A 112,488-nucleotide genomic window follows, 5' to 3' on the forward strand; every position below is an offset into this window, starting at 1 on the left:
TCGTTCACGGTCAACGGCGCTGACTTCTTCTACACCGTGCCCAACCACCATGTGCGCGCGATCAAGAACGAGCTCGCGCACAATGCGACGCCGTCCGGGCAGCTCCGCTCGGTGGCGCCGGGTTGGACGTTCTGGGCGGTGGAGAGCATGATCGACGAGATCGCCGCCGCTTCGGGCCAGGATCCGGCCCAGTTCCGCATCGCGCTGCTCGACGGCAAGGGCAAGAACGACGGCGGCGCGCAGCGGCTGCGCAACACGCTGCTCGCGGCGATGGGCCTGTCCGGCTACGGCGCGAAGAAGCTGCCGAAGGGCGAGGGCATGGGCGTGGCCTGCGTGTCCTCGCAGGAGCGCGCGACCGCGAGCTGGACGGCGTGCGTGGCGCACGTCGCGGTGGCCGACAACGGCGCGGTCACGGTGAAGAAGCTCACCGTGGCGACCGACGTCGGCACCCAGGTGCATCCCGACAACATCCGTGCCCAGGTCGAGGGCGCGGCGCTGTGGGGCCTGTCGCTCGCGATGTACGAGAAGGCGACGTTGAAGGATGGCGGCATCGAGCAGACCAACTTCGACAGCTACACGCCGCTGCGGATGAGCCAGGTGCCGGAGGTCGCGATCTCCGTGATCGCCAATGGCGAGAAGGCCACTGGCGTCGGCGAGCCCGCCGTCACCGTGGTCGCCCCGGCGCTCGGCAACGCCATCTACAACGCCTGCGGCGCAAGGCTGCGCTCGCTGCCGATCACTGCCGCGGCGGTGAAGGCGGCGATGAAAGCCTAGCCCGACCGATTGCACTGCAACCACTGGGAACCGCCGGAGACGCTTCTCCGGCGGTTTTCTTTTGCGAAGGTACATGCCGAGGGGGGATGCCGTTCAATTCGACCGATCGGCTTAACCCTTTGCTCACCGGAAAGGAGACAGCTTGAGCGATCGGTTTAAGCCGCGGCGAACCCGTATCTCGGTAACTTGCACGGCAGCAAACCGCAGGGGCGAGCACGTATGAGCGCGACAGCCAAGCAGACCGTGACCCAGACAGCGACCAAGCGCCATCTCCTGCTCGCGTCTGACCGCGGTGAGCAGAGCAACGAGCTGGCGCGCATTCTGCGCTCGGTCGGCGATGTCGAGTTGATGCCGACCACCGAGATTCCGGAAAATCCCGGCAACCGCTTCTCCGGGGTCGTCGTCGACATCAACCTGCGCTCACCCGAGAGCGTGCAGCGGGTCCGCAAGAAGCTGTCGTCGCGGGCCTATAGCGAGGTGCCGCGCCTGTTCGTGCTGGCGGAGGCGCTGCATCATGCCACCATGCAGGCCTGGGCGCTGGGCGCGACCGATACCATCGCGCGTCCGTTCAGCCCGGCCGACGTGCTGCAGCGCATCCGCTCGGCGCTGCCGGCCGATGACGGCTATGACGAGACCGATCGCGGCAAGCTGCTCAATCGCGGCGTCGAAGCGGCGCAGGCCGTGATGGTCAAGATCTTCGAGAAGCTTCCCGCCGGCGTGGCGCTGACGATGGAGGATGTCGTCGCGGCCGAGAACAGGATCCTCAAGGCGATCAAGCATTCCTCGCTGCGCGAGTGGATGACGGTGGTCGGCTGTCACCACAACGACACCTACCGGCATTGCCTGTTCGTGACCGGCTTTGCGGTCGGCTTCTCGATCCATCTCGGCATGCGCGACGACGATCAGCGCCGCCTGGTCCGCGCATCCCTGCTGCACGACGTCGGCAAGGCGTTCATTCCGGTCGCCATTCTCGACAAGCAGGGCAAGCTCACCGCCGAGGAGATCGCGATCCTGCGCCAGCACCCGCGGCGCGGCTATGAGGCGCTGTGGCGGCAGGGCGGATTCTCGCCGGAGATGCTCGACGTCATCCTGCATCACCACGAGTTCCTCGACGGCTCCGGCTATCCCGATGCCCTGCACAACGAGCAGATCAGCGACATCGTGCGCCTCACCACCATCGTCGACATCTATACGGCGTTGATCGAGCGCCGCGCCTATCGTCCCGCCTTCTCGCATGCCCGCGCGTTCCAGATCATGGAGAACATGGGCCCGAAGCTCGACCAGCAGCTGCTGCAGGCGTTCCGTCCCGTCGCCATGGGCGCGCATTGACGGGATCGGACTGACGGTCGCAGTAGCTGTTCCGATCGGCTGCGCTAATCCAGCAGCTTGCGCAGCTCGGCCTTGGCGACCTTCTCGAGCGTCGAGCGCGGCATCTCGTCGACCAGCCTCACCTCGCGCGGCACCTTGAAGTCGGCGAGGCCGGCGCGGCAGGCGGCCAACACCTTGTCGGCCAACTCCTCGCGCGCGACACCGGCCTGTGGGATCACGAAGGCCACGGGGACTTCGTCGAGCATCGGGTGCTTCCTGGCGACGACGGCGGCCTCGCGCACGCCGGGTACCGTGATGATGACCTGCTCGATCTCCGAGGCCGCGACGTTCTCGCCGCCGACCTTGAGCATGTCCTTGGCGCGGTCGCCGAACTTGATGAAGCCGTTCGGCAGCCGCGTGACGCGGTCGCCTGTCAGGAAGAAGCCGTCGGCATCGAAGCTCGTCCGCGTCGCCTCCGCGTTGTAGAGATATTCCGCAAACAGCGACAACCCCGGCACGCCCTTGATGGCGAGGTTTCCGGTATCGCCGACCGCGGTCGGCCGTCCGTCGTCGTCGGTGATGCGAATGGTGTATTCCGGCGCGGCGCGCCCGATCGACATCGGCGTGTTCGGCTGATCGATCTCGCCGACGATGCCGTGGGTGATGGTCTCCGTCATGCCCCACCAGCCGATGATCTTGATGCCGAACTTGGCAAAGGCCGGCGGCTCCGACAGCGCGGTGCCCCAGAGCCGGAACTTGTGATCGGCCGGGACTTCCTGGTCGAGCAGCGCCTTCATGCAGAACGGAATCGTCGAGGTCCAGCTGCAGCCATGCTCCCGCGCCACGCTCCAGAACCGGCTCGCCGAGAAGCGCGGCTGGATCACGCAGGTCGCGCCGACCCAGAGCGAGGCCAGCATCGAATAGGCCAGCGCATTGGTGTGGAACAGCGGCAGATAGGTCTGGTGCACATCGCTTTCGTGCAGGTCCTCGTGCACGGCATTGACCTTGGCGCCCCACAGGGCGTTGGCATGCGTCCAGAGCACCGCCTTGGGCCGCGACGTCGTGCCGGACGTATATTGAACGCTGCATGGCGCCATCGGGTCGGGCGCGCGCCGCGGCCGGTCGGCGCTGTCGGCGAACAGCGTTTCGAAGCGATCGCCTTGTCCAACCGTTGTCGTTTCCGCCTGTCCGGGGTCGTGCGAGATCACCGCAAGCCAGCGCAGGCCGCGGCAATGCGCCGAGATCATCTCGGCATAGGCCGGCTGGGTGATCGCCGCCACGGCGCGGCAATGCTCGGCGAAGTAGCTCATCTCGGCCGCCGCCGAGCGCGTATTGGTGGTGACCGCGAGCGCGCCGAGCTCGACGCAGGCAAACCAGGCCAGCATCGCCTCGATGCAATTGTCGAGATGGATCAGGATCGCGTCGCCGGGCTTGACGCCGCGCTTGACCAGACCCGCAGCGAGGGCGCCGACGCGGTCGTGAAATTCGCCGTAGCTCCAGGCCCTCGCCGGTGCGTCGAATGGCGCTGATATCAGAAACGGATGGTCGCGCCTCGTCTCGCTGCGCAGCTTGAGCAGCCACGGCACGTCCATGCCGTCGAACGGCGTCACCGTGCCGGCCGCGATTGTCGTTCCGTTCATGTCTGCTCCCGTTGTTCTTGATCGGCGGCCCGTTCCGGCCGCTTCGTTTCTGTCCTCATGTTCTGCCATCTGACGTCGGCGTGATCAAATCGGGATTGAACCCGTTTTCTTTTGAAGGCGACCAATGGCGCGGCAAGACACGCCTGGAGGTTTGCATGCTGGCCCTGCCAAAATCATGGCGGCTGCCCGACGCCCGCTATTTCCAGATCGCGGCATTGGCCACACTGCTGCTGATGAATTTCGCCGTCATCGATTTTGGCGCGCGACCCGCCGCGAGCGTGATCGCGATCGCGGCTGCGCTGCTCACCCAGGCGGTCTGCTGTCGCATCTCTGGCGCGCCGCTCGACCTCAAGTCGCCGCTGATCACGGGACTTTCGCTCAGCCTGCTGCTGCGCGCCGATGCGCTGTGGCTGCATGCGGCCGCGGCGATCATCGCGATCGGCTCGAAATTCGTGCTGCGCATCGACGGCAAGCATGTCTTCAACCCCGCCGGCCTCGCTATCGTGCTGCTGTTGTTCACCTCCAAAGGCGTGTGGATCTCGCCCGGACAATGGGGCACCGAGCTCTGGTTCGCGAGCCTCGCCGGCTGCTTCGCGATCCTGGTGTTGAGTGCCTCCCGCCGCGCCGACATCGCGGTGTATTTCTTCGCCAGCCACGCGGCGCTCTTGCTTTTGCGCGCCACTTGGCTCGGCGATCCCCTCGTTATTCCGCTGCACCAGTTGCAGAGCGGCTCGCTGCTGATCTTCACCTTCTTCATGATCTCCGACCCGCGCACCACGCCGGATTCGCGTGCTGGACGGTTGCTGTTCGCGATGACGGTTGCAGTAGCCGCGCACTATTTGACTTTCTTCATGCAGATGCGCCCGGCGCTCTATGTGGCGTTGATCGCGCTGTCGCCGCTGACGCTGGTGCTCGACCGTCTGATCCCTGCCACCCGATTTGTCTGGCGTCCGTCCGTTCCCGAAGGAGTATCGACATGACCTTGCGTTACACCGAGCTCTTCCGCACCGGTGTCGCCGCGGCGGCAATCCTTGCCCATGCGGCGGCCGCTCCCGCCAACGCGTTCTGCGGATTCTATGTCGCGCAGGCCGACGCCAAGCTGTTCAATCAATCGTCGAAGGTGATCCTCGCCCGCGACGGCCAGCAGACCGCGATCACCATGGCCAGCGATTTCGAAGGCGACGTGAAGGAATTCGCGGTCGTCGTTCCCGTGCCGACCTTCATCGAACGCAAGCAGATCGGCGTCGTCGAGCCGAAGACAATCGACCATCTCGACAAATACACCGCGCCGCGGCTGGTCGAGTATCACGACGCCGATCCCTGTGCGCCGGTCGTCGTCGCGGCGCGGGCAATGCCGGCGGCGCCCATGATGGCGGGAGCGGTGTATGAGATGGCCCGGCGGAATTACGGAGTCACCATTGAGGCCAGCTACGACGTCGCCGAGTATGACGTGCTGATCCTGTCGGCGCAGGAGAGCGACGGTCTGACGCGCTGGCTGACCGACAACAACTACCGCATCCCGCAAGGCGCGGAGGCCGTGCTCGGCAGCTACATCAAGCAGGGCATGCGGTTCTTCGTCGCCAAGGTCAATGTCGAGCGCATGACGGGGCTTGGCAATGGCCAGCTCCGGCCGCTGCAGGTGCGCTACCAGAGCGCCAAGTTCATGGTGCCGCTACGGCTCGGCACGGTGAACGCCAAAGGTCCGCAGGACCTGATCGTCTACGCCTTGACCAGGAGCGGACGCATCGAGGCGGCCAACTACCGCACCGTGAAAATCCCGTCCGATATCGACGTACCGCTATACGTCAAGGACGAGTTCGGGCCGTTCTACAAGGCGATGTTCGAGCGCGCCGTCGCGCGCGAGAACATGCAGGCGGTGTTCGTCGAATATGCCTGGGACATGGCGTGGTGCGATCCGTGCGCCGCCGATCCGATGAGCAACAAGGAGCTGGCCGAGCTCGGCGCACGCTGGATCGGCAGCGACGACGATACGGCATTCAGCGTCCGGCGCGGCTCGGCCGCATCGAACGCCTTCGTGACCCGGCTGCACGTGCGCTACGATGCGAAAACTTTTCCGGAGGACATCGTCTTCATCGAGACCAAGGACCGCAGCAACTTCCAGGGACGTTACGTGCAGCACCACCCCTGGCGCGGCGAGGCGTCGTGCGAGGCGGCGAGGGCCTATAAGGACAAGCTCGCCGGACGCTTCGCCAAGGAAGCTGCCGACCTTGCGCAACTGACCGGGTGGTCGCGCAGCGAGATCGCCGCAAGGATGGAGCAGAGCGGCGAGACCGCGGTGAAGTAGCCCGGGCTCCGGCGGCTCATTCCTGATACGACGAAATCTCGATCAGGCTGCCGTCGGGATCGCGGCAATACACCGAGCGCAGGGTGCCGCGGGCGCCCTGCTTGGCGACCGGCCCTTCCTCGATGGCGATGCCCAGCGCGTTGAGGTGCGCCACGACCTCGTCCGGCGTGCTGGTGGTGAGAAAGCAGAGGTCGTCGCTGCCGGCCGTCACATGGTCGGCGGTAAACCAGTCGACCTTGTCCGCGTCCTTCGGCCGCACGTTGATCTTCTGGTTCCCGAACAGTAGCGAGGTGCGCTTGGCTCTTCCCGGGCCGAGGTCGGTGACCTGCAGCTCCATGCCCAGGACCTTCTGATACCAGGCCGTCGTGCGCTCGACGTCGCTGACGTTGATGACCAGATGATCGAGTGCTCTGGCCTTGACCGGCATGGGCTCTTCCTTCCTGATTGAGGCATCGATCTCGCCGCACCAGCGGCATTCTGCTATGATCCGCGTCGGCGGCTCGTTAACGAACGCTCAACGATATATACCTGAGGAAACGCATGATTTCACGTCGCACTGCGCTTGGCCTGCTCGCTTCCGCCGTCCCATCCGTCGCCGTCATCGGTCGTGCCTCCGCAGCGGATTATCCCGCCCGTCCGGTCCGTTTCGTGGTCGGCTATCCGCCTGGCGGTGCGACCGACATCCTGGCCCGGCTGATCGGCCAGCGGCTGTCCGAGACGCTCGGTCAGCAATTCGTGGTCGAGAACAAGCCGGGCGCCGGCAACAATATCGGCACGGAGGCGGCCGTGAACGCGGCCCCTGACGGGTACACGGTGCTGCTGATCAATCCGGCCAACTACATCAATGCCAGCCTCTACACCAACCTGAAGTTCAATTTCGTTCGCGACATCGCGCCGATCGCCTCGTTCAACCGCGTGCCGAACGTGATGACAGTCAACAGCGACATCAAGGCCAAGACTGTCGCGGAGTTCATCGCCTATCTGAAGGAGAACCCCGGCAAGGTGAACATGGCGTCGTCGGGCAACGGCACCTCGGTGCACTTGTCGGGCGAGATGTTCATGGCGATGACCGGCACCAAGATGCAGCATGTGCCCTATCGCGGTGCGGCGCCGGCGATCACCGACATGCTCGGCGGCCAGGTCCAGGTCATCTTCGACAACATGCCCTCGATCATCCAGCATATCCGCGCGGGCTCGCTGCGTGCGCTCGGGGTCACCACCCAGGAGCGCTCGCCGCAGCTGCCCGACGTGCAGGCGATTGCGGAGACCGTTCCGGGCTATGAGGCGAGCGCGCTGTTCGGGATCGGCGCACCGAAGAATACGCCGAAGGAGATCATCGAGAAGCTCAACAAGCAGGTCAATGCGATCCTTGCCGAGCCCGACATCAAGAAGCGCCTCGTCGAGCTCGGCGGTGATCCGCTGATCCAGTCGCCGGAGCAGTTCGGCGCGCAGATCGCTGCCGAGACCGACAAGTGGAAGAAGGTCGTCGAGTTTGCCGGCCTGAAGCTGGACTGACGCGAGGCGGTCGCAAGCGCGATATAAGGCGTGCCGCAGCCGCGACACGTCATCGCCTTGCTCGATGATGCGCTCCGCGGATTTGTCGTTTTTTGACCATGCCCATGTGCTGAAACCTGCTCGCCTGAAAGGGAGTAGGCCATGCGCAAGGTGATGATGGTGGCGGCCAGCCTCGTCGGCGTTGCACTGATCGGTGGAGGCGGCGCCGCGCCGGCTGTCGCCGGCTACGATTATCCCTGGTGCGTGCAGGGCAGGGGCGTCGGCTACCCCGGCGACTGCTCCTATCAGACCTTCGAGCAATGCCGGGCCAGCGCCTCGGGACGCAACGCCGGTTGCGGCATCAATCCGCGCGTCGCGTTCGATCCGGCGCGCCGCGGCCCGACCGTCTATGGCGACATGCCGCCGCCGCGGCGCGTGCACCGCTTCAGCTATTATTGAGATGCTCTGAGGCTCCTGTCGCGGGACCGTTATCCAACGGAGCACTGACGGGCTTGTGTTCACTTTGTCATCGTGTATACTTTGTATCGCAAAGTTAATGGCGCGGACCCCGTCAGACATGCGCGACCTCGACAAGGCGCTGGCCGATATCATCGCGATCCGCAGCCAGCTCGCGGCGGGCACCGCGTTCCGCGGCTATGGACCGGCGACCATGGCGGCGACCGCGGCCGTCGCTCTCCTGACGGCCATCGTCCAGCAGCTCGTGTTGCGCGATCCGACCGGCGAGCCGTTGACCTTCCTGCTCGGCTGGGCGGCGGCTGCCTGCGTCTCGCTGACCATGATCTGGGTGGAGATGCGAGCGCGGTCGCGCCGCCACCATTCCGGTCTGGCCGACGCGATGATCCACCAGGCGGTCGAGCAGTTTCTCCCCGCAGGGATCGCCGGCGTGCTGCTGGCGGTGCTGCTCTGGAAATTTGCTCCTGAAGCGCTGTGGATGCTGCCCGGCCTCTGGCAGATCCTGATGTCGCTCGGCGTGTTCGCCTCGGTGCGCTCGTTGCCGCGCACGGTCGCGCTGGCCGGCGCGTTCTACTTCCTGGCGGGCTTCGCGGTCCTCGTGTTCGGCAGCGTGACTCATCTGCTGTCGCCCTGGACCATGGGACTGCCCTTCGCCGTCGGCCAGGCGCTGATGGCGGGCATTCTGTATTTTGCGACGGGAGATTCCGATGTCGAAGACTGACGGCAGCGCGCCGTTCTCCTATGACGGGCTCGATCGCGTCATCCACGAGAAGGCGCGGCTCGGCCTGCTCACCTCGCTGATGGCGCATCCGAAGGGCCTCGCCTTCGCCGACCTCAAGCAGCTCTGCGGACTGACCGACGGCAACCTGTCGCGGCATCTGCAGGTGCTGCAGGAAGCCGGGCTGGTCGAAGTCACCAAGGGTTACGAGGGCAACCGCCCACACACCAGCTGCCGCCTCACCAAGGCCGGCCGCCGCCGCTTTATCGACTATCTCGCCGTGCTCGAACGCCTGGTCCGCGACGCCGCGGCGGCGGCCGGCAAGGACCACGCGCCATCTCAAGCTGGCCTGATCCCGGGCCGCGCCTGAACATCTGACCGGATTTTTTTGACCTGGAGCTTTGCAATGCAAAGTAGTCTGCAACCCCAATCGCCTGCTGTGGTGGACGGCCTGCATGTCGGCATCATCATGGACGGCAACGGCCGCTGGGCGACCCGCAAAGGGATGTCGCGGCTGCGCGGCCACGAGGCCGGCGTCGAGGCGATCCGGCGGGTGGTCGAGGCCGCACCTGATCAGGGTGTCGGCACGCTGACGCTCTACGCCTTCTCCAGCGACAATTGGCGGCGTCCGCGCGCCGAGGTGGCCGCGCTGATGGCGCTGCTGCGGGTCTATCTCGCCAGCGAAGTGGAGACCTTGGTCCGCAACGGCGTCAGGCTGACCGTGATCGGCCGCCGCGACCGCCTGCCGGGCGGCATCGCCGATGCGATCGGCCGCGCCGAAGCCGCGACGCGTGATGGACGCACCCTGCATCTGCGCATCGCCGTCGACTACTCGGCCCGCGACGCGATCCTCAACGCCGCGGCGAAGGCGCGCGCCGACGAGGGACTGACGCGCGCGGCGTTCTCCGATCTTGTAACCGGAGAAGCAGGCCTGCGCGACGTCGACCTCATCATCCGCACCTCGGGCGAGCAGCGGCTGTCGGACTTCCTGCTGTGGGAAGGCGCCTATGCCGAGCTGCACTTCACGCCGCGCATGTGGCCCGATTTCGACGCCGCCGATCTGGCCCAGGCACTGGCCTCGTTCCGGGGGCGCGAACGCCGCTTCGGCGGCCTCGAGCCGGCACCGCTCGCGCCGGCCGAGAGCGCCTGATCCCGCGCGTAGGCCGACAATCTTTCCGTGCATCGGGGAATCATCTACCGCTTGCAGCACGAGCGCAGAGATCCCCCGATGAAGCACAAGCCGCGCCGGCCTGCCGGCCCCTCTCCGGGCAAACCCGGACCGTCGCGCCATGGCGACACGTCCGGGGCGATGTGTGCCGCGGCGCTGCGGCTGCTGCGGGCGGGCCAATTTGCCGAGGCCGAGGATGCCTGCCGGCGCGCTTTGGCGCTCGATGCCGCTTCGATCGACGCGCTGCAGGCGATGGGGCAAGTCTGTCTTGCGCTCAAGCGCGCCGACGATGCGATCGAATGGTTCGCCCGCGCGATCAGGCAGAACATGGCCGCGCCCGATGGCTTCGTCGGCCTCGCGCAGGCGCTGCGGCTCGCGGGCCGGCTCGACGAGGCCATCAAGGCGTATGATCGCGCGCTGCAGCTGCAGGGCGATGCGGTCGAGAGCTGGGACGCTCTCGGCGAGCTGCTGCAACTGACGGGCCGCCACGCCGAGGCGGCGCTGGCCTGCGATCGCCTGCTGCAGCTTGCGCCGGAGCGCATGACGATTTGGATTCGTCTCGGCGAAGTGCTCGAGGCGCAGGGGCGTGGTGCGGAGGCGGCGCTGGCGTTCGACGAGGTGCTGAAGCTGAAGCCTGATTACGTCGAGGCCGCCAACAAGGCCGGCGGGCTGCATTTCGACGCCGGACACTACGAACAGGCCATCGCCGCGTTCGATCGGTCGCTGGCCGTGGTGCCGGATCAGGCGCGCGTGCTGTATCTGAAAGCGATCTCGCTGCGGCGGCTGCGCCGCTATGCGCAAGCCGATGAGTTCGGCCGTCGTGCGCATCTGCTGGCGCCGCACGATCCCGACCTTGCCAACGGCTATGGCTGCATCCTGCAGAACCTCGGTCGCCACGAGGAAGCGATTGCCGTGTTCGACAAGGCGATCGCGATCCGGCCGCAGTCCGCCGACTTCCACAATCATCGCGGCACCTCGCTGGCCGAGCTGCATCGGTTCGACGAGGCGTTCGCCAGCTTCGAGCGCGCCGTTGCGCTGAAGTCGGATTTTGCCGATGCGCATTGGAACGCCGCGCTGTTCCGGCTGCTGACCGGCGACTTCGCCCGCGGCTGGGCCGCACGCGAGTGGGGCCGCCAGTGCCGCGCCGTCGGCTTCGTCGCGCGCAGCTTCGACGTGCCGGTTTGGCTGGCCGATGCACCCCTGTCGGGCAAGACCATTCTGCTGCACAGCGACGAGGGTCTGGGCGATACCATCCAGTTCTCGCGCTATGCCAGCACCGTCGCCGCGCAGGGTGCCCGTGTCCTGCTCGAAGTCGACGCGGTGCTGCAGCCGCTGCTGTCGGGAATGGGGGGCGTGGCGCAGTGCCTGGCCCGCGGCATCGACGCGTTGCCTGCCGTCGACTATCACTGCCCGCTGTCGAGCCTGCCGCTCGCCTTTGCCACCCGCCTCGACACGATCCCCGCAGCACCGTCGTATCTGCCGCGCCCGCCCGCGGAACGCCGTGAAACCTGGGAGCAGCGGCTCGGCGCGCATGACAGGCTGCGTGTCGGCCTGGTCTGGTCCGGCAATCCCGCGCATCTCAACGACCACAACCGCTCGATGCCGCTGGCGACGCTGATGCCGCTGCTCGATGCCGGTGCGCGGTTCGTCAGCCTGCAGAAGGATGCGCGGCCCTCGGACAAGGCGTTGCTCGCCGCGCGCAACGACGTTCTCGATCTCACCGCCGACATCCGCGACTTCGTCGACACCGCCGCCCTGATCGAAGCGCTCGACCTCGTCATCACCGTCGACACCAGCGTTGCACATCTCGCCGGCGCGCTGGGCAAGCCGACCTGGATCATGTTGCCGTTCACGCCGGACTATCGCTGGCTGCTCGGCCGCGACGATAGTCCATGGTATCCGAGCGTGCGTCTGTTCCGTCAGGACGCACGCCGCGACTATGTCGACGTCGTCGCGCGCGTCCGTGCGGCGCTCACCGAGCAGGTCGCTACGTCCGGTTCGAGGTAGGCGCGGCTGGATGGCTCTGCAGGGGTCGTCGCCGGTCTGCCAGCCGGCTGGCGGCTCGCGCTGCTCGGCATGTCGCTGGACGAATTCCAGTCCTTCCGCCTGTTCGTCATCTTCAGCAGCCTGCTGCTGATTCATGCGATCGCGACCTCGGATTCGGCGCCGTGGCCCATCGCGGCCACGGCTCGAGCGAATCGCGATGCGAATCAAAAAAGCCTCAGCATGGCTGAGGCTTTTGCGCGCAGACGTCGCCGTTGGCGGGATCAGTAGCGGGCGACAGCCGGTCCGCCGAACTTGTAGTTCACGCCGACGCGGGCGGTGTGGAACGTGAAGTCCTGGGACAGGCGCTCGACATAGTTCGCGCCGGGAGGCGCGAAGGTGCTGCCCGGGACGTAGGTCGAGGTGTAGTTGACGCTGCCGAGGTCGGTGTAGAGATATTCGAACTTGACGGTCCAGTTCGGCGCGAAGGCGTGCTCGACGCCGGCGCCGATGGTCCAGCCGAGGCGGGTCTGGTCGATCGACGCCGTCTTGGCGTAGCCGTTGCCCGAGGTCACATCCCAGCTGCCCTTGACGTTGCCGACCGCGAGACCGCCGGTGACATAGAGCAGCGTCGTGTCGATCGCGTAGCCGGCGCGGCCGCGCACGGTCATGAACCAGTCGTTGCGGATGCTCTCGTTGAAGGTGCGGGTCGTCGGTGCGTTGGCGCCGGTGACGATGAGGCGCTGGCTCATGCCCGAGCCGTTGAAGTCGGCTTCGACACCGAACACGCTGGCGCCGGTCTGCCAATTGTAGCCCGCCTGCAGGCCGCCGATCACGCCCGACGGATTGAGGCGGTTGTTGCTGAGGGCGACGAACCGATTCTGGAAGGCGACGGTTTCGGCCGCCCAGCTGCTGGTCGGGTCGAGGACGGTGCCGAGGTCCGAGCTGCCCCAGCCGTAGCCGACATTGCCGCCGAAATAGCCGCCGGTCCAATTGTAGATCGCAGCCGGAGCCGGAGCCTTGGTGTAGCGGACCGGCATATCGGCGGCGAAGGCGCCGATCGAGCTCGCGACAAGCAGCGAGACGGCGGTGGCAAGCGTTTTCATAGTCACAATCCTCAAACAAACTCAGCAACGTTCGGTCACGCTCTTCCCACATTTTCGACCGGTCGGCTGTAGTCGAGCTGCAACACTCGTGATCGGATGCGTCTGTGACGACGTCACTAAGTATCTGTGATTACATCACTTTTCAGGCTAATCTAAAGTAATCGCCAGCGCTTCGTACAACCTTCGAAGCCGGCCGCCGCGAGTGCGCCGATGGCGAGAACCGGACAATTCGATGCATTCTCTCAAGCAAGAATTTGCCAACCATGAGAACGCGCTATTCCGGCTGCTAACGATTTCGCAAAGCGCGCGCGTGCACTTTCCGCGTGTCCTGAGGGGACGGAGAGGGGAGAGCGGTCATGACGATGAATGGAGAAGCGGTTCTCGAAAACGTGCGGCGCTATCGTACCGTCGCTTCCTTGTACCGGCAGACTGCGACATTTCGTCCGCATCAGCGGGAGTCGCTGCTGGCCCAGGCCGCGGAATGGGAAAGCCGCGCCGTCGCCGAGCTCGAGGCCTACTTCGTGGCGCGCCAGGCGCCGTCGCAGCCGCCGGCCAATCTGAACTATCACGCTCCCTCCTACACGCCGTCGCCCTGGCAGATCGCCGCGGCTTAGACACGTCTCTTCCGGCTCGCGGCGCGATCCGCGCCCGAGTTGTCGAGGTCATGGACCCTCTGCAAGCGAGAGGGGCAGGGAAGACCAGGCGCCGACCGGCGCCCGCGGCCCCCGTGCGAGAAAAATGCACGGGGCAGGAACCACAGGCTCAGCCGGCAATCCCGGCCTTCCCTGCGCAACGGGCTACGGCTTATACGTGCTCTCCTCGGTGCACCGGGCTTTCTGGCCACCGTATCGGCGACAACGCGTCCGCGTTGCGCTGAAGACACCAGCGTCGGGGTGTCAGGACCACACGACTTCACCGTCCGCAGCGAAACGTTCGTCGGCATCCCCTTCGGGACACTGCGCTTCGCCGCGGCCATCGCTCCCCGCCTCGCGTGTCGTGACGACCGCGATACGCCCTCTGCCCGAGGCGGTATGCAGGGAGCAGACAATGGATTGCGGAAAAACGGAAGCGGAATATTTTTGCGGCGGCATCTGGACAGAGGTCATCGCGTTGATCGAGCGCGCGAAAGGAGCGTTTCAGCGCATCGCGTTTTCTGTCGTGCGGCGTGGGAGATCCAGCGCAAGCGAGGATCGTTTTGCCCGACGGGCAACTCGGTTGCCGCGATCGAAACTCTGTGAATTGCCTCGCTCCTGCGTCAACTCCGCTGTCGTCCCGGGCAAGCATCGACGCGCATCGCGCGTCGATGCGTCGACCCGGGACCCATAGCCACAGGATGTCGTTGTTACGACGATTGCCGCTCCAGCGTGCTTCAGCACGAACTGCACGGCGTATGGATCCCGGATCTGCGCCCGACGACGCTGGCGCGTTGTCGGGCTTGTCCGGGATGACGACGGAGTGTGTCGAGCGGGTGGTTGTTCGCCACGGCTGTCTTCGAGGCCGCCGATCCGGAGTGGCGGCGGAGTGAGTTGCTACGCCTCGGCCATGCGCGCCGACGCGAGCAGGCCGATCAAGGCGGTCAATGCGCCCACGCTCATTGCGTTGATCGACACCAGCGAGGCGTAGTCGGACTCGGCGACCCGCATCACGGGGGCACCGAGGCGGGAGTCGATCAGCAGGTAGGACACGAACGGCAGCGCGAGCAGCGGCAGCGAGCGGAGGCGCTCGTCGGGGCGGAACAGCAGGGCGCCGAGCAGGGCGCAGGGGATCAGGAACAGCTCGACGCCGCTGCGCGCGCCGAACAGTTTGACGCAGAACACGGTGTGGGCGGTGCCGGCCAGCAACATCACGGCACGGCCGGCCAGGGGATTGCGTCGCGCCAGAGCCGGGACGGCGGCGAACAACGGCGCGGTGAGCAATGTCAGCCAGGCCGGCCACGCCGCGCTGCCCGCGATCGCGTGCAGGTACAACGGATAGAACGGCTGGTTGGCGACGATGACCAGCGCCACCTTGGCGGCGATGTCGGACTGCGGATCGTCGACGGCGGCATAGGCCTGCACGGCGGCCAGCCAGCGTCCGAATATCTTGCCCATTCACGTCCTCTTGTCCGCAGGCCATCGCGCCGCATCGGCTCGGAAACGAGCTTGGGTCCAGGCCGGATCACGCACGCAGAATGAGGCCGGTCACGTGCTGAGCGCGGTCCGGATCATGCGGGCGAGGTCGGCGCTCTGATACGGCTTGGTCAAAAGCAGCACGCCGGCATCGAGGCGGCCATGGTGGACGATGGCGTTCTCCGTATAGCCCGAGGTGTACAGCACCTTCAGGTCCGGGCGCCGCTTGAGCGCCTCGATCGCGAGCTGACGCCCGTTCATGCCGCCGGGCATGATGATGTCGGTGAACAGCAGGTCGATGCGCGCCGGACCGTCGATCAGCGCCAGCGCCTCGTCGGCCTTGCTCGCCGCCAGCGTCGTGTAGCCGAGCCGCTTGATCTGGGCGACGACGTATTCGCGCACCAGGGAATCGTCCTCCACGATCAGGATCGTTTCGTCGCCCCGCTCCATGGCTGCGGCGCTGAGCGCAGAGAGGGCCGCTGCCTCGGCATCGCTGTTGGCCTGCGGCAGGTACAGCTTGACCGAGGTGCCGTGCCCGGGCTCGCTGTAGATCTTTATGTGACCGTCAGACTGCTTGACGAAGCCGTAGACCATGCTGAGCCCGAGGCCGACCCCCTTGCCGACGTCCTTGGTGGTGAAGAACGGCTCGAACACCTTGTCGAGCAGGTTGGCGGGAATGCCCTCGCCGGTGTCGCTGACCGCGATCATGACGTAGTTGCCGGGGATCACCTCCGGGTTCATCCGCGCATAGGCGTCGTCGAGCAGGACGTTCTTGGTCTCCAGCGTCAGCTTGCCGCCGTTCGGCATCGCGTCGCGGGCATTGAGCGCGAGGTTGAGGATCGCGGTCGACAGCTGACTGGGATCGATCATGGCGGGCGCGGAATCGTGCGCCAGCATCGATTCGATCTCGATCTGCTCGCCGAGCGTCCGCCGTAGCAGGCGCGCGGTGTCGACCACCATGCCGTTGATGTCGACGCTGCGCGGCTGCAGCGGCTGGCGGCGGGCGAAGGCCAAGAGATGCTTCGTCAGATCTGCGCCGCGCGCTGCGGCCGAGTTGATCAGGCTGGTGATCTGCACCAGCTGCGGACGGTCCTTCACGGCGTCGGCCAGGATCTCGATCGTGCCGGTGATCACGGTCAGGATGTTGTTGAAGTCGTGGGCGACGCCGCCGGTCAGCTGGCCGATCGCCTCCATCTTCTGTGCCTGCCGCACCTGCGCCTCGGTGGCTTCGGTCTCCTGGAAACGCCGGACCATGGCTTCCGCAGTGCGCCGCTGCCGCGTCTCCTCCTCGAGCTGCGCATACGCGTTTTTCAGCTCGGCGCGCGACGGCATCGTCAGCACTCGCGGCAGCATCAGCAGCAGCGCGCCGGCGATGCCGACCGACATGAAGGCGAGGACGCCCTTGGTGGAGGCCTCGAGCGAATAGGCCGGCACCCAGATCGTGAGGACCTCGATCAGCCGCGTCAATCCGCAAACGGAAACCCACAGCGCGAAGGCCCAGAAGATGTAGCTGAACTGAAAATCACGGCGACGGTAGACGATGAAGGCGAGCACGAACGCGATGGCGAAAAAGGCAATGGAGATGAGGACGTCGGAGATCGCGTTCACCCAGATCAGTTCAGGTGTCCACAGCAGGCACTCGCCGTGCGGCGTGAGCATCGACATGTCCGAAAATCCCCCAAACGCGTAGCTGAACCGACCGCGTTCGCCCCCGCGCCCCGGCCTGTTCACTTAGCAGATCATCCAATTTCCGTTGAGCACACAAGGGTGCTGACTGTCGCGAGCGGCAGATTGGTAGATCGGCACCGCGTCGACACGCGCGTCCGCCGCAACGGCTTTCATAAGAGGCTCAATGATCGTTCGTTGATCGAACATTTGAGTGGCTTGACGTCGTTGTACTGATAAGTACACTCTGTTCTGTAAGGTACAAACCGAGAGCACTCGAGGAGAGTCGTCCGTGGCGCTTACCCCACCTTTCACCCTGCAGACCGCCACCCAGAAAGTCCGCATGGCCGAGGACGGCTGGAACAGCCGCGATCCCGAGCGCGTGTCGCTGGTCTACACGCCGGACAGCCGCTGGCGGAACCGGGCCGAGTTCATCACCGGGCGCGCCGAGATCGTTGCCTTCCTCACCCGCAAATGGGCGAAGGAGCTCGACTATCGCCTCATCAAGGAGATCTGGGCCTTCACCGACAACAGGATCGCCGTCCGCTTTGCCTATGAATGGCACGACGACAGCGGCCACTGGTATCGCTCCTACGGCAACGAAAATTGGGAGTTCGACGCGCAGGGCCTGATGCAGCGCCGCTTCGCGTGCATCAACGACCTGCCGATCAAAGAGAGCGAGCGCAAATTTCACTGGCCGCTGGGGCGGCGTCCGGACGATCATCCCGGACTGACCGATCTCGGGCTTTGACTGGGAAGACTGACTTGGGAGCGCCATGCGGACGCAGAATGAGCGCGCCGACGTCGTCCCGCTGATCGCCGAAGTGTTTCGCGAATTCGGCTTCGAGGGCACGTCGCTCAGCCGCATCACCGAGAAGACGGGACTCGGCAAGGGCAGCCTGTATCACTTCTTCCCAGGCGGGAAGGACGAGATGGCGCGCGCCGTGCTGGCGCATGTCGATGCCTGGTTCGAGCGCGAGATCTATGCGCCGCTGCGCGACGATGCGCCGGAGCCCGCGATCGAGCGGATGTGGCGCGGCGTCGACGACTACTTCCGCTCAGGCCGCCGCGTCTGCCTGGTCGGAGCGTTCGCGCTCGACGACACGCGTGATCGCTTTGCCGCTGTCATTGCCAGCTACTTCACGCGCTGGATCGCGGCGCTGCACGCCGCGCTGGTGCGGGCTGGCTGGGATCGCCAGGCAGCCGAAGATGCCGCCGAGGAGGTGGTGCTCGGCATCCAGGGCGCGCTGGTGCTGGCGCGTGCGACCGACGATCCGGCGGTGTTCGGCCGCGCGCTGGCGCGGTTCCGGCGTCTGCTGCAACGCTCCCCCGCGGTCTGACCCGCGCGGACGGAACTGCCTGCGCAAGCGGCAGGCTGTGGGCTGAAATATCGGCGCGCCCGTGGTGCCAAATCGTGGTTGTCTTGCGCAACGTCTCCGTCAGCGGCGGCAATCAGGGAGGTTGGCATGAACGGGCTCGGCGGTCTCAACAAATCGGACAACGGCGTGGTCATCGGGCTGGTGCAGCTGCAGCTTCCCGTGGTCGTGACCAGGGAGGATCTGGCGCGCCAGACCGAGAAGATCGTCTGGATGGTCGGCAAGGCGCGGCGCAATCTCGGCACCATGGACCTCGTCGTGTTTCCGGAATATTCGCTGCACGGCCTGTCGATGGACACCAATCCGGAGATCATGTGCCGGCTCGACGGACCCGAAGTGGCCGCCTTCAAGCAGGCCTGCATCGACAACAAGATCTGGGGCTGCTTCTCCATCATGGAGTTCAATCCCGACGGCAATCCCTACAATTCCGGCCTGATCATCGACGATAACGGCGACATCAAGCTGTATTATCGCAAGCTGCATCCGTGGATTCCGGTCGAGCCGTGGGAGCCGGGCGATCTCGGCATTCCCGTCATCGACGGACCGCGCGGCGCCAAGCTCGCGCTGATCATCTGCCATGACGGCATGTTTCCGGAGATGGCGCGCGAATGCGCCTACAAGGGCGCCGAGATCATGATCCGCACCGCCGGCTACACCGCACCGATCCGCGACAGCTGGCGCTTCACCAACCAGGCCAATGCGTTCCAGAACCTGATGGTGACCGCCAATGTCTGCATGTGCGGCTCGGATGGCTCTTTCGATTCGATGGGCGAGGGCATGATCGTCAATTTCGACGGCGCGATCCTCGCGCATGGCACCACCGGCCGGGCCGACGAGATCATCACCGCCGAGGTGCGCCCGGACCTCGTGCGCGAGGCGCGCATCGGCTGGGGCGTCGAGAACAACATCTATCAGCTCTGGCATCGCGGCTATGTCGCGGTGAAGGGCGGCGCGATGGACTGTCCCTACAGCTTCATGCACGACATGGTCGCGGGCACCTACCGGCTGCCATGGGAGGATCAGGTCAAGATCACCGACGGCACGTCCTGCGGCTTTGCCGCTCCGACGCGCTCGTTCGGCAAGCTCGGCAAGGCGGCGGAGTGACGGCCGGCGCCGTGTGCATGCCGGCGTGACGCGGCGGCAGCGATCAGCTTCGCCAGCTCTTGATGATCACCGCCGTCTCAACGACGGCAGTGCGCTCCCCTCCTCCGCGCCGGCAGCGCGCCAGCGATGACGGCGTGCGGGGAGGGGTCGGGGGTGGGGGCCTCCGGGCGATGCGCGATGTGATGAGTCCGAGGTCAGGAGCACATCGATACGGCAACGCAATTCTACATCGCCCAACAATCGCGATGGACTGGAGCGAAAATTCGATGTCGTACGCCACGACGTCTGGCGCGCGGAGTCCCCCACCCCCGACCCCTCCCCGCATCCGGCAACCGCTACGCGCTTGCCGGCCGGGGGAGGGGAGCGCAGCGTCGTCGCGGCGAGAGCTTGGCTCGAATGAGCAACGGCGCCGGCAGCAGCGCGCAGCGGTTGCATCGTCCCGTGTCGAGCGCTTCGCAACAGGCTTCGGCACGACGATCACCGTCGTTTCCTGAAGCTCGCCCGAGCCGAATTGTGGTCCAACGCGAATTGGCGCATGGTTCGCCGCGGGACAATGCTCAGGGGGTGATCATGGCGGGGCTGCTGTTTCTGCTCGCACTGCTGGCAGGCGGTGCGGGCGTGGCGTTCTACAACGCGCGGGATCTGGTCTCGATCGGCGAGAATTGGGCGGTCGCCGTCTGCTCGTCCTCGAAGCTGTTCTGCACCCATCCGGACTATCTGTTCTACACGGCCGGGGTTCTGCTCGTGCTCGCCATGGGGGTGAAGCTCGGCAGCGCCATGTCTGGGAATTGATCCGCCGGCAATTGATCCGCCGGCGCCGCGAAGGCGGGGACGCCGCCTTCTGACCGGCGATCTTGACAATGCGATCGGTCGCCAATTATTTTATGTTTAAAATAATTGGGCGGTCCGCGGCGATGCGCGCCCGAATGCTGTCGCTCCGGCTTCGAGGTCCATCATGCGTGCAACGGCCAAGGTCATCCCCCGCGACTGGCTCGACTGGCCGTTCTTCGAGCCACGCCATCGCGCGCTGTGCGAGCGCCTCGACGGCTTCGTCGCGTCCGGACAGCTCGACGATGTCGACCATGCCGACGTCGATGCGGCCTGCCGCAGGATCGTGCGCGCGCTCGGCGCGGCCGGCCTGCTCGACAGCGCGGTCGTGGCACCGGATGCCGACGCAGCTGCCATCGACTCGCGCGCGATCTGCCTGTCGCGCGAAACCCTCGCCTATGCCGACGGGCTCGCCGATTTCGCCTTTGCCATGCAGGGGCTCGGTTCCGGCGCGATCGCGCTCGGCGGCTCGCCCGAACTGCGCGCTGCGGTTCTGCCCAAGGTGCGCGCCGGCGAATGGCTGGCGGCGTTTGCGCTGTCCGAGAAGGACGCGGGCTCCGACGTCGCCGCTATGGCCTGCGCCGCGCGGCAGGACGGCGAGACTTACGTGCTCGACGGCGAGAAGACCTGGATCTCCAACGGCGGCATCGCCGACGTCTACACGCTGTTCGCGCGCACCGGCGAGGCGCCCGGCGCGCGCGGCATCTCCGCCTTCGTGGTGTTTCCCGATGATCCCGGCTTTTCCGTCGCCGAGCGCATCGAGGTGATCGCGCCGCATCCGCTGGCGACGTTGCGCCTGCAGAATTGCCGCATTCCGGCGAGCCGGCGGCTCGGCGCGCCCGGCGGCGGCTTCAAGCTCGCGATGCAGACGCTCGACATCTTCCGCGCCTCGGTGGCCGCCGCCGCGCTCGGCTTTGGCCGCCGCGCGCTCGACGAGGCGAAGGGGCATGCGCAGAGCCGGCCGATGTTCGGCGGCGCGCTGTCCGATCTGCAGATGACGCAGGCGGCGTTCGGCGAGATGGCGACCGACATCGATGCCGCGGCGCTGCTGACCTACCGCGCGGCGTGGCGGCGCGATGTGCAAAAACTGCCGACCACGCGCGAGGCCGCGATGGCCAAGCTCGCCGCCACCGAGACCGCGCAGCGCGTCATCGATCGGTCGCTGCAGATGTTCGGCGGACGCGGTGTCCGCAAGGGCGAGATCGTCGAGAGCCTCTATCGCGAGATCCGGGCGCTTCGCATCTACGAGGGCGCGACGGAAGTGCAGAAGCTGATCGTCGCGCGCGAGTTCCTCAAGGCGCGAGGCGGCGCAATCCGCGCATCGTGACCAGTCGAGGCTGAGGAGCGCGCGTTCGCCGCCCCTCGGCTCGGCTATTTCAGCGTCGACAGATAGGCGACGACGTCGGCGCGCTCCTTGCCGTCCGCCAGCCCCTTGAAGTACATCTTGACGCCGTGAACGTCGCCGCGCGGATCGGCGATATAGGCATCCAGCGCCGCGGCGCTCCACGCCGCCTTGTTGTTCTTCATGCTGTCGGAATAGGCGTAGTCCGGCACGGCCGCGGGCTGGCGCCCGACGACGTTCCACAGGCTCGGGCCCACTTTGTTGATGCCGATTTCGGCCGAGTGGCAGTTCTGGCAGATGCGCTGGAATATGACCTTTCCTGCGGCGGGATCGCCGTCGAGCGCCAGGGCGCTCGACGCCAGGCTGGCGAACAGGACGACGAGAACGATGCGGCTGAACATGTGAATTCCCCCTTGTTCGACCGGGAGTCGCGCGGGGCAAGCCCCGCGGCTGCGCCAGCCGGCAAATCCACCCCTAGGATCGGACGAGAGCGGGGTTCATGTCCTTGTTCTGGATCAAGCCGACCGGTTGCCGTTGCTGTTCAATTGCCCTAATCTTCTAAAAAAACGAACGAACATCGAGATCCGAGTTCGTCTGGGAGGTGCCTGGTGGGAGACGCCGATCCTCGGCCCGCGCGCGCGTCCGGCGTGACGGCTGCCAAGTCGAAGGCCGAGACGGAAGCCGCTGCGGCGGCCGACATCTGCGGCCAGTTGCCGGCCGACGGCCTCGCCATGGTGCTGATCTTCCTGTCGCCGCATTACGATCCGAAACGGTTCATGGCGGAGGTGACGCCGCGACTAGCCGGCATTCCCGTGTATGGCTGTACGACGGCTGGAGAGCTGTCGCCCGATGGCTGGGAGGACAACAGCGTCGTCGCACTCGCCTTCGCCGCCGATGATTTCACCGTGCTCGCCCAGCCGATCTTCGGGCTGTCGAGCTTTCGCGTCGACGAAGGCCGCCGCCTCGGCAGCCAGCTGCGGCAGGAACTGGCCCGGCGCGGCGGTCGCGACGACGACGGGGTGTTCGGCCTCGTCCTCATCGACGGCATGTGCCAGCGCGAAGAGGCGATCATGTCGGCGATCTACGCCTCGCTCGACAACATTCCGCTGGTCGGCGGATCGGCCGGCGATGGCCTGCGCTTCGAGCGCACCTGGGTGTTCCACGACGGCGAGGCGCACACCGACATGGCGGTGCTGATCCTGATCAGGACGTCGTTGCCGTTCCGGCTGTTCAAGTGCGACAATTTCGAGCCGACCTCGACCAAGATGGTGGTGACCGAAGCCGATCTCGAGCAGCGCATCGTCAAGCAGCTCAATGCCGAACCGGCGGCGGAGGAATATTGCCGCGCCGTGGGCATCGCGGATTCCGAGCTCGATCCGTTCCTGTTCGCGGCGCATCCGGTGCTGGTGCGGGTCGGCGGCTCCTATTTCGCGCGCTCGATCCAGCGCGTCAGTCCGGACGGTTCGTTGCGGTTCTTCTGCGCGATCGATGAAGGCATGGTGCTGACGGCGGCGAAATCGCGCAACTCGGTGGCCGCCGCGCGCGAGATGCTGGCCGATGTCCGCGCCGACCTCGGCGAGGTCTCGATCTTCATCGGCTTCGAATGCATCCTGCGGCGCCTCGACGCCGAGCAGCATCAGTTCGCGCGGGACATGTCCGAGCTCTATCGCGACAACCGCATCGTCGGCTTCCATACCTATGGCGAGCAGTACGGCTCGATGCATGTCAATCAGACGCTGACCGGCGTCGCGATCGGCAAGCGGCCCGAGGCCAAGCCATCCGGAGCCAAGCCACCCGGGGCCAAGCCATGACCGGCTCCGGTGCTCCGGACGACCTGCAGCGCGAGGCGGCCAAGCTCAGGAAGATCAACGCGGTGCTGATGTCCCGGGTCGAACGCTCGATGGACCAGCAGCTCAACGCGTTCTCGCTGTTCGAAACCGCGATCGCGCTCGACCAGCAGGTCCGCGAGCGGACGCGGCAGCTGCGCGATGCGCTGCATTCGGTCGAGATCGCCAACAACGATCTGTTTCACGCCAAGCAGCAGGCCGAGGCGGCGAGCTCGTTGAAGTCCTCGGTTCTGATCTCCGTCACGCATGATCTGCTGCAGCCGCTGAACGCGGCACGATTGACACTATCGACCTTGGCGGACGAGGTCTCGTCGGAGCGCGGGATGACCATGGTCGGCCAGATCGATCATTCGCTGGCCATGCTGGAAGATCTGCTGCGATCCCTGCTCGAGATCGCCAAGCTGGATGCCGGAGCCCTGCGCCCCGATGCAAGGCCGATCCTGCTCTCGGCCCTGTTCGAGCCGCTCGAACGCGAGTTCGCGCCGATCGCGGCCAAACGTGGATTGTCGCTGCGCATCCGGCCATGCCCCGTCGCCGTGGTCTCCGATGCCATGATGCTGCGGCGGATCCTGCAGAACCTGCTCGCCAACGCGCTGCGCTACACGCGGCAGGGCGGCGTCGTGATGGGCTGCCGGCCGGGACCGGGGCCGAACCGCGTTCGCATCGAGGTGTACGACACCGGGCCGGGCATTCCGAAGCCGCAGCAGGAAGCGATCTTTCTCGAATTCCAGCGCGGCCAGTCGGGCGCCGAGGATCAGGCCGGCTTCGGACTCGGCCTGTCGATCGTCCGCCGCTTCGCCGCGGCCCTGGGCCATGGCGTCGGGTTGGCCTCGCGGGTGGGCCATGGATCGACCTTCAAGCTCGAGCTCGATCGCGCGGATCCTGCATCCGTGCAGCCGGACCTGCCTCCGGCGGACCAGATCGTCCACGAGTATGGCGGGTTCGAGGGCGCCAAGATCCTGCTGATCGAGAATGACCTGGCGACCGCCGAGGCGATGGTCAGCCTGCTCGAGACATGGGGCTGCGATGTCGTGGCGACGATGTCGGCCAGCGAGGCCGTGCAGCGTCTGATCGCGCTCGGTGCCGTGCCCGAGACGATCATCGCCGATCTCCATCTGGACGGCGACGAGAGCGGGCTCGCAGCGATTAAGGAGATCCGGCAATTCCTCGGCAAGGATGTTCCGGCGATGATCGTGACAGCAGACTATTCCGAGGATGCCGCCAGGGAAGCGAGCCAGTACGGGCTCGAGACCTTGACCAAGCCGGTCAGGCCGGCGGAGCTTCGCGCGCTGTTGTCGTTCCTGCTGTCATGAGCGCGTCATCGCCGTCGGCCCGCGGCTGAGCCGGGGCACGGCTGCGCGGCTCGCCGATGAGGTTCACGAAGTCGATCTTCTCCATCTCGATGATCGCCTTGGTCCGGCTCATGACGTGCAGCTTGCGCAGGATCTCCGAGACGTGGACCTTCACCGTGGTCTCGCAGATCCCGAGCTCATAGGCGATGTGCTTGTTCTGCAATCCGCAGCGGATGAGATCGAGCACGCGCAGCTGCTGCGGCGTCAGCTCGTTCAGGCGTTTCAGGAGGTCGTGAGCAGGCTGCCTGCTCTGGCGGCTCGCGCGCGGGATGCCGCCTTCGACGGGGACCTCGCCGCGCAGCACCGCCCTGATCGCGTCCGCCAATTGCTGCTTCGAGGTCGACTTGGAGATGTAGCCGGAGACGCCGAGCGCGAGGAGATGGGCGACCAGCCGCGGGTCCTGATGCGCCGACACGACCAGGATCGGGGTGCGCGGCGCGGTCTTGCGGATTCGGATGACGCCGGAGAGACCAGTGGTGCCCGGCGTCGAGAGATCGAGCAGGATCAGGTCGAATCGCGGCGGCGTCGACAACATGCCGATGGCTGCGTCGATCGAGGTTGCCTCGCGCATCTCGGCATCGGTCAGAGCGACGCTGATTGCGCTCTCCAGCGCCTCGCGAAACAGCGGATGGTCCTCGACGATGAGCAATCGAGCCACGTGCCTGTCACTCCCCCCGGCCGGATCAATGATCCAGTCTGTTGGCCTTGCGGATCTGACATTCGCGTCGATATCTGCGCTTCGTGGTTGCCCGCGCGTCAGAACCGGAGCTCCAGCGATAGCGCTTCGGCCAGGATCAATCAACGCGCAAGACGTCAGGCGCCCGCGCTGGCGGGACGTTTCGCGTCGCAACATCTCGCTGATCGGTCAGGTCTGCTTTCGGCGGGCGGCGGTGCGGGAGCCCTGGCGGTCGGACGGCAGCGGCAGCTCGATCTTGCCGGTTTCGATGACCGCCTTGTTGCGGCTGAACAGGCGGAGCTTGCGCAGGATCTCGGTGATGTGCGCCTTGACGGTCGATTCCGCCAGCTGCAGCTCGCCGGCGATCTCCCGGTTCTGGTAGCCGCGCCTGATCAGGTCGAGCACGCGCAACTGCTGCGGCGTGAGCTCCTCGAGGCGGGCCTGCAGCGCGCGCGCGGAACCGTTGCGCTCGGTGGTGGGCACGAAGTCCTTCGGAACCGAGACCGAGCCGCTCAGCACGCGTTCGATCGAGGATGTCAGCTCACGCTTCGACGTCGATTTCGGCAGATAGCCGGCCGCCCCGAGCGAGAGCGCCTCGCGCACGACATTCTGGTCCTCGTCGCTCGACACGATCGCGACCGGAAGCCGCGGATGCGTCGCGCGAAGCTGCAGGAATCCCGAAAAGCCGGTGGCATCGGGCAGCGTCAGGTCGAGCAGCGCCAGATCGATCTCGGGCTGGGCGGCGAGGATGTTGAGCGCATCGGCAATCGAGAGCGCCTCGAAGATCTGCGCGTCCGGATGCGTGAGGCGCACCGCATTGCCGAGAGCCTCGCGAAACAGCGGATGATCGTCGATGATCAGGAAGCAGGTCATGTCCGACTCGCATTCGTCGCCAGCATGCTCGGGTGATCCCGGCAGATCGTGCCGACCGCCATCCGTCTCCCTCGATTGACCTAGTCGGACTGCACGGTCAGCAGGAACCCATAGATGCTCTCGAACTGGTCGTCGGTAAAGACCTCCTTCCAGGCGGGCATCCCCTTGGCCGGGCGGCCCTCATGCACCGTGGTCCAGTACTTGTCGCGCATGTCCTCGCCGTAGCGGGTCTGCAGCCGGCGCAGATCGATCCGCTTTTCGGCCTGCACGGCATCGGGCCCGTGGCAGTGCGCGCAGGTGCCGTTGAAGATCTCCTTGCCGGCAGCGATCGTCTCGGTCTTGTTTGCGTCCGACTCCGAGACCCTGATCACGGCGGCTTCGGTGGCGGCCGATCGGATGAACTGAGCGGGACCGGCGAGCGAGGCCAGCCTGATCCGGCTCGGCGCGGCGCCGAACTTGATGGGCGGCTCGCCCGGCAATCCATATTTGGCGGCGAGCTCGGCAATCCGCGCGCCGAGCTGCGGCAAGGCCGCGTCGACCTGATCGCGCAATTGCGTGGAGCTCTTGGCAAAGCCGATCGCGGCATCCCAGGACAGGCCGGCGCCTTCGACCGGCTGGACCCGGAAGCGACTCTCATAGCTCGTCTTGTTCAGCCAGCCCGCGACCGGTCCCCAGATGAAGGCGACGTCGACCTTGCCCTGGGCCAGCGCCGCCATGCCCTCGTCGGGTGTGAGCACGGTCAGCTTCTCGATGTCGTCCCGCTCCGCCAGCAGATTCTGCGGCGTCGTCTGATACTGCACGGCGACGCGCTTGCCGCGGAGATCGTCGATGCCGTGCACGTCCAGCGTTGCGCGGCCGACCAGCGCGTAGGTCTCGGTCGTGATCTTCTTCGAGAAGATCACCGACGGTCCCATGAAATCCGACGACAGCGGCAGGCCGATCATCGCGTCGCACTGCTTGCCGAGCAGCGTCACCCGCACGGTGCGCTTGCCGAAATAGGATTTGTACCAGTCGTACGTCACCGGGCGGCCGAGCTCTCGCGACAGCGCCTGGCCGATCTCGAGATAGAATCCCGGCTGTGATGGATTGTCGCTCGAGAACGGAAGATTAGTCGGATCCGCGCACAGCCGCAGCGGCTCGATCTCGTTCGCCACGACCGCTGCCGGTGATGCCAGCAGGCCGGCGGCAAACACGGCAGCGAGAGCCGTCATACGTGCGGACAGTTCGGCGGCGGCCTGCCAGTTCGAGCGACGATTCCGGCGCATCCTCGTTCCCTCCAAATTGATCGTCTTGTTTTCAAGTCAAGGATGGCTCGATCTGCGCGGCCGGGCCATCGTCTTCCGCGTCGTGCGGTGGAGTGCGCGTGTCCCGTTTGCAGGGGACACGCGCGATCGTCGTGACGCTTGCCGTTACTGGACCGCGAAGACGAACAGCGAACCGCCTTCCGGCGCCGCCGCCGTCATCTTCTTGCCGACCTCGCCAAGGAAGGCGGGCAGCGAGGCGGTGCGGCCGACCACGACGGCGACATACTGCTTGCCGTCGACGGAATAGGTCACAGGGCCTGCGCCGATGCCGGAGCCGAGATTCTTGCTCCAGAGGATCTTGCCGGTCTTGGCATCGACGGCGCGGAAGTCACCGTGCAGGTTGCCGGAGAACACCAGGCCGCCCGCGGTGGCCAAGGTGCCGCCGTTGAACGGCAGGTCTTCCTTGATCGACCAGACCTTCTTGTTGGCGACCGGATCCCAGGCGAGGAGCTCGCCGAGGAAGCCGCCCGGGCCTTCCTTGGTCGGGAATTCGGCGCCGAGATAGAACACGCCGCGCTTGTAGGCGACGTCGCTGACCGCCCAGTCCATGCAGACATTGTTGGTCGGGATGTAGACCAGGCCGGTGTCCGGGCTGAACGACATCGGCTGCCAGTTCTTGCCGCCGATCAGGTTCGGGCAGATGTCCTTGGCCGGATGTCCCGGGCCCGGGCGCTTGTCCGGATCCTCGACCGCGCGCGAGGTCGCGACGTCCCACTTCTGTGCCCAGTTGGCGAAGACGTATTTCTCGGCCGAGATCACCTTGCCGGTCTCGCGGTTGGCGACGAAGAAGAAGCCGTTGCGGTCGGCCTTCATCAAGGTCGGGACGGTCGCGCCGCCGATCTTCAGGTCGGCCAGCAGAGCCTCGTTGACGCCGTCATAGTCCCAGGCATCCGCCGGCGTGCCCTGGATGTGCCACTTGATGGCGCCGCTGTTCGGATCGATCGCCAGCGTCGAGGCAGTGTAGAGGTTTGTCAGCTTGCCGAAATCGCCATTGCCGGTCGAGCGCACGGCGGTGTTCCAGGGACCGGGATTGCTGGTGCCCCAATAGACCGTGTCGGTCTTCGGATCATAGGAGCCGACCAGCCACGCCGCGCCGCCGCCATGCAGGCCGGTGTCGCCCTTCCAGGTGTCGCTGCCGGGTTCGCCGGGTGCAGGCACGGTGTAGGTCTGCCACAGCTGCTTGCCGGAGTTGAGGTCGAAGGCCTGCAGCGAGCCGCGCACGCCGTACTCGCCGCCGCCGAAGCCGGTGATGACCTTGTCGCGCACCACCAGCGGCGGCGAGGTGATGACCGAGCCCTGCTTGTAGTCGACCACCTTGCTGGTCCACAGCTCCTTGCCGGTCGCGGCGTCGAGCGCGGTCAGCTTGCCGTCGAGCCGGCCGACGAACAGCTTGCCCTCGGCATAGGTGACGCCGCGGTTGTTGACGTCGCAGCAGGCGTATTGAAGGACGTCATCCGGAATGTCCGGCTCCCAGGTCCATTTGCGCGCGCCGGTCGCGGCGTCCAGCGCATAGACGTATTTGGGACCCCAGGAGCTCGAGACGTAGAGCGTGTTGCCGATGACGATCGGCGACGACTCGTTGGAGCGCAGCGAGGCCAGCGAGAACGAGTAGACCAGCGACAGCTTGCCGGCGTTCTCGGTGTTGATGTCCTTCAGCGGGCTGAACCGGGTGTTGCCGTAATCATGGCCCGCCATCGCCCAGGCGCCGGGCTCGCTGGCGGCCTTCATCGCCGAGTCGTTGGCGCGGACGCCAAGCGTGCCGGCGACGAGGAAGGCAACCGTCGAGATGCCAGCCAAGAATCTCCTGCTCGTGAAATTCATCAGTTCCCTCCGCATGTGTCTTTGTTGTGAGGCTGTGGCGCGTGCGCGCCAGGCCGGATGCGCAGTCGCGCTGCAAGCATCGGCAGGAATTAGACCATCACCGATCGCGGACGCTCATAGGCGGAAGGTAGTAGCCCGGCCGGGCCAAGCCGTGTGCCGATTTATCCTGAGATATCGAGGGCTTGATGCGGCTTCTCGGCGCGAGGGGGGTGCGATTGGAGGCCTTGGGGAGCTCCGCCGTCAGTGTCTTGCACCAGCCGGTGTCGACCGTCATGCCCGCCGCCTGCTGGTTCGGCCGACATCAATCACGGGCGCGTGCTGATCAGCAGCCCCAACTCGGATGGTACAATTCTGGAAGTCGCTTATGTGCCATTGGGGGGAGAAAAACCGCCATTCCAGAATGTGGACGCTCGGCCGCTCAATACGTCAACTACGTCCCGGACGACGGCACATCCGTGAGCGTTAGTCGAAACAGGCAGCGAGGACATCGCGCCAATGCCGACGGACGATTTACAAAATGGCCGAGGACTGCCAACGGCCGGTAACCCGCAGCTCGCGCCAATCACGTGATTGGTGAGCCGGGACCTGCAGCAAATCCTGAATGAAGGGCGCGCCACGGCCGATGAAGATGGGCACAGTTGTTCCGCCGTGGCACTATTATCATATGCTGCGGCCCGCTCGGGCTGACGAGAGCGCCCAGGGTCACGCGCGAACCCTTCATTCCGTCAAATCGCTTGTTCCCAATACGGGAACATGATAAGATCCGCTATGAGGGTCATTGCCCGGAACACACTCGTCGACTTTTGGACCAAGCACCCGGAGGCAGAGGTCGCGCTCGAACGCTGGTACAAGCTCGTCAGAGCGACGAATTGGGCCTCTACGGATGAGGTCCAGCGAGCAGCTCCGAAATCCAAGGTGCTGAACGGCGAGCGCGTCAGGTTCGAAGTTGCGGGCGGAAACTACCGCTTGGTGGTCGCCTTCGACTTCCGCCGTCAAGTGGCGTTCGTGAAGTTCATCGGAACGCATGGCGAGTACGATCGCATCGACGCTTTGACCATATCGCAATACTGAAGGATTCATCTGATGGAAATCCGGCCGATCCGAACTGACAAAGACCATAGGGCTGCGCTGGCCGAGATCGACGCCTGCTGGGGGGCCGCAGAAGGCACCGAGAAGGGTGACAAGCTCGACGTGCTTCTCGCACTCGTCGAAATATATGAGGCGAAGCGTTGGCCGGTCGAGCTCGATGGCAGCTTCGATCCGATTGATGTCCTCAACTATGCAATCGAAGAACTCGGGCACACCCAGGCTGAACTTGCCGAACTATTGGGCTCGCGCTCTCGCGCGTCGGAAATTCTCTCGCGTCGGCGCGCGCTTACGGTCGATATGATCCACAAGATCAGTGAGACATGGAAAATCCCGGCTGACCTTCTGGTTCGTCCATACAAAATCGAGCGCGCCGCCTGATTGCGTAGGGCATCGGGGCGGCCTGCGGTTATTGCCGCTTGCTCTGGTAAAGAATGGCGCACCCGACACGATTCGAACGTGTGACCTTTGCCTTCGGAGGGCAACGCTCTATCCAGCTGAGCTACGGGTGCGTGCGACGCATCGTTTAGCCGATTGGCGGGGTGCAGGCAACGGGGCAGCGCAGCCCGATGCGAAGCTGGAGCGGGGTTGTCGGTCGATTTCGGCCAGAATGGCCGCGGTCGCGCCCATTCGGAGGCTCTTGGGGGCTGGCGGCGGCGCCCGGGCGCACCGGCCGGCTCAGGCCGGCACGATGGTCTTGCCGATCGGCCACAGCGCGAGGCCGGCCAGCTTCAGGTGGGCCCAGGCGAACGGCAGGCCGATGATCGTCACCGCCAGCGCGATGGCGGTGACGAGGTGGCCGAGGGCGAGCCACCAGCCGGCCAGCACGAACCAGATGATGTTGCCGAGCAGGCCGAGCGGACCGGTTCCGACGTCCTCGAGGCCGGTCACTTCGTCGCGGCGGACGGCGCGCGAGCCGAACGGCAGCAGCGTGTAGGCCGCGATGTTGAAGGCGGCGCGCGCCCATGGCAGGCCGACGATGGTGATGGCCATGACCACCGCTGCCACCAGCCAGCCGAACGCCATGTAGGCGCCGCCAAGCACGATCCAGAGGACATTGAGAAGCAATGAGACGGGTTGCATGGGCCACCTGCTGAGTTCCGGCCGCCTCTATATAGGTCGCCGTCGGCGCCCGCCAACGGTATGGGGCGCAGCATCGCTCAGCTCGCTTGAGGCGGTTTGGCGCACTGTGGCGGGTGCCAACGCCGTTACCAGTCGGAGACGCCAACGCGGCATGACGCTCTGGTGCGGAGCGCCTTGGTGGCGCCACCGGAGTTCGGAGGATTGCCGAGCGCGGCCGGGCCAGTGTCAGCCGGCGGCCTGCAAATCCTCCGCGGTCGTCGCCCGCGTGGCGAACAGCTTGCGCAGTTCGGCGGCAGGCTTCGGCGCGCTGAACAGATAGCCTTGCATCTCTGTGCAGCCGAGATCGCGCAACGCGGATTGCTGCGCCCCGGTCTCGACGCCTTCGGCCGTCGTCGTCATGTTGCTGGCCGCGGCGATGCTCACCACGGCCTGGACGATGGCCGACGAGCTGTCCGCTCCGAGGTCGTTGACGAAGCAGCGATCGATCTTGATCTTGTCGAACGGGAAGCGCTTGAGGTAGCTGAGCGACGAGTATCCGGTGCCGAAATCGTCCAGCGCGATCCGCACACCCATGTCGTGCAGCTGATGCAGGATGGCGAGCGCCACATCGTCGTCGCCGATCAGCACCGCCTCGGTGATCTCGATTTCGAGACGCTCCGGAGCAAGACCGGCCGTCGACAGGGCGCTCGCGATGCGCAGCGCCAGCGTCGGTGATTTGAGCTGGACCGGGGACACATTGACGGCGACACGAATGTCGCCGGGCCAGCTCGCCGCCTCTGCGCAGGCCGTTCGCACCACCCAGTCGCCGATCTCGTTGATCAGGCCGGTGTCCTCTGCCAGCGGGATGAAGTCGAGCGGCGGCACCATGCCGAGTTCCGGATGCTTCCAGCGCAGCAGCGCCTCGCAACCCGTCATGCTGTTCTCGCTGAACCCGAGCAGCGGCTGATAGTGCAGCTCGAACTGATCTTCCGCGATGGCGCGGCGCAGGTCCTGCTGCAGCTGCAGCCGGGCCCGCGCGTTTTCGTCCATCGCCTGCTCGAAGAAGCGGAAGGTGTGACGGCCGTCGGACTTGGCCGCGTACATCGCCAGATCGGCATTCTTGGTCAGTTGATCGCTGTCGGTGCCGTGCTCCGGCGCGAGCGCGATGCCGATGCTCGCGTCCGTCGACAACTGATATCCGAGGCAGCGACAAGGCTTGCGAATACTGTGCAGGATCTCCGTCACCGTCACGACGACCTCGTCGCGGTCGGCAGCCATGGTCAGCAGCACCGCGAATTCGTCGCCGCCGAGCCGCGCGACCATGTCCTCCGGAGCGAGGCAGTTCTTGATCCGACTCGCGATCGTCTTCAGCAGCTCGTCGCCGACGTGATGTCCGAGTGAATCGTTGATGGCCTTGAACTCGTCGACGTCGATATAGAGCAGGGCGAAGAACTTGCCGTGACGCGCGCGCTCGACTTCCTCAGCGATGCGCTCGCGGAACAGAACGCGGTTCGGCAGCTCGGTCAGCGCGTCGAAATGGGCGAGGTGAGCGATCTTCTCGTCCGCAAGCCGGCGTTCGGTGGTGTCCTCGATCACGTTGATCAAATAGCGCGGCCGATGGGTGTCGTCGGCAACGGCGATGCGGCGCGACGTGATGTAGCGCAGCCCGAGCGCCGGCGATTGCCACGGATGCTCGCCGAGGAACAGCCCGTCCTCATGTTCCAGCGCGCGGTCGTCGTCGGCCTTCACCTTCTCGGCGGATGCCTTGGGGAGAAGCTCGGACGCGGTCTGCCCGACGATCTCCTCGCGCGGTCGGCCAAAACTCCGTTCCGTGGACTGGTTGACCAGCACGTAACGGCGATCGCGAACATCCTTGACCATAATGTAGGACGGGATGTGATCGATGATCTCGCGCAGGAAGGCGTAGTTGCGGTCGCGCTCCTGCTCCAGCTTCCGTTGCTCGGTGATGTCCTCGACCGTCGTGACCCAGCCGCCGGTGGCGAGCGGTTTCTCGATGATGTTGAAGGACCGCCCCGCGCGCGATTCCGCAATCATCTGCGACGTGCTGCCGCCTGCGGCCCGGTCGGTCACGCCGGCACAGTATTCCGATACGTCGCCGCTGAAGGAGCCCTGTTCCTTGCAGTGCGCGATCACGTCGAACAGATGGGTGCCGGGCAGGATCACGTCCGGTGACAGGCCGAGCAGATCGATGAAGCGCTGATTGAACATCACGACGCGCGCGTCGGCGTCGAACGAGATCAGCCCCTGCGTCATGTTGTCGAGCGCAGTCTCGACGCGCTGCTTTTCGCTTTCGAGCTGTTCGCGGGCGATCCGGCTCTGCCGCAGAATCTGCACGATCATCAGGCTGAACATGACGGCGATCACGCCCGCGGCCAGTGCCGCGGCGCCGACCAGCAGCACCACCTGGGAACGCCAGTCCGCCAGTGCGTCGTCGACCGGCCGCGTCGCGGTCATCATCAGCGGAAACCGGCTGATCTTGGCGCCGGCCGCGATCTTCTCGACCTTGTCGAACGGGCTCGTGACCAGCGCGGAGTGGACGGCACCGTCCGCGACCGTGTTGAACAGCTCGCGCGTCTCGAGCTTTTGACCGACCATCGACTCCTCGCGCGGATAGCGCGCGAGCACGGTGCCGTCGGTATGGAACAGCGTGATCGATGCGCCGCTGCCAAGCGCCATCGATTCCAGGAACCGTTCATACGTCAGCGGATCGACCCGGCGGGTCAGCAAGCCCAGGAACTCGCCGTTCGCGCCGTTCAGGCGGTGAGCGACGATAGTGGCCCACTTCTTCGTGACGTGACTGACCACGGGCGCGATGACGACCCTGTCGGATCGCGCGTCGTTGGCGAGCGCCTTGAAATAGTCGCGTTGTGCGACATTGACCGGCGGCAGCGGTTCGTCGAGCGACCAGTTGACGAAGTTGCCGTCGGGGTCGACAACGGTGAGATCGCCCATGTAGGACAGGCCGTTGACCTGCGACTGCAGCATTTCGCGAATGTCGGACTGCGCCATCCGGGTCTTAAATGCCGCAGGCGAATCGATCGATCCGAGCTGCATGCGACCGATAGCGTGCGACACTGCGGTTTCGGCATCCTCGAACTGCTGTGCGAAATGGCGGGTGAGCAGCAGCACCGTGTTCTCGAGCTCGCGCTCGTTGTTGTCGATCGTGCGCTCCCGGAAGCCGTTGGCCATCACGATCGTCCCGATCACGATGGCGGCGATGAGGAGCGTACCGCAGGCTGCGAGCCAGGGCACCGGGCCGCGCCAGAGCGACATGCCGGCCCGCTCCGGTTCGGTTGCGGCCGCCCCTGACGTGTCTGCTGCGCGTTGCATGCCTTGATCGACTCGGAAAAACAGATGTTGCGGGTCAATTTGATAGCAAGGCACTGGTACCGGAGCCGTTAGGAAACTCAGTTAGCTGCTTCTTAAATTGGCAGCAAAGTGTCGTCGACAATTGCGCTTTTCGCCATTCCAGTACCGCCCAAGGCAGAAAATCAGCGCGCCGCCCCCGTCTTGCCCCGGAGCCGGCCGACCACGCCGGTCGGAAAGAAATAGACGCTGGCGATGAACAAAAGGCCGAGCCACAGCAACCAGCGGTCCGGGTGCAGCAGGCCCGGCAGCAGCGGCAAGCCGGCATCGGCGGCCGCCGTCGACGCCAGGCCCATCAGCGCCTGGAGGTAATTCTGCGCGAGGATGAAGATCGCCGCGCCAATGACGGCGCCGTAGATCGTGCCCATGCCGCCGATCACCACCATCAGCAGGATGTCCAGCATGATCGAGAAGGCCAGCGAGGTGTCGGGGCCGGCATAGCGCAGCCACAGCGCGTTGAGCATGCCGGCGCCCGCGGCAACGGCCGCCGCGATGCAATTGGCGTAGGTGAGATGGAAGACGGTGCGATAGCCGAGCGCCTCGGCGCGGAAGCGGTTCTCCCGGATCGCCTGCAGCACCCGGCCGAACGGCGAGTTGACGACCCGCAGCAGTGCCAGGATCATCAGCGCGCAAACCGACAGCACCAGATAATAGGTCAGGATGCGGCCATTGATCGGGAAGCCGAACCACTCCTTGCCGATGAACACGGTGCCGGGACGCAGTAACTCCGGCAGCTGGAAGCTGCGGCCGTCCTCGCCGCCGGTCAGCCAGGACAGCTGCGAGGCCAGCACCAGGAAGGCGGAGGCGACCGCGAGCGTGATCATCGCGAAGAAGATCGCTTCGACCCGTAGCGAGAACAGTCCGATCGCGAGCGCCAGCAGCAAAGCGAGCGGCAGGCCGGCCGCAACAGCGACGGCGACCGAGGTCCAGCTCGGACCGAGTCCATAGAGCGCAATCGCTATTGCGTAGGAGCCGATGCCGTAGAACATCGTATGCGCGAACGACACCGAGCCGGTATAGCCGAGCAGCAGATCGTAAGACGCGACCAGCGCCGCGAAGATGCAGATCTTGGCGGCGACGTTGAGTGCCTTGGCGCCAGGAAAGATGAAGGGCGTCGCCAGCAGCGCCAGCACGATGACGATGAGCAGGACGGACAGCGCGCGGCTGCGGGGCGGGTCGCCGGACAGGAGCATCATCGGCTGGTCACCGCATAGAGGCCGCGCGGCCGCCACATCAGCACGGCGACCATCAGCAGGATGTTGGAGACGAGCGCGAGCTTGGGCACCAGGAAGCCGCCGTAGTTCGCAACCATGGCGACCAGGATTGCCCCGATGAAGCAGCCGGTGATCGAGCCGAGCCCGCCGATGATCACGACGATGAACACGAGCACGGTGAGTTCGTCGCCGAGCGAGGCGTGCACCTGCTCGCGATACAGGCCCCACATCACGCCGCCGAGCCCGGCCAGTGCCGATCCGGTCATGAACACGCCGAGGAACAGGCGGCGAATGCGATAGCCGAGCGCCTCGACCATCTCGCGGTTCTCGACGCCGGCGCGGATCAGCAGCCCGATCTTGGTCCGGTTCAGCACCAGCTCGATGGCGACGAAGATCGCGAGCCCAACCAGCATCGCCAGCAGCCGGTATTTCGAGATCGCGATGTCGCCGAGGATGAAGGAGCCACGCAGCGCTGTCGGCAGCGGCATGGGAATGATCTGGGGGCCGAACAGTGCGTACAGCGTCTGCTCGGCGACGATCAGGCCGCCGGTGGTCATCAGGATCTGCTTGAGATGCTGACCATAGACCGGCAGCACCAGCACGCGTTCGACGACTAGACCCAGCGCCCCTGTCACGCCCATCGACAGCAGCGCGGCGGGCACGAGCACGGCAAGGTTGGTCAGCAACGAGTCGGCCTGCGCCCAGCTCGCGAGCGGCAGCAGCACCAGGGTCGCGACGTAGGCACCCACCGCGATGAAGGCGCCGTGGCCGAAGTTCAGGACGTCCATCAGGCCGAACACCAGTGTCAGCCCGGACGCCATGATGAAGATCATCATGCCCATCGCCAGGCTCGCGACCGTGAGCGTGACCCAGGAGCTCGCGGAGCCCACCAGCGGGATCATCAGCACGGCCAGCACGACAGGCAGCAGCAGCGGCGCGATATCGCGTTTCGGCTTCGGCAGCGCGTCGCTTGCAGCAACATCGCTCATTGATGGGCCTCCAGGCTGAGGCCGAGCAGGCGCTCCTGCAGTGTCACGTCGGCGGCGAGCGCGGCCATGTCGCCGCGATGGACGATGGTGCCGTTGTCCATCACCAGAACCTGGTCGCCGAGTTCGCGCGCGGCATGGAAGTTCTGCTCGACCAGCAAGATGGTGGCGCCACGGCGCTTGATCTCCTTGAGGCACTCGATCAGCGACATCACGATCGCCGGTGCTAGACCCTTGGTCGGCTCGTCGATCAGGAGCAGCTTGCGCGGCTCGACGATCGCGCGCGCGATCGACAGCATCTGCTTCTGGCCGCCGGACAGGCTGCCCGCGCGCGACAGCCAGAACTTCTTGAGCGCTGGAAAGAAGCCGAAGATCCAGGCGAGCTGGGCGTCATCGAGCGGGCCGTTGCGCGCCGCCAGCACCAGGTTCTCCTTGACGGTGAGGTCCGAGAACACCGCCATGCTCTCGGGCACGTAGCCGACGCCGCGCTGGGCGATGTCGGGCGTCGCCAGCTTCTCGATCGGCTCGCCGCCCAGCGTGATGCTGCCGTTCCTCGCCTGCCACAGTCCCATGATCGTGCGCAGGGTGGTGGTCTTGCCGGCGCCGTTGCGCCCGAGCAGCATCGTGGTCTGCCCCTCGGGCACCTCGAAGTCGACGCCCTGCAGGATGTGATAGCGGCCGATATAGGTCTCGACAGCGGACAGTTTCAGCAGCGCGCTCATGCCGCGCTCCGCGGCGCAACGCCGAGATAGGCTTCCTGCACGATCGGCGAGGCGATGACCTCGGCGGGCGCGCCGTCGGCGACCAGCTGGCCGTTATGCAGCACGATGATGCGGTCGGCGAGCGAGCGGACGACGTCCATCTTGTGCTCGACGAGCAGGATGATCTTGCTCTTGTCCTGCTTGAGTCGGCCGATCAGGTCGAGCACGACCGGCACCTCGTCGATGCTCATCCCGGCGGTTGGCTCGTCGAACATGAAGACCTTGGGCTCCAGCGCCATCATCAGCGCGACCTCGAGCTTGCGCTGGTCGCCATGCGACAAGGTGGTCGCCGTGACGCTGCGCCGGCTGCCGAGCGCGACCTGGTCGAGGATCGCATCGGCGCGCGCGATCAGGTCACGCCGCGCCATCCACGGACGCAGCAGATCGTAGTGCACGCCGCTCTGCGCCTGCACGGCGAGGCGGACGTTCTCCTCGACGCTGAGATTGGGAAACAGATTGGTCAGCTGAAAGGCGCGGCCAAGCCCCGCCCGGGTGCGCAACGGCGCCGACAGCGAGGTGATGTCACGGCCGTCGAACAGGATGGATCCGGAGGAGGGGGACAGCTGGCCGGAGATCAGGTTGAAATAGGTCGTCTTGCCAGCGCCGTTGGGGCCGACGATCGCGGTCAGCTCGCCCGGACGGAAGCTGCAGCTGACATTGTTGACCGCGACATGGCCGCCGAAGCGGATGGTGAGGTCGCGGGTTTCGAGGGTGAGGGTCATATCGTCAGCATGACGTCCAAAGTGGACGTGCCCGGCACGAGGGCCGGGCACGGGTGTCATCTTTAGCGCTTGTTGCGGATCGGCACGGCCATCTCGTCGATCTTGATCTCGCGCACCGGCTCGTTGACGGCCCAGGCGAGATTGGGATCAACCTTGACGCGGAAGTGATACATGCTTTGCAGCGCCTGATGATCTTCTTTCCGGAAGATCATCTTGCCCTTCGGCGTATCGAACTCCATGCCCTCCATCGCCGCGATCAGCTTCTCGGTGTCGGTCGACTTCGCCTTGGTAACCGCGGTGACGACAGCCATGGCCGCGGAGAAGCCGCCGGCGGTGAAGAAATCCGGCGGCGCGTTGAAGCGCTTCTGGTGCTCGGCCACCAGCCAGTCGTTCACCGCGTTCTTAGGAATGTCGTAATAATAGTAGGTCGCGCCTTCCATGCCCGGCAGCCGCTTGTAGGCGGCGAGCGCCGGCAGGATGTTGCCGCCGGTCGACAGCTCGATGCCGTAGCGCTTCGGATCCATGTCCTGCAGCTTGGTCAGGGGGTCGCCGGCGCCGGCCCAGATCACCCAGATGATCTTCTTGCCCGGCTTGTCCTTCAATGCATCGAACAGGCGCTGGCCGACCGCGGTGAAGTCGGTGGTGTTGGTCGGCACATATTCCTCGGCGCCCAGGGTCGCGCCGGTCTTGGCCAGCGCCTCCTTGAAGGCGGCGACGCCGTCGCGGCCGAAAGCATAGTCCTGCGCCAGCGTCGCAACCGTGACGCCGGGCTTGCCGATCGCCACCGCGTTGGAGATCGCGTCCTGCGACGAGTTGCGGCCGGTGCGGAAGACGTAGCGATTCCACTTTTCGCCGGTGATCTGGTCGGCCACGGCCGGCTCGACGATCAGGATCTTCTTATTCTCCTCGGCCACCGGCAGATCGGCCAGCGCTGCGGCCGATGAGGTCGTGCCGATCGCGATGTCGGCGCCGTCATCCTGATAGGCCTCGGACAGCGCGGCCTTCGACAGGTCGGGCTTGCCCTGGTCGTCCTTGGTGATGATGACGATCTTGCGACCGTCGATCATGTTGGTGCCCTTGGTGGCGTATTCGAAGCCGAGCCGCAGGCCCGCTTCGGTCTGCTTGGCATAGGCCTCGAGCGGGCCGGTCTTGCCGTAGATGAGAGCGATTTTCAGGTCGTCGGCCTGCGCGGCTGATGCCAGCAGGGCTGCGGTCAGTGACGAAACAATGACTTTTGAAATATGCGAGGTCTTCACGACGCTTCCTCCCAGCTACCGGCGGCTGTTGTCTGCAACTGATAGTGTGCAGCCGCGGGCCGGGTCAAGGCGCTTTGGAAGGCAGTCTGGAACGGCTCATACTTTGTGCTGACAGATGGATCCCCGGCCTCTCGAGACTGAAATCAGCGCCGATATTGGCTGGTGCGTGCGTAGGCTTGGCGATTTTCCTGCACCGCGCGACTCGCCAGACTCATGCGCGCCTCGCTTGCAAGCGGGGTCACCGGCTTGAGCTCCTCGAGGAAGATCGGTCGTGAGAAGTAGTAGCCTTGCGCATAGCGGATCTTGGTCGCCGCCTGCAGGTAGGCGAGCTCCTCGAATGACTCGATGCCCTCGGCGATCACGGTCATACCGAGCGCCTCGCTCAGCGACTCGATCGCGCGAAGGATGCCCTGGCTGCGCGGGCGCTTGTGAATGTCGGTGATGAAGGAACGGTCGATCTTGATCTCGTCGGCCGTGATGTCGGCGAGCGCCGAAAGCGACGAATAGCCGATGCCGAAATCGTCGATCGAGATCGCGACGCCGATCTCGCGCAGCAGTGGGACGATCTCGTCCTGGAATTGGCTGCGGGTGACGAAGGCGTCTTCGGTGACCTCGACCATGAACCGCTTGGGAAAGCCGGTGTTCTCGAGCGCCCGCGCGAACGGACGCATGAAGTCCAGGTTCGAGGCCTGCTTGGCCGCGACATTGATGCTGATCGTCGCGCTGTGCCCGAAGGTCTCGTTGATCAGGTCGATCGACTTGACGATCTCGTCCAGCACGAGATGGGTGAGCTCGTCGATCAGACCGAGCTCAACGGCCAGATTGATGAAGGAGCCGGGAGCCTGGATCACGCCCTCATTGTCGCGCAGCCGCACCAGCGCCTCGATACCCTTGATCTCCTCGGTCCGGATGTCGACCTTGGTCTGGAACGCGCAGCAGAACCGCTTCTCGAGGATGGCTGAGCGCAGCGACTGCTCGACCTTCATGCGCGCGAGCGCCTCGTGCTCCATCGCGCTGGAGAAGAACGCCATCGCGCCCTTGCCGCCGTTCTTGACGCGATACATGGCGAGATCGGCGTTATGCCGCAGCATGTCGTAGCTCGCGCCGTGCTCGGGAAACAGGCTGACTCCGACTGATGCGGATGCGAACACCTCTGCTCCATCGATGAAGAACGGCGCGTTCAGGCGGTTCAGCATGTCCTGCAGGAACTCGGCGACCTCCTCGGCCCGGTCGATCGGGTGCAGCAGCAGCAGGAACTCGTCGCCACTGATGCGCGACAGAAGGTCGGTCTCGCGCAGGTCGCGGCCAATGCGCTTGGCAAATTCGACGAGCAGCGCATCGCCGGTGGCATGGCCGTAATAGTCGTTGATGTACTTGAAATTGTCGAGATCGAGGAAGGCGAGCGCGAAGCGTCCGTCGATGTCGCCGCGCCGGACCAGATGGTTGGCGCGATGCTCGACCACCCGGCGCATCGGCAGGCCGGTCAATTCGTCGTAATAGGCCGCGCGGAACAGCTGGTCCTCGAACTCCTTCTGCTCGGTGATGTCGGCCGAGCTCGACAGCAGCAGGTGCCGATCGCCGATGCGGAGCGGGCGGTGGGCCGTCAGCAGCGTCTGCGCGCCGCGCGTGCTCGTCACCTTCTCTTCGGAGATCACGGTGCGCCCCCGCGCGAGCAGCTCACGGCAGCCGTCACGCCTGCCGTCGAGCTGCGGCGACGAGACGACGTCGACGCTGTTCGCGGCGGCGCCGAGCTGGAGAGCGGCGGCATCGTTGACGAGAAGAAAGCGACCGTGCTCGTCCTGGACTGTGACACCCGACGGCAACTGACTGACGACACTGCGCAGAAAGCGCAGCTCGGCCTGGGTGGTCCCCCGATCGTCCGACGTCTCAGCCAAAAAATTGAAATGGTCGCTGCTGTACATGCACCGATTGTGCAAAGTTCCCGCTTCATTTTAGTTAAGCGGTACGTGGAAACACGGAGGCCGCCTTCAAGCATGGGAAATGAATGTCGGATCGAGCCGCAGCGTCATTAATGGCCGGTAAACGCGCGCGCGTCAGATGCGACCCCGGCCTGCTGCGAAAGTCGAACAACGCCGCGCCGGCGCCGTTCAGCTGTGCGGGATCCTGAACTGCATCGTGCAGTGGAGTCCGGTGTTCGAGAACGTGGTTTCCGTCTTGCCGTCGAACGGCGACAACGCCGCCTTGAGGAGCTTGGTGCCGAAGCCCGGCTTGCCGACGTGCTCGACCGGCGGGCCCTCGGCCTCGTCCCAGCTCAACGTGAGGCGATCCTCCTGCCTGGCCCAGGTGACTTGAAGGAAGCCGCGCGGGGATGCGAAGGCGCCATACTTGCCCGCATTGGTCGCCAGCTCGTGGAAGATCAAGGCCAGACTGACGGCGAGCTTGGCCGGAAGAAACAGCGGATCGCCGTTGAGCTCGAAGCGGACGTGGCCATAGGGCCCGAGCTCCGACATCAGGAGATCCTTCAGGTCGCACCCCTGGCCATCGGCGCGCGCGATCAGGTCGTCGGCCGTGGCGAGCGCGCGGATCCGCTGATCGATGCGGTCCCAGACCTGCGGCTGCTCGTACAGCACCTGGTGCAGCACCGCGTGAATGGTGGAGGTCTTGTTCTTCAGCCGATGATGCAACTCGTCGACCAGGAGCTTGCGATACTGCTCCTCCTCGGTCAGCCGCCGCGCGATCTCGCGCTGCTTGGCTGCAAGGCCGCGATAATGGGTGACGCCCCAGATCACCAGCCCGTTCACGGCGAGGTACATCGCCATCAGTGCAAGCCGCGCCGCATCGACCGGACCGCCGCCAAAGTCCAGCGCCAGGCCGAGTCCTGCGCCCAGGATCGCGGTGACGAGCCCGGCAGCCGAACCGCCCATGGCGGTGGCAAAGAACACGGCCGGGATATACGGCGTGAAGAACACGTCGGGCCGCAGCTGTGCCATGCCGAGACGGACGCCGGTCGCGATCAGCAGGCACGCCGCGGCAAACAGGCTGCTCCACATCGCCGACGGCTGCTGCTCGCCACGCCAGATCCGTTTCATGTCGTCGATGAGTCGCATCATGGACGTTCATCAGCCTCAATCGCGCATCCAAATTAAGGCCGGCGTGGCGGTAATTTGTCCGGTAAACGGAGGCCGTATCACTTGTGTTGCAACTTTGCGCGCTCGATGATGGTTCCGTGACGGGAACTTGGGCGAATTGTAACCAATCAACAAACAAGAGGATCGGGAAATGGGACGACTGGACGGCAAGGTGGCCGTGATCACCGGGGCGACCAGCGGCATCGGGCTGCGCACGGCGGAGGTCTTCGTCGCCGAAGGCGCGCGGGTGGTCGTGGCTGGACGGCGCAGCGCCGAGGGCGAGGCGCTCCCGGGCCGTCTCGGCGCAAGCTGCATATTCCGCCAGACAGACGTCACCGTCGATGAGCAGATGCGCGCGCTGATCGATCTCGCCGTCGACCGGTTCGGCCGGCTCGATTGCCTGTTCAACAATGCCGGCGGCCCGGCGCAGACCGGCGGCATCGAGGGCCTCGAGGCCGATCGTTTCGATCAGGCGATGGCGGTGCTGGTGCGCAGCGTGATGCTCGGGATGAAATACGCCGCGCCCCATATGAAGAAGCAGGGCACCGGCAGCATTATCAACAACGGCTCGATCGCCGGACGTCTCGCGGGCTTTTCGACCTCGGTGGTCTACAGCACCGCGAAGGCCGCTGTGATCCACCTGACCAAATGCGTCGCCATGGAGCTCGGCGAATCCGGCGTGCGCGTCAACTCGATCTCGCCCGGCCTGATCGCGACCGGCATCTTCGGCAAGGCGCTGGGGCTGTCGACCGAGGCCGCCGAGAAGACACCTGAGACGATCCGCACCGCCTATGCCAGCGCGCAGCCGATCCCGCGCGCCGGTCTTCCCGACGACATCGCCCATGCCGCGGTGTTCCTCGCCAGCGACGAATCCAGCTTCATCAACGGCCATGACCTGGTCATCGACGGCGCCATCACCGGCGGCCGCAACTGGAGCCAGCAGCAGCAGGGCTATCAGACGATGCGCAAGCTGCTCGGGGATGCGGTGGAGTAGGGGATGGCGAAGTATACAATTCGTCATGCCCGGGCTTGACCCGGGCATCCACGTCTTTCCATACGCGAGGTGCAGCAGGATGGATGGCCGGGTCAAGCCCGACCATGACGAGTAACTAATAGCCTACGCTCCTTGATGCGCAAGTCTTGGACCCATTGGCCACGCCAGCACGGCCCGCCACCGCGAAATCACACCGCCTTGAACTGCACCTTCAGCCCGTCGCGTGGCTTCGGGATCGGCCACACCTGCCAGCTCGGCTGATAGCCGGGCGTGAACGAGACCTCGATGTTGGACAGGAAGTGCCGCGCGAAACACTTCGCCTGCATGTAGGCGAAGTGCAGGCCGAGGCACATATGGGCGCCGCCGCCGAACGGCACCCAGGCGAAGCGATGACGGCCGCGCTGGGCCTCGTCGGTGAAGCGCATCGGGTCGAACGTCGCGGGCTCAGGCCAGATCTCCGGCATATGATGGGTGAACATCGGATTGATGCCGACGCCGGTGCCGGCCGGGATCGCATAGCCCTTGAAGGTGAAATCCCGGATCGGGCGGCGCGGCAGCGACGGCACCGGCGGCATCAGCCGCAGCGTCTCCTGGAACGCCATTTCGGTCAGCTTCATCTTTTCCAGATGCTCCGAGCTCATCTCATCGCCCTTCGCGAGTCCGAGGCTCGCGACTTCCTCGCGCAGCTTCTGCTGCCACTCCGGATGCGCCGCGAGCTGGGCGACGAAGGACGTCAGCGACGAGGTCAGCGTGTCGTGCGCCGCCATCATCAGGAAGCTCATGTGATCGACGATGTCCTGCGTCGACAGCAGCGCACCGTGGTCGTCGGTGGCGCGGCACAGATGCGAGAACAGATCGTCGCCTGCGCCGCTGGCGCGGCGCAGCGGAATCTGCTCGGAGAAATAGGCGACGACGCGTTGGCGGCCCTTGACCCCGCGCGCCATCTGGGTACCCGGCCACGGCTTGCGGATCGGTGCGACCGCAGCCGCGACCATGTCGATGAAGGCGCGGTTGATCTCGTCGACCTCCGGCCCGATGTCGCTGCCTAGGAATGAGGTCGCGGCAAGATCGAGCGTCAGCTGCTTGATCGCCGGATAGAACAGCATCTCGCCGGGCGCCTGCTTCCACTGCGCGATCCGCGCGGCGATGCCGCGGTCGAGGCCGGCGAGATAGGACTTCATCGGCCCGGCCTTGAAGGCGACCGACAGCGCCTTGCGGTGCATCCGGTGCTCGTCGAAATCGAGCAGCATCAGCCCGCGGGGAAACAGCAGGTTGAGAATGTGGCCCCAGCCATGCGCCGAGGAGAACAGTTTGGCCTGGTCGAACAGGACGAGCTCATTGGCTTCCGGCCCGAGCAGGACGACGTTCACCTCGCCGAACATATGGGTGCGATAGACGGGGCCATATTTCCTGGCATTGCGTTCGACGTGCCCCTTCGGGTCGGCGAGCACATCGAAGGTCTTACCGATGACCGGCCAGCCCTCGTCGCCGGGAATATGGGTGAGCGAGTTGCGCCGTGGCGAGGTCAGGCGAAAGGTCGGCGTGGCCACACTCTGCATCGACATGGGGGGCTCCGTCTGTGATCGGCACGCGGCGCGGGCGGCGCGCCGGGGCTGCATTGAAAGGCGGTTGCAGCCGCCATGCAATACGCTGCGTGATTTGGTCTCGGAGAAGTGTGCTGCGTTGCAAACGACCGCGGTCTCGCGGCGCGTTCCTGCGTCCGAGGGATGGAATATTCCGCCCTCTTCGAACAGAGGGCGCGGGGAATGCCGGGCGCCGGCCGCACCCATGGCCCGCCTGCGAAAAAAATGCAGGCGGCAGGAACCACAGGTTCAGCCGAGACATCCCGGCATTCCCCGCGCGATGGTTTTCACGCTTATGGCGCGCTCTCCCCGGTGTCCGGCTTGTTAGCCACCGTCGTCCGCGCGATGCGTCAGCATCGTCGCGAGCTTGACGCCAGCTTCGGGGCGCCAGGACCACGCGTCTTCACGTCCGCAAGCCTGCCGTTCGTCGGCGAGCATCACGCCCGCTGCAGCAAACTCGCGGCCACCGCATCCCGCCTCAACGTTCGTGACGACCGCGAAGCGCCCCTCTGATCGAGACGGGACAACGTGAAAGTAGGCATGATTCGGAAAAACGAAAGAAGAATATTTTTGCGCGCGAGACTGGACAGGGGTGATGTGATTGAGGTGGTTCGCGAAATGAGTTTCGCCGCGCACCGCGGCACGGCGATCAACCGGCGATCGCCGGGCCGGTGCGAAGGAGTTTCGCGTCTCGCAAAGGCGTCTGGCTGGAAGCGATTTGCCCGTCGGGTCCACTGGCCCGCGGACAGACCATTAGCCCGATTTGTTGATCTTCTTCACCTTGGCATCGGTGGCCTCGATCGAGGCGGCGAGCTCGAGGATCGCCTTGGCCAGGAGGTCGGCGGCCTCCTTGGGATCCTGCGACCGTTCGGCGCGCAGCGCGTAGTTCTTGGCTGACGAGAGTGACATTGGCGACCTTTCCCACGGAAAAGCCCGCCGGGTCGAGACGGCGGGCTAATTCACTTGCCGAACGCGCGAGCGGTCCCCTGCGAGCCCTGCTCGATTTGCCGAGCCTAGCGGGCCAGAGTTAAGAAATTCTCGTGACGCCGTGCCACCGATGCAGCCTGGGCTCGGCGCGACTTCGGTTCGCCGGCCCGCCCGCTCACCCGTCGGCCTCGCCGCGTGACCTCAACTGCAATTTGACCGCGGTCGATTCGGCTCATCAGGATGCCGCAGCAGTCATAGTGCGCCAGTCCGATGTCTTGGCTCGTTTCGACGTGTAGTTCCATGCGGGCCGGATCAGCGCCGAAATTGCGCACGATGGCGTCGTCGCCATAGAAGCGCTTGATCGTGTCCTTGATGAAGATGATTTCATCGGCGGACAAGGGAGCGGGAGGCTGTGGAACGAGCGGAAGGTTGGCAATGGGCATGGCGTTCGAAGATAGCTTTCGCGCCGTTTGCAGCCAAGCCTCGTCGATCCTTTGGTTCGACTGTGCTCGCCTCGATCAGCGCGCCGTGGGGTGGGCAAAGGCGAGCCGCTGATGTCGCCACAAGCAGGGTCGTCGTGGCGCCGTGCCCACCGTGGCGCTGAGGATTTCGTCGCCCGATGGTGGGCACGCGCCGCCTCTCGGCGTCGCTTTGCCCACTCTACGCTTTTCCGTTGTTCAGGTGCGACCGCGCGTCAGAACTTGTAGGCCAGCCCGACCGTTGCCGTATGAGTTCGCGTCGTGACATGCGCGGTGAAGCGGTCGTCGAAGCCGATACCGACGCCGCCGACGGTGAAGAACTGTTGAGTCCAGGTGCCGAAATCGGCGTAGCGATAGTCGGCGCGCACCAGCCAGTGGCCGCCGATCATGTGTTCGACGCCGCCGCCGACGGTCCAGCCGAGCCGAGTCGAGGCGAAGGTGTCGTTGTGCGGATTACCGGCGCAGAAGCTGTTGCCTGCGACGACGGTGCAACTCGCGTTCAACTCGACACGCTGCCACGCCACGCCGCCGCTGCCATAGAGCAGCGTGTTCGGCGCAACCAGATAGCCGAGCCGGGCGCGCAGGCTGCCGTCCCAGGTGTCCTTCACCGTGGCTGGGGGAAGGCCGAGCAGCGGAGCGCCGAAGAACAGACCCGTGGTTCCAGGCTGGGGATTCGCCGTCTTCTTGTTGTCGGCCCAGCCGAAGTCGCCTTCGAGGCCTGCGACCCATGTCGGTGCGAACTGCCAATTGACGCCGAGATAGCCGCCGATCCTGGCCGCCAGGCTGTCGATGCTTCCGCCGGTGCCCGCCGTTGGCACGAACACGCCAACGAAGTTCGGAGCGACGTCGCTGGTTCGCCAATCATTGTCGGCCCAACGGGCGCCGATCGACGCGCCGGCGTAGGCGCCGGTCCATGTCGGCGCAGCCATGGCGGTTGGTGCCTTGACGGGCAGATCGGCCGCAAGCGCAGACCCCGCGAGCACGGCTCCCGCCAGTACCGCTGCAAGCCCCGCAGCCCCAGATTTTGCCATGCTTCGCCCCAGCGCGCGACGCCCATTCGCCGCGATCGCGGCAACCATCGCTTGTCGCAATGAGGGTGGCAATTCAAATGGGGGCAGTCGGCCCGAAAAGTTCGCGATGTTGCCGGCGGGATACGGTGCTTGCCCGACACGATCTGGGATGTCAGCGTTTCGCAGGTTGCCGCCCGGACGAGCGGGAGATCTGGCGCGGCGTGGTCGATCGGGAGCTGACATCTTGGCCGCGATCAACAGAGCATTCGCGTGTCCCCGCTGCCGCCATATCTTCCTCTCGCGGCAATCGCCCGGCCGATGCCATTCGTGCGGCCTGCCGCTCGGAGAGAGCTTCGGCGCGTCGCTGCGCCGGGCTGACGACAGTGGCGCCTCGCCGGATTCGCCCGAATAACTGCCAGGCGGCTGATGGCGCGCATCAGCCTCGCGGCCCCCATCGGACGAGCTCCGCACCGATCAGGCCGACTTGGAGCCGCTCGTCCTGCTCGCAGATCCGTAGATCTACGGGCTCAAATGTTTACCTCACGGCCATTGGCGCCGTCTTACCAACGGCCGGACCTGGAGGTCTGGCCAGATGGCGACGAGGGCAAAGCCATGAGCAATCAGTTGCTGGTGATCGAGGATGCCGAGGTGCATCTCTCGATTCTGCGGAAGATTGCCGCGCAATGCGGCTATGAGGCGACATGCGTTGAAACGGTCGATGCAGCCTCCGAGCTGCTGCGCCAACGGACGTTCGACTGCATCACGCTCGACCTGTCGCTCGGCGACCGCTGCGGCGCCGACATCCTGCTGCTGCTCAACGAGCTGAAATCACGCACCCCGGTGATCTTCATCAGCGGCGCCGAGGACGGCACCCGCGAAGAGCATGTCCGGCTCGCCACGGTCCTCGGCCTCGTGGTCTATCCGCAATTCCAGAAGCCGGTCGACCTGCCGGCGCTGCGGGAGACCCTGAAGCAGATCGCGACCATCGCCGACTGCGGCAAGCTGGTCGCCGCGGTGAGGTGAGGCTCTCGTCGGCTGCCTGCCGGCCGTACGCTCAAGGTTTTGCGTCCACCCATCATCACCGTCATGGCCGGGCCTGTCCCGCCTGCGCGGCCGTAGCCGCTCCGGCGCGGCGAAGGCCCGGCCATCCACGTCGTTCGACGTGGGGGATGGACGTGGATGCCCGGGTCAAGCCCGGGCATGACGAGTAACTAATAGATAGTGAAACTGCGTAGGGCGGATTAGCGCAGCGTAATCCGCCGTCAGATCTTCGTATGGTTATGAGCTAGGCATATCCAACGTCGCTGGGGCGGCGGATTACGCTGCGCTAATCCGCCCTACGTTCCTCACCCCCTTCGCTTCGCTGCGGCTTCCTGCAAGTCCGGCGCATTCACCGCAGGAATCGCGACGCGGCCGGGGCCGGTCTGCGACAGCGCGGCGGCGGCCTTGTCGTTGTCCATGATCTTGGCCATGACAGCCTGTCCGGCGCGCTCGAAGATCTCGCGGTTCTCGATGACGAATTTCTGCGAGCGGCGCAGGCCGTCGATATAGCCGTTGATCTGCGGCACGACGTAGCGCGCGACCATGTCCCAGCTGCGCCGCGTATTCTCCGGGTTGGCCCAGTCGTGCACGAAGCCGATGATGGCGCCGACGCCGCCCGACACCTGCATCAAATTCTTGATCGTCTTGACCAGATCGTCCGGCGTGCCGATCGTCGAGGCCGCGCCCTCGACGAAGGCGGTCTTGTCGACGGCTTCATCGGGCGAGGCGAACGGCTTGAGGCCGGGCCGCATCAGCGTGCCGACGGTATATTCATTGTGCCAGCGCATCAGCCCGGGGCCGGCCTCGCGGCGCGCCTGCTCGCGCGTCTCGGCGATGTGCCACGACAGCAGGACGCGCCAGTTCGTGCGGCTCACATGGGTGCCGTGCTTCTTTGCAGCGTCCTCGGCGAACTCCCATTGCTGCGGCAGCGCCATCAGGCCCTGTGTCGACATCGAGCCGAGCGAGATGATGCCGATGCCGTATTTGCCCGCGAGCGTCATGCCCGACGGCGAGATCTGCGACGCCACCACGAACGGCATCTCCTCCTGCAAGGGCAGGATCTGCAAGGCCGCGTCGTTCATCGTGAACCAGTCGCTCTTGGCAGTGACGCGCTCGCCGTTGAACAGCCGGCGGATGATGGCGATCGCCTCGTCCTGGCGGTCGCGCTGCGTCATCGGATCGATGCCGAGCGTGTGCGCATCGGAGGCGAGCGCGCCGGGGCCGGAGCCGAAGATGGCGCGGCCGCCCGTCATGTGATCGAGCTGCACCATGCGCTGCGCGACGTTGTAGGGATGGTGATAGGGCAACGAGATGACGCCGGTGCCGAGCCTGATGCGCTTGGTGCGTTCGCCGGCGGCGGCGAGAAACATCTCCGGCGAAGCGATCATCTCCCAGCCGCTCGAATGATGCTCGCCGCACCAGAATTCGTCATAGCCGAGCTCGTCGAGCTGCGACACGAGATCGAGGTCGCGGCGGAATTGCAGCATCGGATGCTCGCCGATCGGATGATGCGGAGCGAGGAAGGCTCCGAACTTCAGGCGCGCCATGTGTTTTCTCCCAGCGGAATTTCGTTGTTGTTTGCGCATCAGGCTAATTGGCGCCCCGTGCGGAGGCAATCATCTTGCTGCCTCGAAGACAGCCGTGCATGCCTGCCATTTGTTGTTTACTGATGACCGATCGCTGCGCACACTGCGAAACGCGATCGCGCGATTCGAACGACGATGCGTGCGGCTTCAACTTATGGCCATAAGTCGAAAGCAGTTGCGTGATCGTTCGTGCTCACCTTGTCGGCGATATCGAGCGTATCTGGTTCGCATTTTGGTGACGGCTGCGTGAAGTGCCGCGTCGGCGTGGTATTTTCATCGCAGCAAGACCGAAATTCGCAATCAAATTGCTGCCGTCCGCGTTCGCGCGGGCTTTTTCTTTTGCGCTGCAGCAACCATCTGGGTGATGGTGGGTTTGTTCCGCGCCGACGTGACGATCCCGACGTGAAGATGTGACTGCCAAGGAGCTGCCGTTGTCCCTCGCTGAAAATGTTGAATATTTGCGACGGCTGCGCGAGCTGAACGGCATCACGGGATTCGATTTCCACCGTCAGCCACGTTCGGTGCCCGAGTGTCCGCTGATCGAGGTCGAGGGCTTCGGCGACAATCCCGGCCGCCTGAAGATGTTCGCCTATGTGCCGGCGCAGCGTCAGCCGCTGCTGCCGCTCGTCGTCGTGCTGCATGGCTGCTCGCAGGGCGCGGCCGACTACGACCTCGGCGCCGGCTGGTCGACGCTATCAAAGCATTTCGGCTTCGCGCTGCTGATGCCGGAGCAGCAGCGCATCAACAATCCGCAGCGCTGCTTCAACTGGTTTCAGTCCGAGGACATCACGCGCGGCCAGGGCGAGGTCGCCTCGATCCGCGAGATGATCGCGCGCATGGTCGCCGATTGCGCCATCGATCCCGGCCGCATCTTCGTCACCGGCCTGTCGGCCGGCGGCGCGATGACGATGGCGATGCTGTCGGCGCATCCGGAATTGTTCGCCGCCGGCGCCGTCATCGCCGGGCTGCCGTTCGGCGCCGCGCGCAACATGCGCGATGCGATCCTGCAGATGCGGATGCCGCCGGCGCGTCCCGCGGGCGAGCTCGGCGATCTTGTCCGCCGCGCCACGGACCATCGCGGCAGATGGCCAAAACTGTCGGTGTGGCACGGCACCGCCGACTACACCGTGCATCCGGACAATGCCGGCGAGATCGTCAAGCAGTGGCTCGACCTGCATCATTTGCCGCTGGCGCCGATGGCGGCGAACGAGGTCAACGGCTATCCGCATGAGCAGTGGTGGGATGCCGACGGCGTGACGGTGGTGGAATCCTTCACCATCACCAACATGGCCCATGGTACGCCGATCGGCGTCGCCGCCAACGACAAGCGCTATGGCAAGGCCGGTCCGTTCCTGCTCGAGGCCGGCATCTCCTCGTCGTATCAAATCGCAAAGTTCTTTGGCGTCACCGACTGGATCCGGCAGCCCAAGCCGGCGGTGACGTCGCCGAGCACGAAGCTCATTCCCGAGGTGTCGCCGATTGCAGCGCTGCCGACGCTGACGAAGCTGCTGCTCGGGCCGGGCGATGCGCCTTCCGACGCACCGGCCGAGGCGAAGGCGGCTGCGGTGGAGACGGTGCCGGCCAAGTCGCCCAAGCCTGCGCAGCCGAACAAGCCTGCGCAGCCACGGCCTGCGCGTGCCAAGCCGAACCGCTCCGCGGCGCGGCCGCCGAAGCGCAAGGCCGAGCCGGTGGCGAGCGTGCCGCTGCCGGCCGAGAGCAAGGCCGTGAGCGCAGCGCCGGCCGCTGCGCCAGCCGAGGTGAAGCCGCCGGTGGTGGCCAAGCCCGTGGCGACGAACGTCGCTGTCGCCCAGCCCGCTGTGGCCAAGGCTGTGGTGGCCAAGCCCGTGGTGGTCAAGCCCGCGGTGACCAAGGCCATCGACATGACCCCTGCCGATCCGCCGCCGGTCGCTGCGATGAAGGCCGCACCTTCTCCGATCGCGCCGCCGCCGGCCGCGAAGCGCCGCCGCGTCATCGACGTCGCCGCCGTCATCAACCGCGCGCTGAGGGCCGTGGGGCTGAAATAAGCTCACACGCGCGGGCGATTGTTTTGAGGCCGTCATTCGGGTTCAGCCCTGCGGGCTGCCCCGGAATGACGTGCCTGACGATCACGCCATGCCGGTGAGGAACGGGTTCGTCATCCGCTCCTGGCCGAAGCTCGAGCCGGCGCCGTGGCCGCAGATGAAACCGATGTCGTCGCCGAGCGGCAGCAGCTTGTCCTTGATCGAGCGCATCAGCGTCTCATGGCTGCCGCCGGGCAGATCGGTGCGGCCGACCGAGCCGTTGAACAGCACGTCGCCGACATGGGCGAAGCGCATCGCCTTGTTGAAGAACACGACGCTGCCGGGCGAATGTCCCGGGCAATGCAGGATGTCGAACACGAGCTCGCCGATCTCGACGGTGTCGCCGTCCTCCAGCCAGCGGTCCGGCGTGAAGTCACGCACGCCGGTCATGCCGAAGCGCGCGCCACTGGCGACGACGTTGTCGAGCAGGAACTTGTCGGCGATATCAGGGCCCTCGATCGGCACCTTCAACGCATCGCGCAGATCGGCCGCGCCGCCGACGTGATCGATATGGCCGTGCGTCAGCCAGATCTTCTCCACCGTGACCTTGGCCTGCGCGATCGCCGCCTGGATGTTCGGCACGTCGCCGCCGGGATCGATCACGACCGCCTTCCTGGTCGCCTCGCACCACAGGAGGGTGCAGTTCTGCTCGAACGGCGTCACGGGCACGATCATCGCGCCGGCCTTCGCCTTGCTCTGGTTTGGGTCGGTCATGGCGGCAGCATGCCGATTTTTCGCAGTGCGCCAAGCGAAAAGATCGCGATGCGGCGGCTTGAAGCCGCGGCTCTGGAGGTTGGCTTCTGAACCCGCCGCCGGTTCCTGCGTTGGGCCGCACGGTTCGAGCGCAAGGAAGCGAGATGACGGAGAGTGGCGCCTGGTGGCGCGAGGGGATTTTCTACCAGATCTATCCGCGCTCGTTCCAGGACAGCGACGGCGACGGGGTTGGCGACATCACCGGCATCATCCATCGGCTGCCCCATCTGATGACGCTCGGCGTCGACGCGATCTGGCTGTCGCCGATCTTCACTTCGCCGATGGCCGATTTCGGCTACGACATCGCCGACTACACCGGCATCGATCCGTTGTTCGGCACGATGGACGATTTCGACGCGCTGGTGAAGGCCGCGCACGACGGCGGGCTCAAGCTGATCCTCGACCTGGTGCCGAACCACACCTCCGATCAGCATTCGTGGTTTCTGCAGGCGCGGCAGTCGCGCGACGATCCGCATCGCGACTGGTACATCTGGCGCGATCCCGCTGCCGACGGCGGTCCGCCCAACAACTGGCTGTCGGAATTCGGCGGCAGCGCGTGGCAGTTCGATACAGAGACCGGGCAGTACTACTACCACGCTTTCCTGGCGCAGCAGCCGGACCTCAACTGGCGCAACCCGGCGGTGCGCGCAGCGATCTATAACGTGATGCGGTTCTGGCTGGGCAAGGGCGTCGACGGTTTTCGCGTCGACGTCATCTGGCATCTGATCAAGGACGCGGAGTTTCGCGACAACCCGGCCAATCCCGACTATCACGGCGAAAGGCCGCCGCATGAGCAGATCCTGTCGCGCTATTCCGCCGATCAGCCGGAGGTGCACGAGGTCGTCGCCGAGATGCGCGCCGTGGTCGACGAATTCGACGACCGCGTGCTGATCGGCGAGATCTATCTGCCGCTCGAGCGGCTCATGACCTATTACGGCAAGGACCTCGGCGGCGCGCACCTGCCGTTCAACTTCGCGCTGCTGTCGGCGCCCTGGCATGCGCGCGACATCGAGCGCATCGTCGCCGACTACGAGGCCGCGCTGCCGCCGGGCGCCTGGCCGAACTGGGTGCTCGGCAATCACGACCGCCCGCGCGTTGCGAGCCGTGTCGGAGCGGAGCAGGCGCGCGTCGCGGCGATGCTGCTGCTGACGCTGCGCGGCACGCCGACGCTGTATTATGGCGACGAGATCGGCATGCATCAGGTGCCGATCGCGCCAGCGCAGGTGCGCGATCCGTTCGAGAAGAATGTGCCCGGCATCGGCGTCGGCCGCGACGGCTGCCGCACGCCGATGCAATGGAGCGCGCTGGCGCAGGCGGGGTTCACGCAAGCCGTGCCCTGGCTGACGGTAGCGGACGACTACACCCATGAGAACGTCGTCAATCTCTCCGCTGACCTGCGCTCGATCCTCAACCTCTACCGCGCGCTGATCCGCCTGCGGAAGACGCATCGCGTGCTCGCTACCGGCAGCTACCGGCCGGTCGCGGCGCAAGGTGATCTCCTGCTCTATCGTCGCGAGGGCGACGGCGAGGTGCTCACGATTGCGCTGAACCTCGCCGACGAGCCGGTCTCGATCGCGACCGAGGGAAGCGGCCTCGCTGGCACGATCCTGCTCTCGACTTGGCTCGACCGCGACGGCGAGCGCATCGACGGCGCGCTGGACCTGCGGGGAAATGAGGGCGTGGTGATCGGACGGAGCGCGTAGCTGCTGCTCGTCGTTGCGCGACAGCGTCATCCCACACTCAGTGTCGTCCCGGGCTCGACCCGGGACCCATAATCCCGGGAGACGCTTGAGGCAGGCTGGCAACTCCGGATCGTCGCCACACGACGGCCTGTGGCTATTGGTCCCGGGTCAAACCCGGGACGACACTGAGTTTGAGGAGGCCGCGTCGCCGACTCATACGTTGTGTTGCGTGCCTTGCTGCGCTCACCGCCGCCGCGTCTTCTTTGCCTTCTTCCCCAAACTCTCCGTCTCGATGTCGCTCCGCCGCAGCAGATAGTCCAACCCGCCGACGCGGTACCAGCGGTAGCCGTAGGGCTCCAGCACCAGCGTGTGGCGGCCGCGGTCGTCGGCGTGGCTGTGATCCTCGGACAGTAGATTGATCAGCAGTTTTCCGGTGTCGTCCGGCAGGCTGGCATCGAAACTGATCTCGCGCGGCTTCTCATCGAGATTGTGCACGAACAGCACCGAGTTGTTGCGCCAGTCGTAGCGCATGATCAGCACGGCCGGGTCCTTCGTCGCGATGATTGTGTAATCGCCCCAGCCGATCTCCGGCACCTCCTTGCGCATGCGGACGATGCGCTCGGTCCAGTTCAGCATCGCGTTCGGATCGCGCCGCTGCCTGGCCGCGTTGACGTGCTCGTAGCCGTAGGGGCCGTGGTCGATCACCGGTGAAACGGATGTCTCGCACTTGGTGAAGCCGCCATGCGGCTCGGCCGACCATTGCATCGGCGTGCGCGCGCAATTGCGCTCGGGGAGCCTGAGATCATCGCCCATCGCGAGCTCGTCGCCGTAGCGGATCACGGGCGTGCCGGGCAGGGTGAACATCAGACTGTAGGCGAGCTCGATGCGGCGGCGGTCGCCGCCGAGCATCGGCGCCAGCCGGCGGCGGATGCCGCGGTCGTACAGCTGCATGCTCTTGTCCGGCCCGAACGCCGCGAACACGGCGTCGCGCTGCGGCTTGGTCAGGCGACCGAGATCGAGCTCGTCGTGATTGCGCAGGAACAGGCCCCATTGCGCCGAGGCCGGGCGTGGCTTGGTCGCCTCCAGCGCCTTGGCCAGCGGCCGGGTGTCTGAGGCGGCGAGCGCATAGAACAGGTGCTGGTTGACGTGGAAGTTGAACATCATGTGCATGCGGTCGCCGTCGTCGCCGAAATACTCCATGTCGGTTTCCGGCAAGACGTTGGCCTCGGCGAGGATGATCGCCTCGCCCTGGCGCCATTGCAGGAATTCTCTGAACATCCGCAGCATGTCGTACTGCTCGACCGGCTTCTTGGCGGCGGCGCCCTTGGTCGCGATCACGAACGGCACCGCGTCCATGCGGAAGCCGGAGACGCCGAGCTGGATCCAGAAACCCATGATCTTGAGAATCTCGGCCTGCACCTCGGCATTGGACGTGTTGAGATCGGGCTGGAAATCGTAGAAGCGGTGGAAGTAGAACGCACCCGACTGCTTGTCGCGCGTCCAGGTCGTTTTCTGGACGCCGGGAAACACCATGCCCTTGTCGGCATTAGCCGGCTTCTTGTCCGACCACACGTACCAGTCGCGATGGCGCGACGTCTTGGAGCTGCGTGCGTCGACGAACCACGGATGCTGGTCTGAGGTGTGGTTGACGACGAGGTCGATGATGACCCGGATGCCGCGCTGCTTGCAGCCGTGGGTGAACTGGACGAAATCGCCGAGCGTGCCGTAGCGCGGATCGACGTTGTAATAATCGGCGACGTCATAGCCATCGTCGCGTTGCGGCGAGGGCTGAAACGGCATCAGCCAGATCGCGGTGATGCCGAGCCCGTGCAGATAGTCGAGCCGTCGCGTCAGCCCCTTGAAGTCGCCGATGCCGTCGCCGTCGGCATCCATGTAGGTGCCGACCGACAGGCAGTAGAACACCGCGTTCTTGTACCAGAGATCGTCGATCATGAGCGGCGCGCCCCGTTGCGCCGCCCCGCTGGCGGCCGGTTGTTAAGCGGAAGGCCGGCTTCGGGTTCCGCTTCCCGGGCGACGAGCATGCTTGGGTGCGGGCCGGAATCGGCTATGCTCCGGCCATGGACTCATCTGCCGCCAGGATCAGCCTCGTTCCGGTCGACCGCCGCCAGTCGGAGACGGCGCTGGCGATCGCGCGCGGCACGTCGCGGCTGCTGCGCTCGCTCGGCTTTGCGACCATCCCCGAGCTGCCGCTGCCGTCGGGCCGCCGCGCCGATCTGGTGGCGCTGAACGAGCGCGGCGAGATCTGGATCGTCGAGATCAAATCGTCACTGGAGGATCTGCGCGCCGATCACAAATGGGAGGAGTACCGGGCGCATTGCGACCGGCTGTTCTTCGCCTTCACCCAGGATCTGCCGTGCGAGATCTTCCCCGAGGGCACCGGGCTGATCGTGGCGGACGCCTATGGCGCCCATCTGCATTGCGAGGCACCCGAGCACAAATTGCCGGCCCCGACCCGCAAGCTGATGACGGTCCGCTTCGCGCTCGCCGCCGCGCAGCGGATGAACCGGCTGATCGACCCGCAGGGCCACGCTGACTATTGATCCCGCCGCGCCGGCTGCAGGGCGCGATTGTGCCGCAGCATCAGCCGGAATTGGCACGTTGATAACGTCTTCAGAAATGCGTGGCGAGCAGATCGTAGGACCCTCTGGTGCCGCGGACATAGATTTTGGCGGCGGCGGCGCAGATGCGATCACGGTTGGAGTCGAACGTGGTCAGAAAACCCGATTCGTCGAGGCGGGTGTCGGGCTGAAGATGTTTCAGCGCACCTTCGTCGACGAAGAACGAAGCTTCCATCGCGCTGTCATAGCCCCAGAACCGAACGGCCCGTCGCGTGCGGTCATAGGAGCGGCTGTGGTTGGGAAACTCGATCATGTGTGTGGCCAATCGGTTTGGGATGGCACCGAGAATCATCTCGACAGCATCCGAGGATCGTCGCACGGCGATGGTCGCCGGCGACAGCGGCTCGTCGTCATAGTCGCCCATCTCGGGATCGGCTGAGGACGAGAACGCGACGACGCCTGCTTTGCTCGACGCCAGCCGTTCAGCGGTTCTGATCGCGCTTGCTTCCGTCTTGCAGGCGATCGGAGTGTCTGCCTTCGCGCGTCCTCCGCGGCCGGCGCTGAACGCCTGAACGACATAGATCGTCTCGCGCGCCATGGTCTGTCCTTTGAGCTATCGAGAAAGCCCGGCCGCCTGTTCACGAGATCGCGTGGCTTTGCAGGCGGGAGCACCGGCGAGAATGACGATGGCTCCTATCGCTTCTTCTTGTCGGTTGACAATTCTGGCTGCCATGCTCCGGCTTTTTGGCTCGGCGCCGCGGCGATGGTCTTCGGCTTTTCTTTCTTGGGCTTCTTTGCTTCGCGATTGCTTTTCTGTTGACCCTTGGCCATCTCGGTCTCCTCGATCCATGTTGGAGCTGGTTCAACGCGTCGGATGAAGGCGCTGCGTCATTGTTGGGAGCGGCGCGACTATCGGTCGGCCAAGTTCGTCGACAGCAGGCCCGGAGTGGTCTGTTTTACGAACGCAGTGCGTGCGACCACGAGCACGCGTCGGACAGTAGACTTCGGATCAGTGGACGTCGGCGATGACGGGTGAAAGACCCGCGTGCCTTCGACATCGAAGTATGCGTCGCATGCTGCGGCGATTGCGACGGGAATGCGCGAGCCCCCGTCAGCGAAGACCGCCGAACGACGGCGATAAGCTATCGTACACCCGAGCTCATGCAATAGCGAGCACCAAGGCCGCGTCCTGCGTGTTTTGCGACGAGGAGAAAGCGGTGGCTATTGCCCACGGCAAGGCGCATGCTCGTAGATGCTTCGAAGTTGCGTCGACGGAGCTTGTGAAAGGCAGGCGTCGATGAGCATCGGCTCGCAGCGCGACTTCGTCACCTTCGATCATCGGTGCCGCTTGGCGACCGTCGGGCGGCTCTTTCCGGTGGTCGTCACGGGGGATGAGACGACAGAAAAACTGTCCGCTGGTCCGGTCGTTCTTGCCGGCGCGCGGCGCGTCGATACGGGTGCACGAGATGTCTGACGAACCGCTCGATCTCGACAGCCGCCGCGGCATGAGCGAGCAGAAGGCCGTGGATCTGCGCCGGGCGCTCGCCGAGGCTGAAAGTCACGCGCAGGAGTTGCGCGAGCGGCAGGCCGCGCTCGAGCAGCATCTGCTCGCCAACGCGGCTGCGTCCTGGCCGGAAGCGGCCGCCAAGGCGCGCTACCTTCTCAACATCTATGCAGCGAGCCTCTCGGAACGGGATACGAAGCACCGTGAGCTGATCGCCGCCGTGCTGGCCGATTTTGCCCGCCTGAGCGGCGAAGGCTGACTGCAACGACGCGTCGTGACAACCCGGAACTCCGCCTGAGGCGGCGCCGTCGACCATCCCCGAGCTGCCGCTGCCGTCGGGCCTGTTCTTCGCCTTCACTCAGGATCTGCCGTGATCTGCCGTGCGAGATTTCCCTGAGAGCACCGGGCCTATCGTGGCGGCGCCTATGCCATAGGCACTAAATACCGGCGCTGGCCGCTGACCCTGGCCTTGATCCGGCCTTCGGGGTCCCGGTGTTGCTGTGAAGCGACTCTTTTCGCGATTCGGGGCTGGCGTCGCCGCGATGCCCGACAATTGCCCCGCATAAGGCGCAACAACGCGAAACGTTCTTAAGACTCCAACGATATCCAGCCCAGGGGTGCGGACAGGGACGACAGATGCGACGGGTAGTCTTGGCGCTGATACTGCTCTTCGCGACCGAAGTCCGCGCGGAGGAAATGGCGTTCTACGTCATCGGCGTGGGCGCCGACTCCTGCGAGAAGTTCATCGTCGCCGCCGAGGAGCAGCCGCCCGGCACCTACAAGGCGATCGGCAGCGCCGACGGCCCCTACGTCAACAGCATCTCGAAATATCAGCAATGGATGATGGGCTATGTCTCGGCCGTCAACGCCGCCCGCGGCGACGAGGGCATGCAGATCAAGCTCGATCTCACCGAGATGGACAGCTGGATGCGCAACTGGTGCAGCCGCAACCAGCGGCGCACGTTGTTCCACGCGCTGCAGGCTTTCGTGAAGTCGCATTGAGCCGGGCCACCGTGCCTAGCCCCAATCCTCGAATTCGTTGAGCGGGAAGCCGAGTGCTGCTTCGCACGCTCCAAGGAAGCGCTCAGAGACCTGCGGCTTGCTGAGCACAAGCTCTCCGTCGGTATCCCGCCTCAGCACGGGGTGACCCTGCCGAAATCGATGCTGATGGCAAAGCGGCGGCAGAGTCCACCGGCCTGTGCGATCTTGGCGCCCGTCATCCCGTCGATGATCTCCGCGGCATGGTCCTGCGGGCGGAATGCTTCGCCGCAGGTGGGGCAAATGCGACGAATGCGCGTGAACGACAGTCGCTCTCCGGAGCCTTCGTAGCGGAGATCGGTGCCGCAGCGACAGCGTCCATCGAGCTGCAAGGTGTCGCCTCCCGCGCCATACACGTCGGTGCCTGGATCCACGAAGTCATTTGATAGCTCAATGTTGATCGTATGAAATTCGACCGGCTCGTCTGCGATCGTCTCCATCGGATACAGGGCGTCGGGGTGACCCGCCCAGGAAATCATGGCATCCGGCTGGCTGAGTGCAGTCCAGGACAGTCCGGCTGGAGGGATCACGAACGGCAGCATTGGATCGGGACGCGCCCGGCGAGGGGCCGGGGAACGCCTGCCGAGGAGTCTCGCCCAGAACGATTGTGGGGGAGCAGGCAGAGGCTCCGGCTCGGGATCCGGCTCCTTCAGCGAGGGATCCGTCCAGAAGCTCGCGCCGGTCTGCGCCTTCGATGCCATCCAAGGCTTCGGGTTGGGCAACGCGCCCACGATGATGTAGCGCTGCTCCACCCAGGCCGCGATCAGCGCTGTGATCTGTTCCGGGCTGGGTCGGATCGTGTTGTCTCGCGGAATCAGACAATGCGAGTAGAGAACGCCCATTCACCAGCTCCGTGGTTCTCCTCAAGAGGTACCATGGGAGCTTTCACCTTGCAGCTGGCGAAGCTCAGTGCGGTGCAGGGCGTGAGATGTCAGGCATGGACGGGATCGTCCATGCCTGGGAAGCGAGCGGATCCCACGGAAAAAGGTTACTTCGGCGCGCGCTTGGCGAGGATGCGCTGCAGGGTGCGGCGGTGCATATTGAGGCGGCGCGCCGTCTCCGAGACGTTGCGGTTGCACATCTCGTAGATGCGCTGGATGTGCTCCCAGCGGACGCGATCGGCCGACATCGGGTTTGACGGCAGCTCGGACTTCTCGCTGACGGTCGACAGCAGCGCGGCGACGACGTCGTCGGCATCGGCAGGTTTCGCGAGGTAGTCCACGGCACCCATCTTCACGGCGGTGACGGCGGTGGCGATGTTGCCGTAGCCGGTCAGCACGATGGCCCGCGCCTCGGGGCGCTTGCGCTTCAACGCCGATACGACGTCGAGGCCATTGCCGTCGCCGAGCCTGAGGTCGACGACCGCGAAGGCCGGCGCGGACTTGCCGATCTGGGAGATGCCCTCGGCCACGCTCTCGCACGACGTCACGGTGAAGCCGCGTGTCTCCATGGCGCGAGACAGCCGCTCCAGGAACGGCTTGTCGTCCTCGACGATGAGAAGCGAGCGGTCCGGATGGTTCGTCAGTTCGGCGATGGCACCCACGGTCATATCCTTGAGAAGAAGGCTCGAAGTTACGAGACGATCTGTCATGAGAGACATATGGTCTTCGCATGGCTTGCTGCCAAGATCGCGGGTTGCCGCAGTCTGCGGCGTGACGCCGCGCCGGCCCGGTATACCAGTAGCCGGCAAACCGGCTAGTCCGGTTCCGCCGTGTCGCCGTCCTCGCCGGCTTCGAACCGCCGGCGTGGCCAGGCAATCTGGACCACGGCGCCGTGGTCGGGAAAGGTGCGGTTGGTAAACGACACCTTGGCGCCGGTCCGTTCCAGCAAGGTCCGGGCGATGAACACGCCGAGCCCGAGCCCGCCGCCCTGGTTGCCGGCTTGGTTGCCGCCTTGGGCATCCTCGGCACTGCGCCGGCGCGACAGATAGGGCTGGCCGATCCGCTTGAGGATCTCCGGGGCGAAGCCGGGTCCATCGTCCGAGACCACGAGCTCGACGGTCTCGTTGTTCCACCAGGCGTTCACCTCGACGGTATTGCGCGCGAAGTCGACGGCATTCTCCAGGATGTTGCCGACCCCGTAGAGGATCGCCGGATTGCGGCTGCCGACCGGTTCCTTGGTGGCGGTCACGGCGACCCGCACCTTGATGTCGACGCCGAAGTCGCGATGCGGCGCGACCGTCTCCTCGATCAGCGTCGACAGCTTCATGCGGTCGAACATCGAGCCGGTGGACGACAGCTGGGTGATCTTGCCGAGGATGTCGCGGCAGCGCTGGGCCTGCTCGCGCAGCGTCTTGATGTCGGAGGTGACCTGGCCGTTGTCCTGCAGCGCGCGCTCCAGCTCGCGCGAGATCAGCACGATGGTCGCGAGCGGCGTGCCGAGCTCGTGGGCGGCGGCGGCGGCGAGGCCGTCGAGCTGGGTCAGGTGCTGCTCGCGCGCCAGCACCAGTTCGGTGGCCGCAAGCGCGTCCGCCAGCTTGCGCGCCTCTTCGGTGACCTGGAAGGCATAGAGGCTGGTGACGCCGATCGCGAGCGCGATCGAGAGCCAGACGCCGAACAGATACACCGGCGGGAAGATCAGCGGCTCTTCGCCCTCCCATGGCAGCGGCAGATGCATGAAGAACAGGGCCGTGGCGCAGGCGACCGCGAGCAGCCCGAGCATGATCGTGAGGCGTACGGGCAGAGCGGTCGCCGCGATCAGCACCGGCGCCAGGAACATGTAGGAGAACGGGTTCTCCAGCCCGCCGGTGAGATAGAGCAGCACCGTCAGCTCGACGATGTTGAGTGCGAGCAGGCCGCCGGCATGGGCCGGCTCGAGCAGCTGCATTGGGTTAAAGGCGATCTGCAGGGCGAGATTGAGCAGCGCCGACACGCTGATCACGGCGAGGCAGGGGACCACAGGCAGGTCGAATTCCAGCCCCTGCACGACGATGAAGATGGCGCTGAGCTGCCCCAGCGCCGCCAGCCACCGCAGCCGCAGGATGGTGTCGAGCCGGACGCGCTGGCGCGGGTGGCGATAGTCGGTGTCGGGCGTGTCGATGATCAGGGCGTCGGTCATGGCAGGAACTTAATGCCGCGGCAACGCGGCGACAAATCGGACCCGTCGTTGGTGGCCTGTTGCGATTTGTGGCACAATGCCTCAATGAACTCCCGACATGATGCAAGATGACGCAGCGCAGGCTCCATCGTCCGCTTCCGGTTCAGGCTCGCCTGCGATCGCCGTGGCGCGGCTGACCAAGATCTACAAGACGGCGACGGCCGTCGACGGCATTTCCTTCACGATCCGGCGCGGCAGCATCACCGGGCTGCTGGGCGGCAACGGCGCCGGCAAGACCACGACCATCGCCATGATCATGGGGCTGGTGCAGCCGACATCCGGCAGCGTCGAGGTGCTCGGCCACAAGATGCCCGACGAGAGCGCCGCCGTGCTCGGGCGGATGAACTTCGAGAGCCCCTATGTCGACATGCCGATGCGGCTCACGGTGCGGCAGAACCTCACCATCTTCGGCCGGCTCTATGCGGTCGACCATCTCAAGCAGCGGATCGCCGAGCTCGCCGACCAGCTCGACCTCACGGACTTCATCGACCGCGCCAGCGGCAAGCTCTCGGCGGGCCAGAAGACGCGCGTGGCACTGGCCAAGGCGCTGATCAACGATCCCGAACTGCTGCTGCTCGACGAGCCGACCGCCTCGCTCGATCCCGACACCGCGGACTGGGTGCGCGGCCATCTCGAGCGCTACCGACAGCGCCGCGGCGCGACCATCCTGCTCGCTTCGCACAACATGCTGGAGGTCGAGCGACTCTGCGACCGGGTCATCATCATGAAGCGCGGCCGCATCGAGGACGACGACAGCCCGGCCCAGATCATGGCGCGCTACAATCGCGCGACCCTGGAGGAGGTGTTCCTCGACGTCGCCCGCGGCCGCGACCGGGAGGCCGCGCAATGAACGACGTGTCTTTGCGCATCGCGCCGCACCGGGTCGGCGCGATGATCCTGCGCTACTGGTATCTGCTGCTGTCGTCGTGGCCGCGGCTCTTGGAGCTGATGTACTGGCCGACCCTGCAGATCATCACCTGGGGCTTCCTGCAGACCTACATCACGGCGAATGCCGGGTTCTTCGCCCGCGCCGGCGGCACGCTGATCGGCGCCGTGATCCTGTGGGACATCCTGTTCCGCGGCCAGCTCGGCTTCTCGATCTCCTTCCTGGAGGAGATGTGGGCGCGCAACATCGGCAACCTGATGATGAGCCCGCTGACCCCGATCGAATTCCTGCTGGCGCTGATGACGATGAGCCTGATCCGGCTGGCCATCGGCATCATCCCGATGACGCTGATCGCGGTGTGGTTCTTCGATTTCAACTTCTACAGTCTCGGCCTGCCGCTGGTCGCCTTCTTCTGCAACCTGATCTTCACCTCCTGGGCGGTCGGGATCTTCGTGTCCGGCCTGGTGCTGCGCAACGGGCTCGGCGCCGAGAGCATCGTCTGGACCCTGATGTTCGCGCTGATGCCGCTCGCCTGCGTGTATTATCCGGTGCAGGTGCTGCCGCATTGGCTGCAGCTGGTCGCCTGGTCGCTGCCGCCGACCTACGTGTTCGAGGGCATGCGCGCGCTGCTGACCGACCACGTCTTCCGTTCGGACCTGATGCTGACGTCGCTCGGGCTCAATGCTGCCCTGCTGCTGGCGTCGTTTGCAGCATTCGTTGCCCTGTTGCGCAGCGCGCGTCGCGCCGGATCACTGCTATCCTCGGGCGAATAATTGCTTTTTCCCGTGGATTTCCGGGCTCTTTTCGCCTCTTTCAGGCACGAACTCGTAACACAGCGCATTGACGCTTAATTACGCATTCGGCAGTATGCTGCGCTGCAGAGAGGTAGAACAAGAATGCCGATAGGTGAGTTTGGCGGCGCACCGCCACTGGCGTCAGAAGGCAGTCCGATCCTGACGACGCCGATGTACTGGATGTACGAGATGGCGCACGCCTCGCTCAATCCTGCGCGGGCCGTCACCGACGCCACCAAGATCCTGTTTCAGAACCCGCTCAATCCCTGGGCCCACACCGAGATGGGCAAGTCGATCGCGGCGGCCTGCGAGCTGTTCGAGCGCACCACGCGCCGCTACGGCAAGCCCGAATGGGGCCTCGACGAAACCGAGGTCAACGGCATCAGGACGCCGGTCGAGGTCCGCTCGATCTGGGAAAAGCCGTTCTGCCGGCTGCTCTATTTCGATCGCAAGCTGAGCCGTCCCCTCCGCGCCCCGCAGCCCCGGCTGTTGATCGTGGCGCCGATGTCCGGCCATTACGCGACCCTGCTGCGCGGCACGGTCGAGGCGTTCCTGCCGACCCACGAGGTCTACATCACCGATTGGGCCGATGCCCGGATGGTGCCGCTGGCCGAAGGGCGTTTCGATCTCGACGACTATATCGACTACGTCATCGAGATGCTGCGCTTCCTCGGCACCAACATGCATGTCATGGCGGTGTGCCAGCCGGCCGTGCCGGTGCTGGCGGCGGTCTCGGTCATGGAGGCCGAACGCGACCCGTTCGCACCAATCTCGATGACCCTGATGGGCGGCCCGATCGATACGCGGCGCAATCCGACCGGCGTCAACAATCTCGCCCAGGAGCGCGGCATCGACTGGTTCCGCAACCACGTCATCACCAAGGTGCCGTTCCCGCACCCCGGCGTCATGCGCGACGTCTATCCGGGCTTCCTGCAGCTGAACGGCTTCATCAGTATGAACCTCGACCGCCATGTCGACGCCCACAAGGAGCTGTTCGCCAACCTGGTGAAGGGCGACGGCGACCAGGTCGACAAGCATCGCGACTTCTACGACGAGTATCTGGCCGTCATGGACCTGGCTGCGGAGTACTATCTGCAGACCGTGGAGACGGTGTTCATCCGTCACGCGCTGCCGAAGGGCGAGATGACCCATCGCGGCGCGCTGGTCGACCCGTCGAAGATCACGCGCGTCGCGCTGATGACTGTCGAAGGTGAGAAGGACGACATCTCCGGCATCGGTCAGACCGAAGCGACGCATGGACTCTGCTCGTCGATCCCCGATCATCGCCGCGTGCACTACGTGCAACCGGGCGTCGGGCATTACGGCGTGTTCAATGGATCGCGATTCAAGTCGGAGATCGTGCCGCGCATCTGCGATTTCATGTTGTCCGCAGCGGATCCCAAGTCGCTCATCACCATTGCGGCTGAATGAGCACCAACGAGCGTTCTCGCGCATCCGAATCCGGCTGCGCGTTAACTCTTTGAAGAGACATTGAAAACCGGGAAATCCGGGTCGCTTAAGCAGTGAATGTGGCCTCACTGCTTGAGCGATGCTTTTGAATCTGGATTCGGCAGTTCGGCGGCGGGCGAGCCCCAAACTGTAGGGTGCGGAACCCTCCGAGCCCCTGTATGTTGGGCAAATGATTTGTTTTTGCGCCGAGCGCTTTCCCTGGCGGTGGATATGGCAAAATCCGGGCGAGTTCTTACCCCCCGGACTGACAGAAATGGCCACTCGCGCGCTACTCTATCGGCGGCCCGCCGAACCTTCGCGTCTTCTCGTCAAGCACGGCTCGCAAATCTACTCGATTAGATTGCGGCGTCACCGTCGTGCGCGACGTTATACCCTGAGAATTCATCCGTCGGATCGCGAAGCGATCCTGACGATGCCTCCCCGCGGCACGATCATCGAAGCCAAGGACTTCGCGCAGCGTCATGGCGCGTGGATCGCGGCGCGTCTCGGCCGTTTGCCGAAGGCGGCGCCGTTCCTGCCGGGCATCGTGGTGCCGTTGCGAGGCGTTCCCCATAAGATCGTGCATCGCGCCGGTGAGCGCGGCACGGTCTGGACCGAGACGCGCGACAGTGGCGAGAAGATCCTGTGCGTGGCCGGCGGCATCGAGCACACCGAGCGCCGCGTGCTCGACTTCCTCAAGCGCGAGGCCAGGCGCGACCTGCAGAAGGCCTCTGATTCCTATGCCGAGCAGCTCGGCGTCAAGGTCAAGCGGCTGTCGATCCGAGACCAGTCCAGCCGCTGGGGCTCGTGCACCTCGGCCGGTTCGCTGTCGTTCTCGTGGCGACTGATCCTGGCGCCGCCCTTCGTGCTCGACTATCTCGCCGCGCACGAGGTGGCTCATCTCATCGAGATGAACCACTCGCCACGGTTCTGGAAGGTGTGCGGCAAGGTCTGCTCCTCGGTGGAACGCGCCAAGAAGTGGCTCGACACCTGCGGCAACGACCTGCATCGCTACGGCGTCGAAGACTGAGGCACACGACCTCGGCACGACATGGCCCGGCCCTTGCGGACCGGGCCATTTTGTATCCGCAGCAGGGAACTGCAATGCGGGCGATCTCCGCGGGACGACTATCAATTCCTTAAGCCTTCCCGCGTGCAGGTCGCGCCATCGCGCCGTTTGCAGCGGGGCTTTAACGTGGCTGTAACGCTGCACTCGCCAGATTGACGTCATTCATCCCCAGGTGACGTCCCTGCGAGCCGCCGGGCCGTTCGCTGCAACCAAAGCGCCGGCCGTTTCCCTCGGAACGTGCAGCGCGCCTCGAATCGAACGATGCTTGCAAGCGAGTTCCAACTGGCCGCATTCGCAAACGTGCTCTCGGCCGCTCTCGATCGTGCCTCTGAAGCGATTCTCTTCCTCGACGCGCACGACCGGGTTCATCACGCCAATCCTGCCGCATCAGCGCTGTTGCGTCGCGATCTCGCGACGCTGATCGGCGCCGATCTGGAGAGCCTCGGTCTGCCGGCCGACTTGGCCGCTGCGACGGCGGAGAGCACCGATGGTGACCCTTCCACTGTGGGTGACCAGGAGCCCGAATCGCGCGAGCTGACGCTCAAACACTCGGACGGCTCGCGGAGCCGGCTGCGCTGCCGTGCCCAAGCGCTGGCGGCGGATCACGCGCCGGTGCAGTCGGTTGTCTTCCTTCAGGACATTTCTGCCGAAGTGGTCGCTCGCGAGCAGAACGCATTGCTGATGTCGGTTGCCGACCGCAGCAACCGCGCCGTCGTCGTCACCGATCCCGAGCTCAAGGTCCTCTACACCAACGCGGCCTTCACCAGCATCTTCGGCTACAGCGCGCAGGAGGCGCTTGGCCGCGACGTGACAAAGCTTCTCGTCGGACCGTGCACCGCACCGGAGACAGTCGAGCGGCTGAATCAATGCGTGGTCGGCGAAACGGGCATCGAGGAAGACCTGCTGATCTACGACAAGACGGGCTGCGAGATCTGGACAACCGCCCACGTCAAGGCGCACCGGAACCAGGGCGGCAAGGTCAAATACCTGGTTGGACTGCTCAACGACATCCGCGAGACCAAGCAGCTGCGCTCGCTGCAGCAGCTGATCATGTCCTCGCTGGCGTCAGACGTCGCGATCACGACGATCGCCGACCAGCTGTGCCGTCAGGTCGAGGAGCTCGCACCGGACGTGGTCTGCTCGATCCTGCATGTCGATTCCGACGGCCACGTGCATCCGCTCGGCGGCCCGAGCCTGCCGCCGGCCTATTCGGCTGGTCTCGACGGCGTCAAGATCGGGCCCGACGTCGGATCGTGCGGAACCGCCGCCTATCTGTGCGAGCCGGTGCTGTCGCGCGACATCGACAACGATCCGCGCTGGCAGGCCTACAAGGCCGGACCGCTGGAAGCGGGCCTGCGCGCCTGCTGGTCGACCCCCATCAAGGGCAAGGACGGCCGCGTCATCGGCACCTTCGCCTTCTATTACCGCGAATGCCGCGGGCCGAGCCCCTGGCATGAGCAGATCGTGAACGCGTGCGTCCAGCTCGGCTCGCTCGCGATCGAGCGCCAGGAGGTGCGGTCGACGATCTCGCAGGTCGCTTATCACGACATGCTGACGGGGCTGCCCAATCGTGCCCGCATCCCGTCGCTGATCGCCGAAGCCATCAAGGCGTGCCCGGAGGGCGGCCATGTCGCCGTCGCCTTCCTCGACGCCGACAATTTCAAGGACGTCAACGACACCTTGGGCCATGCCGCCGGCGACGAGTTCCTGGTCGGCTTCGCCAACCGCCTGCGCGCACAGATCCGCACCGGCGACATGCTCGGCCGGCTCGGCGGCGACGAGTTCGTCATCGTGCTGCAGAACCGCGACGCGCTGGAGGCCTCGCTGGCCGCGGCGCGCATCACCGCGGCGCTGGCGATGCCGCTCACGATCGGCAAACGCCAGGTGCCGATGTCCGCGAGCATGGGGCTCAGCCTTTATCCCGACAACGCCACCGATATCGAGACCCTGATCAAGCAGGCCGACGGGGCGATGTACAAGGCCAAGCGCGCCGGCCGCGCCACCTATCGCTTCTTCAGCGCCGACATCGACAAGCTCGCCGAAGAACGGCTGATGCATTCGACGGCGCTGCGCGAGGCGATCGCCAGCGAGGCGCTGACCCTGCACTACCAGCCGCAGATTCGCACCCGCGACGGCGCCATCCATGGCGTCGAGGCGCTGGCGCGCTGGCACGATCCGGTGCTGGGCGACGTCTCGCCCGCCAAGTTCATCCCGCTTGCCGAGGAATGCGGCCTGATCGAGCAGATCGGGGTGTGGTCGATCAAGACGGCCTGCCAGCAGATGGCGTCGTGGCGCCGCGCCGGCCTCGACATCCCCTGCATCTCGGTGAACCTGTCGCCGATCAACTTCCAGAACGTCAATCTGGCGGCTGTCGTGGCCCAGATCCTGGCCGCCAACGACCTGCCGGCGAAGATGCTGATGCTCGAGATCACCGAAGGCGTGATCCTCAACGAACGCGCCACCGTGATCGCCACCATGAGCGAGTTGCGCAACATGGGCGTCGGCCTGTCGCTGGATGATTTCGGCACCGGCTATTCCAGCCTGAGCCGTCTGGCACAGCTGCCGATCGACGAGCTCAAGATCGACCGCGGCTTCATGCGCGACCTCGAGAATGGCAGGGGTACCCGCGCCATCGTGACCGCCGTGGTCAGGGTCGGCCAGAGTCTCGACGTGGCCGTCGTGGCCGAGGGTGTCGAGACCGAGGCGCAGCGCAAGCTGCTGGCCGAGCTCGGCTGCGATGCGATGCAGGGCTTCCTGTTCGCACGCCCGATGGCCGCCAGTGCCTTCAGCCGTTGGCTGCTCGACTATAGCGCACACCGCGCGAGCCTGATGCTACGGCAGGTCGGGCGCGCGCTGGCGCAGGCGGTGGGCCCATCTGCGGCTAAGCCCGCCCCGCGTCCGGTCGCCAAGGCGGCTGGCTGAGTCAGCCGGGCCGCATCGTTTCCGTCCTGCAGCCTCGCCTCCACCGTCATTCCGGGGCAATCGTCGACGCGCGCCAGCGCGTTGGCGATTGAACCCGGAATCCCGAGCTTGTTGGAAAAGAAACGTCAGACGATGTCGAGATTCCGGGTTCAAGGCCTGCGGCCTTGCCCCGGAATCACGGTGGGTGTGGAGTTGTCGACCTAACTCGATCAGCCCAGCTCAGCGCCGACCGCCGAACAGGCGGTCTACCAGCCAGCCGTCGAGTCCCGCCGCCGGCTCAGGTCGGACATTGTTACGGCCCGGGCTCGTCGGCTGCGACGAACGCGCGGAGTAGGCCGCATTGGTGGGGGCAGGGGCCGTCGGCGCTGATATCTGCGAGGCGATCTGCGCCAACGTCGGCGCCAGGCCGGCGCCTTGCGCGTTCGGGAGCGCCGCGACCGGCACGCCCTGATGTGCTGCGCGCATGAAGCGGGTCCAGACCTCGACCGGCAGTCCGCCGCCAGTGGCCTTCTTGGTCGGCGAGTTGTCGTCATTGCCGAGCCAGACGCCGGTGACGAGGTGCGCCGTGTAGCCGATGAACCAGGCGTCGCGGAAATCCTGGCTGGTGCCGGTCTTGCCGGCGGCGACCCAGCCCGGGATCTCGGCTTTCTTGGCCGTGCCCGAGATCAGGGTCTCCTGCATCATCTGGTTCATCATCGCAGCGGCGCGCGGCTCGATCACCTGCGCCGGCTGCTCGGCCTGGCGCATGTAGAGCAGCTTGCCGTCCAGCGTCTTGATCCGCGTCACCACGTGCGGCGAGACGCTGACACCGCCATTCGAGAACGGCGTGTAGGCGCCGACCAGCTCGAGCATCGAGACCTCGGAGGTGCCGAGCGCGATCGACGGGTTGGGATCGAGCTTGGAGGCGATGCCCAGGCGATGCGCGGTGCGCACCACGTTCTTCGGCCCGACCTCGAGCCCGACGCGCACCGCCACCGTGTTGAGCGACATTGCCAGCGCCTGGGTCAGCGTGACCGGGCCGAAATATTCGCGGGTGTAGTTCTCCGGCTTCCAGCCCTTCAGATCGAGCGGGGCGTCCTGGCGCACCGTCTCCGGTGTCAGGCCCTGCTCGATCGCGGTGAGATAGACGAATGGCTTGAACGCCGAGCCCGGCTGGCGCTTGGCGGTGACGGCGCGGTTGAACTGGCTGTCGGCGTAGTTGCGCCCCCCCACCATGGCGCGCACGGCGCCGTCGGGCGTCATCGCCACCAGCGCGCCCTGGCTGACGTTGAACTTGACGCTCTTGGCGGCGAGCTCGTCGATGATGGCGGCTTCGGCCACGCTCTGCAGCTTCGGATCGATCGTGGTCTCGACGATGATCGACTCCTCGACCTGGCCGACGAGATCGTCGAGCACCTCGCCGATCCAGTCGGCGACGTAGTTGACCGTGCCGGCGCCGGCCGGCTTCACCGCGACGGAGGGATGCGCGATCTGGGCCTGCGCCTGGGCGTCGGTGATGAACTTCGCCTCGGCCATCGCGGCGAGCACGGTCTGCGCGCGCTTGGCGGCGCCGTCCGGGTTGCGGTTCGGCGCCAGCCGCGACGGCGACTTGACGAGGCCGGCGAGCATCGCGGCCTCGCCGACTGTGACCTGCCGCGCCGACTTGCCGAAATAGCGCTGCGCCGCCGCCTCGACGCCATAGGCGCCGGAACCGAAATAGACGCGGTTCAGATACAGTTCGAGGATCTCGCGCTTGGAATATTTGCGCTCCAGCCACAGCGCGAGCTCGGCCTCCTGCAGCTTGCGGGCGAGCGTGCGCTCCTGGGTCAGGAACAGGTTCTTGGCGAGCTGCTGCGTCAGGGTCGAGCCGCCCTGCGACACGCCGCGATGCAGGATGTTGGCGACCACGGCGCGGGCGATGCCGACGGGATCGATGCCGAAATGCTGAAAGAAGCGGCGGTCCTCGATGGCAATGAACGCTTTCGGCAGATAGGGCGGCAGATCCTTCAGCGCGACGTTGGCGCCCGCCATCTCGCCGCGCTGCGCCAGCATCGTGCCGTCATAACCCACGATCTCGATGGTCGGCGGCCGCTTGGGGATCTCCAGCGATTGGATCGGCGGCAGATGCGCGCCGGCCCAGATCACGACGCCGACCAGCGCGATCACGCCCCACAAGCCGCACACCACGGCCCAGTAGGCCATGCGTCCGATGGACATGCCCCAGCGTGACTTGGCGCGGGCCGGCTTTGCTTTCGGTGGGGAGGCTTTCGGCTCGCGCGCCGGCAAATCGTCCTCGTCGTCCGGCTCGACCGGCTTCTTCCTGGCAGACTTCTTCGGTGCGTCCTCGCCGGCCGGAATGCGATCCTTTGGATCGAGACGCAGGTCGGCCATCGCTGCCGCAAGGCCGAATCGCGGCTCCTTGCGTCCGCCGCCCTGTTTCCGTCCCCGCGCCATACGCTACCCGAGCCCTGCCGTCCGACCACGGTAGTGAGTGGAGTTTAAGGGGCAGTTAGGAAGAGCTTAACGCGCGATTAGGAGTTCCACGCCGCGAACGCCGCGTTATGGTTAAGCCAACGTAAACGACAAACAGGCGAGGACATTCATGGGCCATATCGATCCCACCAAGGAGGTGTTCGCGCAGTTTCGCGACAACGATCGGCCGGGCCCGATCCACATGCTGAACCTGGTACGGCTGCGCAAGGAGGCTCTCTATCCCGACGGCCGCAAGGTCAGCGGCGCGGAAGCCTATGCCGCCTATGGCCGCGAGAGCGGCCCGGTGTTCGAGCGCCTCGGCGGCCGCATCGTCTGGCAGGGCCGCTTCGAGCTGATGCTGATCGGCCCACAGGAGGAGCGCTGGGACCATTGCTTCATCGCCGAGTATCCAAGCGTGCAGGCCTTCGTCGAGATGATCCGCGATCCCGTCTATCGCGAGGCGGTGAAGCATAGGCAGGCGGCGGTGGAGGATTCGCGGCTGATCCGGCATGCGGTGCTGCCGGTGGGGAAGAATTTTGGCGAGGTGCCGGCGCCGTAGCCGGCGGCCCCGAGCCGCAAATCGTCAGGCCAGGAAATCGCTCCTGTTCACCCGGCTGAGCGAGGTCTCCAGCCGCTCGCTGTCGCGCCTGATCTCCTCGACGGTTTCGAAGGTGAAACGGACGTGCTCCGCGGCCGCCGCTTCAGCGTCCTTCTGCTTGCCCGCGATTACGGCAGTCGCCAGCGCAAGATGTTGCGCGAGCAGCTGATCGCGCACGCCGTCGCGGAGATAGAGCTGCGCGCGGCTGTAGAAGATGTTGTTGCGCAGGAGATCGGCGAGGGCGCGCATGACGTGCAGCAGCACCACGTTGTGGCTGGCCTCGTAGATCAAGAGATGCAGGTCGACATCGGCTTCGCCCTCCTGCGTCGGATCCTCCAGGTGATGCGCCTTCGTCATCCGCTCCATGCATTGCTCGATCGCCTGGCGATCGACATCGGTAGCGCGCAGCGCTGCAAAGCGCGCGGCATGCGCTTCCTGGATCCGGCGGAATTCGAAGTAGTCGGCAGTCACCCGCGGCTTGTCGTGCAGGAGCGTCGCCAGCGGCCGGAGAAGCGGCGACAGGAATTGCGCGACGAACGTCCCGGAGCGGCCGCTCACCAGCAGGCCGCGGCCCTCGAGGATCTCGACCGCTTCGCGCAGTGACGGCCGCGAGATGTCGAGCTTCTCGGCCAGCTCACGCTCGGGAGCGAGCCGTTCGCCCGGGCGCAGCACCCCCTCGAGGATCAGCTTCTCGATGTGGTCGGCCATCGCTTCCGAAATCTTTGGCGTTCGCACGGGGCAACCATCCATTTGGCCGAGCAGGAGAATCCACGTCGACTATGAGCCAATTGAGCGCCTGGTCAAGCGCGCGTGCAATAGGTGGTCAAAGGTATAAGTAACTTTCCAATTGACGTATGTGGTCAAATTATTTTACCAAGCCAGAAATTCAAGATCGCGGCCAAGCGACGACCCTTTGCGCAGGAAACTCGAGGAGACGTTTTGTGACGTGGACGCAGGTTTACGACCCCTTCAACAATCCCTTGCTCTCGACCGCTGCAGCCGCGCTGCCGGTCATCGTGTTGCTCGGAGCGATCGCGATTTTCGAGATCAAGGCGCATTGGGCCGCGATCCTGGGATTGGCGGCGGCGCTGGCTGTTGCCGTGCTCGGCTTCGGCATGCCTGCGGGCCTGGCCGGCCTGTCGGCCGCCTACGGCGCCGCGTACGGCCTGTTGCCGATCGGCTGGCTGGTGCTCAACATCATCTTTCTCTACCAGCTCACCAACGAGAAGGGTGAGTTCGAGGTTCTGCAGCGCTCGATCAGCAGCCTCAGCGACGACCGGCGTCTGCAACTGCTGTTCATCGCGTTCTCGCTCGGCGCCTTCTTCGAAGGCGCTGCCGGATTTGGAACGCCGGTGGCCGTCACGGCTGCGATGCTGATCGGCCTTGGCTTCTCGCCGCTCGCCGCATCCGGTCTGTCGCTGATCGCCAATACCGCGCCCGTCGCCTATGGCGCGCTGGGCACACCGGTCATCGCACTCGCGGCGGTCACCGGGCTCGATCTCCAGGCGCTGTCCGGCATGATCGGGCGGCAGCTGCCGTTCTTCTCGCTGCTCGTGCCGTTCTGGCTGATTTGGGCCTTCGTCGGCTTCCGCAAGATGCTGGAGATCTGGCCCGCCATCCTGGTCGCCGGAATCTCCTTCGCGGTCCCGCAATATCTCGTCTCGAACTTCCACGGACCGTGGCTGGTCGACGTCGTCGCCGCCATCACCTCGATGGTCTGCCTGTGGGCCTTCCTGCAGGTCTGGTCACCCAAGCGCGTCTTGAAGGACATGCCCGAAGGATTCGGCAAAGCGCAGGCCGACGACGAGCACGAGCATCAGCCGGACAAGACCTCGACAGCGGCGATCGCCCGCGCCTGGATGCCCTGGATCATTCTCTCCGTGTTCGTGTTCGCCTGGGGCACGCCGCAGGTGAAAGCCTGGCTCGACGGCATCTGGATCGGCCGCTTTCCGGTCGAGGGGCTTCACAATTTGATCCTCAAGGCTCCCCCCGTGGTGGCGAAGCTGTCTCCCGAGCCCGCGGTGTTCGCCTTCAACATCCTGTCGGCGGCCGGCACCGGCATCTTCCTCTCGGCGCTGCTGTCGGCGCTGCTGCTCGGTTATAGCCCGCTCGGGATCGTCAGGGTGTTCGGCAGGACGCTGGCCATCGTGCGCTACTCGCTGCTGACGATCGCCTGCATGCTGGCGCTGGGCTTCGTCACCAAATATTCCGGCACCGACGCGACGCTCGGTCTGGCGCTTGCGAAAACCGGCGTGCTGTACCCGTTCTTCGGCGCCATGATCGGCTGGCTCGGTGTCGCCCTCACCGGGTCCGATACGTCCTCGAACGTGCTGTTCGGAGGCCTGCAGAAGATCAGCGCCGAGCAGCTCGGACTCAACCCGGTGCTGATGGCCGCAGCCAACAGTTCCGGCGGCGTGATGGGCAAGATGATCGATGCGCAGAGCATCGTCGTCGCCTCGACGGCCACCAAATGGTACGGCCACGAGGGCACCATCCTGCGCTTCGTCTTCTTCCACAGCCTTGCGCTGGCCGTGCTCGTCGGCCTGCTGGTGCTTGGCCAGGCCTATCTCTGGCCGCTCAAGCTGCTGGTGCATTGATGCGGCGGCGATATGCGACGGCGCGCCGGCAGGTTCGGCGCGCCGGGGTTCAACGAAAGCAGGGAGGTGAACGATGCGTCTCAGCCAATGTCACAACTTCCATGATTTCCGCCGGCTTGCGCGCCGGCGGCTGCCCGGGCCGATCTTCGACTACATCGATGGTGGCGCGGACGACGAGTCGAGCCTGCGCCGCAATAGCCAGAGCTTCGAGAGCTGCGATCTGGTTCCGAACGTCCTGCGTGGCGTGCGCGAGATCGACCTCTCGGTGACGGTGATGGGCCAGAAGCTGGCGACGCCGTTCTACTGCTCGCCCACCGCCCTGCAGCGCCTGTTCCATCATCAGGGCGAGCGCGCCGTTGCCGCGGCCGCGGCAAAGATCGGCACGATGTTCGGCGTGTCCTCGCTCGGAACGGTCAGCCTGGAGGAGCTGCGCAAGGCCCATGATGTACCCCAGGTCTATCAGTTCTATTTCCACAAGGACCGCGGTCTCAACCACGCCATGATGCAGCGGGCCAAGCAGGCCGGGGTCGAGGTCATGATGCTGACGGTCGACAGCATCACCGGCGGCAACCGCGAGCGTGATCTGCGCACCGGCTTTTCGATTCCCTTCCGCCTTACGCTGGCAGGCATGCTGCAATTCGCGATCAAGCCGATATGGGGCATCCAGTATGTCACGCATGAGCGCTTCAGGCTGCCGCAGCTGGAGGATCACGTCGACATGAGCGGCGGCGCGATGTCGATCGGCCGCTACTTCACCGAGATGCTGGATCCCTCCATGACCTGGGACGACGTCGCCGACATGGTGCGCAACTGGAACGGACCGTTCTGCCTCAAGGGCATCATGTCCGTCGAGGATGCCAGGCGCGCCGTCGACATCGGCTGCAAGGGGATCATCCTGTCGAACCATGGCGGGCGGCAGCTCGACGGCTCCCGTGCGCCGTTCGATCAGCTCGCCGAAATCGTCGATGCGGTCGGTGATCGCATCGACGTGATGATGGATGGCGGCATCCAGCGCGGAACCCACATCCTCAAGGCGCTCTCGCTCGGCGCCAAGGCCGTCGGCCTCGGACGCTTTTATCTCTATCCGCTCGCGGCGGCGGGTCAGGCTGGTGTCGAGCGCGCGCTGTCCCGGCTGCGCGAGGAGCTCGTGCGCGACATGCGGCTGATGGGCTGCACCTCCATCAGCGAGCTATCGCGGACGAACCTGCGCTTCCGGTCGCATTAGCGCGCGGCGGCGCGCTGCCGCACTCGTTGCGACCGGGCCCTTGCATGACACATAAGTTTATGCTTATGTGTCGACATGATCGAGAGCGACATCTTCAAAGCCCTGGCCGATCCGACGCGCTACGCGATCTTCGAGAAGCTCGCGGCCGGCAGGATGAATGCCAGCGCGCTGCGCGAGGGGCTGACGATCAGCCAGCCGGCGATGTCGCAGCACCTTGCCGTGCTTCGCGCTGCCGGGCTGGTGCGGGAAGAGCGGCAGGGGCGTTTCGTCAACTACGAGGTCGATCCCGATGGCCTGGCGCTGATCGCGCGCTGGCTGGCGAAGTACCGTGCCTATTGGCCGTCACGCGTCGATGCGCTGAAAACCCTGCTGAAGGAGATGGACCAATGACCGTTCTCGACGCCGATCAGCAGGGCGACAAGATCGTGCTCGACTACGAGCTCGATGCGCCGCCGGAGCAGGTCTGGCGTGCCATCAGCATCCCGGCGCTGCGCGACGCGTGGCTGCCCTCCGGCGACCTCGCCGAGCCCGCGCCGATCTCGTCTACTCCGGGCGAGGAAGTCCGCTACCGCATGCGCGACGACGCGCCGCCCTATCTCGAAAGCATCGTGACGTTCCAGGTCATGCCCAAGGCTGATGGCGGGACGCGGCTCAGGATCATCCACGGCCCGCCTGTCATGGCGCTGCTGCGGCGGACGCCGGCGGCTGCGAACAGCAACATGCGCAGCCTGATGCAAGCGGCCTGACGCTCTAACTTCTCAGCAACTCACTGAACCCGGGAGCTCGCGCATGCGCGACACGATGCAACTCGTCCCCATGGTCATCGAGCAATCGAGCCGCGGCGAGCGATCCTTCGACATCTATTCGCGGCTGCTGCGCGAGCGGATCGTCTTCCTCAACGGCGAGGTCAACGACACCGTGTCCGCCCTGGTGTGCGCGCAGCTGCTGTTCCTCGAGGCTGACAACCCGAAGCGGCCGATCCACCTCTACATCAATTCACCGGGTGGCGTGGTCACCTCAGGACTCGCGATGTACGACACCATGCAATTCGTCAAGGCGCCGGTGCATACGCTGTGCATGGGAACGGCGCGGTCGATGGGCTCGTTCCTGCTGATGGCGGGCGAGCCCGGCGAGCGCACGGCGCTGCCCAATGCCAGCCTGCATGTCCATCAGCCGCTCGGCGGCTTTCAGGGGCAGGCGTCGGACATCATGATCCACGCACGGGAGATGGAGCAGACCAAGCGCCGCATGATCCGGCTCTACGCCGAACATTGCGGTCGCAGCTACGAGGACGTCGAGCGCACGCTGGATCGCGATCACTTCATGACGGCGGATGAGGCGTTGGATTGGGGGCTGATCGACCGGGTCGTGAGGCAGCGCGAACTGGCGAGTGGCAGCAGCGATTGATCGTCTAGAAATCACCGCGCCCGACGATCGAAGTTTTGAGCGCATACATCGCCACGTCATCATGGCCGGGCTTGTCCCGGCCATCCACGTGGCTCAGCGCGCTGGGAGAGGCGTGGATGCCCGGGTCAAGCCCGGGCATGACGGAGTAACTAACTCGGACTATTGACCTTATCGTCAGCTCAGTCCCGCGAGACGCCGCTGCGTACTGGATGCCCGCCTGCGCGGGCATGACAGCGGTGGATGTGGTCGCGGCCGAGGCTACCCCGCCGCCCCCGTGTCCTCGATGATCGGGCCGAACAGCTCCCAGCGTTCGCCGTTGAAGCGCATCATCTGCATCTGCTTGTTGATGCGGAAGTCGGTCGGCGAGGTGTTGATGGAGAGACCGGGCAGCGCCAGGCTCGGCACGAAGCCCTTGATGTTGGCCGCCTGCCGCATCACGTTCTCCCGCGTGAGGTCGTCGCCGCACTGGCGCAGGATCTGCACCAGCAGCTCCGCGGTCGAGTAGCCGTAGGTGTTGACCGTGTTGAGCTTGTCGCCCTCCGGATAGTACTTGTCCATGAACTCGAAATAGGCCTTCACGCCCGCATCGTCCTTCCACTGCGGATCGGCGGGGTCCTTGCCGTAGTTGGTGCTGATGATGTCCTTGGAGATGTCGAGGCCGGCCGGTTTCAGCGTCGCCGACACCGGGCTCGCATTGATGTCGAGGATGTGGACCGGCTTCCAGGCGAGATCTGCGAGCTTCTTGATCGCCTGCGCCGCGAATTTTGGCGTCGAGGCGTTGTAGAGCAGGTCGGCGCCGGATGATTTCAGCTTGACGATCTGCGAGTCGACGGTCGGGTCGGACAGCTCGTAAGAGGCTTCCGCGACGATCATCGAGTCGGCCTTGGCGCCGAGGCCGCTGCGGAGGCCAGCGATATAGTCGCGGCCGAGGTCGTCGTTCTGGTAAAGGATGCCGATCTTGGCGTTGGGGTGGTTGGCGAGAATGTACTTCGCGTAGATCCGTCCCTCCGACTGGTAGTTCGGATTGTAGGCGATGGTCCACGGGAAGTTCTGCGGATCGGTGAAGCGCGAGGCGCCGGTCGAGGCCAGCAGCTGCGGCACCTTCTTGCCGTTGAGATATTTCTGCACGGCGGCATTCGACGGCGTGCCGATGATCTGGAAGGTGAACAGCACCTCGTCGCCTTCGACCAGCTTGCGCACCTGCTCGACCGCCTTGGGCGGCGAATAGGCGTCGTCATACTGGATCAGGTTGAGCTTGCGTCCGTTGATGCCGCCCTTCTCGTTGATCATCTTCAGGTAGGCGGCCTGGGTCTTGCCGATGCCGGCATAGGCCGAGGCGGGACCCGAGAACGGCACGGTCTGGCCGATCTTGATCTCGGTGTCGGTGGCGCCGGTGTCGTATTTCTTCTGGGCTTGGGCTGATGATGCAGGAAGCGCGATGGCAAGCGATGCAGCGAGCGCCATGACGCGTGCATTGGCGCTGAGACCGAGCAGTGACGTCCTCATGCGAGTCCTCCCTCCGGTGATGTTTGTCGATGGTCATTTTCTTCTTATGTCGCCATCGCTGCACGGGAGTGTGGAGGAAGCAAGTCGGCAACGCAACGTGTCACGCAGCGACGAACGGGCGCAATCGGTGCCGCAACGCAAAAGGGCTGCGCCATCGCGCAGCCCTTTACCGGTAAGAAGCCGTCATTCCGGGGCGCGCGTAGCGCGAGACCGGAATCCATTTGGCGTCACGTTCGATGGCGAGATGGATTCCGGGTTCAGCCCTGTCGGGCTGCCCCGGAATGACGAGAGAAGCGCGACTAGCCCGCCGGGCCCTTGTCCTCCAGGATCGGGCCGAATAGCTCCCAGCGTTCGCCGTTGAACTTCATCATCTGGAGCTGCTTGTTGACGCGGTAGTCGGTCGGCGAGGTGTTGATCTTCATGCCCGGCAGCGACAGGTCGCCGACGACGTCCTTCAGCGACGCCGCCTGCTTCATGACGTTCTCGCGCGTCACGTTGTCTCCGCACATCCGCAGCACGGTCACCAACAATTGGGCAGTGGAGTAGCCGTAGATATTGAAGTTCGAGTTCTTGTCGCCCTCGGGATAGTACTTGGCCATGAAGTCGAAATAGCGCTTCAGGCCCGCATCGTCCTTCCAGGTCGGGTCGAGCGGATCCTTGCCGTAGTTGACCGAGATCACCCCCTTGGAGGCATCGAGCCCCGCCGGCTGCATCACCGCGCCGACCGAGGTGGCGTTGATGTCGACGATGTGCACCGGATGCCAGTCGAGCTCATGCAGCTTCTTGATCGCCTGCGCGGCCTGCTTCGGCGTCGCGGCCGAGAACAGCAGGTCGGCGCCGGCCGACTTGATCTTGAGGATCTGCGAATCGATGGTCGGGTCGGAGACCTCGTAGGAGGCTTCGGCCACGATCATCGCGGTCTTGTCGCCGAGGCCGGCCTTGATGCCGTTGAGATAGTCCTTGCCGAGATCGTCGTTCTGATAGAGCACGCCGATCTTGGCGTTCGGATACTCCTTCAGAATGTACTGGCCGTAGATGCGCCCCTCGGTGAAGTAGTTGGGATTGTATCCCATGGTCCAGGGGAAGTTCTTCGGATCGGTGAACTTGGTGGCGCCGGTGGCCGCGAACAGCTGCGGCACCTTCTTGCCGTTGAGGTATTTCTGGACCGCGGCGTTGGACGGCGTGCCGATGATCTGGAACGTCAGCAGCACCTCGTCGTCCTCGACCAGCTTGCGCACCTGCTCGACCGCCTTGGGCGGCGAATAGGCGTCGTCATACTGGATCAGCTTGATCTTGCGGCCGTTCACGCCGCCCTGCTCGTTGACCATGTTGAAATAGGCGGCCTGGGTCTTGCCGATCGAGGCATAGGCCGACGCGGGACCCGAGAACGGCACGGTCTGGCCGATCTTGATCTCGGTATCCGAGGCGCCCGGATCGTACTTCTTCTGGGCGTAGGCTGACGTGACGGAGACGGTGACGGCCAAGGCAGCCGCTCCCGCGAGACGGAAAATTCCCTGTCGCATGGGGTCTATCGTTCCTCCTGAATGTTGTTATGCGGCTGGTCTACCCGGCCGGGCGCCATCGCTGCACAGCAGTGTGGAGGAAGGCCTCGGCGGACGCAAGGCGAGGGGAGCCCGGGAGCGGCGGTTCCGCGGCGATGCTTAAGGCGGGCCCGGCCTTGCTGGTTCAACAAATTCGATGTCGTCCCGGCCAAGCCCTGACGTCGCGCAGCGACGTCGGAGCGCAGAGCCGGGATCCATAGCCACCGGCCGTCGTGTGGCGAGGACTCGGAGTGGCGATCGTGCCTCGAACGTTGCCCGGGACGACTTCGATTTTGGAGCGGCTGCGCGGCCTCACATCTGGTGGCCGCGGTGCAGCCCGCCTCAACCCGCCAGCCAGACCAGCACCAGGCCGATGGTGGCCGGCACGCTCTGGATGAACAGGATCTTGCGGCTGGCGGTGGCCGCGCCGTAGAGGCCGGCGACGAGCACGCAGAGCAGGAAGAAGATCTTGATCTGGAACGCGAACGCCGGGGTCGGGTGGGCGAGGCCCCAGAACAGGCCGGCGGCGAGGAAGCCGTTGTAGAGGCCCTGATTGGCGCCGAGCACCTTGGTTGCTTCGGCGCGCTCGGGCGTGTTGTTGAAGGCCCTCAAGCCCGCCGGCTTGGTCCAGAGAAACATCTCGAGCACGAGAATGTAGACGTGCAGCAGGCCGATCAGTCCGACGACGATGTTTGCGACAAGTGCCATGGCGCGGCTCCCCCAAGCCAATCGGAAGCGCCGGTGGTGGCGATCCGTTCGATCATTCAATCATCTCTGCCCGGAGCGGCGCACGGCGACTCCGGACCTTTCGCGGTCCCCTCAGGCCGCCGGCTGTGCCGCCGTTCCGTCGTTCGCCAGCAGATGCAGCAGCGCACTCCTGATCGCGGCCTGCCGGGTCGGCGCGTTGATCTGCGCGCCCAAGAGGTCGGTGACGTAGAACACGTCGCGGGCGCGCTCGCCGAAGGTCGCGACATGGGCGGAGGCGATATTCAGGTTCAGCTTCGAGATCGCGGTCGTCAGCTCATACAGCAGGCCGGGGCGGTCGAGACCGGAGACCTCGATGACGGTGTAGAGCTCCGACCATTGATTGTTGATGGTGACTTCCGGCTCGACCGAGAACGCCTTGTGCTGCTTGCCGCGGTTGGTCCGCCGCGCCACGGCGTCGGGCAGCCGCAGCTGCCCTTCCAGCACCTGCTCGATGGTCTCGCCGATCCGCGTCGCGCGCCGGCCCTCGTCCTCGTCGCGCTCGTATTCCCTTGATATCGCGATGGTGTCGAGTGCGCGGCCGTCGGTGGTGGTGTAGATCTGGGCATCGACGATGTTGGCGCCGGCCGAGGCACAGGCGCCGGCGATGATCGACAGCAGCCACGGATGGTCCATGGCGAAGATCGTCAGCTCGGTGACGCCGCGCGCCGGATCGAAGCCGACATTGATCGCGAGCTTGTGGCCGGCATCCTCGCTCGACCGCACGAAGCGGGCGTGCCTCACCTTGCGCGGCAGCTCGACCTTGAGCCAGTAGGCCGGGTAGTGCCGGCCGATATAGGTCTCGAGCTCATCCGCAGGCCAGTCGGTGAAGGCGTTGCGGAATTCGGCCTGTGCCGCGGTGATGCGCTTGGCGCGGTTGACCTCGGAGAAGCCGCCGGTCAGCACCGGCTCGGTCTCGTAGTACAGCGTGCGCAGGAGCTGCGCCTTCCAGCCATTCCACACGCCGGGGCCGACGCCGCGGATGTCGGCGGTGGTCAGGATGGTCAGGAGCTTCATCTGCTCGACCGACTGCACCACGGCGGCGAAATTCTCGATCGTCTTGCGGTCGGACAGGTCGCGCGACTGCGCCACCGTCGACATCGTCAGATGCTCCTCGATCAGCCAGGCAATCAGCTCCGTATCGGCGTTGCTGAAGCCGAGCCGCGGGCACAGCCGTCGCGCGATCTTGGCGCCGGCGACCGAATGGTCCTCGGGCCGGCCCTTGGCGACGTCGTGCAGCAGCACGGTGATGTAGATGACGGCGCGGTGCTCGGGCCGGATCTTGCGCATCAGGTCGGAGGCGAGCACGAACTCGTCGTTGCCGCCGCGCTCGATCTCCTGCAGGAAGCCGATGCAGCGCATCAGGTGCTCATCGACCGTGTAGTGATGATACATGTTGAACTGCATCATCGACACGATGCGGCCGAAGGCGCGAATGAAGTGGCCGAGTACGCCGGTCTCGTTCATCCGCCGCAGCACGGTCTCGGCATCGTTGGAGGTCAGGATCTCCATGAACAGCCGGTTGGCCTCGGGATCGTCGCGCAGCTCGGTGTTGATGAGATTCAGCGAACGCGACACCGCGCGCATCGCATCCGGATGGAAGGCGAGGTTGTTCTTCTGCGCCAGCCGGAAGATGCGGATCAAATTGACCGGGTCGTGCTTGAAGATGTCGGGGGCCGCGAGATTGATGCGGTTGTTGTCGACGATGAAATCGTCGCTCTCGGGCACGCGCCGCCAGGTATTGCCGGGTTTCAGGCGCGAGATCATCCGGCTCAGCACCGGCGCCGCCTTGGCCTGCTGGTCCTCGAGCTTGGCGCACAGGATCGCGGTGAGGTTGCCGACCTCCTTGGCGACCAGGAAGTAGTGCTTCATGAAGCGCTCGACATCCTGCATGCCGGGGTGGCTGGTGTAGCCGAGCCGGACCGCGATCTCGCGCTGCAGGTCGAACGACAGCCGCTCCTCCGGCCGGCCGCTGACGAAATGCAAATTGCAGCGTACCGACCACAGGAAGTCGGCGCAGCGCCGGAAGGTGCGGTATTCGTGCGCATCGAACACGCCGCGCTCGACCAATTCGGCGGTCTCGCGCACGCGATAGACGTATTTGGCGATCCAGAACAGCGTGTGCAGGTCGCGCAGGCCGCCCTTGCCATCCTTGACGTTGGGCTCGACCAGGTAGCGCGACTGGCCGCCGCGGCGATGCCGCTCCTCGCGCTCGGCGAGCTTGGCGGCGACGAATTCGGCCGCGGTGCCCTGCACGACCTCGCTGTCGAAGCGCTGCACCAGCTCGTCATAGAGCGGCCGGTCGCCGGCCAGGTAGCGGGTCTCCAGGATCGCGGTGCGAATGGTCATGTCGCCGCGCGCCTGGCGTATCGACTCGTCGACCGAGCGGGTGGCGTGGCCGACCTTCAGCCCCATGTCCCACAGCGAATACAGGATGGCTTCGGCGACCTGCTCGCCCCAGGCGGTCTGCTTGTAGGGCAGGATGAACAGCAGATCGATATCCGACTCCGGCGCCATCAGGCCGCGGCCATAGCCGCCGGTCGCGACGACCGCCATGCGCTCGGCGCCGCTCGGCACCTGGGAGCGGTAGAGGTGCTGGGTGGCCGCGGCATAGAGAACGCGGATGATCTCGTCCTGCACGAAGCATAGCCGCTCGGCGCAGCGCCGGCCGTGGCGGTCCTTGAGCAGCTGCGCCTGGGCCGCGGCGCGCGCCTTGACCAGCTCCGCTTTCAGGAACTGTACGACGGCGGCGCGGAACATGTCCTCCCGGCCGGAGTGCTGCTGTGCCAGGGCATCGACGGCCGCGGCAATGCCGGCGCTGTCGAAATCGTCCGACGTGAAGGCTTTGGAATCTGTGGCGACGCTGTCCATGGATGCAACCGGATATCGAACAAGGCCTGTGCTGTCACGAAACTTCCAATGCAACAATCAATCCATGCTGTCATCGGCGGTGAAAGGATGATGATCATGCTCGTAAGGGCGTCGAAAGGGAAAGCAATTCTCGCGCGCCCCTGGCATAACGCGTTGAAACAACAGCAATGTTCTCTGAGATCTGGAGGGATGAGAATGCGTGGAGTGACGAGGCGCGGACTGGCCGGGCTTGCTGCCGTGGTTCTACTGGGATGCGGCGCTGCAACAGCCGCCGAGCCGGTGAAGGAGATCCGCATCGACTGGGCGACCTATAATCCGGTGTCGCTGGTCCTGAAGCAGAAGGGGCTGCTGGAAAAGGAGTTCGCCAAGGACGGCATCAGCATCGTCTGGGTGCAGTCGGCCGGCTCCAACAAGGCGCTCGAATTCCTCAACGCGGGCTCGCTCGATTTCGGTTCGACCGCCGGCTCGGCCGCGCTGGTCGCCAAGATCAACGGCAATCCGATCAAGTCGATCTACGTCTATTCGCGGCCCGAATGGACGGCGCTGGTGACGGGCAAGGAGTCCAAGATCGCCTCGGTCGCCGATCTCAAGGGCAAGCGCGTCGCGGTCACCCGCGGCACCGATCCGCACATCTTCCTGGTGCGCGCGCTGCTCGGCGCGGGCTTGACCGACAAGGACATCACGCCGGTGCTGCTGCAGCACGCCGACGGCAAGGCGGCGCTGATCCGCGGCGATGTCGACGCCTGGGCCGGGCTCGATCCGATGATGGCGCAGGCCGAGGTCGAGGAGGGCGCAAAACTGTTCTACCGCAAGGCCGACGCCAACACCTGGGGCATCCTCAACGTCCGCGAGCAGTTCCTGAAGGACAATCCGGAGATCGTCCGCCGCGTGCTCGCGACCTATGAGGTCGCGCGCAAGGATGCGCTGGCCAATTACGACGACCTGAAGAAGACCTTCATCGCGGTGACCAAGCTGCCGGAGGCGGTGGTCGACAAGCAGCTCAAGGAGCGCACCGAGCTGACCCACAGCCGCATCGGCGCCCCACAGCGCGACTCGATTTTGGCGGCCGGCCTCGCGCTGCAGCAAGCCGGCGTGGTGGACGCCAAGGTCGACGTCAAGGCCACGCTGGACGCGTTGATCGACGACCAGGTGCCGCTGCCGACGAACTAGCATCGCTTCGGTCTGGCCATCTAGGCCCGCCAAAAAAACCGGTGTCGTCCCGGACAAGCCTGCCAACGCGACAGCGTTGGCGGGCGCAGATCCGGGACCCATACGCCGTGACGCCTGTGTGAGGCGGGCTGGGAGCGGCATCGCGCCTCACAACAACCGCCGCGGGGTATGGGTCCCGGCGCGGGGGCCGGGACGACACCGGATTTGTGGCGCCGCCGTTGGATCACCCCCCGCAGGTGCCACCATCCGCCGCTTCACCATCCGCGCCATCACCCCACCTTGCATTCCCACGCCAGACGCTGTTCTCACTATGAGCATGACCGTCGAACTCCAGGCCCCCGCCGCCACGGCGCCCTCGCAGACCGCAAGCCCGCTTTGGCTCACCCGCCTGGCGCGGCCGCTGCTCGGGCTGCTGCTGCCGCTGTCGCTGGCGCTGGCCTGGGAGCTCGCCGTCTGGGCCGGCTGGTCGAACGGCCGCCTGGTGCCGCCGCCGTCAAAGGTCTTCACCACCATTGCCGAGCTCGCCCGCTCCGGCGAGCTGATCCGCCACATCACGATGACCCTGACCCGGGTCGGCATCGGTTTCGGCCTCGGCGTCGCCGCCGGCACGCTGCTCGGCGGCATCTGCGGCTACTGGAGCCTCGCCCGCCGGCTGATCGATCCGACCGTGCAGGCGCTGCGCGCGATCCCGTCGATTGCCTGGGTGCCGCTGTTCATTCTGTGGCTCGGCATCTTCGAGACCTCGAAGGTGGCGCTGATCGCGGTCGGCGTGTTCTTCCCGGTCTATCTCGGGCTGACCGGCGCGATCCTGTCGGTCGACCGCAAGATCTTTGAGGTCGGCCGCGTCTTCCGCCTCTCCGGTCCCGCCATGATCCGCCGCATCCTCCTGCCTGCGGTGCTGCCGGCCTATGTCGTGGCGCTGCGCGTCGGCCTGGGGCTGGGCTGGATGTTCGTCGTCGCTGCGGAGTTCATGGGCGCCTCCGAGGGGCTCGGCTACCTCCTGATCGACGGCCAGCAACTCGGCAAGCCGGCGCAGATCGTCGCCGCCATCGTTATCTTCGCCATCATCGGCAAGGCGACCGACTGGCTGCTGGAGATCGCGACCGCGCCGCTGTTGCGCTGGCAGGACAGCTTTGCACGCCAGGGCGGGGCGGCGTGATGCTGCAGCTCCAATCCGTCACCAAGGTCTATCCCAACGGCGTCCATGCGCTGGAGCGGTTCTCGTCGGAGATCCAGCTCGGCGAGATCATCGCCATCATCGGCGGCTCCGGCTGCGGCAAGTCGACGCTGCTGCGCGCCATCGCTGGGCTCGACCGCGCCAGCGCCGGCAGCGTGACGCTCGACGGCGAGGCGATCACGGCGCCGCATGCCAAGGTCGGCATCATCTTCCAGGAGCCGCGCCTGCTGCCGTGGCTGACCGTCGCCGACAATATCGGCTTCGGCCTGTCGGACTTGCCCGCGGCCGAGCGCCGCGAGCGCGTCGCGCGTGCGCTCGAACGCGTCGGGCTGTTTGACAAGGCCAAGGTCTGGCCGCGCGAATTGTCCGGTGGCCAGGCGCAGCGCGTCGCGATCGCCCGTGCGCTGGTGGCGCAGCCGGAGGTGCTCTTGCTCGACGAGCCGTTCTCGGCGCTCGACGCCTTCACGCGAAAAGACCTGCAGGACCATCTGCTCGACCTCTGGGCCGATACGCGCCCGACCCTGGTGCTGGTCACGCACGACGTCGAGGAGGCGGTGGTGCTGGCCGACCGCGTGCTGGTGATGCGGCCACATCCCGGCCGGCTATTCGAGGAGATCACCATCAATCTGTCGCGGCCGCGCGACCGCAATGCGCCGCTGTTCGAGCAGTTCAAGCGCCACGTGCTGACCGCGCTCGACAGATCGCTCGACCGGACGGTGCCGGATACGCAGGGCAGGCGTGAGCCCGGCGGCGGGCTGTGGTGGTGACAGCGGCGGCCTGGCCCGGTACATCTGTTCGGAAATGAATCCGGGAGAGAGAACGACTATGGATGCTGCCGAGCTGCGCGCCATGCAGGCGCCGATCAAGGAACGCTACAAGGCTGACCCCTCCGCCGCCGTGATCACGCTGAAGGCCAAGGGCGAGGTCGGCGGCGACGGCCTGACCTGCAAGCTCGAGACCGGCCGCGCCATGGCCGTCGCCGGCCTGCATCCCGCCACCGGCGGCTCCGGCCTGGAATTGTGCTCCGGCGACATGCTGCTGGAGGCGCTGGTCGCCTGCGCCGGCGTCACCCTGAAATCGGTCGCGACCGCCGTCGAGGTCCCGCTCAAGAGCGGGCAGGTGCTGGCCGAAGGCGATCTCGACTTCCGCGGCACGCTCGGCGTCGACAAGGAGGCCCCGGTCGGCTTCCAGGAAATCCGCCTCCGCTTCGAGGTCGACACCGACGCCCCTCAGGACAAGCTCGACCTGCTGCTCAAGCTCACTGAGCGCTATTGCGTGGTCTATCAGACCATCAAGAACGGCCCGAAGGTCTCGGTGAGCCTGAAGCGGGTGGCGTCGTAGCCTGCCACCACGTTGTCGTCCCGGCGAACGCCGGGACCCATAACCACCGTCGGTCAGGGTTCCCCCCGGCTGGTGACCCCGACCTTCTCTTTCCCATGACCTCCTGTGGTTATGGGTCCCGGGTCAGCGCTTCCACGCGACGATGCCCAGCGCATCGCCGCGTTCCGCTTGCCCGGGACGACGGCTGAACATGTCCTTCGACTCCTCCTTCCTCCTGCTGCTCGGCTTGCGCATGGCGATCGCCGCGTCGTTCGTCGTGTCGGCATCGATGATTGCCGAGCGCACCGGGCCGGTGATCGGCGCGCTGGTGGCGACCTTGCCGATCTCGGCGGGACCGACCTACGTGTTCCTGACGCTCGATCACGACGCAGCGTTCATCGCGCAGGGCGCGCTGAGCAGTCTGCCGATCAACGCCGCGACCATCTTCCTCAGCCTCGTCTATGCGGTGCTGGCGCAACGCCACAACGTGCTGGTGGCGAGCGCCACGGCGGTTGCGGTCTGGCTCGGCCTCGCATCGCTGATCAAGAGCGTGCAGTGGACGCTTCTGATGGGGATTGCCGCCAACATCGTCACCTTCGCGATCTGCTTGCCGTTGCTCGCGCGCTATCGACACGCGAAAATGCCGCTGATCACCAGGCGCTGGTACGACGTGCCGCTGCGCGCCTCGCTGGTCGCGACACTCGTCGCCACGGTGACCTCCGTGTCAGGATGGGCGGGGCCGAGTGTCTCCGGCATCCTCGCGCTGTTTCCGATCGTCTTCACCTCGATGATGCTGATCCTGCAGCCGCGCATCGGCGGCCCTGCCACCGCCGCCGTGCTTGCCAACGGCGCCTGGGGCCTCATCGGCTTCTCGCTCGCGATCATCGTGCTGCATCTCGGCAGCCTGCACCTCGGCGCAGTGGCCGGCCTGAGCGGCGCGCTCACGACCTGCGTGGGGTGGAATCTGGGGCTTTGGCGGCTGGGGCGCCGCAGGGCAGCCCGCGCCTGATCGTTACGATATGCGTGGACGCCGCCGCAGGAAGTCGGCGCGCGAGCGTACCGATGGGCTGCGGTCCTGCTCGAAATGCGCGATCAGCTGGTCCTCATCGGGCACGGCTGCACGACTGGCGATCAGCGCATCGGCTGCGGCACGCCGCACGATCACCGATGCGTCGCGTGCCGCCTGCCAGAACAGATCAGGCGGCAGTGCGATGTCCTGCAGGGGACGGCGATCGAATTTCGGAACGCGCTTCCTGATGCCGTAGACCTTGTCGATCCATTCCCACCCGTAGCCAGCAAACCATGTGACGCTACCGGTCAGAAGGCAGCGATAGGCAATGGCTCTGACCTGCGGCTGGATCGCCGATGCGGCCAGCGCGGGCAGATACGGATCGATGGCAGGATAGCGCACCACGAGACGCAGATACTTGGCGAGCGAGCCATTGGCCGTCCGTTGCAGAAAGCCGGCCACGATCGGCAGCACGTCCGGCCTGCCGAAAACGTCGTCGAGCAGGTCGGCTTCGCTGCCCCAGCGTCCCCAGCTGTGTCGGCGGTCGAGAAGATAGGGTGCACTGCTTGCTGCGACGTCCGCAGCGATCTGTCGTTGGATGCGCTGCAGATAGCGCGCGGCTGCACGCCGGACCGGCTCGGCCCAATCATTCAACCGCCAAGCCACGGCAGCCAGAAAGAACGCCGAGAAGGGAGGTGCCTGTAGTGTGTCGAGGGCCGCCTCGCGGACATGGCCGTTCGGATGAAACAGAAAAATCCACGCATAATTCGGAGTTCGTCGCATCAGCGAGAGATCGCGGACGTAGACGTGTTCACTGGAAAATCCAGCGAGCAGCCGATCCATCAATGTCGGCCTGCCGAGATGGGCCGCTAGCGCGATCTCACGCGAAGCCAGGACGACAAGCTGAGGTGGCAAAGCGGACAACTCGTCCAGGATCGCCGGCAACTCGTCATCCCAGCTCTCGCGAGTCGACGCCAGCGCGGACAGCTTGGCGATCAGGGCGCGAGGCAGTGCTGTTCGAGACTGCGTTGTCATCTCGACAGGATGGCAGTCTCGTGCCGATTTTGAAAGTGGGGACCGCTTCGAGCATTGCTGACAAGCGGGCTTTTGGCTCAGGTCGCGATCCGTGCAACAAATCGCCGTAACCCCGATCGCTCTCTCCGCCGTCATTGCGAGCGCAGCGACGCAATCCAGGGGCTAGGGTGGGACTCTGGATTGCTTCGGCGCAAGGGCGCCTCGCAATGACGGTGAGTGAGGCCGCACCTGCCTTCCCACCACCAGTGTCATTCCGGGGCGCGCGTCAGCGCGAGCCCGGAATCCATCGGGCAGCACGCACTGACGAGAAATGGATTCCGGGTTCGCGCTGACGCGCGCCCCGGAATGACGGAGAAACTAATCAGCTGCGCGGCAACTTCGCCTTCAGCCGATACAGCGCGTCCATCGCCTCGCGCGGGGTCATCTCGTCGGGATGCAGCGCCTTCACCGCGGCGATCAGCTCTTCCGTCTCCTTCGACATTGCAGGCTCCACGGCCGCGCGCGACGGGACTGCGAACAGCGGCAGGTCGTCGACCAGTGCGCGCGCGTTCTGGCCGCGGTCGGCGGCTTCCAGCTTTGCCAGCACCGACTTCGCGCGGCTGATCACCGCCGGCGGCAGGCCGGCGAGCTTCGCCACCTGGATGCCGTAGGAGCGGTCGGCGGAGCCGGGCAGCACCTCGTGCAGGAACACCACGTCACCCTGCCATTCCTTCACCCGGACCGTGGCGTTGAACAGCCGCGGCAGCTTGGCGGCGAGCGCGGTCAGCTCGTGATAATGCGTCGCGAACAACGTTCGGCAGCGATTGCTCTCGTGCAGGTGCTCGATCGCCGCCCAGGCGATGGAGAGACCGTCGAAGGTTGCCGTGCCGCGGCCGATCTCGTCCAGGATCACCAGCGCGCGCTCGCCGGCCTGGTTGAGGATCGCCGCCGTCTCGACCATCTCGACCATGAACGTCGAGCGGCCGCGTGCGAGATCATCCGCCGCGCCGACGCGCGAAAACAGCCGGTCGACGATGCCGATGCGGGCGCGGCTCGCCGGCACGAAGCTGCCGATCTGCGCGAGCAAGGCAATCAGCGCGTTCTGGCGCAGGAAGGTCGATTTGCCCGCCATGTTCGGGCCGGTGAGCAGCCAGAGCTGCCCGCTCTTGTGTCCCGGCGTCGGCGACAGGTCGCAGGAGTTGGCGATGAACGGCTGGCCCTCGCGCCTGAGCGCCTGCTCGACCACCGGATGCCGGCCGCCTTCGATGGCGAAGCCGAGCGAGCCGTCGACCTCCGGTCTCACATAGTTGTCGTCGACCGCGAGCTTCGCCAGTGCGGTGGCGACATCGAGCATCGCAAAGCCGTGCGCAGCGGCCCGCAGGTCGTCGCCGATCGCCAGCGCCTGCGCGCACAGCCGGTCGAAGATCTCCAGCTCGAGATTGAGCGCGCGCTCGCCGGCGTTGGCGATCTTGGCCTCGATCTCGCCGAGCTCCGACGTGGTGAAACGCACTTGGCCGGCCAGCGTCTGGCGATGGATGAAGGTCGCGTTCAACGGCGCCGACATCAGCTTGTCGCCGTGCTGCGCGGTGACCTCGACGAAATAGCCGAGCACGTTGTTGTGCCGGATCTTGAGCGCCTTGACGCCGGTCTGGTCGGCGTAACGAGCCTGCATCGAGGCGACGACGAGGCGCGAGGCGTCGCGCAGATTGCGCGTCTCGTCGAGCGTTGCGTCAAAGCCGGATCTAACGAAGCCGCCGTCGCGCTTGATCAGCGGCAGCTGCTCGTCGAGCGCGCGGGCGAACTCCTCGGCGAGCGCGCGCGCCGGCCGCGCCAGCGCGGACATGACCGATGCGATCTCCTGCGGCGGCGCATCGAGCGCGGCGAGCCGCGCCAGCGCCTGATCGGCGGCGAGGATGCCGTCGCGCACGGATGCGAGGTCGCGCGGGCCGCCGCGGCCGACCGACAGCCGCGCCATCGCGCGCGTCATGTCGGGCGCGCCGCGCAGGATCGAGCGGATGTCCTCGCGCGCGGCGCTGTCGGCAACGAACACGTTCACCGCGTCGAGCCGGCGGCCGATCTGCGCCGGCTCCGTCAGCGGTGCGGCGAGCCGCTGCGCGAGGAGGCGCGAGCCGGCCGAGGTCACCGTGCAGTCGATGGCGTCGAGCAGCGAGCCGCGCCGTTCGCCGGCGAGCGTGCGCGTCAGTTCGAGATTGGCGCGCGTCGCCGGATCGATCGCCATGGTGCTGCCGGTCGCCTCGCGCGCCGGCGGGGCCAGCGGCGGCCGCTGGCCGACTTGCGTGCGCTCGACATAGGTGACGCAGGCGGCCGCTGCGGTCGCCTCCAGGCGTGACAGCACGGCGAGGCCGTCCATGGTGGCCACGGCAAAATAGTCGCACAGCCGGCGCTCGGCGGTGGCGCCATCGAACACGTCGCGGGTCAGCGGCGTCACCGCGGCGAGCTCGCGCAGCATCGGCTCGAAGGCCTGGTCCGAGTACAGCGCGTCGGAGACGATCACCTCGTTGGGATTGATGCGCGCGAGCGTCGCCGTCAGCTCGGCGAGGGCGCATTCGGTGACGATGAAGTCCGAGGTCGAGATGTCGATCCAGGCGAGCCCCAGCCGGTCGCCGCCGGACGAGCCACGGCTGCGCGCAATCGACAGCAGGTAGTTGTTGGCGCGCGCGTCGAGCAGATTGTCTTCCGTCAACGTGCCCGGCGTCACCACGCGCACCACGCCGCGCTTGACCACGCTCTTGTTGCCGCGTGCCCGCGCCGCCGCCGGATCCTCCATCTGCTCGCACACCGCCACACGGATGCCCTGCGCGATCAAGCGATGCAGATAGTCCTCGGAGCGCTCGACCGGCACGCCGCACATCGGGATGTCCTGGCCCTGATGCTTGCCGCGCTTGGTCAGCACGATGCCGAGCGCTTTTGATGCGACCTCGGCGTCCTCGAAGAACAGCTCGTAGAAATCGCCCATCCGGTAGAACAGCATCAGCCCCGGATGCGCCGCCTTGATGTCGAGATACTGCTCCATCATCGGCGTGAGCTTGGCCGTCGCCTCGGCGGGCGCGGCTTCCGGTGGAACCGGGGCGGAGATGGGCTGCTGGATTGTCATGGCGCGGAAACTAGCCAATTTGCCCGGACGGTCCTACCGCTTTGCCGCCGATGTCCCGGTTTTCCACGATGGCAATCTGTCCTTGGACGAGCGCTAGAGATGATCACCGGCGTCATTCCGGGGCGTGCGCAGCACGAACCCGGAATCCATCGTGCGTCAGGTTGTGCGGCCCAATGGATTCCGGGTTCGCCGCGCTTCGCGCGCCGCCCCGGAATGACGGCGAGGTTGGAGCCACGGTGTGCGTTAAAGTTGCCGGTCGGGGCGGTCTGCGTTGCTGCAACCTCCCGCCGCAGGCGGGGAGGGGGCGGACCGCCTGTGTGAACACGGCGCGCGCACGCCATTGTCGGCGCATACCACCCCGCGTTCCCGTCATTTGACCTGCCCCCATCGCACTCCTAAAACCGCCGTCAATTCTGATCAGAAACCAGCGATATCCCCGGGAGAGAGCAATGCGAGACGTGTTCATTTGTGATGCGGTGCGGACCCCGATCGGTCGCTTCGGCGGCGCGCTGGCGAAGGTGCGCACCGACGATCTCGCGGCCACTCCCCTGAAGGCGCTGAAGGCCAAGCATCCCAATCTCGACTGGGCCGCGGTCGACGAGGTGTTCTTCGGCTGCGCCAACCAGGCCGGCGAAGACAACCGCAACGTCGCGCGCATGGCGCTGTTGCTCGCGGGCCTGCCCGATTCCATTCCCGGTCAGACGCTCAACCGCCTCTGCGCTTCAGGGCTCGACGCGGTCGGCGCCGCGGGCCGTGCGATCCGCGCCGGCGAGGTCGATCTCGCGATTGCCGGCGGCGTCGAATCGATGACCCGCGCGCCGTTCGTGCAGGGCAAGGCCACCGAGGCGTTCTCGCGTTCGGCCGAGATCTTCGACACAACGATCGGCTGGCGCTTCATCAATCCGCTGATGAAGCAGCAGTACGGCGTCGATTCGATGCCGGAGACCGGCGAGAACGTCGCCGAGGAATTCCAGGTGTCGCGCGCCGACCAGGATGCGTTCGCGATCCGCTCCCAGCAGCGCGCCGGCCAGGCGATCGCGTCCGGTTATTTCGCCGCCGAGATCACGCCGGTGTCGGTCCCCGGCGGCAAGGCGGGGCCGATCACGGTGGACAAGGACGAGCATCCGCGTCCCGAAACCACGCTCGAAAATCTCGCCAAGCTGAAGCCGATCGTGCGCAATCCCGGCACCGTCACGGCGGGCAATGCGTCGGGCGTCAATGACGGCGCGGCCGCCATGATCCTCGCCTCGGAAGCAGCGGTGAAGAAGCACGGCCTGACGCCGCGCGCGCGCGTGCTCGGGCTCGCCTCGGCCGGCGTGCCGCCGCGCATCATGGGCATCGGCCCGGTGCCGGCCGTGCGCAAGCTGCTGGAGCGGCTCGGCCTGAAGATCACCGATTTCGACCTGATCGAACTCAACGAAGCGTTTGCGTCCCAGGGCATCGCCTGCCTGCGCCAGCTCGGCGTCGCCGAGGATGCCGATTTCGTCAACCCGCATGGCGGCGCCATCGCGTTGGGACATCCGCTCGGCATGAGCGGCGCGCGTATCGCGATGACTGCCGTGCACGGCCTGGAAGTCCGCGGGGGAAAACGCGCGCTCGCCACCATGTGCGTCGGCGTCGGCCAGGGTGTCGCCCTGGCTGTCGAGATGATCAACTGACGCTCCGGCGTCATTGCGAGCGAAGCGAAGCAATCCAGAGTCTTGCACGCGCCCCTGGATTGCTTCGTCGCTTCGCTCCTCGCAATGACGGAGAATGCCGAGGGACTGCGCCATGACCATCTCCCGCGAACAGGACGTCACGCCGGCGGTGCTGGCGGTGATGGAGCGCACCGAGAACCCGCGGCTACGCGAGATCATGGTGTCGCTGATCAAGCATCTGCATGGCTTTGTCCGCGACGTTCGCCTCACCGAGGCCGAATTCCGCGAGGCCGCCGCCATCATCGCCGAACTAGGCCAACGCACCAACGACACCCACAATGAAGTAGTGCTGATGGCCGGCTCGCTCGGCGTCTCGCCGCTGGTCTGCCTGCTCAACAACGGCGATGGCGGCAACACCGAGACGGCGCAGTCGCTGCTCGGCCCGTTCTGGCGGCTGAACTCGCCGGTGACCGCGAATGGCGGTTCGATCGTGCGCTCGGCCACGCCCGGCCCGGCGCTGTTCGTCAACGGGCGCGTGGTCGATCCCCAGGGCGCGCCGGTCGCCGGCGCCGAGGTCGACGTCTGGCACGCCTCGCCGGTGGGTTACTACGAGAACCAGGATCCCGAGCAGGCCGACATGAACCTGCGCGGCAAGCTCACCACCGACGCCGACGGCCGCTTCTGGTTCCGCTCGGTCATGATGATCGGCTATCCCATTCCGACCGACGGCGTCGTCGGCCGGCTCTTGAAGGCGCAGGGCCGTCATCCCTACCGTCCGGCGCATCTGCATGCGCTGATCGTCAAGCAGGGCTTCAAGGTGCTGATCTCGCAGGTCTACGACCCCACCGACCCGCACATCGACAGCGACGTGCAGTTCGGCGTCACCAAGGCGCTGCTCGGCAACTTCACGCGCCACGACGCGCCGCATCCGACCGAGCCCGACGTCACTGCGCCCTGGTACTCGCTCGATCATGTCTACCGCATGGAAATCGGCGACACCGTGCTGCCGCGCGCGCCGATCAAGTAGGTTCGGATATTTGACCCTTTGCTGCGCGCTGAGCGCGCGGTCCATGCGCCGATTGCCAATTCCGGCTCTTGACCCCATAATAAAGGGGTAGAGGAGAGCCGCGATGGACATGAACGTCTCCCTGACCGAAGAGCTCGGTGAGTTCGTGAAAGCCAAGGTGTCGAGTGGCCGCTACACGTCCGCAAGCGAGGTGGTCAGCGAAGCACTGCGGCTGATGGAGCAGGCGGAGCAGGCGCGCATTGAATTCCTGCGCAAGGCGTGGGCGGATGGCGAGGCCAGTGGTGACGCGGGTCTGGCCGATTTTGCCGCCATCAAGCAGCAGGCTCGCCAATCCCTGAAGGCCGGCAACTAGGTGGGTGAGGTTCGCCTCTCCAAGCTGGCGCAGCAGGATCTCATTGATATTTGGCGGCAGATCGAGACGAACAACGGACCATCGGTGGCGGATCGTTGGATTGACCGGATTGAAAGCCGCTGTCGGCAGTTGGGATCATTCCCGCAATCAGGTCCAGCTCGCCCTGATATCGCTCCAGCGGCGCGGATGCTTCTGATCGGTCATTGGCTGGCACTCTACCAGATCGAGGCAAACGGCGTTCGTATCCTGCGCGTCATCTACGCGGCGCGCGACATGGGTGAGATCGACTTGTCCAACAAATAACCTTGTGCGTGGGTTCGCCGTAGGTATGTTGATCCCGTCTCCCGAGCAGGGGCGCGCCCATGTCCTCGACCGACTTGCCGTCCGTTGCCGAGCCCGCCGCCTTGACGGCGACGATGCGTGAGGCGGGTGTGCTCGCGTCCGGCGTGGTCTCGGACATCATCGTAATCAGCGACCGGCCGATGCTGCTGTCGCGCATCATCCGCCTTGGTGTGTCCTACAGCGGCGCGGCACCGAATGCGCCGGAGACGCTGATCCTGAAAACCCCGATGCCGGCCTTCGCCAAGACGCTGTGGCGGGGCGGACGCCACGAGGTCGACTTCTATCGCGGGCTGGCGCGGCTCATGCCGGCGGGCCTGGTGCCCTGCTCTTACGGCGGCGCATGGGATGAAGCCGCGCTGACCTGGCATTTGCTGCTCGAGGATCTCACCGACACGCACCAGACGGCGACGCCATGGCCGGTGCCGCCGGCTCTGCCGCATGCCGAAGGCATCGTGCGGGCGCTGGCGCGGCTGCATGCGGCTTGGTGGGACGATCCGCGCCTTGGGGTGTCGATCGGCAGCTTCGCGACGGCGGACGAGAGGGCTGAGCGCAGCAGGATTTTTGCCGGCCGCTATGAACGCTTCGCCGATTACATGGGGGACCGCCTGAGCGCAGACCGGCGCGCTGTCTACGAGCTCCTGATGGCGGCAACGCCGCGGCTCGCGGAACGCTACGTTTCGCGGCGAAACCTCAGCATCTTGCATGGCGACGCGCATGTCTGGAATTTCCTGGTGCCCAAGGTGGCAGGCCACGACGACGTGCGCGCGTTCGACTTCGACCAGTGGCGGATCGGCGTGCCCGCGAACGATCTCGCCTACATGCTCGCGCTGCAGCTCTATCCCGATAGGCGGGCGCGGATCGAGCGGCCGCTGCTCGACATCTATCATCAGACATTGGTCGCAGCCGGCGTGGCCGGCTATGACCGGGCGGCGCTGGATGACGACTATCGTCTCGCCGTGCTCCTGCACGTCGCTGAGCCGGTCTCGCAATGGGCGATCCAGCTTCCGCCGGTGATCTGGTGGAACAATCTGGAGCGCATCTTCCTCGCCTTTGACGATCTCCGCTGCCGCGCGTTGCTGGACTGATCGCGCGCCACGCTCGACGCCGGTGAACTGGCTCGGCGACATCGCAGCATCATCACGCGCGAGTGCTTCGCATCTGCCGTGGCGCTGATGAGCCGTCTTAACGATCACCAGAGATTGTTCGCGTCGCCCCAAACGCCGGATCCGGTCGGCGCGACAAATCCGCATGGGCATGGCGTTCGGCGTGGTCATGGAAGGATGCGGTCTCCCTCGATCGAGGGGCGACTTGCTAAAGCACAAATTTCGTACTTTGATGTTCCCCATGGCCGGAAACGTCCACGATCAGGCTGTTCGCTACCGTCTCCTGCTCTCCCCGGAGGCACGGGATGCGATCGAGGCGACCTTTGCCGACTATGCCCGGATGATGGACATGCTCGACGAGATCGCCGCCGCCAAGGGTATCGGCGCCAATCTCGTCGCGCTGCACGGCCATGCCTATGAGCCCATTCGCAAGGCCACCCGGCTGCCGTCGCGGCTGGTCACGCTCGGCCTGCGCGACCGCGCCGCCTATCGCGCCGCGTCGAACCCGCGGCTACCGCTCGACGACCGATTGGTGAATGTCAGGGACGCCGCCAATTTGTCGCTCGGCACCGTGCTCGGCCGCTTCACGATCCCCTTCGAGGTGACCGGCTACGCCGCAGGCTGGCCCCACGCGACACAAGCGCAACTCGTCCGCACCACCGACGGTGACTTCGAAATCGCTTTCGGCGTCACCGCCTCACATGCTCACCGCAGCCCACGAAAGGACAACGTCATGCTCGCCGAACACGCGCCGGCTCCCGACACGCTCCTGTCACGCGCCGGGCGCCTCATCGCCGGGATCGCCTATGGGGCGATCGAGAAGGCCGAGGACAACAACAAGGTCGCGCTGGTCAAGCAGGCGATCCGCGAGATCGAGCAGGCCGAGCGCGAGCAGCGCGACAGCCTCGCCGCCGCGCGCGCCGAGGAATACCGGCTCAATGCGCGTCGCGCCGAGATCGAGCGCGAGACCGGCGTGCTGGCCGAGCAGATCCGCTTCGCCATCACCGAGAACCGCGACGATCTCGCCCGCGCCGGCATCGCCCGGCAGATGGACCTCGAGGCGCAGTTCGAAGTGCTGTCGAAGGCGATCGATGAGAACGCCGAGCGGGTCGACGCGGTGCTGACGAGTTTGCGCGCGATCCTGTCGAGCCTGCAGGACGCCGAGATGCGGCTGGCCGAGCTCGAGCGCAGCGAAGCGATTGCCAATCAGCCAAAGGCAGAGTCGCGCAAAGGAACGGACGCTGGCCTCGCCAAGGCATCGCGCGCCGCCCGGGCGATCGCGCGGGCGACCGGCGTTCCGCAAGGCATCCCACCGTCACCCGACATCGACGACTTGTCGAAGCTGAAGCGCGACAAGGACATCGCCGAGCGGCTGGCGCGTCTGAAGTCGCAAAACTGAGCGGGCGGGGGCGCATCGTCCCATGACCATCATCGACCATTTCATGCAACCCGAGGTCCGGCCGTTCGCAGTGGCGGCCGTGATGATCGTGCTGGTCGGCGGCATCGAGGTTGGCTCGATGCTGCTCGGGCTGTCGATCAGCGAGCTGTTCGGCCACGCCATCGATCTCGGGCATGACGGCGACAATACCGGGATCGGCCAGGTGCTGTCCTGGATCAACGTCGGCGGCGTGCCGCTGATGATCTGCATCCTGCTCGGCCTCGGCATCTTCTCGATTGCAGGCTTTCTCGTCCAGGATGCCGCACGGCTCGTCGCGGTGGCGCTGCCGCCCTCCGCAGCGGGCGCGCTCGCCGCCGTCATCACCGTGCCTCTGTTGCGCCGCGCCACGCGCTATGCGGCGCGGCTGGTGCCGCAAGATGAGAGCTATGCGGTCGGCCTGTCCGATCTCGTCGGCCGGACCGGCGAGGTCGCGGTCGGGCCGCTCGATGACGGGCTGCCGGGCCGTGTCCGCGTCAAGGATGTCCACGGCAACTGGCATACGGTCACGGCATCGGCCGCGCCGGACTCGCCGCCGCTGCCGGTGGGCGCGGCGGTTCTTCTCGTCGACCGCAAGGATGGCCGCTTCCTCGCGATCGCGGCGGCCGACGATCTCACGAGCTCCAAAACACCGTAGCTCCAAGTAGCTCCAAGTCAGTTTCGCTCCACGACACTTTCCCCAACCCGAAAGTAAGCCACCATGTTTGATCTGGTTCTGCCTGCGTCGATCGGCGTCGTGCTGCTGGTCGTTCTCGGCACGGTGTTCGCCGTGCTCTATCACCGCTCCACCCGAGACGAGGCTTTCGTCCGCACCGGCCTCGGCGGCAAGAAGGTCGTGCTCGACGGCGGCGCCGTGGTGCTGCCGATCTTCCATTCCGTTGCGCGCGTGAACCTGAAGACGCTGCGGCTGCGGGTCGAGCGCTCCAAGAAGGACTCGCTGATCACCAAGGACCGCATGCGCGTCGACATCGACGCCGAGTTCTATGTCCGCGTCAAGCCGGACGTGGATTCGATTGCGCTCGCGGCGCAGACGCTCGGCGCCGTCACCAACAATGCCGAGTTGCTTCGCGACCAGGTCGAGGCCAAGTTCGTCGACGGCCTGCGCTCGGTCTCGGCGACGATGGAGCTCATGGAGCTGCAGGAGAAGCGCTCCGATTTCGTCAAGCACGTCCAGGCCGCCGTCGAGGCCGATGTGCAGTCGAACGGCCTGGAGCTCGAATCGGTGTCGCTGACCAAGCTCGACCAGACCGACATCTCGTTCTTCAATGCCGAGAATTTCTTCGACGCCGAAGGCCTGACGCGGCTGAAGACGGTCACCGAGACCCGCCGCCGTGACCGCAACGCGATCGTGCGCGACAACGAGGTCGCGATCGCGCAGAAGGACCTCGAGGCGCGCCAGCTCACCTTGCAGATCGAGCGCACCAAGAAGGAAGCCGAGCTCAGCCAGGAGCGCGACATCGCCAACAAGACCGCGAGCACGCGCGCCGAGGTCGCGAGCGCGACGCAGACGGCGTGGCAGACCGAGGAGAACGCCCGCATCGAGGCGCAGCAGAAGATAGCGCAGCGCGAGGCCGAAGCCTTGAAGGTGCGCGAGACCGCCACGATCGAGAGCAACCTCGCCATCAACCGGCGCAAGACCGACGCCGACCGCGAGATCCAGATCGCGACCCAGGACAACGACATTCAGATTGCGACCAAGAGCAAGGAGACCTCCGAGGCGCGCGCGGTCGCCAAGGCGGCCGAGGCGCTCGCGGTATCGGCGGAGGAGAAGGTGACGACCGCGCGCGCGATCGAGATTGCCGACCGCGAACGCCAGACCGCGGTCATGGCGGCGCGCAAGGAGGCCGAGCAGCGTTCGACCGGCATTACCGTCGCAGCCGAGGCGGAAAAGCGCGCGGCGGTCGATCGCGGCGAGGCGGCCAAGACGCTGGCCGAAGCGGAGGCCGAGGCCAACAAGATCAAGGCCGTCGGCGTGCGCGAGATCGGCGAGGCGGAAGCCGCCGTCATCCTGATGAAGAACGAGGCGCAGAACAAGCTCGGCAGCAACGTGATCGATTTCGAGCTCGCCAAGCAGCGCATCGCGACGATGCCGGCCGCGCTCGGCGAGATGGTCAAGCCGATCGCCAACCTGAAGGATGTCCGCATCCTGCATACCGGCGGCGCGTTCGGCGGCAATGGCAATGGCGCCGGGGGCGGTAATGTCGGCTTCGGCGAAGGCCTCGCCGGCGAGCTGCTGCGCGTGCATGCGCTGAAGCCGTTGATCGACGAGATCCTGGTACAGTCCGGCTTCAAGCCGGGCGACGACCCGGTCCAGGCGCTCGCGGGCGTGGTCCTGCCGGAGGCGAAGGGCAAGACGGCCAACGGCGCGGCGAAGATCGAACCGCTGCCCGTCTCGGCGCCGTCGCCTTAGGTCGATACGATCAATGATCAGCCTGCCCCAAGTGACTTCACGCGGTTTGGGTCCCGGCGTTCGCCGGGACGACAGCCGAGAATGGGGCGAGCGGCGAGCACTCAACTGGCGCACAAGACAAAGGTCGTCGTCCCGGACAAGCCCGCCAACGCGCAGCGTTGGTGGGCGCAGATCCGGGACCCATACCGCGTGATCTGTCTTGAGGCAGGCTCGATGTTGACGCGGTCGTGCGACAAGCACCGGACGTGATTTTGGGAACTGGTATATGCGGGAAACGCCGATCGGCGAGAACAGATCCACCGCATCCGCGGGAAAAATTCCCCCCAGGGCTGGGGGCGGCGCTGGAGGAGCCACCGCCCCCGCCCGGCACATCACGAGTGGGGCGCTCATGAAGTGCGGTCTCTGCGCGCAACTCATACGCAGAGAGCCGAGTGGGGTATTGATAGGATAGCCGGAAACGCGCCGGATTGAAGTTACAAATCCATCACGTCGCGGTCACCTTTTTGCTATCCGCGCACACTGCGTCCGAACATCGCACGCATGCTCCCCTCCACCATTACTCCATCACCGCGTGATCGGCCGGGGCGGACTGCGCACGCAGCGCCGTCTTGGTCGAGCCGATCATCACCGCGAGCGGGATCGACACCAGGATGAACGTCATCACCAGCTGGTAGTCGTGCGAGAACGCCAGGATCTGCGCCTGCACCATGACCATCGCATCCGCCATCGCCCGCCCGGCATCGGTGGACAGGTTCAGGAGACCCTTCACGTTCGGCATCTGCAGAGCGTGATTGAACGGGTTGATGTGCTCGACCAGGATCGCGTGGTTGCGCCGGGTTCCCTCGGTGAGCTGCGCGATCGCAATCGAGATGCCGATCGAGCTCGCGACATTGCGCACCAGGGTCAGCATCGAGGTTCCATCGGTGCGCAGCGCGCCCGGCAGGGTCAGGAATGCGACCGTCGACAACGGCACGAACACGAGGCCGAAGCCGAACCCCTGCATGATGCTGATGGTGATGATCTCGGGCACGCCGGTCTGATCGGTCCAGCCGGTCATCTGGAACAGCGACAGCGCCGTCAGCGACAGGCCGACGATGATTAGCGTCCGCGCCTCGATGTAGCGCAGCATGCGCCCGACCAGCATCATCGCGACGAAGGTGCCGCAGCCGCGGGTCGCCAGCAGCACGCCGGCGGTGATGATCGGATAGCCGATGACGTTCTGCAGATAGGGCGACGATAGCGCCATGGTCGAGAACAGCACCAGGCCCATCACCGTCATGAACACGCAGCCGCCGACGAAATTGCGGTCCTTGAACAGCGCGAATTGGATGAACGGCCGCTTCGTCGTCAGCGAATGCGCCAGGAAGTAATAGAAGCCGACGGCGGCGACGATGAACTCGATGATGATCTCGTTGCTCTCCAGCCAGCCCTGATCCTCGCCGCGGTCGAGCGCGATCTGCAGCGAGCCGATGCCGATGGCGAGCGCGGCGAAGCCGAACCAGTCGAAGGTCAGCTCCGCATTCGGGTTGGTTTCCTCCATGAACGCCATCAGCCCGAGCACCGTGACCGCGCCGAACGGCAGGTTGACGAAGAACACCCAGTGCCAGGAATAGGTCTCGGTCAGCCACGCGCCGAGCGACGGGCCCATGATCGGGCCGAGCATCACGCCCATGCCCCAGATCGCCATCGCCTTGGCGCGCTCGTGCAGCGCGTAGCTGTCCAGCATGACCGCCTGCGACAGCGGCACCAGCGCCGCGCCGAACACGCCTTGCAGCAGCCGGAACAGCACCATCTGGGTGATGTCCTGGGCGAGCCCGCACATGACAGACGCAATGGTGAAGCCGGCCGAGCAGACGATGAAGGTGCGCTTGCGGCCGAAGCGGTTGGCGATCCAGCCGACCGGCGCGGTCATGATCGCGGCCGCGACGATGTAGGAGGTCAGCACCCAGTTGATCTGGTCCTGAGAGGCCGACAGCGTGCCCTGCATGTAGGGCAGCGCGACGTTGGCGATGGTGGTGTCGAGCGCCTGCATGATCGTCGCCGTCATGGCGCAGATCGTCACCATGTTGCGGCGAAAGCCCGGAACCGCCGATGAGGCTGCCGGCGCGGTCATGGCGCTACTCCTCCTTGTCCGCCGCGTGGGCCGATCCGAACAGGCCGGCCAGCGTGCGCTCATGGCCCGTATCGACCGAGACGTTGACGCTCATGCCCGCCTTCAGCTTGGCAACGAACTTGTCGTTCTTGTCGAAATAGATCCGGATCGGCACGCGCTGCACCACCTTGACGAAGTTGCCGGTGGCATTCTGCGGCGGCAAGATCGCGAACTGCGCCCCTGTGCCCGGCGACAGCGAGCCGACGGTGCCCTTGAAGCGGTGGTTCGGGAAGGCGTCGACGTCGAGCTCGACCGGCTGGCCGACCGCGACATAGGTGAAGTCGCTCTCCTTCGGATTGGCATCGACCCAGGGATTGCTGACGTCGATCACCGAGAACACCGGCGTGCCCGCGGTGACGAAGCGGCCGAGCTGGATCTGGTCGACCTGCGTGGCGATGCCCGGCATCGGCGCGCGCAAGGTGGTGTGGTCGAGGTCGCGCTGCGCCTCCTCGAGCTTGGCCCTGGCCTGGACGTAGGGCGGGAACTGCTCCAGTGGCAGGTCGGGATTGCCGAGCAGCTGCGTCCTAGCGTTCGACAGCTGCTGCTTGATGAACTGCGCCTGCGCGCCCGCCGTCACCAGCGCATTGGCGGCGTTGTCGAGATCGAGCTGCGAGCCGAAATTGTTCTTGGCGAGCGTCTGCTTGCGCTCGACGTCCTTCTGCTTCAGGTCGATGCCCTGCTGCGCGAGGTCGAGCATCTGGCCGTAGATCTTGATGTTGGCGGTGAGATTGTCATAGCTCGTCCGCGCCTGCTCCAGCGCCGCCTTGGCCTGGTCGACCGCCAGCCGATACGGCACCGGATCGATCTCGAACAGCTCGTCGCCCTTCTGGACCTGCTGGCCTTCCTTGACGACCACCTTGATGATCTTGCCGGAGATGTCGGGGGTGATGAGCACCTTCTGCGCGCCGACATAGGCGTCGTCGGTCGTGACGTAGCGGCCGCCATTGAGATACAGCGCGAAGCCGCCGATCGCGGCGACGAGCGGCAGCACCACCAGCAGCAGCGTGCGGCGATAGCGCCGCAGAAATCCGGGACGTGCCGGCTTCGCGGCCGCGGCTGCCGGCGGCGCCGAGTCCGGATTGGCCTTCTGGTCCGGGGCGAGTTTAAGGGCGGGCTCAGCCATAACGCTGCTCCTTTCGCTGCTCGTCGCAGAGCGACTGCAGGGCATTTCTGATATTTTCCTTGATCGCTTCGAGATGGGTCATCAGCCGCTCGGCCTCGGCGGGGCTGATTCCCTGAAGGGCGGTGTCGGTCAGTTCGCCGCGCAGCACGGCAAGCTTGGCGAGCAGCGGGCGCGCGGCCTTCTTCAGATAGAGCCGGTTGACGCGCCGGTCGGTGTCGTCGCCGCGGCGCTCGATCAGCCCGGCGTCGGCCAGCTTGTCGATCAGCCGCGTCAGCGTGATCGGCTGCATCTCCATCTGCTCGGCGAGTTCGGACTGCTTCATTCCCTCATGGCGCTCGACCTTGGCCAGCACGGCCCATTGCGCGCGGGTCATGCCGAAGCGCGCCGCCTCCTTGTCGGCGTAGGCGCGCACCAGGCGCTGCAGCTCGCCGAGCGTAAACAGGAAGTTCACGTCCACGGACGTGCGGGTCATGGTTGATCTCGATTCGTGAGGCAGGGGGAAACTAAGCTTTGGCTCTCATGAGCCTCGAATATGATAAGCAAGCTTATCAATTTTGGGATGGTGCGGGAGTGCGGACCCGCCTTGTCTCCCGTGCATGGCTCAGGCGCGGCCTTTGGCGGGCGGGCCCGGAAATGCTAGATTGGCGAGAATGACACGCCCAAAGCCCACGTTCCCGGCGCCGGACCATGATCATGGCCGCTGCGCGGCCGATGCTCTCAGCCATGCGGAGCAAGTCTGCGCGCAGCGCGGACAGAAATTCACGCCGCAGCGCCGCCAGGTGCTGGAGGCGCTGCTGTCCAGCCACCGGCCGCTCGGCGCCTACGAGATCATCGAGGAACTCGCCAAGGTCGCGGCGCGGCCGGCCCCGATCACGGTGTATCGCGCGCTCGAGTTCCTGATGGCCAACGGCCTCGTGCACCGCATCGAAAGCCGCAACGCCTTCCTCGCCTGCGCGCACGACCACGAGCAGACGGCCCTGGTGGCGTTCCTGATCTGTGAAAAGTGCGGCGCCGTCGGCGAGGTTCCAGCCGCGCCGATCGCGGAAAGCCTCAGAAGCGCCGCCGCCGCCTCGGGCTTCACGCCCAAGATGTCCGTGGTCGAGATCACCGGCCTCTGCGCCCATTGTCAGCAGGCGGCGTGAGATCCGTCACGGCGCTCTAAGGTGTACACGTGCGATAGATCGTCGTATTCGAGCTGTTGCCGCACCGGCAGTGCACTCCCTCGCCCCGTTCTTAAGGGGAGAGGGTTGGGGTGAGGGGCAGCCGCACGGGAAGTGGTCGCGGTGAGCAATCCGACCTCTTCTCGGATCCGCCTTGGGCAGACAAGAGCGGGCGAGGTCCACCGCCGCTGCCGACCCACTGATCGCCTAACGACGCAGACCCAAGACAACTCCGACCGCACTCATGGCGGTCAAAAGAAAACGCCTCCGGGAGCCAACGTCCTCGTGTCCGCAACGTCCAATTCGTCCGCCGCGACCCGGCCGCTCGGTCCGGGCGCCATCGCCATCACGCTCGTGCTCTGCCTGTCCTGGGCCTTCAACCAGATCGCGATCAAGCTGGCGCTGCCCGAGGTGCCGCCGATGCTGCAGGCAACGTTCCGCTCTGCCGGTGCGCTGCCTGTGCTGCTGATCTTCGCGCAGCTGCGCGGCGTGAGGATGTTCGAGCGCGACGGCACGCTGGGGCTCGGCCTGATCGCGGGCGCGCTGTTCGGCTTCGAGTTCGTACTGATCTACCAGGGCCTGTTGCTGACCTCGGCGTCGCGCGCGGTCGTGTTCCTGTACACGGCGCCGTTCTTCGTCGCGCTCGGCTCGTTCCGATTCCTGGGCGAGCGCCTCGGCCCGGCGCAATGGGGCGGTCTGGCCATGAGCTTCACCGGCGTCGCGCTGGCGATCGGCATCCCGCAGGCCAATGTCGACGGCCGGGTGCTGCTCGGCGATCTGCTGGTGGTCGGCGGCGGGCTGCTGTGGGGAGTCACCACGGTGTTCATCAAGGGCACCCGCATGCGCTTCATCGCGCCGGAGCGGGCCTTGGGGTATCAGGTGGCGGTGTCTGTGCCGATCATGGCCGCGGCGGCGCTGATCGCCGGCGAGCGGCTGAGCCAGGTTCCCAGTCCGTTCGTGATCGGGCTACTCGCCTATCAGGCGATCTGGGTGGTCGGCACCACGTTCACGATCTGGTTCGCGCTGATCAAGGCCTATTCGGCTAGCAAATTGTCGGCATTTACCTTCATCACCCCTTTATTCGGGGTCGTGGCGAGCTATTTCATCCTGCATGACGCCCTGACGCTGGCCTTTGGCCTCGCTGCCGTGCTTGTGATCATTGGGCTTTTTCTCGTCAATCGCCCGAACCCGGCCGCCGTCCGGCCGACTGATCCATTGCTGAATGTCACCAAAACCTGATATCCGAGCGCCCATGAACAAGCCCGAGACAGTGACCCAGAACGATGTCGCCGGACCCGCTCCCCGGCATCAGACCACCAAAGTCATGGTCGGCAACGTCGCCGTGGGCGGCGGTGCGCCGATCGTGGTCCAGTCCATGACCAACACCGACACCGCCGACGTCGATTCGACGGTGGCCCAGGTCGCGGCGCTGGCGCGCGCCGGGTCGGAGATGGTCCGCATCACCGTGGATCGCGAGGAGGCGGCCGCCGCCGTCCCGCACATCCGCGAGCAGCTCGACAAGCGCGGCATCACCACGCCCTTGATCGGCGACTTCCACTACATCGGCCACAAGCTGCTGACCGAGTACCCGGCCTGCGCCGAGGCGCTGGCCAAGTACCGCATCAATCCCGGCAATGTCGGCTTCAAGGACAAGCGCGACACCCAGTTCTCGACCATCATCGAGCTCGCCAACAAATACGGCAAGCCGGTGCGCATCGGCGCCAACTGGGGCTCGCTCGACCAGGAGCTGCTGTCCAAGCTGATGGACGAGAATGCCGCTTCCGCCGCGCCGCGCGATGCCCGCGCGGTCATGCGCGAGGCCATGGTGCAGTCGGCGCTGCACTCGGCCGAGCGCGCGCAAGAGCTCGGCATGCCGAAGGACCGCATCATCCTGTCCGCCAAGGTCTCGGCCGTGCAGGACCTGATTGCGGTCTATCAGGACCTCGCTGCCCGCTCGGACTACGCCATCCATCTCGGCCTCACCGAGGCTGGCATGGGCTCGAAGGGCATCGTCGCTTCCTCGGCCGCGCTCGGCATCCTCTTGCAGCAGGGCATCGGCGACACCATCCGCATCTCGCTGACGCCCGAGCCCGGCGGTGACCGCACCCTCGAAGTCCAGGTTGCGCAGGAGCTGCTGCAGACCATGGGCTTCCGCACCTTCGTGCCGCTGGTCGCGGCCTGCCCCGGCTGTGGCCGCACCACCTCGACCACGTTCCAGGAGCTGGCGCGCTCGATCCAGGATTTCATCCGCGACGAGATGCCGAGCTGGAAGTCGAAATATCCGGGCGTCGAGGGCCTCAACGTCGCCGTCATGGGCTGCATCGTCAACGGCCCCGGCGAATCCAAGCACGCCAATATCGGCATCTCGCTGCCCGGCACCGGCGAAGCCCCAGCCGCGCCGGTCTTCGTCGACGGCAAGAAGTTCCGCACCCTGCGCGGCCCGACCATCGCCGCCGACTTCAAGGCGCTCGTCATCGACTACATCGACCAGCGCTACGGCGGCAATGCCAAGGCCGCGGAGAGCGTGACGGCGGCGGAGTAGGGCGGCGCATTGCATCTGGCAAGCGGCGTAGCTAGCGCCGCTTTGATGCTTGTTCTGATGGTTTCTGCTTCAAATTTGTCGTCGTAGTAGTCGGGCCGCTCGCCACCATGGCGGTGCATTCCCTCGCCCCGTTCTTACGGGGAGAGGGTTGGGGTGAGGGGCAGCCGCACGGGTGGTGCGGCTTCTCTAAGAAGCTTACTCTCTTCCGCTTCCCAGACCGTCATCACATCTATTCAAGAGCCGCCGTGCCCGTCCATGGACCTGTGTCGGCGCTGCGCATGTGCCATGCCCCTCACCCGGATTGCTGCGCAATCCGACCTCTCAGCGCGAGCGAAGCTCGTCGCGCCCCCGCAAAGAGCGGAGAGGTAAGAGGGCCGCAACGTCCGTCGTTCAACTCACTCCTGTTGCTGGGCGAGTACGCTCGTTTTCGACAAGCCAAAGCTCACGCTCCCGCCGCGTCTCCTTCTTTCCTGCAACTGGCGGCCGCCGTCTCGAACACTGCTGTCGCGCGACATCATGGCTCGCCGCTTCGCCCTACTGTCGCCCGCATGATCGGTTGCTTCACGGCGTTGCCGCAGGGATCCGCACTGATGACTCTCGACATCCGCGAAATGGAGCTCGCCGAGACCTCGCTGGTCATCGACTACTTTTATGCGTCCAGCATCGAGCAGCTCGATTTGATGGGCATCGATCCGACGCGCATGCCGACCCGGCCAGCGTGGGCTCAGCTGTTCACCGCGCTGTACGACACCCCGCCGGCCGAACGCGCGGTGCTGCTGCTGGTCTGGCAACTCGACGGCCGGTCGATCGGCTTCACCAGCTGCGACCGCATCGTACGCGGCAGCTACGCCAACATGCATCTGCACGTCACCGCGCCGGAGCTGCGCGGCCGCGGCCTGGGCACCGAATGTATCCGCCGCAGCCTCGCTCTCTACTTCGACCGCCTGCAGCTCAAGCAACTGTTCTGCGAACCGAACGCCTACAACACCGCCCCCAACCGCGCGCTGCAGAAGGCAGGCTTTCGCTACTTGAAGACCTACAAGACCGTGCCCGGCCCGATGAACTATCGCCAGGCGGTGACGCGCTGGATGATCGAGCGGTGATGTAGCAGGCGTTTTGCGATACGTCAGTTTTGCTGCGCTCGACGACGTCAAGTGAGCCCAGCTCCTTCCACGCCGTCATTCCGGGGCATTCGCGCGCAAAATGGCGCAGCCATTTTGAAGCAGCGCGAATGAGCCCGGAATCCATAACCACGGCTCCACATCGGTCAAAGACGAGCGCCACATGCATCCCGCTCCCTCGTGGCTATGGATTCCGGGCTCGCGCTCCGCGCGCCCCGGAATGACGTGGGAAGAGAGCGGGGCCCATGCGTACTCGCTGTTTTGTCGGCGCACTCTCGATCGACTGAAACCTTGCCCGTCGCGTTACCATGTCGCACCTCTTTAGCCTTGTGCCGTCGGGCAAATCAGAACGATCTTTCCGCGCATCCCGCCTCGCTCAGGAGGGGCGCTTCGCGGTCGTCACGAACGTGGAGGCGGGATGCGGTGGACGCGACGTGGCGCAGCGGGCCAATGGGCTTGCGGACGAACGTCATGGCGCGGACGGTCAAGTCGCATGGTCCTGACATCCCGATGCTGATGCCAAGCTGGCGGTGATGATCCGCTGGTGACGGGGGCAAGACAGCCCGGTCCCCGGGGAGAGTGCGAAGCAGCCGTTAAAACCATCGCGCAGGGAAGGCCGGGTCGTTCTGGCTGAACCTGTGGTTCCTGCCCCGTGCAATTTTTTCGCACGGGGGCCACGGGCCTCAGCCGAGGCTCGGCCTTCCCTGCGCCCTCTGATTGGAGAGGGCGAGAACACGATCAACACTCGGACGCGAAAAGCGGGCGCGAGGATGAGCAACTGCGTCTTCACACTCCGCCGTCGTCCCGGGCAAGCTTCGCCAAAGCGTATGCGTTGGTGAAGCGCTGACCCGGGAACCATACTCCCAGGAGCGAATGTGAGGCACGCTGGAGCTATCAGCCTTCGTCACGATGACGACCGGTGGTTATGGATCCCGGCGTTCGCCGGGATGACACTGAATGTGAGGATGCGACGTCGGCAACTCACCTCTACAACGGCAACGGCCCGTATTCCCGGTTGGCGAGGCTGGCTTCTTCCAGATCCAAATCGCGCTCGATGCGGCGGCGGGTTTCGTCGGTGATCTGGCCGTCGCGGAGCATGGCATGAATGGTCTTGCGCTCGACGCCGATCAGCTCGCGGGTCAGCTCGATGCCGAGCGCGGACGCATCGTAGTCGTCGGGATTGAGCGTGTCCGGGAGCTGGTTGGCGCGCACCTCGTGCCTAGCGCGGAGCAATCGCATGACCTCGTCGGATACGTCACGGTCATTGGTCATCGTCTCCAGCGACTTCAGGGCGCGGTCCAGCACCTCGCGCCGGGCGGCGATCTCCTGCTCGTGCTCGCGCACATGCTCGGCGCGTCCGGTGCTGGAGACGCCGAGCCAGCGGACGACCAGCGGCAGGGTCAGGCCAAGGCCGATCAGGGTGAAGAAGATCACGCCAAAGGCGATGAACAGGATCTCGTCGCGATAGGGAAACGCATCGCCGCTCGCCAATGTCAGCGGCAGCGCCAGCGCAGTCGCGAGCGAGACCGTGCCGCGTACGCCTGTGAAACCGATGATGAAGGTCTGCTGCCACGGCGGCAGCGGATCCCGGGCGCGCAGGGAGGGGCTGAGAACCCGTGGCAGGATCGTCGCCGGAAACGTCCAGGCGAAGCGCGCAATCACCACGATGGCGACCACCAGCGCGGTCGCGACCATGATGTCATCGAGCGGAAACACCTTCGACTTCTCGTAGATCAGGCGCATTTGCAGGCCGGTCAGCAGGAACAGCATGCCCTCGATCAGGTATACCACGAGGTCCCAGAAGAACACGCCCTGCAGGCGGGTTGCCGAGGAGATCCAGAGCGGACCGTTCCAGCTCATGTACAGGCCGCAGGCGACCGTCGCGATCACGCCGGAGCCGCCGACATGCTCGGGAATCCAGTAGGCGAGATAGGGTGTCAGCAGCGACAGCGTGATTTCGACCTGCGGGTCCCGCGAATAATGGCGGGCGCGCAGCATCAGCCAGCCGACGCCGATGCCGAAGGCGATCTCGCCGACCACGATCGCGGCGAACTCGCC

General features: G+C 65.6%; 102 protein-coding genes and 1 tRNA gene (1 of these 103 only partly in view). 58 read left to right on the forward strand and 45 right to left on the reverse strand.

The genetic code is table 11. The features are described 5' to 3' along the window. Positions 1 to 774, forward strand: a 774-nt coding sequence (locus tag ACQR1I_RS00005) for a molybdopterin cofactor-binding domain-containing protein (protein WP_434865145.1), incomplete at its 5' end; no start/stop codon positions are given. Positions 775 to 993: 219 nt separating this feature from the next. Further along, complete coding sequence (locus ACQR1I_RS00010) at positions 994 to 2,103, forward strand: HD-GYP domain-containing protein (protein WP_434865146.1); 1,110 nt, start codon at positions 994 to 996, stop codon at positions 2,101 to 2,103. A 44-nt stretch (positions 2,104 to 2,147) separates the two neighbouring features. Here the strand turns inward: ACQR1I_RS00010 and ACQR1I_RS00015 are convergent, their stop codons facing one another. Continuing rightward, the gene (locus ACQR1I_RS00015; protein WP_434865147.1) at positions 2,148 to 3,722 is read right to left on the reverse strand and encodes an AMP-binding protein; all 1,575 of its coding nucleotides are present in this window, start codon (positions 3,720 to 3,722) and stop codon (positions 2,148 to 2,150) included. A gap of 155 nt (positions 3,723 to 3,877) precedes the next feature. On the opposite strand from ACQR1I_RS00015, the gene ACQR1I_RS00020 reads away from it, so the two are divergent. Then, positions 3,878 to 4,702: an RnfABCDGE type electron transport complex subunit D gene (locus tag ACQR1I_RS00020; RefSeq protein ID WP_434865148.1), complete on the forward strand. Its 825-nt coding sequence runs from the start codon at positions 3,878 to 3,880 to the stop codon at positions 4,700 to 4,702. Next, positions 4,699 to 6,027: a DUF2330 domain-containing protein gene (locus ACQR1I_RS00025; protein ID WP_434865149.1), complete on the forward strand. Its 1,329-nt coding sequence runs from the start codon at positions 4,699 to 4,701 to the stop codon at positions 6,025 to 6,027. The genes ACQR1I_RS00020 and ACQR1I_RS00025 overlap by 4 nt, the downstream gene beginning before the upstream one ends. Before the next feature lie 16 nt (positions 6,028 to 6,043). Here the strand turns inward: ACQR1I_RS00025 and ACQR1I_RS00030 are convergent, their stop codons facing one another. Further along, positions 6,044 to 6,454, reverse strand: coding sequence for a VOC family protein (locus ACQR1I_RS00030; RefSeq protein ID WP_434865150.1), 411 nt, complete (start codon positions 6,452 to 6,454; stop codon positions 6,044 to 6,046). A 113-nt stretch (positions 6,455 to 6,567) separates the two neighbouring features. Here ACQR1I_RS00030 and ACQR1I_RS00035 point away from each other — a divergent pair, with 113 nt between their 5' ends. The 7 genes from ACQR1I_RS00035 (at position 6,568) to ACQR1I_RS00065 (ending at position 12,155) form a co-directional block, all read left to right on the forward strand. Beyond that, on the forward strand, positions 6,568 to 7,542 hold the full coding sequence (locus ACQR1I_RS00035; protein ID WP_434865151.1) for a Bug family tripartite tricarboxylate transporter substrate binding protein: 975 nt from the start codon (positions 6,568 to 6,570) through the stop codon (positions 7,540 to 7,542). A gap of 141 nt (positions 7,543 to 7,683) precedes the next feature. Next, positions 7,684 to 7,980 (forward strand): DUF3551 domain-containing protein, encoded by a 297-nt coding sequence (locus ACQR1I_RS00040; protein ID WP_434865152.1) that lies wholly within the window; start codon positions 7,684 to 7,686, stop codon positions 7,978 to 7,980. 118 nt (positions 7,981 to 8,098) lie between these two features. Next, positions 8,099 to 8,716, forward strand: a complete 618-nt coding sequence (locus ACQR1I_RS00045; RefSeq protein WP_434865153.1) for a hypothetical protein — start codon at positions 8,099 to 8,101, stop codon at positions 8,714 to 8,716. Further along, a complete protein-coding gene (locus tag ACQR1I_RS00050) occupies positions 8,703 to 9,083 on the forward strand; it encodes a winged helix-turn-helix domain-containing protein (RefSeq protein ID WP_434865154.1) in 381 nt (126 codons plus the stop codon). Before ACQR1I_RS00045 ends, ACQR1I_RS00050 begins: the two co-directional genes overlap by 14 nt. Positions 9,084 to 9,119: 36 nt before the next feature. Then, positions 9,120 to 9,863 carry a di-trans,poly-cis-decaprenylcistransferase gene (locus ACQR1I_RS00055; RefSeq protein WP_434865155.1) on the forward strand — a complete coding sequence of 248 codons (744 nt, stop codon included), beginning with the start codon at positions 9,120 to 9,122 and terminating at the stop codon, positions 9,861 to 9,863. A gap of 78 nt (positions 9,864 to 9,941) precedes the next feature. Beyond that, entirely contained in the window at positions 9,942 to 11,888 is a 1,947-nt protein-coding gene (locus tag ACQR1I_RS00060) for a tetratricopeptide repeat protein (protein WP_434865156.1), read from the forward strand. Between the two features lie 69 nt (positions 11,889 to 11,957). Continuing rightward, positions 11,958 to 12,155 (forward strand): hypothetical protein, encoded by a 198-nt coding sequence (locus tag ACQR1I_RS00065; RefSeq protein ID WP_434865157.1) that lies wholly within the window; start codon positions 11,958 to 11,960, stop codon positions 12,153 to 12,155. Here the strand turns inward: ACQR1I_RS00065 and ACQR1I_RS00070 are convergent. Next, positions 12,149 to 12,970 (reverse strand): outer membrane protein, encoded by an 822-nt coding sequence (locus ACQR1I_RS00070; protein ID WP_434865158.1) that lies wholly within the window; start codon positions 12,968 to 12,970, stop codon positions 12,149 to 12,151. The genes ACQR1I_RS00065 and ACQR1I_RS00070 overlap by 7 nt on opposite strands. A gap of 356 nt (positions 12,971 to 13,326) precedes the next feature. Between ACQR1I_RS00070 and ACQR1I_RS00075 the strand changes: the two genes are divergently transcribed. Continuing rightward, complete coding sequence (locus ACQR1I_RS00075) at positions 13,327 to 13,584, forward strand: hypothetical protein (protein ID WP_434865159.1); 258 nt, start codon at positions 13,327 to 13,329, stop codon at positions 13,582 to 13,584. A gap of 282 nt (positions 13,585 to 13,866) precedes the next feature. Here the strand turns inward: ACQR1I_RS00075 and ACQR1I_RS00080 are convergent, their stop codons facing one another. From ACQR1I_RS00080 to ACQR1I_RS00090, 3 genes are all read right to left on the reverse strand, one after another. Beyond that, positions 13,867 to 14,076, reverse strand: a complete 210-nt coding sequence (locus tag ACQR1I_RS00080; protein ID WP_434865160.1) for a hypothetical protein — start codon at positions 14,074 to 14,076, stop codon at positions 13,867 to 13,869. Between the two features lie 423 nt (positions 14,077 to 14,499). Beyond that, positions 14,500 to 15,060 carry a hypothetical protein gene (locus ACQR1I_RS00085; protein ID WP_434865161.1) on the reverse strand — a complete coding sequence of 187 codons (561 nt, stop codon included), beginning with the start codon at positions 15,058 to 15,060 and terminating at the stop codon, positions 14,500 to 14,502. A gap of 90 nt (positions 15,061 to 15,150) precedes the next feature. Then, complete coding sequence (locus tag ACQR1I_RS00090) at positions 15,151 to 16,743, reverse strand: ATP-binding protein (protein ID WP_434865162.1); 1,593 nt, start codon at positions 16,741 to 16,743, stop codon at positions 15,151 to 15,153. 292 nt (positions 16,744 to 17,035) lie between these two features. On the opposite strand from ACQR1I_RS00090, the gene ACQR1I_RS00095 reads away from it, so the two are divergent. From ACQR1I_RS00095 to ACQR1I_RS00115, 5 genes are all read left to right on the forward strand, one after another. Beyond that, positions 17,036 to 17,494, forward strand: coding sequence for a DUF1348 family protein (locus tag ACQR1I_RS00095; protein ID WP_434865163.1), 459 nt, complete (start codon positions 17,036 to 17,038; stop codon positions 17,492 to 17,494). A gap of 25 nt (positions 17,495 to 17,519) precedes the next feature. Next, a complete protein-coding gene (locus ACQR1I_RS00100; RefSeq protein ID WP_434865164.1) occupies positions 17,520 to 18,083 on the forward strand; it encodes a TetR/AcrR family transcriptional regulator in 564 nt (187 codons plus the stop codon). A 126-nt stretch (positions 18,084 to 18,209) separates the two neighbouring features. Continuing rightward, complete coding sequence (locus tag ACQR1I_RS00105) at positions 18,210 to 19,223, forward strand: formamidase (RefSeq protein WP_434865165.1); 1,014 nt, start codon at positions 18,210 to 18,212, stop codon at positions 19,221 to 19,223. 570 nt (positions 19,224 to 19,793) lie between these two features. After that, entirely contained in the window at positions 19,794 to 20,015 is a 222-nt protein-coding gene (locus ACQR1I_RS00110; RefSeq protein ID WP_434865166.1) for a hypothetical protein, read from the forward strand. Positions 20,016 to 20,178: 163 nt separating this feature from the next. Continuing rightward, the gene (locus ACQR1I_RS00115; protein ID WP_434865167.1) at positions 20,179 to 21,378 is read left to right on the forward strand and encodes an acyl-CoA dehydrogenase family protein; all 1,200 of its coding nucleotides are present in this window, start codon (positions 20,179 to 20,181) and stop codon (positions 21,376 to 21,378) included. A 44-nt stretch (positions 21,379 to 21,422) separates the two neighbouring features. Here the strand turns inward: ACQR1I_RS00115 and ACQR1I_RS00120 are convergent, their stop codons facing one another. After that, the gene (locus ACQR1I_RS00120) at positions 21,423 to 21,794 is read right to left on the reverse strand and encodes a c-type cytochrome (protein WP_434865168.1); all 372 of its coding nucleotides are present in this window, start codon (positions 21,792 to 21,794) and stop codon (positions 21,423 to 21,425) included. A 207-nt stretch (positions 21,795 to 22,001) separates the two neighbouring features. Between ACQR1I_RS00120 and ACQR1I_RS00125 the strand changes: the two genes are divergently transcribed. After that, on the forward strand, positions 22,002 to 23,204 hold the full coding sequence (locus ACQR1I_RS00125; RefSeq protein WP_434865169.1) for an FIST N-terminal domain-containing protein: 1,203 nt from the start codon (positions 22,002 to 22,004) through the stop codon (positions 23,202 to 23,204). Then, entirely contained in the window at positions 23,201 to 24,553 is a 1,353-nt protein-coding gene (locus ACQR1I_RS00130) for a hybrid sensor histidine kinase/response regulator (RefSeq protein ID WP_434865170.1), read from the forward strand. The genes ACQR1I_RS00125 and ACQR1I_RS00130 overlap by 4 nt, the downstream gene beginning before the upstream one ends. Here the strand turns inward: ACQR1I_RS00130 and ACQR1I_RS00135 are convergent. The 4 genes from ACQR1I_RS00135 to ACQR1I_RS00150 form a co-directional block, all read right to left on the reverse strand. After that, positions 24,507 to 25,250, reverse strand: coding sequence for a response regulator transcription factor (locus tag ACQR1I_RS00135; protein WP_434865171.1), 744 nt, complete (start codon positions 25,248 to 25,250; stop codon positions 24,507 to 24,509). The two genes, ACQR1I_RS00130 and ACQR1I_RS00135, sit on opposite strands and share 47 nt — an antisense overlap. Positions 25,251 to 25,457: 207 nt before the next feature. After that, positions 25,458 to 26,141 carry a response regulator gene (locus tag ACQR1I_RS00140; RefSeq protein WP_434865172.1) on the reverse strand — a complete coding sequence of 228 codons (684 nt, stop codon included), beginning with the start codon at positions 26,139 to 26,141 and terminating at the stop codon, positions 25,458 to 25,460. An 80-nt stretch (positions 26,142 to 26,221) separates the two neighbouring features. Further along, positions 26,222 to 27,406, reverse strand: a complete 1,185-nt coding sequence (locus ACQR1I_RS00145; RefSeq protein WP_434865173.1) for a c-type cytochrome — start codon at positions 27,404 to 27,406, stop codon at positions 26,222 to 26,224. 144 nt (positions 27,407 to 27,550) lie between these two features. Continuing rightward, complete coding sequence (locus ACQR1I_RS00150; protein ID WP_434865871.1) at positions 27,551 to 29,242, reverse strand: PQQ-dependent methanol/ethanol family dehydrogenase; 1,692 nt, start codon at positions 29,240 to 29,242, stop codon at positions 27,551 to 27,553. A gap of 792 nt (positions 29,243 to 30,034) precedes the next feature. Here ACQR1I_RS00150 and ACQR1I_RS00155 point away from each other — a divergent pair. Beyond that, the gene (locus tag ACQR1I_RS00155; RefSeq protein ID WP_434865174.1) at positions 30,035 to 30,337 is read left to right on the forward strand and encodes a type II toxin-antitoxin system HigB family toxin; all 303 of its coding nucleotides are present in this window, start codon (positions 30,035 to 30,037) and stop codon (positions 30,335 to 30,337) included. Between the two features lie 12 nt (positions 30,338 to 30,349). Beyond that, positions 30,350 to 30,733 (forward strand): helix-turn-helix domain-containing protein, encoded by a 384-nt coding sequence (locus ACQR1I_RS00160; RefSeq protein WP_434865175.1) that lies wholly within the window; start codon positions 30,350 to 30,352, stop codon positions 30,731 to 30,733. A 54-nt stretch (positions 30,734 to 30,787) separates the two neighbouring features. Here the strand turns inward: ACQR1I_RS00160 and ACQR1I_RS00165 are convergent. The 10 genes from ACQR1I_RS00165 to ACQR1I_RS00210 all read right to left on the reverse strand — a co-directional run bounded on the left by ACQR1I_RS00165 (position 30,788) and on the right by ACQR1I_RS00210 (position 42,811). Further along, positions 30,788 to 30,864 (reverse strand) — tRNA-Arg (locus tag ACQR1I_RS00165). A 166-nt stretch (positions 30,865 to 31,030) separates the two neighbouring features. Beyond that, positions 31,031 to 31,435: a YccF domain-containing protein gene (locus tag ACQR1I_RS00170; RefSeq protein WP_434865176.1), complete on the reverse strand. Its 405-nt coding sequence runs from the start codon at positions 31,433 to 31,435 to the stop codon at positions 31,031 to 31,033. Between the two features lie 225 nt (positions 31,436 to 31,660). Beyond that, positions 31,661 to 34,765, reverse strand: a complete 3,105-nt coding sequence (locus ACQR1I_RS00175; RefSeq protein ID WP_434865177.1) for a bifunctional diguanylate cyclase/phosphodiesterase — start codon at positions 34,763 to 34,765, stop codon at positions 31,661 to 31,663. A 161-nt stretch (positions 34,766 to 34,926) separates the two neighbouring features. Then, positions 34,927 to 35,997 (reverse strand): branched-chain amino acid ABC transporter permease, encoded by a 1,071-nt coding sequence (locus tag ACQR1I_RS00180; protein WP_434865178.1) that lies wholly within the window; start codon positions 35,995 to 35,997, stop codon positions 34,927 to 34,929. Next, positions 35,994 to 37,004, reverse strand: coding sequence for a branched-chain amino acid ABC transporter permease (locus tag ACQR1I_RS00185; RefSeq protein WP_434865179.1), 1,011 nt, complete (start codon positions 37,002 to 37,004; stop codon positions 35,994 to 35,996). The genes ACQR1I_RS00180 and ACQR1I_RS00185 overlap by 4 nt, the downstream gene beginning before the upstream one ends. Next, positions 37,001 to 37,723, reverse strand: a complete 723-nt coding sequence (locus ACQR1I_RS00190; protein WP_434865180.1) for an ABC transporter ATP-binding protein — start codon at positions 37,721 to 37,723, stop codon at positions 37,001 to 37,003. The genes ACQR1I_RS00185 and ACQR1I_RS00190 overlap by 4 nt, the downstream gene beginning before the upstream one ends. Continuing rightward, a complete protein-coding gene (locus ACQR1I_RS00195; protein WP_434865181.1) occupies positions 37,720 to 38,484 on the reverse strand; it encodes an ABC transporter ATP-binding protein in 765 nt (254 codons plus the stop codon). The genes ACQR1I_RS00190 and ACQR1I_RS00195 overlap by 4 nt, the downstream gene beginning before the upstream one ends. Before the next feature lie 62 nt (positions 38,485 to 38,546). Further along, positions 38,547 to 39,740 carry a substrate-binding domain-containing protein gene (locus ACQR1I_RS00200; RefSeq protein ID WP_434865182.1) on the reverse strand — a complete coding sequence of 398 codons (1,194 nt, stop codon included), beginning with the start codon at positions 39,738 to 39,740 and terminating at the stop codon, positions 38,547 to 38,549. Between the two features lie 143 nt (positions 39,741 to 39,883). Further along, positions 39,884 to 41,662: a putative bifunctional diguanylate cyclase/phosphodiesterase gene (locus ACQR1I_RS00205; protein WP_434865183.1), complete on the reverse strand. Its 1,779-nt coding sequence runs from the start codon at positions 41,660 to 41,662 to the stop codon at positions 39,884 to 39,886. A gap of 186 nt (positions 41,663 to 41,848) precedes the next feature. After that, a complete protein-coding gene (locus tag ACQR1I_RS00210; RefSeq protein WP_434865184.1) occupies positions 41,849 to 42,811 on the reverse strand; it encodes a sensor histidine kinase in 963 nt (320 codons plus the stop codon). Between the two features lie 169 nt (positions 42,812 to 42,980). Between ACQR1I_RS00210 and ACQR1I_RS00215 the strand changes: the two genes are divergently transcribed. Next, positions 42,981 to 43,823 (forward strand): SDR family NAD(P)-dependent oxidoreductase, encoded by an 843-nt coding sequence (locus ACQR1I_RS00215; RefSeq protein ID WP_434865185.1) that lies wholly within the window; start codon positions 42,981 to 42,983, stop codon positions 43,821 to 43,823. Positions 43,824 to 44,011: 188 nt separating this feature from the next. On the opposite strand, the gene ACQR1I_RS00220 is transcribed toward ACQR1I_RS00215, so the two are convergent. Then, positions 44,012 to 45,388 (reverse strand): cytochrome P450, encoded by a 1,377-nt coding sequence (locus ACQR1I_RS00220; RefSeq protein ID WP_434865186.1) that lies wholly within the window; start codon positions 45,386 to 45,388, stop codon positions 44,012 to 44,014. A gap of 201 nt (positions 45,389 to 45,589) precedes the next feature. On the opposite strand from ACQR1I_RS00220, the gene ACQR1I_RS00225 reads away from it, so the two are divergent. Further along, complete coding sequence (locus tag ACQR1I_RS00225; RefSeq protein WP_434888694.1) at positions 45,590 to 45,919, forward strand: hypothetical protein; 330 nt, start codon at positions 45,590 to 45,592, stop codon at positions 45,917 to 45,919. Between the two features lie 240 nt (positions 45,920 to 46,159). On the opposite strand, the gene ACQR1I_RS00230 is transcribed toward ACQR1I_RS00225, so the two are convergent. The 3 genes from ACQR1I_RS00230 to ACQR1I_RS00240 all read right to left on the reverse strand — a co-directional run bounded on the left by ACQR1I_RS00230 (position 46,160) and on the right by ACQR1I_RS00240 (position 47,843). Beyond that, a complete protein-coding gene (locus ACQR1I_RS00230; protein WP_006610278.1) occupies positions 46,160 to 46,315 on the reverse strand; it encodes a hypothetical protein in 156 nt (51 codons plus the stop codon). A 104-nt stretch (positions 46,316 to 46,419) separates the two neighbouring features. Continuing rightward, the gene (locus ACQR1I_RS00235; protein ID WP_434865188.1) at positions 46,420 to 46,776 is read right to left on the reverse strand and encodes a hypothetical protein; all 357 of its coding nucleotides are present in this window, start codon (positions 46,774 to 46,776) and stop codon (positions 46,420 to 46,422) included. 251 nt (positions 46,777 to 47,027) lie between these two features. Continuing rightward, a complete protein-coding gene (locus ACQR1I_RS00240; protein WP_434865189.1) occupies positions 47,028 to 47,843 on the reverse strand; it encodes an outer membrane protein in 816 nt (271 codons plus the stop codon). 591 nt (positions 47,844 to 48,434) lie between these two features. Here ACQR1I_RS00240 and ACQR1I_RS00245 point away from each other — a divergent pair. After that, positions 48,435 to 48,845 (forward strand): response regulator, encoded by a 411-nt coding sequence (locus ACQR1I_RS00245; protein WP_434865190.1) that lies wholly within the window; start codon positions 48,435 to 48,437, stop codon positions 48,843 to 48,845. 323 nt (positions 48,846 to 49,168) lie between these two features. Here the strand turns inward: ACQR1I_RS00245 and ACQR1I_RS00250 are convergent, their stop codons facing one another. Next, complete coding sequence (locus ACQR1I_RS00250; RefSeq protein WP_434865191.1) at positions 49,169 to 50,410, reverse strand: LLM class flavin-dependent oxidoreductase; 1,242 nt, start codon at positions 50,408 to 50,410, stop codon at positions 49,169 to 49,171. A gap of 470 nt (positions 50,411 to 50,880) precedes the next feature. On the opposite strand from ACQR1I_RS00250, the gene ACQR1I_RS00255 reads away from it, so the two are divergent. Then, positions 50,881 to 52,473 (forward strand): extracellular catalytic domain type 1 short-chain-length polyhydroxyalkanoate depolymerase, encoded by a 1,593-nt coding sequence (locus ACQR1I_RS00255; protein WP_434865192.1) that lies wholly within the window; start codon positions 50,881 to 50,883, stop codon positions 52,471 to 52,473. 81 nt (positions 52,474 to 52,554) lie between these two features. Here ACQR1I_RS00255 and ACQR1I_RS00260 read toward each other — a convergent pair whose 3' ends face one another. Then, positions 52,555 to 53,223, reverse strand: coding sequence for an MBL fold metallo-hydrolase (locus tag ACQR1I_RS00260; protein ID WP_434865193.1), 669 nt, complete (start codon positions 53,221 to 53,223; stop codon positions 52,555 to 52,557). A 143-nt stretch (positions 53,224 to 53,366) separates the two neighbouring features. Between ACQR1I_RS00260 and ACQR1I_RS00265 the strand changes: the two genes are divergently transcribed. Further along, a complete protein-coding gene (locus ACQR1I_RS00265) occupies positions 53,367 to 54,965 on the forward strand; it encodes an alpha-amylase family glycosyl hydrolase (protein ID WP_434888695.1) in 1,599 nt (532 codons plus the stop codon). A gap of 222 nt (positions 54,966 to 55,187) precedes the next feature. Here the strand turns inward: ACQR1I_RS00265 and ACQR1I_RS00270 are convergent, their stop codons facing one another. After that, the gene (locus tag ACQR1I_RS00270) at positions 55,188 to 56,897 is read right to left on the reverse strand and encodes an alpha-amylase family protein (protein WP_434865195.1); all 1,710 of its coding nucleotides are present in this window, start codon (positions 56,895 to 56,897) and stop codon (positions 55,188 to 55,190) included. Between the two features lie 125 nt (positions 56,898 to 57,022). On the opposite strand from ACQR1I_RS00270, the gene ACQR1I_RS00275 reads away from it, so the two are divergent. Then, positions 57,023 to 57,505: an MmcB family DNA repair protein gene (locus tag ACQR1I_RS00275; RefSeq protein WP_434865196.1), complete on the forward strand. Its 483-nt coding sequence runs from the start codon at positions 57,023 to 57,025 to the stop codon at positions 57,503 to 57,505. A gap of 70 nt (positions 57,506 to 57,575) precedes the next feature. On the opposite strand, the gene ACQR1I_RS00280 is transcribed toward ACQR1I_RS00275, so the two are convergent. Next, the gene (locus ACQR1I_RS00280) at positions 57,576 to 58,121 is read right to left on the reverse strand and encodes a DUF1488 domain-containing protein (RefSeq protein WP_434865197.1); all 546 of its coding nucleotides are present in this window, start codon (positions 58,119 to 58,121) and stop codon (positions 57,576 to 57,578) included. Positions 58,122 to 58,216: 95 nt separating this feature from the next. Further along, positions 58,217 to 58,354, reverse strand: coding sequence for a hypothetical protein (locus tag ACQR1I_RS00285; RefSeq protein ID WP_434865198.1), 138 nt, complete (start codon positions 58,352 to 58,354; stop codon positions 58,217 to 58,219). A gap of 466 nt (positions 58,355 to 58,820) precedes the next feature. Here ACQR1I_RS00285 and ACQR1I_RS00290 point away from each other — a divergent pair, with 466 nt between their 5' ends. The 3 genes from ACQR1I_RS00290 to ACQR1I_RS00300 all read left to right on the forward strand — a co-directional run bounded on the left by ACQR1I_RS00290 (position 58,821) and on the right by ACQR1I_RS00300 (position 60,029). Further along, positions 58,821 to 58,997 carry a hypothetical protein gene (locus ACQR1I_RS00290; protein ID WP_434865199.1) on the forward strand — a complete coding sequence of 59 codons (177 nt, stop codon included), beginning with the start codon at positions 58,821 to 58,823 and terminating at the stop codon, positions 58,995 to 58,997. Then, positions 58,990 to 59,286, forward strand: coding sequence for a hypothetical protein (locus ACQR1I_RS00295; protein ID WP_434865200.1), 297 nt, complete (start codon positions 58,990 to 58,992; stop codon positions 59,284 to 59,286). The genes ACQR1I_RS00290 and ACQR1I_RS00295 overlap by 8 nt, the downstream gene beginning before the upstream one ends. 377 nt (positions 59,287 to 59,663) lie before the next feature. Beyond that, entirely contained in the window at positions 59,664 to 60,029 is a 366-nt protein-coding gene (locus tag ACQR1I_RS00300) for a hypothetical protein (RefSeq protein ID WP_434865201.1), read from the forward strand. Positions 60,030 to 60,160: 131 nt separating this feature from the next. Here the strand turns inward: ACQR1I_RS00300 and ACQR1I_RS00305 are convergent, their stop codons facing one another. The 3 genes from ACQR1I_RS00305 to ACQR1I_RS00315 all read right to left on the reverse strand — a co-directional run bounded on the left by ACQR1I_RS00305 (position 60,161) and on the right by ACQR1I_RS00315 (position 63,122). Next, positions 60,161 to 60,907 carry a hypothetical protein gene (locus ACQR1I_RS00305; protein WP_434865202.1) on the reverse strand — a complete coding sequence of 249 codons (747 nt, stop codon included), beginning with the start codon at positions 60,905 to 60,907 and terminating at the stop codon, positions 60,161 to 60,163. Between the two features lie 146 nt (positions 60,908 to 61,053). Beyond that, a complete protein-coding gene (locus ACQR1I_RS00310) occupies positions 61,054 to 61,608 on the reverse strand; it encodes an ActR/PrrA/RegA family redox response regulator transcription factor (protein ID WP_434865203.1) in 555 nt (184 codons plus the stop codon). Positions 61,609 to 61,760: 152 nt separating this feature from the next. Next, positions 61,761 to 63,122, reverse strand: a complete 1,362-nt coding sequence (locus tag ACQR1I_RS00315; protein ID WP_434865204.1) for an ActS/PrrB/RegB family redox-sensitive histidine kinase — start codon at positions 63,120 to 63,122, stop codon at positions 61,761 to 61,763. A 97-nt stretch (positions 63,123 to 63,219) separates the two neighbouring features. On the opposite strand from ACQR1I_RS00315, the gene ACQR1I_RS00320 reads away from it, so the two are divergent. The 5 genes from ACQR1I_RS00320 (at position 63,220) to ACQR1I_RS00340 (ending at position 70,281) form a co-directional block, all read left to right on the forward strand. Then, positions 63,220 to 64,011, forward strand: coding sequence for an ABC transporter ATP-binding protein (locus ACQR1I_RS00320; protein WP_434865205.1), 792 nt, complete (start codon positions 63,220 to 63,222; stop codon positions 64,009 to 64,011). Then, on the forward strand, positions 64,008 to 64,820 hold the full coding sequence (locus ACQR1I_RS00325) for an ABC transporter permease (RefSeq protein ID WP_434865206.1): 813 nt from the start codon (positions 64,008 to 64,010) through the stop codon (positions 64,818 to 64,820). The genes ACQR1I_RS00320 and ACQR1I_RS00325 overlap by 4 nt, the downstream gene beginning before the upstream one ends. A gap of 123 nt (positions 64,821 to 64,943) precedes the next feature. Next, positions 64,944 to 66,272, forward strand: coding sequence for a polyhydroxyalkanoate depolymerase (locus ACQR1I_RS00330; RefSeq protein WP_434865207.1), 1,329 nt, complete (start codon positions 64,944 to 64,946; stop codon positions 66,270 to 66,272). A 208-nt stretch (positions 66,273 to 66,480) separates the two neighbouring features. Beyond that, complete coding sequence (locus tag ACQR1I_RS00335; RefSeq protein WP_434865208.1) at positions 66,481 to 67,320, forward strand: M48 family metallopeptidase; 840 nt, start codon at positions 66,481 to 66,483, stop codon at positions 67,318 to 67,320. A gap of 300 nt (positions 67,321 to 67,620) precedes the next feature. After that, positions 67,621 to 70,281 carry an EAL domain-containing protein gene (locus ACQR1I_RS00340; protein ID WP_434865209.1) on the forward strand — a complete coding sequence of 887 codons (2,661 nt, stop codon included), beginning with the start codon at positions 67,621 to 67,623 and terminating at the stop codon, positions 70,279 to 70,281. A 219-nt stretch (positions 70,282 to 70,500) separates the two neighbouring features. Here the strand turns inward: ACQR1I_RS00340 and ACQR1I_RS00345 are convergent, their stop codons facing one another. Beyond that, positions 70,501 to 72,714, reverse strand: coding sequence for a transglycosylase domain-containing protein (locus ACQR1I_RS00345; protein ID WP_434865210.1), 2,214 nt, complete (start codon positions 72,712 to 72,714; stop codon positions 70,501 to 70,503). A 148-nt stretch (positions 72,715 to 72,862) separates the two neighbouring features. Here ACQR1I_RS00345 and ACQR1I_RS00350 point away from each other — a divergent pair, with 148 nt between their 5' ends. Beyond that, entirely contained in the window at positions 72,863 to 73,291 is a 429-nt protein-coding gene (locus tag ACQR1I_RS00350; RefSeq protein ID WP_434865211.1) for a DUF1330 domain-containing protein, read from the forward strand. Positions 73,292 to 73,315: 24 nt separating this feature from the next. On the opposite strand, the gene ACQR1I_RS00355 is transcribed toward ACQR1I_RS00350, so the two are convergent. Further along, positions 73,316 to 74,038, reverse strand: a complete 723-nt coding sequence (locus tag ACQR1I_RS00355; protein ID WP_434888696.1) for an FCD domain-containing protein — start codon at positions 74,036 to 74,038, stop codon at positions 73,316 to 73,318. 233 nt (positions 74,039 to 74,271) lie between these two features. Here ACQR1I_RS00355 and ACQR1I_RS00360 point away from each other — a divergent pair, with 233 nt between their 5' ends. From ACQR1I_RS00360 to ACQR1I_RS00380, 5 genes are all read left to right on the forward strand, one after another. Further along, positions 74,272 to 75,927 carry an L-lactate permease gene (locus ACQR1I_RS00360; protein WP_434865213.1) on the forward strand — a complete coding sequence of 552 codons (1,656 nt, stop codon included), beginning with the start codon at positions 74,272 to 74,274 and terminating at the stop codon, positions 75,925 to 75,927. A gap of 73 nt (positions 75,928 to 76,000) precedes the next feature. Then, positions 76,001 to 77,152 carry an alpha-hydroxy acid oxidase gene (locus tag ACQR1I_RS00365; protein WP_434865214.1) on the forward strand — a complete coding sequence of 384 codons (1,152 nt, stop codon included), beginning with the start codon at positions 76,001 to 76,003 and terminating at the stop codon, positions 77,150 to 77,152. 75 nt (positions 77,153 to 77,227) lie between these two features. Continuing rightward, positions 77,228 to 77,542, forward strand: coding sequence for an ArsR/SmtB family transcription factor (locus ACQR1I_RS00370; protein ID WP_434865215.1), 315 nt, complete (start codon positions 77,228 to 77,230; stop codon positions 77,540 to 77,542). Next, a complete protein-coding gene (locus ACQR1I_RS00375; protein WP_434865216.1) occupies positions 77,539 to 77,898 on the forward strand; it encodes an SRPBCC family protein in 360 nt (119 codons plus the stop codon). Before ACQR1I_RS00370 ends, ACQR1I_RS00375 begins: the two co-directional genes overlap by 4 nt. Positions 77,899 to 77,941: 43 nt before the next feature. Then, entirely contained in the window at positions 77,942 to 78,559 is a 618-nt protein-coding gene (locus tag ACQR1I_RS00380) for an ATP-dependent Clp protease proteolytic subunit (RefSeq protein WP_434865217.1), read from the forward strand. 258 nt (positions 78,560 to 78,817) lie between these two features. Here the strand turns inward: ACQR1I_RS00380 and ACQR1I_RS00385 are convergent, their stop codons facing one another. From ACQR1I_RS00385 to ACQR1I_RS00400, 4 genes are all read right to left on the reverse strand, one after another. Continuing rightward, complete coding sequence (locus ACQR1I_RS00385) at positions 78,818 to 80,065, reverse strand: ABC transporter substrate-binding protein (protein WP_434865218.1); 1,248 nt, start codon at positions 80,063 to 80,065, stop codon at positions 78,818 to 78,820. Between the two features lie 299 nt (positions 80,066 to 80,364). Further along, the gene (locus tag ACQR1I_RS00390) at positions 80,365 to 81,588 is read right to left on the reverse strand and encodes an ABC transporter substrate-binding protein (RefSeq protein WP_434865219.1); all 1,224 of its coding nucleotides are present in this window, start codon (positions 81,586 to 81,588) and stop codon (positions 80,365 to 80,367) included. A gap of 360 nt (positions 81,589 to 81,948) precedes the next feature. Further along, positions 81,949 to 82,314 (reverse strand): DUF1304 domain-containing protein, encoded by a 366-nt coding sequence (locus ACQR1I_RS00395; RefSeq protein ID WP_434865220.1) that lies wholly within the window; start codon positions 82,312 to 82,314, stop codon positions 81,949 to 81,951. A 111-nt stretch (positions 82,315 to 82,425) separates the two neighbouring features. Then, complete coding sequence (locus ACQR1I_RS00400; RefSeq protein WP_434865221.1) at positions 82,426 to 85,221, reverse strand: [protein-PII] uridylyltransferase; 2,796 nt, start codon at positions 85,219 to 85,221, stop codon at positions 82,426 to 82,428. Positions 85,222 to 85,416: 195 nt separating this feature from the next. On the opposite strand from ACQR1I_RS00400, the gene ACQR1I_RS00405 reads away from it, so the two are divergent. From ACQR1I_RS00405 to ACQR1I_RS00425, 5 genes are all read left to right on the forward strand, one after another. Further along, a complete protein-coding gene (locus tag ACQR1I_RS00405; protein WP_434865222.1) occupies positions 85,417 to 86,391 on the forward strand; it encodes an aliphatic sulfonate ABC transporter substrate-binding protein in 975 nt (324 codons plus the stop codon). Between the two features lie 310 nt (positions 86,392 to 86,701). After that, positions 86,702 to 87,550 (forward strand): ABC transporter permease, encoded by an 849-nt coding sequence (locus tag ACQR1I_RS00410; protein ID WP_434865223.1) that lies wholly within the window; start codon positions 86,702 to 86,704, stop codon positions 87,548 to 87,550. Beyond that, on the forward strand, positions 87,550 to 88,335 hold the full coding sequence (locus ACQR1I_RS00415) for an ABC transporter ATP-binding protein (protein WP_434865224.1): 786 nt from the start codon (positions 87,550 to 87,552) through the stop codon (positions 88,333 to 88,335). The genes ACQR1I_RS00410 and ACQR1I_RS00415 overlap by 1 nt, the downstream gene beginning before the upstream one ends. 58 nt (positions 88,336 to 88,393) lie before the next feature. Continuing rightward, the gene (locus ACQR1I_RS00420) at positions 88,394 to 88,909 is read left to right on the forward strand and encodes an OsmC family protein (RefSeq protein ID WP_434865225.1); all 516 of its coding nucleotides are present in this window, start codon (positions 88,394 to 88,396) and stop codon (positions 88,907 to 88,909) included. Between the two features lie 190 nt (positions 88,910 to 89,099). After that, positions 89,100 to 89,897, forward strand: coding sequence for a hypothetical protein (locus ACQR1I_RS00425; RefSeq protein WP_434865226.1), 798 nt, complete (start codon positions 89,100 to 89,102; stop codon positions 89,895 to 89,897). A 3-nt stretch (positions 89,898 to 89,900) separates the two neighbouring features. On the opposite strand, the gene ACQR1I_RS00430 is transcribed toward ACQR1I_RS00425, so the two are convergent. Both ACQR1I_RS00430 and mutS read right to left on the reverse strand, forming a co-directional pair. After that, the gene (locus tag ACQR1I_RS00430) at positions 89,901 to 90,932 is read right to left on the reverse strand and encodes a hypothetical protein (RefSeq protein WP_434865227.1); all 1,032 of its coding nucleotides are present in this window, start codon (positions 90,930 to 90,932) and stop codon (positions 89,901 to 89,903) included. A gap of 361 nt (positions 90,933 to 91,293) precedes the next feature. Next, positions 91,294 to 94,026, reverse strand: a complete 2,733-nt coding sequence (mutS, locus tag ACQR1I_RS00435; protein ID WP_434865228.1) for a DNA mismatch repair protein MutS — start codon at positions 94,024 to 94,026, stop codon at positions 91,294 to 91,296. A 449-nt stretch (positions 94,027 to 94,475) separates the two neighbouring features. On the opposite strand from mutS, the gene pcaF reads away from it, so the two are divergent. From pcaF to ACQR1I_RS00475, 8 genes are all read left to right on the forward strand, one after another. Continuing rightward, positions 94,476 to 95,684: a 3-oxoadipyl-CoA thiolase gene (gene pcaF, locus ACQR1I_RS00440; RefSeq protein WP_434865229.1), complete on the forward strand. Its 1,209-nt coding sequence runs from the start codon at positions 94,476 to 94,478 to the stop codon at positions 95,682 to 95,684. 112 nt (positions 95,685 to 95,796) lie between these two features. Beyond that, a complete protein-coding gene (locus tag ACQR1I_RS00445) occupies positions 95,797 to 96,690 on the forward strand; it encodes a dioxygenase (protein WP_434865230.1) in 894 nt (297 codons plus the stop codon). A gap of 103 nt (positions 96,691 to 96,793) precedes the next feature. Then, on the forward strand, positions 96,794 to 97,042 hold the full coding sequence (locus tag ACQR1I_RS00450) for a type II toxin-antitoxin system ParD family antitoxin (protein WP_434865231.1): 249 nt from the start codon (positions 96,794 to 96,796) through the stop codon (positions 97,040 to 97,042). Further along, on the forward strand, positions 97,043 to 97,345 hold the full coding sequence (locus ACQR1I_RS00455; protein WP_434865232.1) for a type II toxin-antitoxin system RelE/ParE family toxin: 303 nt from the start codon (positions 97,043 to 97,045) through the stop codon (positions 97,343 to 97,345). A 59-nt stretch (positions 97,346 to 97,404) separates the two neighbouring features. Next, positions 97,405 to 98,469 (forward strand): phosphotransferase, encoded by a 1,065-nt coding sequence (locus tag ACQR1I_RS00460; RefSeq protein ID WP_434865233.1) that lies wholly within the window; start codon positions 97,405 to 97,407, stop codon positions 98,467 to 98,469. Positions 98,470 to 98,719: 250 nt separating this feature from the next. Then, complete coding sequence (locus ACQR1I_RS00465) at positions 98,720 to 99,886, forward strand: PspA/IM30 family protein (protein ID WP_434865872.1); 1,167 nt, start codon at positions 98,720 to 98,722, stop codon at positions 99,884 to 99,886. Between the two features lie 22 nt (positions 99,887 to 99,908). Beyond that, positions 99,909 to 100,559, forward strand: coding sequence for an OB-fold-containig protein (locus ACQR1I_RS00470; protein WP_434865234.1), 651 nt, complete (start codon positions 99,909 to 99,911; stop codon positions 100,557 to 100,559). 63 nt (positions 100,560 to 100,622) lie between these two features. Next, a complete protein-coding gene (locus ACQR1I_RS00475) occupies positions 100,623 to 102,332 on the forward strand; it encodes a flotillin family protein (RefSeq protein WP_434865235.1) in 1,710 nt (569 codons plus the stop codon). 556 nt (positions 102,333 to 102,888) lie between these two features. Here ACQR1I_RS00475 and ACQR1I_RS00480 read toward each other — a convergent pair. Genes ACQR1I_RS00480 through ACQR1I_RS00490 form a run of 3 tightly spaced genes read right to left on the reverse strand, consistent with a single transcriptional unit; the run spans position 102,889 to position 106,079 of the window. After that, entirely contained in the window at positions 102,889 to 104,445 is a 1,557-nt protein-coding gene (locus ACQR1I_RS00480) for a DHA2 family efflux MFS transporter permease subunit (RefSeq protein ID WP_434865236.1), read from the reverse strand. A 4-nt stretch (positions 104,446 to 104,449) separates the two neighbouring features. Next, positions 104,450 to 105,607: an HlyD family secretion protein gene (locus tag ACQR1I_RS00485; RefSeq protein ID WP_434865237.1), complete on the reverse strand. Its 1,158-nt coding sequence runs from the start codon at positions 105,605 to 105,607 to the stop codon at positions 104,450 to 104,452. Further along, positions 105,600 to 106,079 carry a MarR family winged helix-turn-helix transcriptional regulator gene (locus ACQR1I_RS00490; RefSeq protein ID WP_434865238.1) on the reverse strand — a complete coding sequence of 160 codons (480 nt, stop codon included), beginning with the start codon at positions 106,077 to 106,079 and terminating at the stop codon, positions 105,600 to 105,602. Before ACQR1I_RS00490 ends, ACQR1I_RS00485 begins: the two co-directional genes overlap by 8 nt. 178 nt (positions 106,080 to 106,257) lie before the next feature. Between ACQR1I_RS00490 and ACQR1I_RS00495 the strand changes: the two genes are divergently transcribed. The 4 genes from ACQR1I_RS00495 to ACQR1I_RS00510 all read left to right on the forward strand — a co-directional run bounded on the left by ACQR1I_RS00495 (position 106,258) and on the right by ACQR1I_RS00510 (position 110,412). Further along, complete coding sequence (locus tag ACQR1I_RS00495) at positions 106,258 to 106,749, forward strand: Fur family transcriptional regulator (protein WP_434865239.1); 492 nt, start codon at positions 106,258 to 106,260, stop codon at positions 106,747 to 106,749. A gap of 303 nt (positions 106,750 to 107,052) precedes the next feature. After that, positions 107,053 to 108,006, forward strand: a complete 954-nt coding sequence (locus ACQR1I_RS00500) for a DMT family transporter (protein WP_434865240.1) — start codon at positions 107,053 to 107,055, stop codon at positions 108,004 to 108,006. A gap of 13 nt (positions 108,007 to 108,019) precedes the next feature. After that, positions 108,020 to 109,309, forward strand: coding sequence for a flavodoxin-dependent (E)-4-hydroxy-3-methylbut-2-enyl-diphosphate synthase (ispG, locus tag ACQR1I_RS00505; RefSeq protein WP_434865241.1), 1,290 nt, complete (start codon positions 108,020 to 108,022; stop codon positions 109,307 to 109,309). Positions 109,310 to 109,899: 590 nt separating this feature from the next. Then, positions 109,900 to 110,412, forward strand: a complete 513-nt coding sequence (locus ACQR1I_RS00510; RefSeq protein ID WP_434865242.1) for a GNAT family N-acetyltransferase — start codon at positions 109,900 to 109,902, stop codon at positions 110,410 to 110,412. A gap of 1,005 nt (positions 110,413 to 111,417) precedes the next feature. Here the strand turns inward: ACQR1I_RS00510 and ACQR1I_RS00515 are convergent. Next, positions 111,418 to 112,488, reverse strand: partial view of a Na+/H+ antiporter gene (locus ACQR1I_RS00515; RefSeq protein WP_434865243.1) — the 3' portion only. It continues 537 nt past the right edge of the window; the window shows 1,071 of its 1,608 coding nt (coding positions 538-1,608); the start codon falls outside the window, past its right edge — the gene reads right to left on this strand; it ends in the stop codon at positions 111,418 to 111,420.

Origin of the sequence: Bradyrhizobium sp. HKCCYLS2038 (assembly GCF_051167655.1) — a bacterium.
Lineage (GTDB): Bacteria > Pseudomonadota > Alphaproteobacteria > Rhizobiales > Xanthobacteraceae > Bradyrhizobium.

Bases quoted from the DNA above. Each gene is read 5' to 3' on its own strand.
- ACQR1I_RS00175 (WP_434865177.1), bottom strand. From the start codon at position 34,765: ATGCAACGCGCAGCAGACACGTCAGGGGCGGCCGCAACCGAACCGGAG.
- ACQR1I_RS00430 (WP_434865227.1), bottom strand. From the start codon at position 90,932: ATGACAACGCAGTCTCGAACAGCACTGCCTCGCGCCCTGATCGCCAAG.
- ACQR1I_RS00250 (WP_434865191.1), bottom strand. From the start codon at position 50,410: ATGGCGCGCCTGAAGTTCGGAGCCTTCCTCGCTCCGCATCATCCGATC.
- mutS (WP_434865228.1), bottom strand. From the start codon at position 94,026: ATGACAATCCAGCAGCCCATCTCCGCCCCGGTTCCACCGGAAGCCGCG.
- ACQR1I_RS00425 (WP_434865226.1), top strand. From the start codon at position 89,100: ATGTCCTTCGACTCCTCCTTCCTCCTGCTGCTCGGCTTGCGCATGGCG.
- ACQR1I_RS00460 (WP_434865233.1), top strand. From the start codon at position 97,405: ATGTCCTCGACCGACTTGCCGTCCGTTGCCGAGCCCGCCGCCTTGACG.
- ACQR1I_RS00405 (WP_434865222.1), top strand. From the start codon at position 85,417: ATGCGTGGAGTGACGAGGCGCGGACTGGCCGGGCTTGCTGCCGTGGTT.
- ACQR1I_RS00195 (WP_434865181.1), bottom strand. From the start codon at position 38,484: ATGACCCTCACCCTCGAAACCCGCGACCTCACCATCCGCTTCGGCGGC.
- ACQR1I_RS00390 (WP_434865219.1), bottom strand. From the start codon at position 81,588: ATGCGACAGGGAATTTTCCGTCTCGCGGGAGCGGCTGCCTTGGCCGTC.
- ACQR1I_RS00120 (WP_434865168.1), bottom strand. From the start codon at position 21,794: ATGTTCAGCCGCATCGTTCTCGTCGTCCTGTTCGCCAGCCTGGCGTCG.
- ACQR1I_RS00235 (WP_434865188.1), bottom strand. From the start codon at position 46,776: ATGCCCATTGCCAACCTTCCGCTCGTTCCACAGCCTCCCGCTCCCTTG.
- ACQR1I_RS00025 (WP_434865149.1), top strand. From the start codon at position 4,699: ATGACCTTGCGTTACACCGAGCTCTTCCGCACCGGTGTCGCCGCGGCG.
- ACQR1I_RS00225 (WP_434888694.1), top strand. From the start codon at position 45,590: ATGCCGGGCGCCGGCCGCACCCATGGCCCGCCTGCGAAAAAAATGCAG.
- ACQR1I_RS00100 (WP_434865164.1), top strand. From the start codon at position 17,520: ATGCGGACGCAGAATGAGCGCGCCGACGTCGTCCCGCTGATCGCCGAA.
- ACQR1I_RS00110 (WP_434865166.1), top strand. From the start codon at position 19,794: ATGGCGGGGCTGCTGTTTCTGCTCGCACTGCTGGCAGGCGGTGCGGGC.
- ACQR1I_RS00130 (WP_434865170.1), top strand. From the start codon at position 23,201: ATGACCGGCTCCGGTGCTCCGGACGACCTGCAGCGCGAGGCGGCCAAG.
- ACQR1I_RS00075 (WP_434865159.1), top strand. From the start codon at position 13,327: ATGACGATGAATGGAGAAGCGGTTCTCGAAAACGTGCGGCGCTATCGT.
- ACQR1I_RS00305 (WP_434865202.1), bottom strand. From the start codon at position 60,907: ATGGGCGTTCTCTACTCGCATTGTCTGATTCCGCGAGACAACACGATC.
- ACQR1I_RS00240 (WP_434865189.1), bottom strand. From the start codon at position 47,843: ATGGCAAAATCTGGGGCTGCGGGGCTTGCAGCGGTACTGGCGGGAGCC.
- ACQR1I_RS00035 (WP_434865151.1), top strand. From the start codon at position 6,568: ATGATTTCACGTCGCACTGCGCTTGGCCTGCTCGCTTCCGCCGTCCCA.
- ACQR1I_RS00090 (WP_434865162.1), bottom strand. From the start codon at position 16,743: ATGTCGATGCTCACGCCGCACGGCGAGTGCCTGCTGTGGACACCTGAA.
- ACQR1I_RS00385 (WP_434865218.1), bottom strand. From the start codon at position 80,065: ATGAGGACGTCACTGCTCGGTCTCAGCGCCAATGCACGCGTCATGGCG.
- ACQR1I_RS00470 (WP_434865234.1), top strand. From the start codon at position 99,909: ATGACCATCATCGACCATTTCATGCAACCCGAGGTCCGGCCGTTCGCA.
- ACQR1I_RS00300 (WP_434865201.1), top strand. From the start codon at position 59,664: ATGCGACGGGTAGTCTTGGCGCTGATACTGCTCTTCGCGACCGAAGTC.
- ACQR1I_RS00205 (WP_434865183.1), bottom strand. From the start codon at position 41,662: ATGTACAGCAGCGACCATTTCAATTTTTTGGCTGAGACGTCGGACGAT.
- ACQR1I_RS00345 (WP_434865210.1), bottom strand. From the start codon at position 72,714: ATGGCGCGGGGACGGAAACAGGGCGGCGGACGCAAGGAGCCGCGATTC.
- ACQR1I_RS00055 (WP_434865155.1), top strand. From the start codon at position 9,120: ATGCAAAGTAGTCTGCAACCCCAATCGCCTGCTGTGGTGGACGGCCTG.
- ACQR1I_RS00160 (WP_434865175.1), top strand. From the start codon at position 30,350: ATGGAAATCCGGCCGATCCGAACTGACAAAGACCATAGGGCTGCGCTG.
- ACQR1I_RS00355 (WP_434888696.1), bottom strand. From the start codon at position 74,038: ATGGCCGACCACATCGAGAAGCTGATCCTCGAGGGGGTGCTGCGCCCG.
- ACQR1I_RS00420 (WP_434865225.1), top strand. From the start codon at position 88,394: ATGGATGCTGCCGAGCTGCGCGCCATGCAGGCGCCGATCAAGGAACGC.
- ACQR1I_RS00330 (WP_434865207.1), top strand. From the start codon at position 64,944: ATGCCGATAGGTGAGTTTGGCGGCGCACCGCCACTGGCGTCAGAAGGC.
- ACQR1I_RS00380 (WP_434865217.1), top strand. From the start codon at position 77,942: ATGCGCGACACGATGCAACTCGTCCCCATGGTCATCGAGCAATCGAGC.
- ACQR1I_RS00155 (WP_434865174.1), top strand. From the start codon at position 30,035: ATGAGGGTCATTGCCCGGAACACACTCGTCGACTTTTGGACCAAGCAC.
- ACQR1I_RS00170 (WP_434865176.1), bottom strand. From the start codon at position 31,435: ATGCAACCCGTCTCATTGCTTCTCAATGTCCTCTGGATCGTGCTTGGC.
- ACQR1I_RS00340 (WP_434865209.1), top strand. From the start codon at position 67,621: ATGCTTGCAAGCGAGTTCCAACTGGCCGCATTCGCAAACGTGCTCTCG.
- ACQR1I_RS00245 (WP_434865190.1), top strand. From the start codon at position 48,435: ATGAGCAATCAGTTGCTGGTGATCGAGGATGCCGAGGTGCATCTCTCG.
- ACQR1I_RS00190 (WP_434865180.1), bottom strand. From the start codon at position 37,723: ATGAGCGCGCTGCTGAAACTGTCCGCTGTCGAGACCTATATCGGCCGC.
- ACQR1I_RS00180 (WP_434865178.1), bottom strand. From the start codon at position 35,997: ATGATGCTCCTGTCCGGCGACCCGCCCCGCAGCCGCGCGCTGTCCGTC.
- ACQR1I_RS00510 (WP_434865242.1), top strand. From the start codon at position 109,900: ATGACTCTCGACATCCGCGAAATGGAGCTCGCCGAGACCTCGCTGGTC.
- ACQR1I_RS00315 (WP_434865204.1), bottom strand. From the start codon at position 63,122: ATGACCGACGCCCTGATCATCGACACGCCCGACACCGACTATCGCCAC.
- ACQR1I_RS00280 (WP_434865197.1), bottom strand. From the start codon at position 58,121: ATGGCGCGCGAGACGATCTATGTCGTTCAGGCGTTCAGCGCCGGCCGC.
- ACQR1I_RS00445 (WP_434865230.1), top strand. From the start codon at position 95,797: ATGACCATCTCCCGCGAACAGGACGTCACGCCGGCGGTGCTGGCGGTG.
- ACQR1I_RS00260 (WP_434865193.1), bottom strand. From the start codon at position 53,223: ATGACCGACCCAAACCAGAGCAAGGCGAAGGCCGGCGCGATGATCGTG.
- ACQR1I_RS00465 (WP_434865872.1), top strand. From the start codon at position 98,720: ATGTTCCCCATGGCCGGAAACGTCCACGATCAGGCTGTTCGCTACCGT.
- ACQR1I_RS00070 (WP_434865158.1), bottom strand. From the start codon at position 12,970: ATGAAAACGCTTGCCACCGCCGTCTCGCTGCTTGTCGCGAGCTCGATC.
- ACQR1I_RS00495 (WP_434865239.1), top strand. From the start codon at position 106,258: ATGACACGCCCAAAGCCCACGTTCCCGGCGCCGGACCATGATCATGGC.
- ACQR1I_RS00350 (WP_434865211.1), top strand. From the start codon at position 72,863: ATGGGCCATATCGATCCCACCAAGGAGGTGTTCGCGCAGTTTCGCGAC.
- ACQR1I_RS00215 (WP_434865185.1), top strand. From the start codon at position 42,981: ATGGGACGACTGGACGGCAAGGTGGCCGTGATCACCGGGGCGACCAGC.
- ACQR1I_RS00320 (WP_434865205.1), top strand. From the start codon at position 63,220: ATGATGCAAGATGACGCAGCGCAGGCTCCATCGTCCGCTTCCGGTTCA.
- ACQR1I_RS00145 (WP_434865173.1), bottom strand. From the start codon at position 27,406: ATGCGCCGGAATCGTCGCTCGAACTGGCAGGCCGCCGCCGAACTGTCC.
- ACQR1I_RS00375 (WP_434865216.1), top strand. From the start codon at position 77,539: ATGACCGTTCTCGACGCCGATCAGCAGGGCGACAAGATCGTGCTCGAC.
- ACQR1I_RS00030 (WP_434865150.1), bottom strand. From the start codon at position 6,454: ATGCCGGTCAAGGCCAGAGCACTCGATCATCTGGTCATCAACGTCAGC.
- ACQR1I_RS00015 (WP_434865147.1), bottom strand. From the start codon at position 3,722: ATGAACGGAACGACAATCGCGGCCGGCACGGTGACGCCGTTCGACGGC.
- ACQR1I_RS00060 (WP_434865156.1), top strand. From the start codon at position 9,942: ATGAAGCACAAGCCGCGCCGGCCTGCCGGCCCCTCTCCGGGCAAACCC.
- ACQR1I_RS00335 (WP_434865208.1), top strand. From the start codon at position 66,481: ATGATTTGTTTTTGCGCCGAGCGCTTTCCCTGGCGGTGGATATGGCAA.
- ispG (WP_434865241.1), top strand. From the start codon at position 108,020: ATGAACAAGCCCGAGACAGTGACCCAGAACGATGTCGCCGGACCCGCT.
- ACQR1I_RS00365 (WP_434865214.1), top strand. From the start codon at position 76,001: ATGCGTCTCAGCCAATGTCACAACTTCCATGATTTCCGCCGGCTTGCG.
- ACQR1I_RS00020 (WP_434865148.1), top strand. From the start codon at position 3,878: ATGCTGGCCCTGCCAAAATCATGGCGGCTGCCCGACGCCCGCTATTTC.
- ACQR1I_RS00290 (WP_434865199.1), top strand. From the start codon at position 58,821: ATGAGCATCGGCTCGCAGCGCGACTTCGTCACCTTCGATCATCGGTGC.
- ACQR1I_RS00080 (WP_434865160.1), bottom strand. From the start codon at position 14,076: ATGACCTCTGTCCAGATGCCGCCGCAAAAATATTCCGCTTCCGTTTTT.
- ACQR1I_RS00285 (WP_434865198.1), bottom strand. From the start codon at position 58,354: ATGGCCAAGGGTCAACAGAAAAGCAATCGCGAAGCAAAGAAGCCCAAG.
- ACQR1I_RS00410 (WP_434865223.1), top strand. From the start codon at position 86,702: ATGAGCATGACCGTCGAACTCCAGGCCCCCGCCGCCACGGCGCCCTCG.
- ACQR1I_RS00010 (WP_434865146.1), top strand. From the start codon at position 994: ATGAGCGCGACAGCCAAGCAGACCGTGACCCAGACAGCGACCAAGCGC.
- ACQR1I_RS00140 (WP_434865172.1), bottom strand. From the start codon at position 26,141: ATGACCTGCTTCCTGATCATCGACGATCATCCGCTGTTTCGCGAGGCT.
- ACQR1I_RS00085 (WP_434865161.1), bottom strand. From the start codon at position 15,060: ATGGGCAAGATATTCGGACGCTGGCTGGCCGCCGTGCAGGCCTATGCC.
- ACQR1I_RS00475 (WP_434865235.1), top strand. From the start codon at position 100,623: ATGTTTGATCTGGTTCTGCCTGCGTCGATCGGCGTCGTGCTGCTGGTC.
- ACQR1I_RS00400 (WP_434865221.1), bottom strand. From the start codon at position 85,221: ATGGACAGCGTCGCCACAGATTCCAAAGCCTTCACGTCGGACGATTTC.
- ACQR1I_RS00210 (WP_434865184.1), bottom strand. From the start codon at position 42,811: ATGATGCGACTCATCGACGACATGAAACGGATCTGGCGTGGCGAGCAG.
- ACQR1I_RS00220 (WP_434865186.1), bottom strand. From the start codon at position 45,388: ATGTCGATGCAGAGTGTGGCCACGCCGACCTTTCGCCTGACCTCGCCA.
- pcaF (WP_434865229.1), top strand. From the start codon at position 94,476: ATGCGAGACGTGTTCATTTGTGATGCGGTGCGGACCCCGATCGGTCGC.
- ACQR1I_RS00325 (WP_434865206.1), top strand. From the start codon at position 64,008: ATGAACGACGTGTCTTTGCGCATCGCGCCGCACCGGGTCGGCGCGATG.
- ACQR1I_RS00045 (WP_434865153.1), top strand. From the start codon at position 8,099: ATGCGCGACCTCGACAAGGCGCTGGCCGATATCATCGCGATCCGCAGC.
- ACQR1I_RS00485 (WP_434865237.1), bottom strand. From the start codon at position 105,607: ATGGCTGAGCCCGCCCTTAAACTCGCCCCGGACCAGAAGGCCAATCCG.
- ACQR1I_RS00050 (WP_434865154.1), top strand. From the start codon at position 8,703: ATGTCGAAGACTGACGGCAGCGCGCCGTTCTCCTATGACGGGCTCGAT.
- ACQR1I_RS00265 (WP_434888695.1), top strand. From the start codon at position 53,367: ATGACGGAGAGTGGCGCCTGGTGGCGCGAGGGGATTTTCTACCAGATC.
- ACQR1I_RS00490 (WP_434865238.1), bottom strand. From the start codon at position 106,079: ATGACCCGCACGTCCGTGGACGTGAACTTCCTGTTTACGCTCGGCGAG.
- ACQR1I_RS00115 (WP_434865167.1), top strand. From the start codon at position 20,179: ATGCGTGCAACGGCCAAGGTCATCCCCCGCGACTGGCTCGACTGGCCG.
- ACQR1I_RS00275 (WP_434865196.1), top strand. From the start codon at position 57,023: ATGGACTCATCTGCCGCCAGGATCAGCCTCGTTCCGGTCGACCGCCGC.
- ACQR1I_RS00105 (WP_434865165.1), top strand. From the start codon at position 18,210: ATGAACGGGCTCGGCGGTCTCAACAAATCGGACAACGGCGTGGTCATC.
- ACQR1I_RS00185 (WP_434865179.1), bottom strand. From the start codon at position 37,004: ATGAGCGATGTTGCTGCAAGCGACGCGCTGCCGAAGCCGAAACGCGAT.
- ACQR1I_RS00230 (WP_006610278.1), bottom strand. From the start codon at position 46,315: ATGTCACTCTCGTCAGCCAAGAACTACGCGCTGCGCGCCGAACGGTCG.
- ACQR1I_RS00480 (WP_434865236.1), bottom strand. From the start codon at position 104,445: ATGACCGCGCCGGCAGCCTCATCGGCGGTTCCGGGCTTTCGCCGCAAC.
- ACQR1I_RS00450 (WP_434865231.1), top strand. From the start codon at position 96,794: ATGGACATGAACGTCTCCCTGACCGAAGAGCTCGGTGAGTTCGTGAAA.
- ACQR1I_RS00270 (WP_434865195.1), bottom strand. From the start codon at position 56,897: ATGATCGACGATCTCTGGTACAAGAACGCGGTGTTCTACTGCCTGTCG.
- ACQR1I_RS00295 (WP_434865200.1), top strand. From the start codon at position 58,990: ATGTCTGACGAACCGCTCGATCTCGACAGCCGCCGCGGCATGAGCGAG.
- ACQR1I_RS00065 (WP_434865157.1), top strand. From the start codon at position 11,958: ATGTCGCTGGACGAATTCCAGTCCTTCCGCCTGTTCGTCATCTTCAGC.
- ACQR1I_RS00040 (WP_434865152.1), top strand. From the start codon at position 7,684: ATGCGCAAGGTGATGATGGTGGCGGCCAGCCTCGTCGGCGTTGCACTG.
- ACQR1I_RS00395 (WP_434865220.1), bottom strand. From the start codon at position 82,314: ATGGCACTTGTCGCAAACATCGTCGTCGGACTGATCGGCCTGCTGCAC.
- ACQR1I_RS00370 (WP_434865215.1), top strand. From the start codon at position 77,228: ATGATCGAGAGCGACATCTTCAAAGCCCTGGCCGATCCGACGCGCTAC.
- ACQR1I_RS00415 (WP_434865224.1), top strand. From the start codon at position 87,550: ATGCTGCAGCTCCAATCCGTCACCAAGGTCTATCCCAACGGCGTCCAT.